General features: G+C 64.1%; 83 protein-coding genes, 2 other RNA genes and 1 pseudogene (1 of these 86 running past the window's edge). 32 read left to right on the forward strand and 54 right to left on the reverse strand.

Annotated features, from left to right (window positions below; all coding sequences use genetic code 11):
- The 5 genes from J8I29_RS07985 to serB all read right to left on the reverse strand — a co-directional run.
- Positions 1–1076, reverse strand: partial view of an acetolactate synthase 3 large subunit gene (locus tag J8I29_RS07985; protein ID WP_209431228.1) — the 5' portion only. It extends 688 nt beyond the left edge of the window; 1076 of the gene's 1764 nt are visible here — the first part of the coding sequence; the start codon lies at positions 1074–1076; its stop codon lies off the left edge, out of view.
- 278 nt (positions 1077–1354) lie between these two features.
- Complete coding sequence (locus J8I29_RS07990; RefSeq protein ID WP_209431229.1) at positions 1355–1864, reverse strand: dihydrofolate reductase; 510 nt, start codon at positions 1862–1864, stop codon at positions 1355–1357.
- Between the two features lie 30 nt (positions 1865–1894).
- Positions 1895–2848 (reverse strand): thymidylate synthase, encoded by a 954-nt coding sequence (locus J8I29_RS07995; RefSeq protein WP_209431230.1) that lies wholly within the window; start codon positions 2846–2848, stop codon positions 1895–1897.
- Between the two features lie 140 nt (positions 2849–2988).
- Entirely contained in the window at positions 2989–3534 is a 546-nt protein-coding gene (locus J8I29_RS08000; protein ID WP_209431231.1) for a DUF4256 domain-containing protein, read from the reverse strand.
- 54 nt (positions 3535–3588) lie between these two features.
- Positions 3589–4479 (reverse strand): phosphoserine phosphatase SerB, encoded by an 891-nt coding sequence (gene serB, locus J8I29_RS08005; RefSeq protein ID WP_209431232.1) that lies wholly within the window; start codon positions 4477–4479, stop codon positions 3589–3591.
- Between the two features lie 17 nt (positions 4480–4496).
- Between serB and miaA the strand changes: the two genes are divergently transcribed.
- The 5 genes from miaA to J8I29_RS08030 all read left to right on the forward strand — a co-directional run bounded on the left by miaA (position 4497) and on the right by J8I29_RS08030 (position 9800).
- On the forward strand, positions 4497–5429 hold the full coding sequence (miaA, locus tag J8I29_RS08010) for a tRNA (adenosine(37)-N6)-dimethylallyltransferase MiaA (protein ID WP_209431233.1): 933 nt from the start codon (positions 4497–4499) through the stop codon (positions 5427–5429).
- Positions 5430–5699: 270 nt separating this feature from the next.
- Positions 5700–6830 (forward strand): FtsH protease activity modulator HflK, encoded by a 1131-nt coding sequence (gene hflK, locus J8I29_RS08015; RefSeq protein WP_105862560.1) that lies wholly within the window; start codon positions 5700–5702, stop codon positions 6828–6830.
- Positions 6827–7747 (forward strand): protease modulator HflC, encoded by a 921-nt coding sequence (locus J8I29_RS08020; RefSeq protein WP_105862060.1) that lies wholly within the window; start codon positions 6827–6829, stop codon positions 7745–7747. The genes hflK and J8I29_RS08020 overlap by 4 nt, the downstream gene beginning before the upstream one ends.
- Before the next feature lie 155 nt (positions 7748–7902).
- Positions 7903–8106, forward strand: coding sequence for a DUF2065 domain-containing protein (locus tag J8I29_RS08025; RefSeq protein ID WP_105862061.1), 204 nt, complete (start codon positions 7903–7905; stop codon positions 8104–8106).
- 188 nt (positions 8107–8294) lie between these two features.
- Positions 8295–9800 (forward strand): Do family serine endopeptidase, encoded by a 1506-nt coding sequence (locus tag J8I29_RS08030; protein WP_105862062.1) that lies wholly within the window; start codon positions 8295–8297, stop codon positions 9798–9800.
- Positions 9801–10017: 217 nt separating this feature from the next.
- Here the strand turns inward: J8I29_RS08030 and J8I29_RS08035 are convergent, their stop codons facing one another.
- Complete coding sequence (locus J8I29_RS08035) at positions 10018–10632, reverse strand: ClpXP protease specificity-enhancing factor SspB (protein WP_209431234.1); 615 nt, start codon at positions 10630–10632, stop codon at positions 10018–10020.
- 101 nt (positions 10633–10733) lie between these two features.
- Positions 10734–11084, reverse strand: a transfer-messenger RNA (tmRNA) gene (gene ssrA / locus J8I29_RS08040).
- A 197-nt stretch (positions 11085–11281) separates the two neighbouring features.
- Between ssrA and fumC the strand changes: the two genes are divergently transcribed.
- The 3 genes from fumC (at position 11282) to J8I29_RS08055 (ending at position 13213) form a co-directional block, all read left to right on the forward strand.
- Entirely contained in the window at positions 11282–12688 is a 1407-nt protein-coding gene (gene fumC / locus J8I29_RS08045) for a class II fumarate hydratase (RefSeq protein ID WP_209431235.1), read from the forward strand.
- A gap of 111 nt (positions 12689–12799) precedes the next feature.
- On the forward strand, positions 12800–12988 hold the full coding sequence (locus tag J8I29_RS08050) for a DUF4169 family protein (RefSeq protein WP_105862561.1): 189 nt from the start codon (positions 12800–12802) through the stop codon (positions 12986–12988).
- A 9-nt stretch (positions 12989–12997) separates the two neighbouring features.
- Positions 12998–13213 (forward strand): ribbon-helix-helix domain-containing protein, encoded by a 216-nt coding sequence (locus tag J8I29_RS08055; protein ID WP_068282176.1) that lies wholly within the window; start codon positions 12998–13000, stop codon positions 13211–13213.
- Positions 13214–13520: 307 nt separating this feature from the next.
- Here J8I29_RS08055 and J8I29_RS08060 read toward each other — a convergent pair whose 3' ends face one another.
- Entirely contained in the window at positions 13521–17186 is a 3666-nt protein-coding gene (locus tag J8I29_RS08060) for an AsmA family protein (protein ID WP_209431236.1), read from the reverse strand.
- A gap of 730 nt (positions 17187–17916) precedes the next feature.
- On the opposite strand from J8I29_RS08060, the gene J8I29_RS08065 reads away from it, so the two are divergent.
- Positions 17917–18078, forward strand: coding sequence for a hypothetical protein (locus J8I29_RS08065; RefSeq protein WP_156771335.1), 162 nt, complete (start codon positions 17917–17919; stop codon positions 18076–18078).
- Between the two features lie 321 nt (positions 18079–18399).
- On the opposite strand, the gene J8I29_RS08070 is transcribed toward J8I29_RS08065, so the two are convergent.
- Positions 18400–19812 (reverse strand): FAD-linked oxidase C-terminal domain-containing protein, encoded by a 1413-nt coding sequence (locus J8I29_RS08070; protein WP_209431237.1) that lies wholly within the window; start codon positions 19810–19812, stop codon positions 18400–18402.
- A 313-nt stretch (positions 19813–20125) separates the two neighbouring features.
- On the opposite strand from J8I29_RS08070, the gene J8I29_RS08075 reads away from it, so the two are divergent.
- Positions 20126–20644: a thioesterase family protein gene (locus J8I29_RS08075; RefSeq protein WP_105862067.1), complete on the forward strand. Its 519-nt coding sequence runs from the start codon at positions 20126–20128 to the stop codon at positions 20642–20644.
- Here J8I29_RS08075 and J8I29_RS08080 read toward each other — a convergent pair.
- A complete protein-coding gene (locus J8I29_RS08080; protein WP_105862068.1) occupies positions 20631–21443 on the reverse strand; it encodes a DUF817 domain-containing protein in 813 nt (270 codons plus the stop codon). The two genes, J8I29_RS08075 and J8I29_RS08080, sit on opposite strands and share 14 nt — an antisense overlap.
- Positions 21444–21761: 318 nt before the next feature.
- On the opposite strand from J8I29_RS08080, the gene J8I29_RS08085 reads away from it, so the two are divergent.
- The 3 genes from J8I29_RS08085 to J8I29_RS08095 all read left to right on the forward strand — a co-directional run bounded on the left by J8I29_RS08085 (position 21762) and on the right by J8I29_RS08095 (position 25896).
- Positions 21762–22733 (forward strand): ABC transporter substrate-binding protein, encoded by a 972-nt coding sequence (locus tag J8I29_RS08085; protein ID WP_209431238.1) that lies wholly within the window; start codon positions 21762–21764, stop codon positions 22731–22733.
- Positions 22734–22843: 110 nt separating this feature from the next.
- Complete coding sequence (locus tag J8I29_RS08090; RefSeq protein WP_209431239.1) at positions 22844–23920, forward strand: betaine/proline/choline family ABC transporter ATP-binding protein; 1077 nt, start codon at positions 22844–22846, stop codon at positions 23918–23920.
- Positions 23917–25896 carry an ABC transporter permease subunit gene (locus J8I29_RS08095; RefSeq protein WP_245196769.1) on the forward strand — a complete coding sequence of 660 codons (1980 nt, stop codon included), beginning with the start codon at positions 23917–23919 and terminating at the stop codon, positions 25894–25896. The genes J8I29_RS08090 and J8I29_RS08095 overlap by 4 nt, the downstream gene beginning before the upstream one ends.
- Before the next feature lie 206 nt (positions 25897–26102).
- On the opposite strand, the gene J8I29_RS08100 is transcribed toward J8I29_RS08095, so the two are convergent.
- Positions 26103–26744 (reverse strand): LysE family translocator, encoded by a 642-nt coding sequence (locus J8I29_RS08100; RefSeq protein ID WP_209431240.1) that lies wholly within the window; start codon positions 26742–26744, stop codon positions 26103–26105.
- 105 nt (positions 26745–26849) lie between these two features.
- On the opposite strand from J8I29_RS08100, the gene J8I29_RS08105 reads away from it, so the two are divergent.
- Positions 26850–27743 carry a DMT family transporter gene (locus J8I29_RS08105; protein WP_209431241.1) on the forward strand — a complete coding sequence of 298 codons (894 nt, stop codon included), beginning with the start codon at positions 26850–26852 and terminating at the stop codon, positions 27741–27743.
- Between the two features lie 118 nt (positions 27744–27861).
- Positions 27862–30222, forward strand: coding sequence for a UvrD-helicase domain-containing protein (locus J8I29_RS08110; protein WP_245196770.1), 2361 nt, complete (start codon positions 27862–27864; stop codon positions 30220–30222).
- A 48-nt stretch (positions 30223–30270) separates the two neighbouring features.
- On the opposite strand, the gene J8I29_RS08115 is transcribed toward J8I29_RS08110, so the two are convergent.
- From J8I29_RS08115 to J8I29_RS08125, 3 genes are all read right to left on the reverse strand, one after another.
- The gene (locus J8I29_RS08115; protein ID WP_209431242.1) at positions 30271–30897 is read right to left on the reverse strand and encodes a vWA domain-containing protein; all 627 of its coding nucleotides are present in this window, start codon (positions 30895–30897) and stop codon (positions 30271–30273) included.
- A 228-nt stretch (positions 30898–31125) separates the two neighbouring features.
- A complete protein-coding gene (locus tag J8I29_RS08120; RefSeq protein ID WP_209431243.1) occupies positions 31126–32487 on the reverse strand; it encodes a dicarboxylate/amino acid:cation symporter in 1362 nt (453 codons plus the stop codon).
- A gap of 230 nt (positions 32488–32717) precedes the next feature.
- Positions 32718–33953, reverse strand: a complete 1236-nt coding sequence (locus J8I29_RS08125; RefSeq protein WP_209431244.1) for a cytochrome P450 — start codon at positions 33951–33953, stop codon at positions 32718–32720.
- Between the two features lie 94 nt (positions 33954–34047).
- Here J8I29_RS08125 and J8I29_RS08130 point away from each other — a divergent pair, with 94 nt between their 5' ends.
- From J8I29_RS08130 to J8I29_RS08145, 4 genes are all read left to right on the forward strand, one after another.
- On the forward strand, positions 34048–35217 hold the full coding sequence (locus J8I29_RS08130) for an aminotransferase (RefSeq protein ID WP_209431245.1): 1170 nt from the start codon (positions 34048–34050) through the stop codon (positions 35215–35217).
- A 164-nt stretch (positions 35218–35381) separates the two neighbouring features.
- On the forward strand, positions 35382–36305 hold the full coding sequence (locus J8I29_RS08135; RefSeq protein ID WP_209431246.1) for a 50S ribosomal protein L11 methyltransferase: 924 nt from the start codon (positions 35382–35384) through the stop codon (positions 36303–36305).
- 76 nt (positions 36306–36381) lie between these two features.
- A complete protein-coding gene (locus J8I29_RS08140; RefSeq protein WP_209431247.1) occupies positions 36382–38193 on the forward strand; it encodes an aminopeptidase P family protein in 1812 nt (603 codons plus the stop codon).
- A 77-nt stretch (positions 38194–38270) separates the two neighbouring features.
- Entirely contained in the window at positions 38271–38759 is a 489-nt protein-coding gene (locus tag J8I29_RS08145) for a hypothetical protein (RefSeq protein ID WP_209431248.1), read from the forward strand.
- 115 nt (positions 38760–38874) lie between these two features.
- On the opposite strand, the gene J8I29_RS08150 is transcribed toward J8I29_RS08145, so the two are convergent.
- From J8I29_RS08150 to murB, 13 genes are all read right to left on the reverse strand, one after another.
- Positions 38875–39177 (reverse strand): AzlD domain-containing protein, encoded by a 303-nt coding sequence (locus tag J8I29_RS08150; RefSeq protein WP_209431249.1) that lies wholly within the window; start codon positions 39175–39177, stop codon positions 38875–38877.
- Positions 39167–39886 (reverse strand): AzlC family ABC transporter permease, encoded by a 720-nt coding sequence (locus J8I29_RS08155; protein WP_245196771.1) that lies wholly within the window; start codon positions 39884–39886, stop codon positions 39167–39169. Before J8I29_RS08155 ends, J8I29_RS08150 begins: the two co-directional genes overlap by 11 nt.
- A 76-nt stretch (positions 39887–39962) precedes the next feature.
- The gene (locus tag J8I29_RS08160; protein WP_209431250.1) at positions 39963–40862 is read right to left on the reverse strand and encodes an AraC family transcriptional regulator; all 900 of its coding nucleotides are present in this window, start codon (positions 40860–40862) and stop codon (positions 39963–39965) included.
- Positions 40863–40929: 67 nt separating this feature from the next.
- On the reverse strand, positions 40930–41418 hold the full coding sequence (locus tag J8I29_RS08165) for a DUF3828 domain-containing protein (protein ID WP_209431251.1): 489 nt from the start codon (positions 41416–41418) through the stop codon (positions 40930–40932).
- Positions 41402–43537 carry an NAD-dependent DNA ligase LigA gene (gene ligA, locus J8I29_RS08170; protein WP_209431252.1) on the reverse strand — a complete coding sequence of 712 codons (2136 nt, stop codon included), beginning with the start codon at positions 43535–43537 and terminating at the stop codon, positions 41402–41404. Before ligA ends, J8I29_RS08165 begins: the two co-directional genes overlap by 17 nt.
- A gap of 105 nt (positions 43538–43642) precedes the next feature.
- Positions 43643–44272 carry a transposase gene (locus tag J8I29_RS08175; RefSeq protein WP_209431253.1) on the reverse strand — a complete coding sequence of 210 codons (630 nt, stop codon included), beginning with the start codon at positions 44270–44272 and terminating at the stop codon, positions 43643–43645.
- Positions 44250–45968, reverse strand: a complete 1719-nt coding sequence (recN, locus tag J8I29_RS08180) for a DNA repair protein RecN (RefSeq protein WP_209431254.1) — start codon at positions 45966–45968, stop codon at positions 44250–44252. Before recN ends, J8I29_RS08175 begins: the two co-directional genes overlap by 23 nt.
- 115 nt (positions 45969–46083) lie before the next feature.
- Positions 46084–46950: an outer membrane protein assembly factor BamD gene (locus J8I29_RS08185; protein WP_105862084.1), complete on the reverse strand. Its 867-nt coding sequence runs from the start codon at positions 46948–46950 to the stop codon at positions 46084–46086.
- 261 nt (positions 46951–47211) lie between these two features.
- Positions 47212–48171, reverse strand: a complete 960-nt coding sequence (lpxC, locus tag J8I29_RS08190; RefSeq protein WP_105862085.1) for a UDP-3-O-acyl-N-acetylglucosamine deacetylase — start codon at positions 48169–48171, stop codon at positions 47212–47214.
- Positions 48172–48497: 326 nt separating this feature from the next.
- Positions 48498–50156, reverse strand: a complete 1659-nt coding sequence (gene ftsZ / locus J8I29_RS08195; protein WP_105862086.1) for a cell division protein FtsZ — start codon at positions 50154–50156, stop codon at positions 48498–48500.
- Positions 50157–50396: 240 nt separating this feature from the next.
- Positions 50397–51722: a cell division protein FtsA gene (gene ftsA / locus J8I29_RS08200; RefSeq protein ID WP_105862087.1), complete on the reverse strand. Its 1326-nt coding sequence runs from the start codon at positions 51720–51722 to the stop codon at positions 50397–50399.
- Positions 51719–52555 (reverse strand): cell division protein FtsQ/DivIB, encoded by an 837-nt coding sequence (locus tag J8I29_RS08205; protein ID WP_209431255.1) that lies wholly within the window; start codon positions 52553–52555, stop codon positions 51719–51721. Before J8I29_RS08205 ends, ftsA begins: the two co-directional genes overlap by 4 nt.
- A gap of 285 nt (positions 52556–52840) precedes the next feature.
- Positions 52841–53758 (reverse strand): UDP-N-acetylmuramate dehydrogenase, encoded by a 918-nt coding sequence (murB, locus tag J8I29_RS08210; RefSeq protein ID WP_209431256.1) that lies wholly within the window; start codon positions 53756–53758, stop codon positions 52841–52843.
- A 275-nt stretch (positions 53759–54033) separates the two neighbouring features.
- On the opposite strand from murB, the gene J8I29_RS08215 reads away from it, so the two are divergent.
- Positions 54034–54621 (forward strand): nucleotidyltransferase family protein, encoded by a 588-nt coding sequence (locus J8I29_RS08215; protein WP_209431257.1) that lies wholly within the window; start codon positions 54034–54036, stop codon positions 54619–54621.
- The gene (locus J8I29_RS08220) at positions 54618–55166 is read left to right on the forward strand and encodes a DUF4269 domain-containing protein (protein WP_209431258.1); all 549 of its coding nucleotides are present in this window, start codon (positions 54618–54620) and stop codon (positions 55164–55166) included. Before J8I29_RS08215 ends, J8I29_RS08220 begins: the two co-directional genes overlap by 4 nt.
- A 157-nt stretch (positions 55167–55323) precedes the next feature.
- On the opposite strand, the gene J8I29_RS08225 is transcribed toward J8I29_RS08220, so the two are convergent.
- The 5 genes from J8I29_RS08225 to J8I29_RS08245 form a co-directional block, all read right to left on the reverse strand.
- Positions 55324–56046 carry a DNA alkylation repair protein gene (locus J8I29_RS08225; protein WP_209431259.1) on the reverse strand — a complete coding sequence of 241 codons (723 nt, stop codon included), beginning with the start codon at positions 56044–56046 and terminating at the stop codon, positions 55324–55326.
- Positions 56047–57462 (reverse strand): UDP-N-acetylmuramate--L-alanine ligase, encoded by a 1416-nt coding sequence (gene murC / locus J8I29_RS08230; RefSeq protein WP_209431260.1) that lies wholly within the window; start codon positions 57460–57462, stop codon positions 56047–56049.
- A gap of 153 nt (positions 57463–57615) precedes the next feature.
- Positions 57616–58707 (reverse strand): undecaprenyldiphospho-muramoylpentapeptide beta-N-acetylglucosaminyltransferase, encoded by a 1092-nt coding sequence (murG, locus tag J8I29_RS08235; protein WP_245443345.1) that lies wholly within the window; start codon positions 58705–58707, stop codon positions 57616–57618.
- Complete coding sequence (locus J8I29_RS08240) at positions 58704–59873, reverse strand: putative peptidoglycan glycosyltransferase FtsW (protein WP_105862093.1); 1170 nt, start codon at positions 59871–59873, stop codon at positions 58704–58706. The genes murG and J8I29_RS08240 overlap by 4 nt, the downstream gene beginning before the upstream one ends.
- A 170-nt stretch (positions 59874–60043) precedes the next feature.
- Positions 60044–60661 carry a TetR/AcrR family transcriptional regulator gene (locus J8I29_RS08245; protein ID WP_209431308.1) on the reverse strand — a complete coding sequence of 206 codons (618 nt, stop codon included), beginning with the start codon at positions 60659–60661 and terminating at the stop codon, positions 60044–60046.
- A 78-nt stretch (positions 60662–60739) separates the two neighbouring features.
- Here J8I29_RS08245 and J8I29_RS08250 point away from each other — a divergent pair, with 78 nt between their 5' ends.
- Entirely contained in the window at positions 60740–61708 is a 969-nt protein-coding gene (locus tag J8I29_RS08250; RefSeq protein ID WP_209431261.1) for an alpha/beta hydrolase, read from the forward strand.
- 114 nt (positions 61709–61822) lie between these two features.
- Here the strand turns inward: J8I29_RS08250 and murD are convergent, their stop codons facing one another.
- From murD to rsmH, 6 genes are all read right to left on the reverse strand, one after another.
- Positions 61823–63211 (reverse strand): UDP-N-acetylmuramoyl-L-alanine--D-glutamate ligase, encoded by a 1389-nt coding sequence (murD, locus tag J8I29_RS08255; protein WP_209431262.1) that lies wholly within the window; start codon positions 63209–63211, stop codon positions 61823–61825.
- Between the two features lie 15 nt (positions 63212–63226).
- Positions 63227–64348 (reverse strand): phospho-N-acetylmuramoyl-pentapeptide-transferase, encoded by a 1122-nt coding sequence (gene mraY / locus J8I29_RS08260; protein WP_105862096.1) that lies wholly within the window; start codon positions 64346–64348, stop codon positions 63227–63229.
- 124 nt (positions 64349–64472) lie between these two features.
- The gene (locus tag J8I29_RS08265) at positions 64473–65924 is read right to left on the reverse strand and encodes a UDP-N-acetylmuramoyl-L-alanyl-D-glutamate--2,6-diaminopimelate ligase (protein ID WP_209431263.1); all 1452 of its coding nucleotides are present in this window, start codon (positions 65922–65924) and stop codon (positions 64473–64475) included.
- A 128-nt stretch (positions 65925–66052) separates the two neighbouring features.
- Entirely contained in the window at positions 66053–67873 is a 1821-nt protein-coding gene (locus J8I29_RS08270; protein ID WP_245196772.1) for a penicillin-binding protein 2, read from the reverse strand.
- A complete protein-coding gene (locus tag J8I29_RS08275; protein WP_209431264.1) occupies positions 67870–68226 on the reverse strand; it encodes a hypothetical protein in 357 nt (118 codons plus the stop codon). The genes J8I29_RS08270 and J8I29_RS08275 overlap by 4 nt, the downstream gene beginning before the upstream one ends.
- Complete coding sequence (gene rsmH, locus J8I29_RS08280; RefSeq protein WP_105862100.1) at positions 68223–69260, reverse strand: 16S rRNA (cytosine(1402)-N(4))-methyltransferase RsmH; 1038 nt, start codon at positions 69258–69260, stop codon at positions 68223–68225. The genes J8I29_RS08275 and rsmH overlap by 4 nt, the downstream gene beginning before the upstream one ends.
- Before the next feature lie 302 nt (positions 69261–69562).
- Here rsmH and J8I29_RS08285 point away from each other — a divergent pair, with 302 nt between their 5' ends.
- Entirely contained in the window at positions 69563–70546 is a 984-nt protein-coding gene (locus J8I29_RS08285; protein WP_209431265.1) for a DUF4424 family protein, read from the forward strand.
- A 45-nt stretch (positions 70547–70591) separates the two neighbouring features.
- On the opposite strand, the gene J8I29_RS08290 is transcribed toward J8I29_RS08285, so the two are convergent.
- The 7 genes from J8I29_RS08290 to J8I29_RS08320 form a co-directional block, all read right to left on the reverse strand.
- The gene (locus J8I29_RS08290; protein ID WP_209431266.1) at positions 70592–71422 is read right to left on the reverse strand and encodes a transglutaminase family protein; all 831 of its coding nucleotides are present in this window, start codon (positions 71420–71422) and stop codon (positions 70592–70594) included.
- Between the two features lie 146 nt (positions 71423–71568).
- Positions 71569–73098: a helix-turn-helix transcriptional regulator gene (locus J8I29_RS08295; protein ID WP_245196773.1), complete on the reverse strand. Its 1530-nt coding sequence runs from the start codon at positions 73096–73098 to the stop codon at positions 71569–71571.
- A gap of 161 nt (positions 73099–73259) precedes the next feature.
- The gene (locus J8I29_RS08300; RefSeq protein ID WP_209431267.1) at positions 73260–73442 is read right to left on the reverse strand and encodes a CsbD family protein; all 183 of its coding nucleotides are present in this window, start codon (positions 73440–73442) and stop codon (positions 73260–73262) included.
- A gap of 201 nt (positions 73443–73643) precedes the next feature.
- Positions 73644–73895 (reverse strand): GlsB/YeaQ/YmgE family stress response membrane protein, encoded by a 252-nt coding sequence (locus tag J8I29_RS08305; protein ID WP_068282064.1) that lies wholly within the window; start codon positions 73893–73895, stop codon positions 73644–73646.
- A gap of 353 nt (positions 73896–74248) precedes the next feature.
- Positions 74249–74655: RNase P RNA component class A (gene rnpB / locus J8I29_RS08310), an RNA gene on the reverse strand.
- A gap of 156 nt (positions 74656–74811) precedes the next feature.
- Positions 74812–75567, reverse strand: a complete 756-nt coding sequence (locus J8I29_RS08315) for an N-acetylmuramoyl-L-alanine amidase (protein ID WP_245196774.1) — start codon at positions 75565–75567, stop codon at positions 74812–74814.
- 113 nt (positions 75568–75680) lie between these two features.
- Entirely contained in the window at positions 75681–76709 is a 1029-nt protein-coding gene (locus J8I29_RS08320; protein WP_105862106.1) for a zinc transporter ZntB, read from the reverse strand.
- Positions 76710–77004: 295 nt separating this feature from the next.
- On the opposite strand from J8I29_RS08320, the gene J8I29_RS08325 reads away from it, so the two are divergent.
- From J8I29_RS08325 to J8I29_RS08335, 3 genes are all read left to right on the forward strand, one after another.
- On the forward strand, positions 77005–77712 hold the full coding sequence (locus J8I29_RS08325; RefSeq protein ID WP_209431269.1) for a phenylalanine--tRNA ligase beta subunit-related protein: 708 nt from the start codon (positions 77005–77007) through the stop codon (positions 77710–77712).
- Between the two features lie 228 nt (positions 77713–77940).
- Positions 77941–78474: a GNAT family N-acetyltransferase gene (locus J8I29_RS08330; RefSeq protein ID WP_209431270.1), complete on the forward strand. Its 534-nt coding sequence runs from the start codon at positions 77941–77943 to the stop codon at positions 78472–78474.
- Positions 78475–78511: 37 nt separating this feature from the next.
- Complete coding sequence (locus J8I29_RS08335; protein ID WP_209431271.1) at positions 78512–79330, forward strand: AAC(3) family N-acetyltransferase; 819 nt, start codon at positions 78512–78514, stop codon at positions 79328–79330.
- A gap of 183 nt (positions 79331–79513) precedes the next feature.
- Here the strand turns inward: J8I29_RS08335 and metF are convergent, their stop codons facing one another.
- Together metF and J8I29_RS08345 are read right to left on the reverse strand one after the other, a co-directional pair.
- Entirely contained in the window at positions 79514–80407 is an 894-nt protein-coding gene (metF, locus tag J8I29_RS08340) for a methylenetetrahydrofolate reductase [NAD(P)H] (RefSeq protein ID WP_105862110.1), read from the reverse strand.
- Positions 80407–81405: a metalloregulator ArsR/SmtB family transcription factor gene (locus J8I29_RS08345; RefSeq protein WP_209431272.1), complete on the reverse strand. Its 999-nt coding sequence runs from the start codon at positions 81403–81405 to the stop codon at positions 80407–80409. The genes metF and J8I29_RS08345 overlap by 1 nt, the downstream gene beginning before the upstream one ends.
- A gap of 200 nt (positions 81406–81605) precedes the next feature.
- Between J8I29_RS08345 and J8I29_RS08350 the strand changes: the two genes are divergently transcribed.
- On the forward strand, positions 81606–82163 hold the full coding sequence (locus tag J8I29_RS08350) for a dihydrofolate reductase family protein (protein WP_209431273.1): 558 nt from the start codon (positions 81606–81608) through the stop codon (positions 82161–82163).
- Between the two features lie 31 nt (positions 82164–82194).
- Here the strand turns inward: J8I29_RS08350 and J8I29_RS08355 are convergent, their stop codons facing one another.
- From J8I29_RS08355 to J8I29_RS08380, 6 genes are all read right to left on the reverse strand, one after another.
- The gene (locus J8I29_RS08355) at positions 82195–82806 is read right to left on the reverse strand and encodes a molybdenum cofactor sulfurase (protein WP_209431274.1); all 612 of its coding nucleotides are present in this window, start codon (positions 82804–82806) and stop codon (positions 82195–82197) included.
- Positions 82807–82957: 151 nt separating this feature from the next.
- Positions 82958–83341 (reverse strand): hypothetical protein, encoded by a 384-nt coding sequence (locus tag J8I29_RS08360; RefSeq protein WP_209431275.1) that lies wholly within the window; start codon positions 83339–83341, stop codon positions 82958–82960.
- A gap of 143 nt (positions 83342–83484) precedes the next feature.
- Complete coding sequence (locus tag J8I29_RS08365; protein WP_105862115.1) at positions 83485–84567, reverse strand: 3-deoxy-7-phosphoheptulonate synthase; 1083 nt, start codon at positions 84565–84567, stop codon at positions 83485–83487.
- Between the two features lie 245 nt (positions 84568–84812).
- Positions 84813–85451 carry an SGNH/GDSL hydrolase family protein gene (locus J8I29_RS08370; protein WP_245196775.1) on the reverse strand — a complete coding sequence of 213 codons (639 nt, stop codon included), beginning with the start codon at positions 85449–85451 and terminating at the stop codon, positions 84813–84815.
- Between the two features lie 144 nt (positions 85452–85595).
- A complete protein-coding gene (gene tam, locus J8I29_RS08375) occupies positions 85596–86366 on the reverse strand; it encodes a trans-aconitate 2-methyltransferase (RefSeq protein ID WP_209431276.1) in 771 nt (256 codons plus the stop codon).
- Between the two features lie 48 nt (positions 86367–86414).
- Positions 86415–87140 carry an SDR family oxidoreductase gene (locus tag J8I29_RS08380; RefSeq protein WP_209431277.1) on the reverse strand — a complete coding sequence of 242 codons (726 nt, stop codon included), beginning with the start codon at positions 87138–87140 and terminating at the stop codon, positions 86415–86417.
- Positions 87141–87495: 355 nt separating this feature from the next.
- On the opposite strand from J8I29_RS08380, the gene J8I29_RS08385 reads away from it, so the two are divergent.
- Together J8I29_RS08385 and J8I29_RS08390 are read left to right on the forward strand one after the other, a co-directional pair.
- The gene (locus J8I29_RS08385) at positions 87496–88833 is read left to right on the forward strand and encodes an Hsp70 family protein (RefSeq protein ID WP_209431278.1); all 1338 of its coding nucleotides are present in this window, start codon (positions 87496–87498) and stop codon (positions 88831–88833) included.
- The gene (locus tag J8I29_RS08390; protein WP_209431279.1) at positions 88830–89240 is read left to right on the forward strand and encodes a hypothetical protein; all 411 of its coding nucleotides are present in this window, start codon (positions 88830–88832) and stop codon (positions 89238–89240) included. The genes J8I29_RS08385 and J8I29_RS08390 overlap by 4 nt, the downstream gene beginning before the upstream one ends.
- 106 nt (positions 89241–89346) lie before the next feature.
- Here J8I29_RS08390 and J8I29_RS08395 read toward each other — a convergent pair whose 3' ends face one another.
- Positions 89347–89961 carry a TetR/AcrR family transcriptional regulator gene (locus tag J8I29_RS08395; RefSeq protein ID WP_209431280.1) on the reverse strand — a complete coding sequence of 205 codons (615 nt, stop codon included), beginning with the start codon at positions 89959–89961 and terminating at the stop codon, positions 89347–89349.
- Positions 89962–90077: 116 nt separating this feature from the next.
- Here J8I29_RS08395 and J8I29_RS08400 point away from each other — a divergent pair, with 116 nt between their 5' ends.
- The 3 genes and pseudogenes from J8I29_RS08400 to J8I29_RS29980 all read left to right on the forward strand — a co-directional run.
- Complete coding sequence (locus J8I29_RS08400; protein WP_245196776.1) at positions 90078–90521, forward strand: cupin domain-containing protein; 444 nt, start codon at positions 90078–90080, stop codon at positions 90519–90521.
- Between the two features lie 10 nt (positions 90522–90531).
- Complete coding sequence (locus tag J8I29_RS08405) at positions 90532–90954, forward strand: DoxX family protein (protein WP_209431282.1); 423 nt, start codon at positions 90532–90534, stop codon at positions 90952–90954.
- Between the two features lie 77 nt (positions 90955–91031).
- Positions 91032–91169, forward strand: a pseudogene (locus J8I29_RS29980) (IS481 family transposase); the annotation flags it as partial.
- Positions 91170–91306 lie beyond the last annotated feature (137 nt).

Here is a 91306-nt window from a genome sequence, read left to right on the forward strand (position 1 = left end):
CATCCGGCGATCTCGTCCCACCAGCTCTTGAGGGCCGACTTGTCGATTTCCGGCTTGGCCTCGCGCCAGGCCGCCAGCATCTGCTCCAGCACATGGGCGCTGTCGCCGACGATGCCGATATCGACCTTGACGTTCTTGTTGATCGAGGAGGGATCGATATCCACGTGGATCTTGCGGCTATGCGGCGAGAACGCATCGATACGCCCAGTGATGCGGTCGTCGAAGCGGGCACCGATATTGATCAGCACGTCGCAATCATGCATCGCCAGGTTGGCCTCGTAGGTGCCGTGCATGCCCAGCATGCCGAGCCATTGCGGATCCGCCGCCGGGAAGGCACCCAGGCCCATCAGGGTCGAGGTCACGGGATAGCCGGTGAGCTTGGCGAACTCGCGCAGCAGCGCCGTGGCCCGCGGGCCGGCATTGACCACGCCGCCACCAGTGTAGAACACCGGCTTCCTGGCGCCGGCGATCAGGGCCACCGCTGCCTTGATCTTGTCCTGGTCGCCCTCCAGGCGCGGGCGATAGGTCTTGTGGATGTTGTCGGTCGGCTTGAAATACTCGCCCACCTTGAACTGCACGTCCTTGGGGATGTCGATCAGCACCGGGCCGGGACGGCCGGATGCGGCGATCAGGAAGGCCTCTTGCAGGATACGCGGCAAGTCCTCGATGCGCTTCACCAGGTAATTATGCTTGGTGCAATGACGCGTGATGCCGATCGTATCAGCCTCCTGGAAGGCATCCGAGCCGATCAGATGGGTCGGCACCTGGCCGGTGATGCACACCAGCGGGATCGAGTCCATCAAAGCGTCGGTCAGGCCGGTCACGGCATTGGTGGCGCCGGGACCGGATGTCACCAGCACGCAGCCCACCTTGCCGGTGGAACGCGCATAGCCTTCGGCCGCATGGACGGCGGCCTGCTCGTGCCGGACGAGGATGTGACGAAGCTGCTCCTGCTGGAAGATTGCGTCATAAATCGGCAGGACCGCACCGCCGGGATAGCCGAACAGGGTGTCCACACCCTGGTCGATCATGGCTTGCACCACCATTTCCGCGCCGGTCATTTGCTTCGTCGACATCGCCTTTTTCCTTGGCTTTTTCGAGCTTCGAATATCGTTCGCTTGTGTTTCGGGCAATAAAAAAGGCCCTCGAGGGGCCCATGTGCGTCATCGTAGGAGATTCGGGCTAACCCCGCTCCACCGACAACGCCAAACCTACGATAAGGATGTTGCGCAAGATCGCGCTCCCATTTTTCGAAAGTTACCGGGTTGTAAGGGTTGAAAAACAGGCGGTCAAGCGCTGATTTGCGGAAAATGATGAAATCCGCGGCCAGTCTGAAGATCGGCACACCGAAATCTCATACCCGTTCCCAGGCCACCACCTCGAAACTGGCGTCATCCCCCTCCCCCCGGGGGTGGGGGGTACGCGACACCTCACGCCATTCTCCGGCCGGCAAAGCGGGGAAGACGGCGTCGCCCTCGGCTTCCAGGTCGAGTTCCGTGAGCAGCAGGCGGCTCGCCCGCGGCAGGGCCTGGGCATAGATGGCGGCCCCGCCCGCAATGACGACCTCGTCGGCCTTCATCTCGGTGGCGACGGCCTGCCCGCGCTCGAGAGCGGCCTCCAGGCTGGTGGCCACCTCCACGCCCTCGGCGTGAAATGCGGGGTCGCGTGTCACCACGATGGTGCGCCGCCCCGGCAAGGGACGCCCGATCGACTGGTAGGTCTTGCGTCCCATGATCAGGGGCTTGCCCATGGTGGCGGCCCTGAATTGCTTGAGATCCGAGCGCATATGCCACGGCAGCCCATTGTCGACACCGATGACGCGGTTGCGGGCCATCGCGGCAACCATGATGACGGGAACAGGCATAACTACTCCTGGGAACGCCGACCTCACGGGCTAAACTGCGATCGGTGCGGAGATCGCCGGATGGGCCTGGTAGCCTTCCACGATGAAATCCTCGAACTTGTAGTCGAGAATCGAGGCAGGCTTGCGGGCAAAGCGCAGCTTGGGCCAGGGCAGCGGCGTGCGGCTCAACTGCTCGGCGACGAGATCGCCATGGTTCTGGTAGACGTGGACGTCGCCGCCGAACCAGACGAACTCGCCGGGCTCGAGGTCGCATTGCTGGGCCAGCATGCGGATCAGCAGCGAGGCCGTCACCAGATTATAGGGCACACCCAGGCCTACATCGCAGGAACGCTGATGCAACAGGCCGGACAGCCGGCCCTCGGCGACGAAATATTGATAGGTGGTATGGCAGGGAGGCAGCGCCATGCCGTCGAGTTCGGCCACGTTCCAGCCGGTGAAGATCAGGCGCCGCGAGGTCGGGTTGTGTCTGATGTCATGCACCAGCCGAGCGATCTGGTCGATTCCCTGGGGGTCCCGGCGATAGAGCTTCTCCTCGCCTTCGGCATCCGTTGGCACGAAAAGCGGCCAATGGCGCCATTGCGCCCCATAGACAGGTCCGAGATCGCCCCACTGCTCGGCGAAGGCCTCGTCGGCCACGATCCGAGCCTCGAAATCCTCCTGGCTGATCTGCTCACCGGTTGCCTTGCGATATTTGGCGAGCGGCCAATCAGTCCAGATCGTTACCTTGTTCTGGAGCAGCGGCCTGATATTGGTGCCGCCTTCCAGGAACCACAGCAGCTCGCGCACGATCGTCTTCCAGGACACCCGCTTGGTGGTGAGCAGCGGCAGCGTGCCGTCGGAAAGATCGATACGCAGGCTCTGCCCGAACAGCGCGCGCGTGCCGACGCCGGTGCGGTCGACCCGCGGCGTGCCCTCGCGCCAGACGCGGTCGAGGAGGTCGAGATAGCCCTGTTCGGGATGCGGCTTATGGGTGCGGTCGAGCATGGCCTGATCTTAGCCGCGGCATGCGATTCCGCGACTCCCAAAAAAAGATTGTGCACCAGTCTTTGAAAGTCTAACGCGGATTTCCTGCCAAACCGTGACGGAGATGCCGCTCCGGCCTCGGTATTCGGCCACTCACCAGATCACACCTTCAAACGTCCTCGAAATCCCCGAACGGCATAATAGGAGGATGCGCCGTTGTGGTAGGTAAAGACATGGTCGTAGCGGCGATCACAAAACAGGGCACCACCCCTTTTTCTGATTTCGGCCGGTGTCTTCACCCAGCTCGAGGTTTTCAGGTCGAATTCGCCGAGTTCCTGCAGCGCACGATATTGTTCTTCCGTCAAAAGCTCGATGCCGATGGCGGCGGCGGCATCGACCGCGCTGCCCTCCGGCTTGTGCTCCTTGCGCTCATCGAGGGCCTGCCGGTCATAGCAGAGGCTCCGGCGGCCCTTGGGCGTTTCCGCCGAGCAGTCGCAGAAGATAATTTCACTCGTCGCTGCATCCTGGCCGATCACGTCCGGTTCGCCGCCCGTCCGTTCCATTTCGCCAAGGGCACGCAATTTTTCCGGGTTTGCTTCCAGGCGCGCCTGTACCTTGGCCCATTCGAAGCCCTTGTGGCGCTTCATATTGGCTTCGAAGCGAGCCTTCAGCACTTCCAACAAGCCCTGGCTGGCGTCCTTGCTCATCATGGCGGTCCTGCTTCCCCTCGATAGGTATGGCCTCGTCCTGGCGCCGGATATCTAACGCACGAAATCCTGGCTGCGATATCCCTGCGCATAGAGCAGCGCGGTCAGATCGCCGTGCTCCACGCGCATCCGCGCCGCGGCGGCGACAGCCGGCTTGGCGCGGTAGGCGACGCCGAGGCCCGCTTCGCCCAGCATGGCCAGATCATTGGCGCCATCGCCCACCGCCATGGTGTCGGAAGCCGCCAGCCCCCTCGCCTGCCTCAGACGTTCGAGATTGGCTCGCTTGGCCTCCTTGCCGAGAATCGGCTCGGCGACCTCGCCGGTGAGATAGCCATCCTTGACCACCAGGAGATTGGAATGATGCTCGTCGAAGCCGACCATCGCGCCGATCTTGGCGGTAAACAAGGTGAAGCCACCGGAAACCAGCGCCGTATAGGCCCCGTTCGCCCTGATGGTGCGCACCAGTTCGGGTCCGCCGGAGGTCAGTGTCAGGCGTTCCCGGATGACCTCGTCGGCGATGCTCTCCGGCAGTCCCTTCAGCAGGGCCACGCGCTCGCGCAGAGCGGGTTCGAAGGCGATCTCGCCACGCATGGCACGCTCGGTAATTTCGGCCACCATCGCCTTGGCGCCGACGAAATCGGCCAGTTCGTCGATGCATTCCTGGCCGATCATGGTGGAGTCCATGTCGGCGAGGAAAAGATGCTTGCGTCGTCCCGCCGCTTCCTGCACCACCAGATCGACGGCGATCCCCGCCAGGGCCTCGCGCAGGCGAGCCTCGATCTCGACGATCGGCGCGTCGGCGGCGCAGGCGATGTCGACAGCCACGTCGGCGGCCAGCACCGTAGGGGTACCGGGCGAGGCCAGCGCCTCGGCCGCGCGCGACAGGGCGTCGCCGTCGACGGCGGGGTGGTCCGGATGGGAGATCAGCGTGGCAACGAGGGACATGAGGACGGATATCCGGAGTGACGACCATTCGATATGACGCCGTGCTTCTCGCAGGTCCGACGGCGAGCGGCAAGTCGGCTCTGGCCCTGGCGCTCGCCGAGCGCTTCGCCGGCAGCGTCATCAATGCCGATTCCATGCAGGTCTATCGCGACCTTCATATACTCAGCGCCCGCCCCGACGCCGGTGAGACGGCGCGTGCGCCCCATTTGCTCTATGGCCATGTCGATGGCGCCATCAACTATTCGGTGGGGCGCTGGCGCGAGGACGCAGCCGCCGCGCTGGACGGCGTCCGGAGGCAGGAGCGCCTGCCCATCGTGATCGGCGGCACCGGTCTCTATTTCAAGGCGCTGGAGCGGGGGCTGGCCGAGATGCCGGCCGTTCCCGACCACATCCGCGACGCCGTACGCGGCAAGGCCGAAGGCCTGGAAACCGAGGCCCTGCATGCCTGGCTGAACCAGAAGGATCCGGCCATGGCGAATCGCCTGCGGCCCAGCGATCGCCAGCGCCTGATCCGCGCCCTCGAAATTTTCGAGGCAACCGGCCGCTCACTGTCAGAATGGCAGAGCGAGCCGCACACGCCGCCCCTGCTCGATGCCGGCAAATGCCTGCGCCTCTTTCTCAGCCCGGAGCGTACCGAACTCTACGCCAGGATCGATCGCCGCTTCGACCTGATGGTCGGGCATGGTGCGATCGAAGAGGTTCGCGCGCTCGCCCAGCGCGGGCTCGATCCGGCCCTGCCCGTGATGCGCGCCCATGGCGTGCCGGGGCTCTGTCGCTATCTTGCCGGCGAGATCAGCCTCGATGAAGCCATTGCCGGTGCCAAGGCCGACACGCGCCATTACGCCAAGCGGCAATTCACCTGGTTCCGTCACCAGATGCCGGGCTGGCGCTTCGTCGAGCCCGCTCAGGCACTTGCGATTGCTTCTGACGCGCTGATGAACGAAATTTAACACGTGCCGCCGCAATCTTCGCCCGCCCCAGCCCGGCACCGGGTTTACATAGGAATTTCAAGGGGCTGCATATGAGCTTCCGCAGCCTGGCCATGTGAAAACGGCTTCGTTGGAACACCGCTCCGGTGATTTAGAGGCTTGTTTTCAAACATGGTTTCGGATTGATCGGGGGGGTTGCATTCCTATATGCAGCTTCTCTCCAGCTTATTCCGTTCTCTGGAATGGGCTTTCGTCCTGCTTTGGGCAGACGAACAATCAAAGGACCAAGACATGCCTTGGAGTAACCAGAGCGGCGGTGGTGGCCCCTGGGGTAGCGGTGGCGGCAACAGCGGGGGCGGGCGTCCGGGGGGCGGCGGCCCCTGGGGTGGTGGTCCATCCGGCGGTTCGCAGCCCCCCGATCTCGAAGACTGGCTTCGCCGCAGCAAGGACGGCCTCAAAAATCTCCAGGGTGGCGGTGGCTTCACGCCGCGCAACATCGCCATCGGCGCGGTGGCGCTGATCGGCCTTTGGCTCCTCACCGGCTTCTATCGCGTGCAGCCCAACGAGGTCGGCCTCAATCTCGTCTTCGGCAAATATGTTTCGTTGAGCCCGCCGGGCCTGCGCTACAACGTGCCCTATCCGATCGGCACGGTCGAAAAGCCTACCGTGACCAATGTCGAGACGATCAATATCGGCACGCGCGGCGACAGCGACAGCGCCAATGAAATGCTGACCGGCGACGAGAACCTCGTCAATATCGGCTTCACCGTGCAGTGGCAGATCAACCCGGCTGCCCCGCAGGATTACGCCTTCAACCTGTCCAACCCCCGCGGCACGATCCGCGCCGTGGCGGAGAGCGCCATGCGCGAAGCCATCGGCCAGCGCAACATCACACCGATCCTGACTGGCGATCGCCAGGCGATCGAGCAGCAGGTGCAGAGCGAGATGCAGCGGGCCCTCGACAGCTACAGGGCCGGCGTACTGGTTCGCCTGGTGCAGTTGCAGAATGTCGATCCGCCGCCCCAGGTGATCGATGCCTTCCGTGACGTCCAGGCCGCACGCGCCGACCAGGAAAACACCATCAACCAGGCGCAGGTCTATGCCAACAAGGTGATCCCGGAAGCAGGCGGTGAAGCCGCCCGTATCACCCAGGCTGCCGAAGCCTATCGTGCGCGCACTGTCGCCGAAGCCACCGGTGAGGCATCACGCTTCAACGAAGTCTACAGTGCCTATCAGAAGGCTCCTGTGGTCACCCGCGAACGCATGTATCTGGAAGCCATGACCTCCATCCTCACCGATACGAACAAGGTGATCTTGGACAGCAAGACGCAAGGCCAGGGTGTGGTGCCCTATCTGCCGCTCGACCGCCTGCTCAATCGGCCGACCGGCACGGCACAACCCCAGCAGGGAGCGCCGCAATGAGATCTCCGCTTGGAACCATTGCCCTGATCGCGACCGGCGTCGTCCTGGTCCTGGTCTATCTGTCGGCCTATACGGTGACGCCGCGCGACTACGCCCTGCCCCTGCGCTTCGGCGAGCCGCAGCCGGCCAAGACCCAGCCCGGTCTTTACTGGAAGTGGCCCTTCATCGAGAACGTCGAGTACATCAACAAGCAGGTACTCGACCTCGACAGCCTGCCGCAGGAAGTCATCGCCAGCGATCAGAAGCGCCTGAAGGTCGATGCCTTCGCCCGCTATCGCGTCTCGGACCCTCTGCGCTTCTTCCAGACTTCGCGTTCGGAGAAGGGGGCGGAGCTGCAGCTTTCCTCGATCCTGTCCTCGGCGGTCCGCCGGGTTCTCGGCCAGTCGACCTTCGCCGCCGTCGTGCGTGACCAGCGTACCGCGCTGATGGAGAAGATCCGTGCCGAAGTGAATCGTGAAGCTGCCGGCCTCGGCATCGAGGTGGTCGACGTGCGCATCCGCGGCGCCGACCTGCCGCAGGCCAACTCCGAAGCCGTCTACAAGCGCATGCAGTCGCAGCGCCAGACGGAGGCGCAGCAGATTCGCTCGCAGGGCACGCAGCAGGCGCAGGTCATCCGCTCCGACGCCGACCGTCAGGTCGCCAAGATCCTCGGCGAGGCGCGCGGCAAGGCGGCGGAGACGACCGGCCAGGCCGACTCGGCCCGTATCAAGATCCTGGCCGACGCCTACAACAAGGATCCGGAATTCTTCCAGTTCTACCTGTCGATGCGGAACTATGTCGACGCGATGAAGCCTGACAACACGCAGGTCTTCATCAGCCCGGACTGGGATTACTTCCGTTATCTGCGTTCGCCGGCGGCCCCTACGGGAACACCGGCGTCTCCGGCCCCGGCTCCTCAGGCGCCTCCGGCGCAATAGGCTTGACGCCGGCTCCATATAAAGCTCCATTGCGCCGGCCGCTTCGTTGCGGCCGGCGTTTTCATAGGACCGCCGCGAGCCTTCACCGGCCGGCTTTGCCCAGGATCGCAAACCGTCGGAGGGTTCGGGGGCGGTTCACATAATGTGTGGGGCGGATGGATAGTTTCTCTTTCGGTGATTTCATCACGGCGCTCGGACTGGCCTTTGCGATCGAAGGGTTGTTCTTCCTGGCCTTTCCCGATCCGGTACGGCGCATGATGGTCTCGGTCGCCAACTCTCCCAACGCGCAGCTCCGCCTCGCCGGTTTCATTTCCGCCATCATAGGTATCATCATCATCTGGGCCGTCAGAGGCATGTGAACGTGCCGGCTTGGTAGCGGGACACCATGGCGCCCGAAGCACGGCCCATCCTGTTGCAGACGAAACTGACAAGCCCCAACGTTGTGCGAACTTGCGAGTACGTCACGCTCGCGCCGCATTCCGCGCTTGAAATTCAACCCGACCGCGCCCCACATCAACACCGATGCGGGTGACCATCCGAGGACTTGATGCCGATTCAACTCAACACCCTGATGCGCCGCAGCGGCGCCGTTGCCATCGCCGCACTCATTGCCGCCAGCCCGGCTACCTTGGTGGCGCCGCCGGCCATGGCCGCGGCAGGACCGCCCTCCGTTGCCGACCTCTCGGCCGAGTTGATCGATGCCGTGGTCAACATCTCGACGTCGCAGACGGTGGCCTCCGGCAACAATGACGAGGAAGGCGAGGACGAGCCGCGGGCACCGATGCCCAAGCTGCCGCCGGGATCGCCTTTCGAGGAGTTCTTCAACCAGTTCTTCAACAACAAGGACGGCAGGGGCCCTCAGCGTCCGAGAAAGACCGAGGCGCTCGGCTCGGGCTTCGTCATCGACCCCAGCGGTATCATCGTCACCAACAACCACGTCATCGACGATGCCGACGACATCGAGGTCAATTTCAACGACGGCTCCAAGCTCAAAGCCAAGCTGCTCGGACGCGACAAGAAGGTCGATGTCGCCGTGCTCAAGGTCGACCCGCCCAAGCCGCTGAAGGCGGTGAAGTTCGCCGATAGCGACAAGGTCCGCGTAGGCGACTGGGCCATGGCGATCGGCAATCCCTTCGGCCTGTCGAGCACGGTGACGCTGGGCATCATCTCGGCCCGCAACCGCGATATCAATTCAGGCCCTTACGACAATTACCTGCAGACGGACGCTGCCATCAACAAGGGTAACTCCGGCGGGCCGCTCTTCGACATGGATGGCGGGGTCATCGGCATCAACACCGCCATCATTTCGCCGACGGGCGGCTCGATCGGCCTCGGCTTCTCCATGCCGTCGGCGACGGTGCAGCCGGTGATCGAGCAGCTTCGGCTCTATGGCGAGACGCGGCGCGGCTGGCTGGGCGTGCGCATCCAGGCCGTGAGCGACGACATTGCCGAAAGCCTCGGCATGCAGAAGGCCCAGGGCGCGTTGATCGCCGGCGTCGACGACAAGGGACCGGCCAAGCCGGCCGGCATCGAGCCAGGTGACGTGATCCTGAAATTCGACGGCCACGACATCAAGGAAATGCGGGACCTGCCCCGTCTCGTCGCCGACACGCCGGTGGACAAGAAGGTCGAGGTGGTGATCCTGCGCAAGGGCCAGACCCTGACCAAGACCGTGACCGTCGCCCGCCTCGACGAGAGCGATACGGCCATCAAGGCGTCCACCCGCGGCACCGAAACGCCCGAAAAGCCGAAGATCACCAAGGCCCTCGGCCTCGAAATGTCCGGCATCACCAAGGAGCTGCGCGACAAATACAAGCTTGCCAACGACGCCAAGGGCGTGGTGGTGACCAAGGTGGAGAATGGCTCTTCGGCCGAGGACAAGCAGGTCAGGGTCGGCGACGTCATCCTGCAGGTCGGTCAGCAGGCCGTCTCCAACCCCGAGGATGTGAGCAAGCGCATCGAGGAGTTGAAGAAATCCGGCACCAAGCAGGCTCTGCTGCTGCTGTCGAATGCCCAGGGCGAACTGCGCTTCGTGGCACTGGCGCTGAACTGAGCCGATTCACCTCGGCGAAAGTAAAAGGGTCCTCCGCTCGGAAGGACCCTTTTGTCATTCGAAGGCCGGCTGGGCGCCAAGGCCATTGAGCCGCCGCGCCTCGCCCGCTTTCAATACAGAACTTGGGGCAACACGAAAGTGGGCTGGGCCGCAGTCCCAGCCGACAGCAAGCCTGGGGCGATGCGGAGCTAAAGTGCAGCCGCCCTCGCCGCGCCGCCTACTTTTTCTTGCGGAAATGATCGAGGCTGATGATCTTCTCGCTTTCGGCGGGGCGTTCGTCCTCGCCGCCCGCATCTGCCGTCGCCGGCTCCTCCGCGGGAGGGCTGGCCTTCTTGCGGGAAGGCTTGGCCGCAGCTTCTTTGGTTCCCGTCTCCTTGGCCGGCGCACCCTTGCTCGCCTCGCCCTCGTCACCGCGCGGAACCGCGCGGATCGCAGCCGGTGCCGGTGCGGGTGCAACTTCCTCTTCCGCCTCGCCCTCGTCGACCTCGAACTTAACGCCGAAATCCACCGACGGATCGAAGAAGGCCGTCATGGCGGCGAAAGGCACGACCAGCCGCTCGGGAGCGTTGCCGAAAGACAGCCCCACCTCGAAGCCGTAGTCACTGACGGTCAAGTCCCAGAACTGGTGCTGGAGGACGATGGTGATCTCCTCCGGAAACTTTTCCGCCAGGCGGGCCGGAATGCTGACACCGGGGAACTGGGTCTTGAAGGAGATGAAGAAATGATGGTCGCCCGGCAGTCCGACGCGCGCAGCATCGGCCAATACGCGGCGAACCATGCCGCGCAGCGCATCCTGAGTGAGAAGATCATAACGGATATGGTCAATACTCATCGCGCAATTTCTTACCAGGCCAGCTTTATTACGTCAGCCCGCTGGCACATGCACACCCTGCAGACCGCATCTTCGGATGGCCTGCAGGCAGACCGGAATGAAGTGGAGGCTTCTGTTGCCAGGTGCCTCCGGACCCCGCCTGCCGGTGCTACCCGTCAGGACTTGATTTCGGTCTAGTTACCGCTTACGCGGCAACCGCAACCGGAGCATAGTTGTCGTTGGCAACTATTGAAACGGCCCGATATCGGCGGAACCATGCCGAGCGAAAGCACACCCTTTACACCCTCGTCGATCCTGTTTCGCCCCCGCCGCAGCCCGCCCTGACGGGCTCTGGTGGAGGCGCCGGGTACTGCCCCCGGGTCCGATAGGTTTATTACGATGACCATTTATCGCCATAGCCGGCGCGAGCCGGCAAAGTGAATATAGGCTGCCTGTTCGGCAGAAAAAAGAGGCGATTGCGGTTTGACGGAGCTTTCCTCAGGCTTGGCATGCCTTATTTGAAGGAGAAGGGCATCTCGCCCTGCCGTTGCCGTCCATGTCCAGTGCGTCACTGCGGCCATGGACGGCCAATCGAAATGCCGAGTACGCACCGCCATGCGCGCCCCGAATCGAGGGCCTGATCGCATGAGGCCAGTCGCAGGAGACCATCATGACCGAAGCTGCCCCCACCCGCCAGGAGAGCGACTCCTTCGGGCCGATCGACGTTCCCGCCGCGCATTACTGGGGCGCCCAGACCCAGCGTTCGCTCGAGAATTTCCGCATCGGTGCCGAAAAGATGCCGCGCCCCCTGATCCATGCCCTCGGGCTGATCAAACTGGCGGCGGCTCGCGCCAACCGCGACCTCGGTGTGCTTGATTCCGCTCTGGCCGAGGCCATCGAGCGGGCCGCCCGCGAGGTGGCCGACGGCAAGCTGGACGATGAATTTCCCCTGGTCGTCTGGCAGACGGGCTCCGGCACGCAGACCAACATGAACGCCAATGAGGTGATCTCGAACCGCGCCATCGAAATGCTCGGCGGCACCATGGGCTCCAAGAAGCCCGTGCATCCGAATGACCACGTCAATCGCGGCCAGTCTTCCAACGACACCTTTCCCACCGCCATGCATGTGGCCGCCGCCCGAGAGATCCATGACCGCCTGCTGCCGGCACTGCGTCATCTTGCCTCCGCCCTTGAGCAGAAGGCCGAGGCCTTCAAGGACATCATCAAGATCGGGCGGACCCATCTGCAGGACGCGACCCCGCTCTCGCTCGGCCAGGAATTCTCGGGCTATGCCACGCAATTGCAGCACGGCATCCGGCGGGTCGAGGCAGGCCTGGCGGAGTTGATGCCCCTGGCACAGGGAGGTACCGCAGTCGGTACCGGCCTCAACACCCGCGAGGGCTTCGCCGAGCGGATCGCGGAAGAGCTTGCCGCCCTGACCGGCCTGCCCTTCGTTACCGCTCCCAACAAGTTCGAGGCCCTCGCCACGCATGACGCCCTGGTCTCGGCCCATGGCGCCCTGAATACCGTTGCGGTCAGCCTGTTCAAGATCGCCAGCGACATCCGCCTGCTCGGCTCGGGCCCCAGGGCCGGCCTCGGCGAATTGATTCTGCCCGAAAACGAGCCGGGCTCCTCCATTATGCCGGGCAAGGTCAACCCCACTCAATGCGAGGCGATGACCATGGTCTGCACCCGGGTGTTCGGCAATCAGAGCACCGTCACCTTTGCGGGCAGCCAGGGACATCTGGAACTGAACGTATTCAAGCCGGTGATTGCCGACGCCGTGCTGCAATCGATCCGGTTGCTTGCCGACGCGGCCAACAGCTTTACCGATCACTGCGTCAGCGGGATCGAAGCCGACACCTCCCGAATCAGCGATCTCGTGGCGCGTTCCCTGATGCTGGTGACCGCGCTAACGCCTGTCATCGGTTACGACAAGGCAGCTTATATTGCCAAAGCGGCGCACCGTAACGGTACCACTCTACTTCAGGAAATATTAGCCGCAAAAATAATGGACGAAAGAGCTTTTGAAAGTGCGATGAGCCTTGCACGGATGATAGCGCCCGATAAAGAATGACGGGACGTTGTTTTCTAATCAACGTATATGTCTTACAAGATGCGCCTCAATCGAGCTTCAAGTCGATATTGAAGTTGTTCACTTGAGAGAATGTTCCTTTCCGGTAAGCTGATGGCTGAGATCGTGAATTTGAGGAGAGTACGCAAGGCTCGGGCCAAGGCCGAAGCCGAGCAAGAAGCTGCTCGGAAACGCTCGATCCATGGCCTCTCGCGCATCGATAGAAAAAGGCTGCAGGCGGACAAGCAGGAGGCCGAAAGGCACCTCGACAGACACCGCCTGGAGCCCAATAATGTAGAGTGATGGGCTGTCATGAAAAGCAAAGTCGTTAAACGTTCGATCGTCATTGCCGGCCACAAGACGAGCGTGTCCCTTGAGGATGCCTTTTGGGAAACGTTGAAGGAACTGGCCGCCAAGCGCGATCTCACGCTTTCGGACGTCGTTGCCGAAATCGATGCTACGCGCGCCCAGGGAAATCTGTCTTCCGCAATTCGGCTCTTCGTCCTGGAAAATGTTCGCCGAGGATGAGGAGCGACTTGATTTAATACGCCCTGCGATCGTTTCCGCCCGATTGCGCGGGAAGCATGGATATTCGCCGGGTTCGACTTAACCCCTGCCCGATGCTTATCATCGCGGTGTAAGGGGCGGTCCTTACGGCAGGGGCGTCTTTCCTTTCAAACAAGAGAACAAGGGCCTTTTCGGGGCTCCGCCGTCATCGTGGCCGGATCAGCCGTCTTATTCGTACTCGGCAGCTATCGGTGTTATCGTACCTCTGATGATGTTGGAGTGTCCGTTGCAACCCGGCCTGCTGGGAAGGCGGGCCTTCAGCCTCGTCTCAGGGACCCACGGGCGGTGACACGACGGGTGGCTGCGGCAGAGCCGGCCCGGCATTTGGCAGAAGCGGGGCCGGTACCACGGTGGTATGCCCGGGCGTCAGCGGCGAGGCCGGCAGATTTTCCAGCGAAGGCAGTTTCACCGGCGGCACGCCGGGAAGGCCGGACGACGGCGCGAGCGGCATTCCCGTCCCGCCAGGTGCCGGCGTGACCGGCCCCAATTGCAGGGGCGGCAGGGCCTTTCGGCGGGCCTCCTCGATTGCCTTCTGCATCTTCAGGGCTTCCGCGCGTCGCGCGTCCTCCTGCGCCTTCTCCTCGATCCGCCGCTGCGCCTCCAATGCTTCGAGTTTGCGGGCCTGCTGCTCGACGCCGCGAATGCTGAGCCAAGCGACGAGGCTCGAAACGTCGACCTGCTTTCGCAAGGCATCGAGGGTGCCGCGCAATTGCACCGGGATGGTTGGAGCCGGGCCGCCGAAGCCATCGGCGGGATTGGCGGGTGAAAGGGCGATATCGGCCTTCATCGTCAGATCCGAGAGATCCAGCAGGCCGGACAGGCTGACGCTGCCCTGGGCCGAAGTCGCCCTCGTCGAAGAGAGACGGAGGACGCCCCCCGCGAGCGTGAGATTGCCGGTGATCGTTCCTGTCTTCAGCGGGGCTTCGTCCAGACTGCGTTCGAAGGTCTCCCGAACGTGGCCGGCATCGCCGGAGAGCCCGCCATCCACCGCCGCCACCGTTTGACCGAAAGCATTTTCGGAGAGTCCAGCCAGCGATGCCTGGGCGATCTCGACAGTTCCCCCACCGGTCAGTGAGGACATCACGGCGTCGGGCGAACGGCCATTGCCTTGAAATTCGACGCCCATGGCCAGCTCACCAGAGAGCTGCCGCCCCTGCAGTGCGACCTTGCGCAGCGAGAAACGCCCGCTCGCGGCGGTATCGAGGGCTGCGTGGGAAAGCTGGAGGGCGCCGGTGACGTCGCCGCCGGCGAGTTTTGCTGCAAAATCGTCTACGGCAACCTTGCCATTGCCGAAATTCACCACCGCGCGCGCATCATCGAGGTCGGGCAGGCGCCGCGACAGACGCAACGTCTTGGCCGAAACCGAGAGCCGGCCGGCCAGGGCATCGAAGGTTCCCGCGCCAAAGGCCTCGTCGGAAAAAGCATTGCCATTGGCGTTGCCGGCGCTCAGATCCGCTCCCGAGAACAGCGAACCGAGCAATTGCCCGTCTGCCTCGAGAAAATTCAGCCGCCCGTCGAGGCGTGCCGGCGTGCCGGCATTGAGGGTGAGAGCGCCGCTGACCGGCATGCCGAGCACCGTTCCCGTCAGATCGTCGAAGACGTAGCGCCCTGCCCTGGCCCGAAAGCCGGTGTCGAGCGTGGCGCTCTGGGAGGGGACCACACCCGGAAGCGGCAGGTTCACCAGCTGGGCCGGCACCAGCGCATCGTCGGTGCTGGCGGTCAGGCGTCCGTCAAAGGCCGGTGCCTCGAAAGAGCCGGTCATCTTGCCGGTGCCGGAAAGCTGTAGCCCAGCTCCTTCGAAACTGGCGTTCCAGCGCATCGCGCCATTGAGCGGCCCCGACAGGGCCATCTCCAGCGAGGCGCGCCCCGGCACGGAACCCACCGTATAGTCGAGCCCAGCCTGGCGCATCAGCGTGGCAACGTCGAGACTGTCCGCCTTCACCCGGATATCGGCACTCTCTCCCGCCCCCTTGCCCGCGAATTGCGTATCGAGTTGCAGGACGCTGCCGCCGAATTTGCCGTCGACCGAATAACGCCGGGCCGCCCCGAAGGCGATGGAAAGGCTGGCATTGGCCGGTGAAAGCGCGGCCGCGCGGGCCGCGAAGGCATTGACCCAGAAAGCCGGCAGCGTGCTGCGCTTGAGTGTGGTCGCCAGGCCCGACAGGTCCTTGCCGTTCAGGACGATGCGGATCTCGCCCTGCGGCTCGGCGCCGATATTGTCGATGCGGCCATTGGCGGTGAGATTGGCGCCGCCGAGATCGCTGACGACCACGTCTTCCAATGCGATCAGCTTGCCGCCGGCCTTGATATGTCCGCTGACCGATTTGGCCTCGATTCCGGAGAGAGCCAAGGCCTCGGCCTTCAGGCGGATATCGGCTTCGCTGAACAGGTCGCTGCTGCCGGGTAGAAGAGCGGCCACAGAGGGCAGCACGTCGAGATCGATGCGTTGGGCGGCGAGATTGGCTTCCACCCGGCCGGCGGAACGGCCATGCGCCAGACGGTTCCAGGCCAGCCGGCCCTTGACCGCGGCATCGTCGATGGCAAGCGTCAGCTGCGAAAAATCCACCTTGTCGGCGTCGGCGTCGAGGGCCGCCTTCAGGGATAGTTTGCGCGCGGCATCCGGCCGCCCCAGCACGGGCTGACCCTGCAGCCAGCCGATCAGGCCGGTGGCCCGATCCGATTTGAGGTCGAGATTGCCCCTGAAGCCGCCATCTTCGTCATTGACGTCGCCAGCCAGCAAGAGATGGCTGCTACCCGGCAGGTCCGCCTCGAGCCGATCGACCTGCAACTTCCCCTCGGTCACCCGGATGCTCGCCCGGGCCTTCTGGGTCAACTCGCCGCCCAGCATGAGGCCATCGGCGGCAAGATCGATCTGCGCGTTGGTGGCAGCTCCGGCGAGCGCCGGCATCGCCTTGGCGAGCCTGGCCAGCACGGCGGCCGGCGGCTGGCGTTTGTCGGGGCCGATACCGACGAAACGATCGAGTTCGAGCTGCTTGCCGGTCAAATTCGCTTCCAGGACCGGGGTGGCGCCGAAAGCCAGGTTGACGCTGCCGGCAAGCTTGAGGGCGCGCTCGTCCGGCCCAAGCTGGATCGCCACCTTGTCGGAGACCACGCCGGCCGGCGTTGCCGTCACCGGCCCCGACAAGCTCCAGGCCAGTTGCTCGCCGCTCGCCGGATCATCGGCGGCCCCCTCTCCTCCCGCCCGCGCCAAGAAAGTCGGACGCAACAGCGTTGCCATGCCGACAAAGGTCGGCTTGCCGCCCTGAAGCTTGACCTGGCCATCGAGATCAAGCGTTACCGGCTTGTCCGCCGGCACGGCCGTGATACGCAGATTGAGGCTGCCCTTTTCGGCAACACCCGTGGCGATTTTCACCGTATGGGGCACGCCGGCGATCTTGATCCCGCCCTCGGCCTTGTAGGGACCGAGCACCGAGCCGGATTCACCGACCAGATTGATGCCTGTGAGGCTGATGTCCTGGCCGTCGACCTTGTTGACATAGTGAAGCGAGCCGCCGCTGACCTCGAAGCTCTCGACCGCCGCCCCGAGCGACACCGGATATTTCGAGAGAGGCGCAATGGTTCCCTCATCGTCGGCCGTCACGGACAAGGCGGGATTGCGCACCACGACATTGGAAAGATCGACATCGCCCCGCAGCAGGCCGCCCAGGCTGACATCACCATCGATGCGGGCAACGTTCAGCTTGGTGGTGCCATAGGGGTCGCCGATGCTGACGTCCGAGAGAGACAGCCAGGGCTGGGGCAGGAGGCGCGCCTCGATCGGACCCCGAATGATCACGGGCGTGCCGAAATGCTGCGTGAGGCGATTTCCGATGTCCTCGCGCCAGGCATTCCAGTCGACGTAGAGGGGCGCGGTGAACACGGCCGCGAACGCCACGATCAACAAAAAACCAATAACGGTGAGCGCCTCGCGCACGCCGCACGTCCTTTCCTACGCTTTTTGCGATCGGCCCTATCGTCGAGCATCGCAAAAATGCTTCCAAACAAGTGTTCGAGCAAATGTGTTCTCTCAGAACACGCCTTGCTCCCGAGCCGGAAACCCATCTCGTCCTAGCCGTCGGTCAGGTAATTCCGGTTTCGAGGCCCCTCCCCCACCAATCTCCGACCATACGCGAAAACCAAGGCGAGACGAAACCGGGAACGGGGAGAAACTATGGTCCCAGGTCACCGCGCGAGGCAGCAAACGGGCGGTCGCCGAGGCCGGATTCATGCCTACAAAATCTGAATATGAGCGGATTCGCGGGCAATTGTCTTACGAACGACTCGGCGTGTTCACATTTTCACCATTTCTTTAGATTTCATTAAGACCCGTACGAAATGTGTGATATGACATCCTCCGCCGGGATAAATGCGAAAGCATGAGCCGGCTGTGCTGTGCCTGGATGCTCCCCATACAAAAGAATGAGCAGCAGGCAAAAAGAGGGCGGTCGAATTCCTGGCCGTTCGTCACAACAGCGTCGCGTCAATAGAGGAACGGTATCTCTCGCTTTCAGTGAGGTGGGTACACAATGTTACGCTTGATCAGCTCCGTCGGAGTCGTATTGGCGTTAGGTGTCTTCGGCGCAGGCTTCTATACGGTTGGGACGAGTACGGGGCAGTCTCCGTTGGCCCGTAGCGAACCGACGAGCCGTGTAGCAGCCGCGAACATGCTGGTATTTCTTTCGGTGGACAAGCAAACACAGCAGGCAGGCTATCTCGACGGCCGGCCCGTCCCTTCCGGTTTGACGATGCCGATCATCGTCCGTGTCAAACCCAAGGACGCTACTGAAGGAAAGGCCGCTGGTCAGCCGGTGGTGGTGACGCCATAGGAGAGGATGGGTTTCACGGCTAAAGCGCTTTGCGATTGGACGGGATTGCCAAGAATTGCAAAGACGTGCCGAAACAGGAGACCAGAGCAGGAAAGCGTTCAACCATGAACGCACTTTGCTCAGGGAGGGACCCGGGCCGGAACCGTCTTCGAGCAACAGAGCTTGGCCTGATCGCAGGCAAGGCTCGACAGGCACCCAAGCGGGTGCCCAAGATGAATGAAAACGACAGGCGGATGTTTCCGGAAGAAGCATCCGCCTGTTGCTTTTTGCAGCGGCTACCGGAGCCCACGGCTCGAAGGGGCATCCGGCTTCGTCATGCGCTCAATCCGGAAAGATCTTGCCTGGATTCATGATGCCGGCCGGGTCCAAGGCCCGCTTGATCGCCTGCATCGCCGCCAGAGCTGGAGCACCATGTTCGGCTTTGAGATATTTGCGCTTGCCCTGCCCGACGCCATGTTCGCCGGTACAGGTGCCTTCCATGGCAAGCGCCCGCTCCACCAGCCGTTCAAGGAAGCCCTCGCAGGCGGCGATCTCCCTGGGATCGCTCATGTCGATCATCGGCTGCACGTGGAAATTACCATCGCCGACATGGCCGACGATCGGGGCGATCAGGCCGGTGGCATCGATGTCCAGGCGGGTCTGCGCCACGCATTCGGCCAACCGCGACAGCGGCACGCAGACATCGGTGGCGACGATCTCGGCGCCTTGCCACATGGACTTGACCGCCCAATAGGCATTGTGACGCGCGGCCCAGAGCTTGGTTCGTTCCTCCGGCTTGGTGGCCCAGGTGAAGGGTCCGCCTCCGAACTCCGCCGCAATTTCCCCGAAGCGCTCGGCCTGCTCAGCCACGCCGGCGTCGCTGCCGTGGAACTCCAGGAACAGCATCGGCGTCTCGGGCAGGCCGAGGCCGGAATAGGCATTGGCCGCCTTCACCATCAAGGTATCGAGCAGTTCGATGCGCGCCACGGCAAGGCCGGACTGGATGGTGGCGATCACCGCATCGCAGGCGGCCTTCTCGCTGCCGAAGGGGCAGACGCCCGCGCTGATGGCCTCGGGTATGCCGTGCAGGCGCAGGGTCACTTCGGTGATGAGGCCGAGCGTTCCCTCCGAACCGACGAGCAGGCGCGTGAGGTCATAGCCGGCCGAGCTCTTCTTGGCGCGGCTTGCCGTCGAGATGATCTCGCCGTTGGCCAGCACCGCGCGCAGCGAAAGAACATTGTCTTTCATGGTGCCGTAGCGCACGGCGTTGGTGCCCGAAGCGCGCGTCGCCGCCATGCCGCCCAGCGAAGCGTCGGCGCCGGGATCGATGGGAAAGAACAGCCCCTGGTCGCGCAGATAGTCGTTGAGCTGCTTGCGCGTCACCCCCGGCTGCACCACGGCATCGAGGTCCTCGGCATGCACGGCGACGATGGCGTTCATGCGGCTGGTGTCGACGGAGATGCCGCCTTCCGGCGCATTGACATGTCCCTCCAAGCCCGTGCCGGTGCCATAGGGAATGATGGGCACGCCATGACGGGCACACAGCCGCACGATATCGGCCACTTCGCCTTCATTCTCCGGAAAGACCACGGCATCCGGCGCCTGGGCAGGCAGCCAGGTCAGCGTGCTCGCATGCTGGTCGCGCAGGGCCTTGCCCGCCGAAAAGCGCGGACCGAATTGGCTGGCGAGGGCATCGCAGACGGCAGCGAGGTCTTCGGGCTGGTAGCGCCGGGAATTTGCGCCGGAATTGACCATAATATGCTACTTTTTCTTGAGGTATGAGCCATTTGGCATACACTGACTGGGAAGGCCTGCGCCAGAGGGTAGCGCGATCGTGATCGATCGCGCCCCGTATTCGGCGCGGACCGACCTGAAACGAAGCTGAATATCCGAGCCTGCCCAACAGGTTCGGATATTCAGTTTGAAGTGGGTGAGAGGAAACAAGATCTAAAGCGTTTGCGGCTAGAAGGAAGCCTGAAGGATCGCAAAGCGCTTTCGAAACAAGGAGTTAGAAGCCAAGGCGCGTTTTCGTCATAACGCGCTTTGCTCTAGTGGCGTGGGAGTGGAGATGTTTGACACCAGCAAATTGCCGGCATTGTTCTTCGCGCCCTTCGTGTCCTCGCCGATGCGCATCGAACCGCATTGGATCGACTATAACGGCCATCTGAACATGGCCTATTATCACGTGCTGTTCGACAATGCCCTCGGCGAAGCCTTGTCGCTCGTCGGCCTGGGAGAGGATTACATTCGCGAGCGCGGCATGTCGTTCTTCACCGGCGAAGTGCACGTCATCTACAAGCGTGAACTTCATCTCGACGACCCCGTGCGGGTACGCCTGCAACTGGTCGGCTATGACGAAAAGCGCCTGCACATCTATGAAGAACTCTGCCACGCCACCGAGGGCTGGGTGTCGGCGACCTGCGAACTGATCTCCCTCAACGTCGACATGGCGACCCGGCGGGTGGCCCCCTTCCCCTGCGATATCATCGACAATCTCGCCGAGATGCGTTCCTCGCACGGCTATCTGCCCACGCCGGAAATCGTCGGCCGGGCGATCCGCACCCCTGCCCCGGTCAGCCGGCAATAGGCGCCGGGCGGCCAGGACTGCGCACCAGCAGCACCGGCCGATGCACCAACGACACCAGCACGAAGCTGACGATCATCAGCAAATACCAGGCCCCGAGCTTGCCGGCGGACACCAGGGCAAAGCCGTGGCGCTGATTGGGGTAGATCCAGACCTGGCCGAAGCTGCCGATGTTCTCGGCGATCCAGATAAAGAAAGCCACGAGGAGGAAACCGAGCAGCAGCGGCATGGAACGCGGCTCGCGGTCCACCGTGAAATAGATCTGCGTGCGCCGGAACAGGACGGCGATGGCGGCAAACAGGCCAAGGCGGATGTCCGGCAGGAAATGATGGGTGAAGAAATTCACATAGATCAGCGCGGCCAGCAGGATCGTCCAGCGCATGCGCGGATAGGAATTGTAGCGGAAATCGAACAGGCGGGCCGCGCGGGCGATGTAGCTGCCGACGGCTGAATACATGAAGCCTGAGAACAGCGGTACCTCACCGATCCTGAGCAGGCTCGGCTCGGGATAGGCCCAGGAACCGGCCTGCGTCTTGTAGATCTCCATGATGGTGCCGACGACATGAAAGACCGCGATCACGGCGGCCTCTTCCCAGGTCTCGAGCTTGAGCGCGAGCAACAGGCCTTGGATGCCCAACGCCGCAAAGCAGAGGAAATCGTAGCGGCTGAGCCAGGCGCCCTCGGGATAATACAGGCGGGTCGCCAGGATCAGGGCGAGAAAGGATCCGCCGAATAGGCAGGCCCAGGCCTGCTTGAGGCCGAAGAGCCAGAATTCGCGAAGGAAGAGCCTGAGCATTGCCATGGCCGATCCTTACATGGCTGTTTGCAGCCGCGATGCAGGCGCATTGATGCCCGCGTGAAATCGAGGTGCAGGATCGGCTGCTGCCGGGAGGAAATGGTATGCCGCCGCGCCGCCTTTTCCAGCAAAACGCCCAAATAATCACCACCAACGCCTTGAAACATAACCAATATTCTTGGCACGAAAATAACTTGCCTAAGGGCTTTGTCTGGGCGACACTTCCGGGATCGGCATTGGCGACAGACCTTGGGCGACAAGCCTCGCCCCCATAAAAGGCATAAGCGCCGGCCGGCCATTCAGAGAGACGGAAGGGTGCCAATCATGGACTGCCTGAAAGTATTTCAACGCGGCGGCCTTGCGGCCGCGGCGTTTGCTTTGCTCGTGGGAACCGCACCGGCTTCGGCGGCTCCACCGGAATCCTCGGATCCCATCAAGATCGCCCTGTTCGACTGGACCAGCGTCAATCTCAACGCCAAGATCCTGGGCGGCATCCTCGAGAAGCTCGGATACACCGTCGAATATCCGACTGCCGACTATCTCTCCAGCCTGACCACCGGCCTCACCAATGGAGACCTGACGCTCGGCGTCGAATTCTGGGACACTACGGCCGGCGAGGCCATGAAGGCCTCGGATGCCACCAAGCAGACCGAGCGGCTGGGCAAGCTCGGCCCCAATGCCAAGGAGGAGTGGTGGTACCCGCTCTACATGAAGGAGAAATGCCCCGGCCTGCCCGACTGGAAGGCCCTGCTGGACCCCAAATGCGCCGAAGCCTTCTCCACGCCCGACACGGCTCCGAAGGGCCGCTATCTCGGCGGCCCTGTGACCTGGGAAGGCTTCGATGACGAGCGTGTCGCGGCCCTGAAGCTGCCCTTCACCGTCATTCATGCCGGCACCGACGGCGCCATGTTCGCCGAACTCGATTCCGCCTATCAGCGCAAGGCGCCGATCATGCTGTGGATCTATTCGCCGCATTGGGCCACGGCGAAATACCAGGGCGAATGGGTGAAATTTCCCGAATACGAACCTGCCTGCTACTCGGACCCGAAATGGGGCAGCAATCCGGATGCCAAATATGACTGCGGCAAGCCGCATGGCGAGATCTGGAAATATGCCTGGGCCGGCATGAAGGACAAATGGCCCGTGGCCTACAAGGTCGCCAAGGCCTACGCGATCGAAACCGACGAGCTCAACAAGCTGAGCGGCCAGGTCGATCTCGAAGGCAAGAGCCTTGACGAGGTCGCCGCCAAGTGGGTCACCGATCACGAGGCGACCTGGAAGGCCTGGGCACAGTGAATCCCGTGGGCGGGCGGTGACGGACCTGCCATGCCGCGCCGCTGGCGCCGTCTTTGCGGGCGGATCCGAAGATCCGCCCGTCGGCCACCCGATGCATTCAAGAGGTATCGATGCAAGGCGCGACCCCTTCGCCGGGCCCGGACGCCGCCACGCGAGCCGTGAAGCTCGCCTGCCGTGACGTCTGGAAGGTCTTCGGCCCCAATGCCGCCCGTGAGTTGGCACGGCACGGCCACCGACCGACGGATGAGGACCTCGCCAAGGCGAGCCTGGTCGCCGCCGTGCGCGAGGCCAGCCTGACCGTGCATGAGGGGGAGATCTTCATCATCATGGGATTGTCCGGCTCGGGCAAATCCACATTGCTGCGCTGCCTGGCCCGGTTGATCGAGCCGACCGCCGGCACGGTCGAGTTCGATGGCAGGGACCTGCTCAAGGCCAGCGAAGCGGAGATGATCGAGCTTCGCCGCCACAAGATGGGGATGGTGTTCCAGAACTTCGCGCTGCTGCCGCATCTGAGCGTGATCGAGAACGTCGCCTTCCCCCTTGCGGTCCAGGGCATTGCCAAGGCCGAGCGGCTGAAAAGGGCCCAGGACATGGTGGACCTCGTCGGCCTGCGCGGCCGCGAAGGCTTCTATCCGCGCGAGCTCTCGGGCGGCCAGCAGCAGCGTGTCGGCATCGCCCGCAGCCTCGCCACCAAGCCCGAACTCTGGTTCCTCGATGAACCCTTTTCCGCGCTCGACCCGCTGATCCGCCGGGAGATGCAGGACGAACTCGTCCGGCTGCAGAAGGTGCTGCACAAGACCATCGTCTTCATCACGCACGACTTCGACGAGGCGATCCGCCTCGCCGATCGCGTCGCCATCATGAAGGATGGCGCCATCATCCAGACCGGCACCCCGGAGGAACTCGTCACCCGGCCGGCAACCGATTATGTGGCCGAGTTCACCCGCGACGTCCAACGGGCGAAAGTGGTCTCGGCGCGTGGCCTCATGCGGCCGCCCCGGCAGGGCTCCGCCTATGCCGGCCATCTCGCCCCGACGGACAAGGTTTCCTCTTTCGCCGCCGACGTCATCGCTGCCGCTGCTCCCTTCGCAGTCCGCGATCCCGCGGGCGTCCTGCTCGGCGAGGTCATGCCCGATGCCGTGCTCGACATCCTGACCGGTAACGACCAGCGCAGGAACGCCGCTTGAGCAAGCCAGCCCCCGTTTCCCTCGCTCAGCCGCAGGCATCGCCCGGCGGCTGGGTAACGGCCTGGGCCGCGATCTGGGGTCTCGGCTTCCTGTTCGCCATCACGCTGTATCTCACGAGGTCGGGTACCGGCTGGCTCGCCGCCTGGCCGGACGACTGGATCGTGCCCTTCGCGAGCTGGATGTCGGCCCTCATGGCCTGGATGAAAGGCAATCTGAGTTGGCTGACGCGGGCAATCGCCTCCATCCTCGACCTTCCTCTCCAGATCGCTTTCGGATTGCTGGCCAAGCCTTTGAAACTGTGGGGGATACCGCTACCGACACTGTCCTGGCTCGGCGTGATTTCGGCCGCGATCCTTGCCGGCCATGCGGCGGGAGGATTTCGGCTCGCGGCGCTGATGGCCGCCTGCTTTGGCTATATCGCCCTGTTCGGGCAATGGCAGGGAGCCATGCTCACCCTCGCCTTGATCCTGATTTCCGTGCCGCTCTGCGTGCTGACGGGCCTGCTTCTGGGCATCGCTGCCTGGCGTTTTCCGAAGCTGGAGAAACTGGCTGTTACGCCGGCGCTCGATCTGATGCAGACGATCCCGACCTTCGCCTATCTCATCCCCATGCTGATCCTGTTCGGCAACAGCCCGGTCTCGGCGATGATCGCCACCTCGATCTTCGCTACGCCGCCGATGGTGCGGGCCACCATGGTGGCCCTGTCACGGATCCCGCCCGAAATCGCCGATTTTGCCGTAATGGCAGGCTGTACGCCGCGCCAGAAGCTCTGGCGCGTGTTGATCCCCACGGCGCGTCCCCTGCTGATGGTCGGCGTGAACCAGGTGATCATGCTGGCGCTCAACATGGTGATCATCTCCTCGATGATCGGCGCGGGCGGGCTCGGCTATGACGTGCTGCTGGCCCTGCGTGCCCTCAAGATCGGCCAGGGCATGGAGGCGGGTTTCGCCATCGTGGTGCTGGCCATCGCTCTCGACCGCCTTTCGCAGGCCTTCGCCTATCGTGGCGGACGGCCCGTGCATCACGAGGGCAGCGGGTTCGTCGCCCGCCATTCCCATCTCATCCTTGCCCTGGCGTTGCTGGCGGCGACCACGCTGGCGAGCCTCGCCCTGCCCGCTCTCGCCAAGATTCCGGCGAGCTGGACCTTGTCGACCGCGCCCTGGTGGAAGGCCGGCGTCGACTGGATCACCGTGCATTTCTTCGACGTGATCGAGACCCTGCGGGTCGGGCTGCTGGTCTATGTGCTCAACCCTGTCAGGGCCTTCTGCGAAGCCATTCCCTGGCTCGCCGCGCTGGTGCTGCTGGTGCTCGGCGGATACCGCCTGGCAGGCTGGCGCCTCGCCCTCCTCATCGGAGTGCTCATATTGTTCTGCGCCTCGTCCGGCCTGTGGCAGAAGACGATGTCGACCGTCTATCTCTGCGGGGTCTCGGCCATCCTCGCCATGCTGATCGGCATGCCGATCGGCGTCTGGGCCTCGCGGAGCGACAGGGTGTTCCGCATCGTCGAACCCGTCGTCGACACCCTGCAGACCCTACCGTCCTTCTGCTTCATCATCCCGATCGTCATGCTGTTCCGGGTCGGCGACGTCACCGCCCTGATCGCCACGGTCTCCTTCGCCATCGTGCCGGCCATCCGCTATACCAATCACGGCCTGCGCCAGGTACCGCCCACCCTGATCGAGGCAGCCAAGACGGCCGGCTGCACGCGCTGGCAGACCTTCCGTCTCGTGCAACTGCCGATGGCGCTGCCGGAGATCATGCTCGGCATCAACCAGACCATCCTGCTCTCGCTCAGCATGATCATCATCTGCGCGATGATCGGCACCCGCGATCTCGGCCAGGAGGTCTTCATCGCCCTCGCCAAGGCGGATGCCGGCCGCGGCATCGTCGCGGGCCTCGCCATCGCCTTCATCGGCATCATCGCCGACCGTCTGATCGGCGGCGCCAGCGCCAAGGCCCGCCAGCGCCTGGGGTGACGCTGCTGCCGCGATTGGGACTTCGATAAACGAGTGGCGCTGTCATCCCCGGCCGAGCGGCTTACGAGCATGGCGAGGAAGAGCGAGGGGAAGGGGATCCAGGGGATATAGCTCGAGGATTTGTCCCTGGATCCCCTTCCCTCGCCCCTGCGTGCCTCGCCTGGGATGACAGCCCCATAGCGATTTACCTGCTCCTCAGGGTCTTCTTACCCGCGCACCGAACTCGCCAGGCCCCGCGCGCCGTCGAGTAGCGATTTCAGGCCGAAGCCGATGAAGACGACGCCGACGATCCTGGTCACCCACAGGCCATAACGCGCAAAGAAGGCCCGGACCGGCCCGAGGCCGATGGCGACATAGAGGATGAAGTCCGCCGCCACGAAGCCGAGAAAGGCGGCAGCGATCAGGCCCGGCGTCGCGGCCCAGGTGATGTGATCGCCATAGGGCGCCACCAGCGCCCCGAAGGTGGCGAGCGCCACCGGATAGGATTTCGGATTGGTGATGCCGAAGATCACGCCGTTGACCAGAGGCCGGTCGGCCCCGATCACCGCCGCGTTGCCGTCCCTGCGGGTCATCACGGCCCTTGCGCCCATATAGATCAGATAGAGCCCGCAGCAGATGCCGAGAATGTCGAACAGGGTCGGGCCGATCTGGCTCACGCCGACGATCGCCGCCAGAGCCGCCACCGACCACAGGATGTCGCCGACGAGATGCCCGGTCATGAACCAGGCGCCGGGCGTCCGGCCCTTGGCGGCGCCGAGCGCGAACAAAGCGAGGAAGGCCGGCCCGGGCGAAATCGTGTAGAGGAAGCCGGCAAAAAAGGTTGCGGCGAGCAGGGAAACATCGAACATGGGAATCGGCCTGGCGGGCTATAGGATTTGCCATTGCTGCACGGCCTGCGTCCCGGCGCAAGCGGGCATGCGTTCCGTTCCCATCAAGCCCGCACAAGCCCCGTCATGTCCGCTTCCAACACCTCGGCACCCGTCTTTCTCCTCCTCGCGACCGGCACGTTTCTCGGCCTCTATTTTCCGCTCGGAAAATTATCCGGCGCAGCAGGAATACCGCCGGCCGTATGGACGCTGCTGATTTCAGCGGGCAGCGCCCTGGTCATCGGCGCCGTGCTGGCACTGCGCCGCGAGGCTCTGCCCCTGACGCCGCCCTTTCTGCGCTTCTACGCGATAGGCGGCATCATTTCCTACGCCCTGCCCAATTTCCTGGTCTATCTGATCATTCCGCATCTGGGCTCGGGCTACACGTCGATCATGTACACGCTGTCGCCGATCATCACCACGATCCTGGCGACGGCCCTGAATGCACGGCGCCCCAATCTGCTCGGCGTCTGCGGCATCCTGATCGGTTTCATCGGCGCCATGCTGATTGTGCTGGGCAAGGGCCGGGTGGGCGAAGTCAATGTCCTCTGGATCGGCATCGGCTTCCTCATCCCGCTGACGCTCGCCAGCGGCAATGTCTACCGCACTCTGGATTGGCCGCGGGGTGCCCGGCCCCTGGCCCTCGCAGCGGGCAGCAACCTCGCCGCCGCTTTGGTGATGTCGGCCGCCTTGCTCGCCACCAGCGGAGGGCTTGGCCTCGGCACGCTTGCCAACGCCCCGCTGGTCAGCCTGGCTCAGGTCGCGGTGAGCGCCGCCATGCTTGCCTTCTTCTTCCGGCTGCAGATGGCGGGCGGGCCGGTCTATCTCTCCCAGATCGGCTATGTCGCCGCCGCCCTGGGCCTCGGTGTCGGCACCTTCCTCCTGGGAGAACATTACGATTGGCTGACCTGGCTCGGTGCCGTGGTGATCACCGCCGGCGTGATCATCACCACCATCGCCCAGCGTGCTCCGGGGCAATGAGGGCCGCGACCGGATGGCCTCGCCTGTTGACGCAAAGCGCTGCGGACCGCTCGCAATCTCGACGCGGCTCCCCATCTAAGCCATTATCCGGCAATCCAGAATCACGCGAAAGCCCGACTTGTCCGATCCACGCCCCCCTTCCCTGGCCCATCAGCCGGCCGCCGGCGGCATTGCCGCGCGCGCCATGGCGGCAGCAAGGCCTGCCGCCTATCTCACCGGCCTGAATCCGGAACAACGCGCTGCAGTGGAAACGCTGGACGGCCCCGTGCTCGTGCTGGCGGGCGCCGGAACCGGCAAGACGCGTGTGCTGACCACCCGCATCGCCCATATTCTCGCCACCGGCCGCGCCGCCCCCCACCAGATCCTCGCCGTCACCTTCACCAACAAGGCGGCGCGGGAGATGCGCGAGCGCATCGGCGTGCTGATCGGGCAGAGCGTGGAAGGCATGCCCTGGCTCGGCACCTTCCATGCCATCGGCGTGAAGATCCTGCGCCGCCATGCCGAACTGGTCGACCTCAAATCCAATTTCACCATTCTCGACACCGACGACCAGATCCGCCTGATGAAGCAGGTGATCGAGGCGGCGGGAATCGATGAAAAGCGCTGGCCCGCGCGCCAGCTCGCCAATGCCATCGACGGCTGGAAGAACCGCGGCCTGACACCGGCGCAGGTGCCTTCCGGCGAGGCCATGTCCTTCGCCAATGGCAAGGGCGGCGAGCTCTATGCCGCCTACCAGGCCCGCCTCAAGACCCTGAACGCCGCCGATTTCGGCGATCTCCTGCTCGAAACCATTCGCCTGTTCCGCGAGAATCCGGGCGTCCTGGCCGAATATCATCACCGCTTCCGCTTCATGCTGGTGGACGAGTATCAAGATACCAATGTCGCCCAATATCTGTGGCTGCGCCTGCTGGCCCAGACACCGGCCGGCGAAAAGCCGAATTTGTGCTGCGTCGGCGACGACGACCAGTCGATCTATGGCTGGCGCGGCGCGGAGGTCGACAACATCCTGCGCTTCGAGAAGGATTTTCCGGGCGCGACCGTGATCCGGCTCGAGCGCAATTATCGTTCCACCGGTCATATTCTCGGCGCAGCCGGCCACCTCATCGCCAACAATGAGGGGCGGCTCGGCAAGACCCTGTTCACCGATGACGAGGAAGGCGAGCGGGTCACCGTGGCCGGCGCCTGGGATTCCGGCGAGGAAGCCCGCGCCATCGGCGATGAGATCGAAGCGCTGCAGCACAAAGGCCACGCCCTCAACGACATCGCCATCCTGGTGCGCGCCTCCTTCCAGATGCGCGAATTCGAGGATCGCTTCGTCACGCTCGGCCTGCCCTATCGCGTCATCGGCGGCCCGCGCTTCTATGAGCGCGCCGAGATCCGCGACGCCCTCGCTTATTTCCGCGCCACCATGCAGCCGGCGGACGACCTTGCCTTCGAGCGCATCGTCAACGTGCCCAAGCGCGGCCTCGGCGATGCCACCGTACAGATCCTGCACGACTATGCCCGCCACAACGGCGTGCCGATGATGCAGGCCGCGCGGGTGCTGGTGGAGACCGAAGAGCTCAAGCCCAAGCCGCGCCAGACGCTCGGCGCCCTGATGGCCTCCTTCTCGCGCTGGGCCGCCCAGAGCGAGGTGCTCGGGCACCAGGAGCTGGCGGAACTGATCCTGGAGGAATCCGGCTACACCGACATGTGGCAGAAGGATCGCACGGCCGAGGCCGCGGGCCGGCTGGAAAACCTCAAGGAACTCGTGCGCTCGATGGAAGGCTTCGAGAACATGGCCGGCTTCCTCGAGCACATCTCCCTGGTGATGGATGCCAGCGAGGAAGGCGCCAGCGAGGACAAGGTCTCGATCCTGACGCTCCACGGCGCCAAGGGCCTTGAATACGAAACCGTGTTCCTGCCCGGCTGGGAGGAGGGCCTGTTCCCGCACCAGCGCTCGCTCGACGAGAATGGCCGTGCCGGGCTGGAGGAGGAACGGCGCCTCGCTTATGTCGGCCTGACCCGCGCCCGTCGCCGCGCCAAGGTGTGGTTCGCCTCCAACCGCCGCATCCACGGCCTGTGGCAGTCGACCATGCCGTCGCGTTTCGTCGACGAACTTCCGGCCGCCCATGTCGACGTGGTGGAGGCTTCCAATTCCTATGGCTCCGGCGGCTCGCTCGGCATGAGCCGCTTCGACAAGGCCCAGCCCTTCGCCGGCTCGAACTATTCGACGCCAGGCTGGCAGCGCGCCCAGAGCAACATGGCCTCGGGCTTCCGCACCACCCAGGCCCCGCTCCGCCGCGAGCCCCTGACCATCGAAGGCGAACTGGTGGCCCGCTCCACCGGCACGGCCTCGGCCTACAAGGTCGGCACCCGCGTCTTCCACCTGAAGTTCGGCTATGGCGAAGTGGCCGAGGTCGACGGCAACAAGCTCACCGTCGATTTCGACAAGGCCGGCCGCAAGCGCGTAGTCGACAGCTTCGTCGAGGCGGCTTGAGGCAAACACTCTCGCAAGGCGGCAGGAAGTGAACGGGCCGTCGCGCCGTCATTTGCTCGAAGCAGGCTCCTGTCCGACCGCTGCGTTGCGGTCTTCGTCCGAATAGGTCATCTCGGCACCTCTGGACAGATAGCCTCGTGCACGAGCCGAAGTCGCCAGGCTTGCTGCCGAATAGTGCCCGGCAGAGGTCCGCAGGGTATGGCGCCGGTCTGCGCCGACCGAAGCCGCTTGGTCGAAGGCATCGAAATCTGCGCCAAGAAAGACGATTTGCCAGCCCCGGTCACGACAGCGATCGAACGCCGCCTTCGCGCCCTCGCGAGTGAGCTCGCGACTGGCATTCTCCTCGCCATCGGTCATCACCACAAACACCGCGCGCTCCGGACTCTCCTCCGTAGCAAGTGCTGTCACACGTCCAATCGCATCGAAGAGCGGCGTGTTGCCGCGCGGCACAAGTTCTTCAGGACTGACCGGTGTCCAGTCAGCCGTCGTCGTCACATTGCGCAAGACCTCGAATTTGAGCCCGTCATACCCATCAAACGTGGCGAGCAGGATACCGCTGTTCCGGCTCTCTTCGTGCTTGGCAAGGTCGGTGGCGTACACGTTCACGGCGCTGAGAGCTTCGGTCCAGCGGATCTGCATCGAACCTGAGCGATCGAGGAGTATATAGGTCTTCATCGCAAACCGTCCCTTCCAAATGGCTCCTCGCAACATCTCCTACGAGAAGAAAAGGACAATCTGGCGTTGAATTGACGGAAAATTGTGGCACCGGCCAGCGCCGAAACATCTGGCCCTCAGAGCCGTCAAGACGACCGGCATTATTGGGAGACCTTCGAGGCGCAACCCGCCTTCTCCACGAAGTGGGGAAGGCAATTGGGTCAAACCTTGAAAGGAGGCTTCGCCTCCTCACCCCTTGGCCGGCACGCCGGCGTCGAGATTGTCGATGCCGCCGGCCTGGTTGTAGCGGGCTTCGTCCAGGATGCCCTGGCGCTTGGAGACCAGCAGCGGCACCAGCGCCTGGCCGGCGACGTTGACCGCCGTGCGGCCCATGTCGAGGATCGGATCAATGGCGAGCAGCAGGCCGACGCCGGAGAGCGGCAGGCCGAGGGTCGACAGCGTCAGGGTCAGCATCACGGTGGCGCCGGTGAGGCCGGCGGTGGCAGCCGAGCCGATCACCGAGACGAACACGATCAGGGCGTAATGCTCGATGCCGAGCGGTATCTGGTAGAACTGGGCCACGAAGATCGCCGAAATGGCCGGATAAATCGCCGCGCAGCCATCCATCTTGGTGGTCGATCCCAGGGGTACGGCGAAAGCCGCATATTCCCGAGGCACGCCGAGGCTGCGCTCCGTCACCGCCTCGGTCACCGGCATGGTGCCGAGCGAGGAGCGTGAGACGAAGGCGAGCTGGACCGCCGGCCAGGCGCCAGCAAAAAAGCGGGCGGGGCTCAGCCCATGCAGGACCAGGAGCAGCGGGTATACGACGAGCAGAACGATGGCGAGGCCGATATAAATGGCGAGGGCATACCAGGAAAGCTGCCCCAGCGTCTGCCAGCCATATTGCGCCACGGCCTTGCCGAGCAGGCCGATCGTGCCGATCGGGGTCAGCCGGATGACCCACCACAGGATCTTGCGCACGATTGATAGCAGCGACTCGTTGAAGGTGAGGAAGGGATTGGCCCGCTCGCCGACACTCAACGCAGCCACGCCGACCGCAATAGCGATCACCAGGATCTGCAGCACGTTGAATTGCAGCGAGGTCGAGGCGGCACCATCGCTAAGCTTGGTGGAGGCCTGGATGCCGAAGACATTGGCGGGTACCAGGCCCTTGAGGAAATCGAGCCAGGAGCCGGTGGTGGCTGGCGCCTTGGCGGTCTCGGCCAACACGGTCGAATGCAGGCCCGGCTGGATGACCAGCCCGAGGGCGATGCCGATCAGCACGGCAATCAAGGCGGTGATCGCGAACCACAGCAGCGTCTGCCAGACCAGAGCGGCCGCATTCGACAATTTGCGCAGATTGCCGATCGAGGCGACGATGGCGGTAAACACCAAAGGTGGCACCAGGGCGTAAAGCAGCTGGACGAAGATCGAGGCGATGGTCGTCAGCGTCTGCACCAGCCAATTGGGGTTGCCTGCCGCGTCCGGCCCGAGCGAGCGGGCATAAAGGCCGAGCACCAGGCCCACCACCATGGCGGCGAGCACCTGGAAACCGAAGGAGGCATAGAAGGGCTTGGCTGCCGCCGCTTGAGGGCCGGAGGGAGTTGCCATGTTAATTTCTTCCGCTGCGCCGACGACAATATAACACAAAATGAATGTTATACATTTTCAATATCCATAACATGGGCGGATTTGAAAGAGAACCACAGCAAAGACAAGGCAGGGACGCCACTCGTGCAGGGCTTGCCCCCGGATGCACGGGCATCTTGCCCGTTCCGACCTGCCAGGAACGCCGCGCATGAGGAAAGGAAGATACGAGCAAGATGCCCGTGCGCCTGGAATTACCAACGCAAATCCAGCGTCTTCAGCCCGTGGAAATGGTAGGTATCGGCATAAACCGGCGTTTCTTCCAGCCGCAGGCTAGGCAGCCGTTCGAACAGGATCGGCACGGCGACTTCCAGTTCCAGCCGCGCGAGGGGGGCGCCGACACAGAAATGGATGCCGCCGCCGAAACTGACATGGGGCGGGCGTTGCCGCGTCATCAGGAAACGCTCCGGCTCCTCGAAACGATGCGGATCGTGGTTGGCGGCGCCGAGCAGCAGGCCGATCTGGTCGCCCTTGCGGAAGGTCGCCGGCCCCAGCGTGACGTCTTCCAGCGCGTAGCGCTTGAACATGTGGAGCGGCGGATCGAAGCGCAGCATCTCCTCCACCAGTCCTTCGCCGCCGGCCAGCACCGCCTCACGGTCGAGACCCGCCTGCAGCACCGACTTCACGCCATTGCCGATGGCGTGCACCGTCGCCTCATGACCGGCATTGAGCAGGAGAATGCAGGTGGAGATCAGTTCCTCCTCGCTGAGCCGGTCGCCTTCGGCTTTGACGGCGATGAGATGGCTGATGAGGTCGTCGCGCGGCTCGGCCCGGCGCCGCTCGACATAACCGCGCAGGAAGTGGGAGAAATCCTGAGCAGCCGCAACGGCTTGGTCCTCGATGCTGCGGCTCCGGCTGAACTGATACATCGCCACCATGCGATGCGACCAGTCGAGCAGTTGCGGGGCCATCTCGACCGGCACGCCCAGGAGTTCGGCGATCAGGATCACCGGGATGGGCGTGGCGAAAGCCTCGATCAGATCAACCCCGCCCTGCCCCTCGAAACCGTCGATCAGTTCGTTGGCGAGCGCCGCGATCCGCGGCCTCAGACGCTCGACCTGCCGGGTGACGAAGGCGCGATTGACCAGGGTGCGCAGCCTCGTATGAACCGGCGGCTCGCGCTCCAGCATGGAATGGGCATCGACCGCATCGAAGGGCGCCAGATGGGCCTGCGGCTCCGGCCAGCCGAGTTCGGCGCGGCTGGCCACATGCAGCACCTCGCGCCCGAAGCGCCTGTCGCGGAAGAGGTCGAACACGGTCTGATGCGAGGCCGCGCACCAGCAGCCATACTCCTCCCAGAAGAACAGCGGGCAGGCTTCGCGGATGGCCTGATAGGCGGGATAAGGATGCTGAACGAAGGCAGCATCGGTAGGGCTGAGCGACACGGCCGCGCGGGCGGCATCGATCCTGAGGCTTGACGGCAGGGACATGTCAAAGGGGTAGGAGATTCCTGCGACAATGTCATCGCCGCGACGGCCGGAAATCCCCTTGTCAGAGCAGGATGCCACAGGCATTTAGGACCGCATGAGCACCCTGCCCGCCATCAATCCCAATCTCCTCGATACCGCCACCCCGCCGATTCCGGAGGCGCAGGGCTGGGCACGCGCCTATGACGGCGCGGCCGGCCCGCTGATCGATCTTTCCCAGGCGGTCCCGGGCTATCCGCCGCATGCGGAGCTGCTGGAGCGGCTCAGCCGCAATGCCGGCGCGGCGGCGAGCGCCAGCTATGGCCCGATCGAGGGTGACACGGTGCTGCGCCAAGCCTATGCCGCGCATGTTTCCAACCTCTATGGCGGAGAAGTCGACTGGCAGACCGTCTCGATCACCACCGGCTGCAACCAGGCCTTTTTCGTCGCAGCCCTCGCCGTGGCCAAGGCCGGCGACTCCATCCTGCTGCCGAGCCCCTGGTACTTCAATCACAAGATGACGCTCGATATGCTCGGTATCGAGGCGCGGGCGCTCTCCTGCCCGCCCGGGAACGGCTTCGTGCCGGATGTCGAGAGCGCCGCCGAACTGATCGATCCCACCACGCGGGCGATCCTGCTCGTCACGCCCAACAACCCGACGGGCGCCGTCTACCCGCCCGAGACCATCGAAGCCTTCGCCCGACTTTGCCGGGAACGCGGCCTGTTCCTCATCCTCGATGAGACCTATCGCGACTTCGTCGCCGGCCGGCCGCACGGACTCATCGCTTCAGGCGAGTTCGCCAACACCTTGATCTATCTCTATTCCTTCTCGAAGAGCTACTGCATCCCGGGCCATCGCCTGGGTGCGCTGATTGCCGCTCCCGCCGTGGCAGCCGAGGTCGGCAAGGTTCTCGACACGCTGCAGATCTGCGCCCCCCGCGCCGCCCAGGCTCCCGTCGCCTGGGCCATCGAGGGGCTGACCGCGTGGCGCGAAGCCAACCGCCTGGAGATCGACAGGCGCGCCGCCAGCTTCCGTGCAGCCTTCGAAGGGATCAATGGCTGGCGGATCGACGCGATGGGCGCCTATTTCGCCTTCCTGCATCATCCCTTCCACGTCCATACTGCCGCGAGCGTCGTCAAGGACCTGGTGGAGAAGGCCGGCGTGCTCTGCCTGCCCGGCCCCTATTTCGGCCCGGGCCTCGAAGGGCATATGCGCGTCGCCTTCGCCAATGCCGGCGTGGAACAGCTGCAGGCCCTGCGCGAACGCTTCCAGCGTTTCGGCGGGTAGAGCTCGCAGGAGCTGGAGGGTCGATCTTCAGATCGACCACCTTCGCTCGCTATGGCGCTCAACGTTTCGGGAAGAACAGACTGGCAGCCGGCGATCCAGCAAACAACATCGCGATTATCGCGATTTCCGTTGCCCTCCGGCGGCTGGCGCGATAGCCAAGCGACATGCTCGAAGGTCTTCATCCCAACAATCCCACCCATGTCGCGCGTATCGTCACCGACGAGATGCGCGCGCGTCGCATCGCCGATTTGCTCGGCGAGAGCTTCGATCCCACGGAAACGGCGATCGCCGCCTTCGAGAAGGAAGACGGCACGGCGAAGCCGCCTTGGCTGGTCGAAGTCTATTTCCGTACCGAACCGGACGAGGCTTCCGTCCGGGACCTGATCGCTCTGGCGGCCGGCCCCGATATCGAGGTGGTCTTCGACAGCTTCGGCGACAAGGACTGGGTAGCTGCCTCGCTGGAGGGCCTGGCGCCGGTGCGGGCGGGCCGCTTCACCGTCCATGGCAGCCATGATCGCCAGCATGTCCCGGCCAATACCATCGGCATCGAGATCGAGGCGGCGCTCGCCTTCGGCACCGGCCATCACGGCACCACGCGGGGCTGCCTCCTCGCTTTGGACGATCTCCTCAAGCGCAGGCGCCCCAACCGTCCGCTCGACATCGGCACCGGCACCGGCGTGCTCGCCATTGCGGCCGCGCGCGCCCTGCGCCTGCGCGTGCTGGCCTCAGACATCGATCCGATCGCCATCGCCACCGCGCGCAACAACATCCGCTTCAACAAGGCCGGGGCCTATGTCGAGAGCTTCGTGGCACGCGGCACCACCGCACGCGCCATGCAGACCAACAAGCCGTTCGACCTCGTCTTCGCCAATATCCTGATGGCCCCCCTGGTTCGCCTCGCGGCGCCGATGAGCCGCCTGCTGGCGCCCGGCGCCACGGTGATCCTTTCCGGCCTGCTACACGCCCATGCCAATGCGGCGCTGGCGGCCTATCGCGCCCAGGGCCTCCATCTCATCCGTCAGATCAAGATCGACGAGTGGACGACGCTGGTGCTGTCCTATGGCGGCGGCAAGCCCAAGAAGCTTTGAGGAAGCACGACTCTAGACGACTAGAACCCCTTCTCCCGCAAGGGGGAGAAGGGAGCTGTATTTCAAGGGTGATCAAATGGCTTTTCAGTCCTTCGACGAAATTTCCCAGCCCAGCCTCGGCCCGGCCCGCGCGGCGGCGTTGCGCAGCAAGCTCGCCGACCTGGGGCTCGACGGCTTCGTGGTCCCCCGCTCGGACGAGCACCAGAACGAATATTGCCCCCCCTCGGAGGAACGCCTTTCCTGGCTCACCGGCTTTGCCGGATCGGCGGGCATCGCCGTCGTCCTCAGGGACCAGGCCTCCATCTTCGTCGACGGCCGCTATACCGTGCAGGTGCGCGAGCAGGTGGACACCGCGACCTATACGCCGCGCCATCTCATCGAGGAGCCGCCGGAGAAATGGCTCGGCACCGTGCTCAAGCCCGGCATGAAGCTCGGCTACGACCCGCGTCTTCAATCGATGAACGAGGTCGAGCGACTTCGCGCCGCCTGCGAGAAGGCAGGCGCAAATCTCGTTGCTGTCAGGGAAAACCCGGTCGACGCTATCTGGACCGACCGCCCCGCCCCGCCGCTTGCCCAGATCGTCCTGCACGACGTCGCGCTCGCCGGCGAGAGCGTGTCCTCCAAGGTCGAACGGCTGCAGGCCAAGCTGCGTGAGCAGAAGATCGACGCCGTCTTCACCAACGACGCCCATGCCTCGGCCTGGCTGTTCAATATCCGCGGCGGCGACGTCTCCCACACGCCCCTGCCGCTCTCCTATGCGCTGGTGCCGGCCGAGGGACAGCCGACGCTGTTCGCCGATGGGCGCAAATTCTCCAATGCCGTCCGCGACGACCTGGCCCAGCACATGGCGATTGCCGAACCGAGCCAGATCGAGGCCGTGCTGGCCGGAAGCGTGAAGGGCAAGACGGTACGGCTCGATCCCGCCATGGTGGTCGAGCATTTCGCCACCCTGGTCGAGAAGGCCGGCGGCAAGGTGCAGAAGGGGGGCGATCCCGTCGCCCTGCTGCGTGCCGTCAAGAACGAGGCCGAGCGCGCCGGCGCCAGGGCTGCCCATATCCGCGACGGCGTTGCCTTCGTGAACTTCCTCGCCTGGTTCGAGCGCACCGTACCGGACGGCAAGGAAACCGAAATCTCGGTAGCCGAGGCCCTGGAGCGCTTCCGCGAGGGCACGGGCGTGCTCAAGGATCTCTCCTTCCCCTCGATCTCCTCGGCCGGGCCGAACGCCGCCTTGCCGCATTATCGCGTCAGCCACGCCAGCAACCGGCCGGTGACGCCGGGCTTCTTCCTGATCGACTCCGGCGCGCAATATGTCGACGGCACGACCGACATCACCCGCACCATCGCCGTGGGCGAGGTCTCTCCCGAGATGAAGGACCGTTATACCCGCGTGCTCAAGGGCCACATCGCCATCGCCCTGGCACGCTTTCCCAAGGGTGTTTCCGGTGCCCAGCTCGACAGCTTCGCCCGCGCCGCGTTGTGGGAGATCGGCACCGATTTCGACCACGGCACCGGCCATGGCGTCGGCTCCTATCTCTCCGTCCATGAGGGCCCGCAGCGCATCTCCAAGCTCGGCACCACGCCGCTGGAGCCGGGCATGCTTCTCTCCAACGAGCCCGGCTATTACCGCACCGGCGCCTTCGGCATCCGCATCGAGAACCTCATCCTGGTCGAACCCATCACGATCGAGGGTGCCGAACGCGAGATGTACGGCTTCGAGACGCTGACGCTGGCGCCTATCGATGTGAGGCCGATCGAACTGTCGCTGCTCACCACCCGCGAGATCGACTGGCTCAACGCCTACCACGCCCAGGTGCGCGAGACGCTGGGCCCGCTGTTGGACGAACCGGAACGGGTATGGCTGGAGCAGGTGACGCAGGCGATCGGGTGATACACCTGCCCGCGGTTCCGGAACGGAGAACATGCATGGTCGGGCGTCCTCGATATTTACGGTCCATGATCTCAATCATGGCCTTGCTTCTACCCGGGGCGGTGCTGGCCGGCCCGGTCTGCAAGATCTCGAAAGAGGGTCAACAGCGCATTTTGCAAACCTTGTGCATGCATCAGGCTGGTGAGACGCTTACCAGCGCCTGCATTGGTGCCGAGGGGATGAAAATGAACATCCTGGAGGCGACGATCTTCATCGAGAGCCTCAATCGTTGCGGCCCACCGGAACGCAAACTTGCCGAGATGGGCTTTACGGGCATCGCCAAAATCTACGGGGCGCAAGCCGCCATGGCGCGTTGCGTCGGCGTACGCCTGGATGTGCCGTCGATGATCGCCGAAGCCAGGAGTAGGGCGCAGAAAAATGGGAAGGGTCTCCCCTGTCCGGCTGGCTCGGCTCTCGATCACGCCAAGCAGACGGCTTCCCGCTATGCCGGATGGCAGAGCTTGCTGCCCTCTCTCTATCAGGGAGCCGGGATAAATATCGATGCCGGCGGGAATGTCAGCGAATAGTCTGGCGGTTCCATTCCCCCTTCGCGGACGGGCGCACCCAGATGGTCTCGACTGAAAAGACTTCCATCCGGCGTTGATAACGCAGGATAAAGCCGATCCTGGAGATCCGGCGCCGTCACCCCATCATCATCCTCAGCAGCACCACGCTCACCACGCCAACCACGATGGTCACCAGCAGCGGCATGCGCGTGGCCGAAACCATGGTGACGCCGGCGGCAATGGTTTCGGCCGGTCCGGTCGCGAGCGCGACCGGTGCGATCACCGAGACCAGAACGGCCGCCGGAATGGCGTCAAAGGCGGCCTTGGTCCGGCCGGTCAGGGCGAGGCGGCCGTCGAGGAAGATGCCGGCCACGCGGGTGGCATAGGTTACCAGCGCCATGGTCAGGATCGCTGCCACCGTGTGGGGATCAAACGACATCGACGGCCTCCTTGACATCGAGCTTGCTGCGGCCGGGATGGCCGGTGAGGAAAGCGGCGAGAATGCCGGCCAGCGCCCCGGCGGGCACATGCCAGGGCGCCCCGATCTTGAGATAGACCAGGGCCGCCACCACGGCGCTGGTGACGATCGCTGCCGCCGAGTTGCGTCCTTCCCAGAACCCCGCGATCAGGCCGATGAACAGGGCGGTGAAAGCGAAATCGGCGCCATAGCGCGCGGGATCGCCCAGGAGCTGGCCAACGAAGCCGCCCGCCGTGCTCCACAGCACCCAGTTGAGATAGAAGAACACCGACATGGCGAAATAATAGGTCGGTGTCAGCTCGGCCTGGCCGGCCCGGCGCTCCGACATCGCCCAATTCTCGTCGGCCATCATGAAGAAGCCGAGAAAGCGCTGGGCGGGCGAGAAGAGCCGCGTCTTGGGGGTGAGCGAGGCCCCCATCAGGATATGGCGGCAATTGATCAGCAAGGTGCCGAAAGCCAGGGCCAGGATCGAGACCGGCTGCACCCATTGCTCGAGCGCGGCGAATTGCGCGCTGCCGGCAAACACGGTGATGGACATCAAGGCCGTCTCGGCCGGCGACAGACCCCTGGCGACAGCGATGGCGCCGAACAGGAAACCGATCGGCACCGCCGCCAGGGCTGGCGGGGCAATGTCGATCAACGCGGAACGGATTTCGGAACGGGCAGACAAGCGAGAGCTCCTGATGGAGCCGTCTCAATAGGCGCTGCACGACCGCCGGTCTTGGATAAAAGTTGCGTCGGGAGGGTCAGCCCATGGCTGACATTTGTCGGCCGGAGGCCGACACTCCATCACCCCGGAAGGCGCCCGGCGTCACGCCCATGCGGGCCTTGAACACCCGATTGAGGTGGCTCTGGTCGCAGAAGCCGCAGGCGGCCGCCACTTCCGCCGGCCCTTCGCCGGCCGCCAGCAGGCGCCGCGCCGCGCGGTAGCGCCGGTCGATGAGATAGGCATGCGGCGTGGTGCCCATGGCCTTGCGGAAGGAACGCACGAGGTGGCTGCGGTTGAGCCCCGCTACCACGGCAAGCTCGTCGAGGCCGACATCGCGCTCGAAATGCTGGTCCAGATAGGCCCGGGCCTTGGCGAGCGGCCCGCTCTCGTTGCCGAGCCTGATCGGCTCGCCATGGCCGCCCCAGCGCCCGAGCAAGATCGAAAAGAAACGGCTGAGCCTGGCATCGCGTTCGAGCAGGGTCACGGCGGGGTCGCCGAGCGCGATCTGCAGTTTCACCAGATCGGCCGCCAGGGCAGGATCCTCGATCACCGAACGGTCGAACCAGGGCGTGCCGGCGGCCGGCCGGCCGAAAGTATCCTCGGCGACCGAACGCATCAGATCGACGGTGGGATAGAGCACGCGATAGACGAAACCCTCGCCTGCCGGCTCTCCATCATGCAGCTCGTCCGGGCAGACCATCGCGAAACTTCCCGGCGAGGCGTAATGCCTGACACCACGATGCGAGAAGGCCTCGCAGCCGTCGAGCACGGCGGCGATGGCATAGGTCTCATGGGTATGCGGCACATAGCGGTGCCGGCGAAAGATCGCGCTCAGGCATTCCAATCCGTCATAGCGCTGCTCGCGCCAGAACCGGACGGCATCGCCCCGCTCGGCGGCATCCTCGAGTGTCGTGAAGGCAGTGGAGTGCGACGGCATGGCGTCAAGATAGTGCCTTTGTCGGCAAATTGCTTGGATGAAAGTTGCATCCCCGCAGCGGCCGCCGCTATTTCAAGGACAGCATCTGACGCAGGGACCAGGCCTCCTGGGCATTGCCCTTCTTCGAGATGTTGGAAACGCGCCATTGCTCGTTTTCCTTCACCAGGTCGTAGACAAGCTCGTCGCGCTTCGGGTCACCGCGATCGAAGCTCACACTGACCTGGGCGCGGTCACCCTGTACCGACGCCGGCTCGATCTTCAAATCCTTGATCATCGGGTCCTGGGAATCGCTCACCGGATCGAAATCGAGCGCTCCCACTTCGCCCGATTTGGCGGATTCATCGATGTCCTTCTTCACCGCGGCAGCCAAGTCCTTGCTGAGATATTTGGCCCGCAGTTTGGCATTGCCGATGATGTCGATGCCTTTCGTTTCAGGCGTCTTTCCCGAGTAGATCTGCTTTACCGTCGCTTCGGGCGAGATCTCGGCCGCAACGGCCGGCATCGACAGCCCCGATGCAAGCAGAAGGCCGAGGCCCAGCTCACGCATCCTGATCATTCGTATTCCCTGCTCCATTCACGAGCTCGAACCATTCATCCTCATTGATGACTTTGACGCCGTGCTTTTGCGCATCCGCCAGTTTCGAGCCGGCGCCGGGGCCGGCGACCACGAGATCGGTCTTCTTGGAGACGGAACCCGAGACCTTGGCGCCCAGCCGGTCGGCCATGGCCTTGGCCTCGTCGCGGCTCATGCGCTCCAGCGCCCCGGTGAACACCACCGTCTTGCCGGCAACCGGGCTCTCGGAGCGCGGCTGTTCCGCATCGAGGATGCGGATTTCCGCTGTGAGCCGCTCGAGGATGGCGAGGTTGTGCTCTTCCGCGAAATAGGCACCCACCGCCTCGACCACGGTTTCGCCGATCTGGTCAATCGCATCCATGTCCGCCCCGGCCTCTTCGTCCTTGGCGGCGATGCGCAGCGCCGCCTGCTCGAAAGCCGGCCAGGAGCCATAGGCGCGGGCAAGCTGGCGCGCGGTGGTCTCACCGACATGGCGGATGCCGAGGGCGTAGAGAAAACGTTCCAGCGCGATCTCGCGGCGGGCATCGATGGCGGCGAACAGGTTCTTCGTCGAGGTCGCGCCAAAACCTTCGCGGTCCTTCAATTTCTTGAAGTTCCGCCCATCGCGGGCCGCGAGGGTGAAGATGTCGCCGGGCTCGCGGATCGGCAGATCCTCGTTCTCGAAGAAGAAGGCGATCTGTTTTTCGCCCAGCCCTTCGATGTCGAAGGCGCGGCGGGAGACGAAATGCCTGAGATGCTCGATCTTCTGGAAGGGACAGGCAAATTCTCCCGAACAGCGCCGCACGGCGCCCTCCCCCCCTGTCACGGTTTCCTCGCGCACGACCGGCGTCTTCAGCGAACAGGGACAGGTTTCGGGGAAGACATAGGGAACGGCATCCGCCGGCCGCTTCTCCAGCACCGCCCCGAGGATCTGCGGGATGACGTCGCCCGCCCGCTGCACGATCACCGTGTCGCCGATGCGCACATCCTTGCGGGCAATCTCGTCCTCATTGTGCAAAGTGGCATTGGAGACGACGACGCCGCCCACGGTGACCGGCTGCAGCTTGGCGACCGGCGTGAGGGCACCGGTGCGCCCGACTTGGATTTCGATGCCGTGCAGCAGCGTGGTCGCCTTCTCGGCCGGGAATTTATGCGCCGTCGCCCAGCGCGGCGAGCGCGAGACGAAGCCGAGGCGCTGCTGCAAATCGAGCCGGTCGACCTTGTAGACCACGCCGTCGATGTCGTAGCCGAGCGTGGCGCGCTGAGCCTCGATCTGACGGTAATGGGCGAGCAGGTCGGCGGCGCCATGGCAACGCACCATCAGGGGATTGACCGCAAAGCCCCACTCGGCAAAAGCCCGCACCACCTCGAATTGCGTGGCGGCCGGCAGGGCACTCGCCTCGCCCCAGGCATAGGCGAAGAAGCGCAGGGGGCGGCTGGCGGTGATGGAGGCGTCGAGCTGGCGCAGAGAGCCGGCCGCGGCATTGCGCGGATTGGCAAACAGAGGCTTGCCCGCCGCGGCCTGCCTTTCATTCATGGCATTGAAATCGGCGTGGCTCATATAGACCTCGCCGCGTACCTCGAAAATCTCGGGGACATTGCCCTTAAGCGCGTTGGGAATGTCGCCGATGGTGCGGACATTGGCGGTGACGTCCTCGCCCTCGGCGCCATCACCTCGCGTGGCTGCCACCACCAGCTTGCCCTTTTCGTAACGCAGCGAGCAGGACAGACCATCGATCTTGGGTTCGGCCGTGATCACCAGGTCGTCGCTCTCGCCAAGGCCGAGGAAGCGCCGGATACGGGCCACGAATTCCTCGACATCCTCGTCGGCAAAGCTGTTGGACAAGGAGAGCATCGGCACGCGGTGGCGCACCTTGGCGAATTTCTCGGATGGCGCCGCGCCGACCTTATCCGAGAGGCTCTCGGCCGATTTGAGCTCGGGAAAGCGCTCCTCGATTGCCGTATAGCGCCGCCGCAGGACATCGTAGTCCGCATCGCTGAGAACCGGCGCGTCCTCCTGGTAATAAGCCTTGTCGGCGTCGATCAACCGCGCCGCAAGTTCCTCGTAGTCGGCGCGAGCCTCCTCGAGCGAGAGGTCGGAAACGGGCTTGGGAGTGTTCATGACAGGCCAACCGATGCATTGCTTTGCTGTGGCTTAACACAACCATTCCAATCGGGGCAGAGGGGACGGCACGGGTTGGGGGGCGGGTCTTCAGACCCGCCACTATTACTCAGCAATGAAGTCAGATGCCGGGTCTGAAGACCCGCCCCCCAATTTTCGGCGCGCGCTCGACCATCGCCATTCAGTGCTATAAGTGCAAAGTCCTGCCTTAACCGGATTGCGCTCGATATAATCAATCGTTCGAGCCATTTGATCTTCGCTACGCATGTAACGGTCGAAATAATCGGCCTGCCAGAAAACGCCCTGGCGCCCCAGAATTCGATTGGCATGTGCGGCGGTGTAAGATTTCCACGACTTGACCACATCCGCCAGGCGCCAGCCATCCTTCAAGTCGAAAAGGCAGTGCACGTGGTTGGGCATGATGCACCAAGACCACAGCCGGTAGCGATGCATGTGGAAAGCAAGCAACGCACTCTCGACCAGCAAAGCAATGTCTACATTCGCCAACCAACAAGCCCCCATCCCCTCGTCGAGCTTCCTTTCCACACGCCGTCGCATCTCCATTGATGTTTCGCGGCGATCTTCAACCCAGGCGGGGAGGCTATCCGCTAGACGAAACGTGACGAATTGAACGATCTCAGGCGTATCGAAATGTGGCAAACCGTGCGGCTGGTGCCAGCCGCGGTGGTTCTTAGCGTCGGAAGACGAGTTGTCAGCGCCGGTTCCTTGTTCCAATCTCTGCCCTCCCGGCGCTGGCCGGGTCTGAAGCCCCGCCCCCCAGCAGCCTGTCCGCCGCCGCCCTCGCCTCATCGGTCACATGGGCACCGGCGAGCATGCGGGCGATTTCCTCGCGCCGTTTGTCGGTGTCCAGGGGGGAGACGCGGGTGGCGACCCTGTCCTTGCCTTCCGCCTGCTTGGCGATGAGGAAATGAGTGGAAGCGCGCGCCGCGACCTGCGGCGCATGGGTGACGTTGATCACTTGGACCCTGCCCGCCAGCCGCGCCAGGCGCTGGCCGATGGCATCGGCGACGGCGCCGCCCACGCCGGAATCGATCTCGTCGAAGACCAGGGTCGGCGCCGAACCGCGATCGGCCAACGCCACTTTCAGCGCCAGCATGAAACGCGAGAGTTCGCCGCCCGACGCCACTTTCATCATCGGCCCCGGGCGGGTGCCGGGATTGGTCTGGACCCAGAACTCCACCCTGTCGAACCCATCGGGAGAGGCCAGGGTCTTGTCGCTCTCCACCGAGGTGGTGAACTTCGCCCTGTCGAGCTTCAAGGGCGGCAATTCGCCGTTCACCGCGGCATCGAGCTGGCCGGCGGTGGCCCGGCGTTTGTCGGACAGCACCGCAGCCCGCGCCTCATAGGCGAGACGGGCGGCGCGATCGGCCTGTTCCAGGGCCTGGAGCTGCCCCTCCCCTTCGTCCAGGGCCGCAAGATCCACCGTGTAGCGCTCGGCCAGTGCCGGCAGGTCCTCCACGGAGACATCGTATTTGCGGCTTGCGGCACGCAAGGCGAACAGGCGCTCTTCCAGGCGCTCCAATTCGGCCGGATCGAAATCGGCCTCGTCCAAGGCCGTCTGCAGGGCGATACGGGCTTCTTCCAGGGCGTTGAGTGCCTGGTCCAGCGCGGCGATGGCCGGCTCGACCAGCCGAGGCGCCTGGGCTCCCCGCCGCTCGAGACGCCGAATGATGGCCGCCAGAGACGGTGTGGGAGAGCCGTTGCCGCCGACCCCCTCATAGGCCTCCTTGAGATCGACGGCGATCTTCTCGGCCTGCATCATATGGGTGCGCCGCTCGGCCAGGGCTTCTTCCTCGCCGGGCTGGACATCGAGCTTGCCGAGTTCGTCGACGGAATGGCGCAGCCAGTCGCCCTCGGCCCGCGCCTTTTCCAGCCGCGCTCGGTGCTGTGCAAGAGACTGCGTCGCCTTGCGCCAGGCCGCGTGCTTGCCGGCCACATCGGCTGCCAGATCCTCAAGCCCTCCGAAGGCATCGAGAAGCGCGCGGTGGGAAGCCGGATCGGTCAGGGCACGATCGTCATGCTGGCCATGGATCTCGACCAGGGCAGATCCCGTGGCGCGCAGCACCTGCACGCTCACCGGCTGGTCGTTGATGAAGGCTCGGGTTCGGCCGTCCGCCATCTGCACACGCCGCAGGATCAGGTCGCCATCATCGGATATGTCGTTCGCCTTCAGCACGGCACGGGCGGCATGATCGGCCGGGACGTCGAAGACGGCACTGACCTGTCCCTGGCTCGCGCCATGACGTACCAGGGAACCATCGCCGCGTCCGCCCAACGCCAAGGCGAAGGCGTCGAGCAGGATCGACTTACCGGCGCCGGTCTCGCCGGTCAGAACGGACAGGCCGGCGACGAATTCGAGGTCGAGCCGGTCGATCAGGACGATATCGCGGATGGCCAGTTGAACGAGCATGACAGTTCTATACCGGGCTTGCGCCTGCGCTGCATGACAAAACATCGGGCTACGCACAAACAAAGGGCCGATCTTGCGACCGGCCCTCTGGAATTTCGATGGTCTGCGCCGCGCCTCAGAGCGTAATCGCGTTGCGGAACGTCCGGCTCAGCCAAGAATCGGTATCCTCGCGCGGCTCCAGGCCATGCGACTTCACCAACGTATAGGCATCCTTGTACCATTGGCTGTTGGGGTAGTTGTGGCCGAGAATGGCGGCAGCCGTCTGCGCCTCGCTGGAAAGGCCGAGCGCCATGTAGCATTCCGTCAAACGGCTCAGCGCCTCTTCGATCTGGCGGGTCTGGGCATAGTCCTTCACCACGGCCTTATAGCGATTGACCGCCGCGGCATAATTCTGCTGCTTCTGATAGAAGCGGCCGATTTCCATTTCCTTGCCGGCGAGTTGGTCGCGCACAACCTGGATCTTGAACTTGGAATCGCTGACATATTCCGACTTGGGATAGTCGGTGACGACTTTCTCGAAGCCGGCAAGCGCCTGGCTGGCGCGATCCTGGTCGCGGGTGATGTCGGGAATCTGCTTATACTGGGAGTTGGCCCAGATATAAGTCATATAGGCTGCGTCCTTGTCGGTCGGCCACAAGGTCACGTAGCGGCGCGACGAGGTGATCGCATCGTCGTAATTGCCCGAGGTGTAATTGGAATAGGCCATCATCAGGATGGCTTTCTTCTGCCACTCCGTCTGTGGATATTGCTTGTCGAGCGCTTCGAAACGCTTGGACGCCTTGGAATAGTCGCCGCCCTTCATGGCGACGAGACCCTGATTGTAGAGAAGATCCGGCGGATCGGTCGCTTGGGTCTGATAGCCCGGATCGTCATCCCAGAAACCGCAGGCGGCCAGCGGCGAGGCCATCAGCGCAATGGCGACGGCACGGACCGCGAGCCGCGTCGCGACGGCGCGGGAAGACGAGAGGGAACGCAGCGGCATCACTCAGACCTCTACTTCGACTAGTACCGGCATTGTCGCGCGCTTCCGGCGGATGAAACCATCCATCAGCTTCGCACCACAACGTTAAGACTTCGTGGTTCGACATTCACGACCGACACCCGCCCGTCCGGATGGATAGGTGTTACGCCGGCAGCAATGCAGGGGCCCTTGTAGCCGATTGTCCGGCCAAGCGCCACCGCCTCTACAAAATTGTACAATGCTTTGCGGCGGCGCTGTCAAGCGAGGCAAAAGCCTTCGCACTCAATTGGTATCAGGCGCGAAGGCCGCTGCGGCCAAGCCGCTGGAGAGCTCGGCATGGCCGCTCTCGCGACGTACCGGTGCATCGACCATGGTCCAGGCGCTGTCGTCGGCGAACAGGGCCTGAAGCGTCATGTAATTGACGCGATGTCCGCCGCAATAAGAGCGGAACTGACCGATCAGCGGCGCACCGGCGAGAGCCAGGTCACCCACCGCATCGAGCATCTTGTGACGCACGAATTCGTCGGCATAGCGGAGGCCTTCCGGATTGAGGATGCGGTCCTCGCTCAGGGCAACCGAGTTCTCCAGGGACGAGCCGAGTGCCAGTCCCCGTTCCCACAGCTGTTCGACATCCTTGACGAAGCCGAAGGTACGGGCGCGCGACAATTCACGACGGAAGTTGTCGGGCGTCAGGTCGAGCACGCGGCGCTGCCGGCCGATCAGGGGCGAGTCGAAATCGATCTCGACATCCATGCGGAAACCGGTGTTGCCGGCCTTGTCCCAGGGCGTCAGCTCGGCCCAGGCCCGGCCCATCTCGACGCGGACCGGCTTGAGCACCTTGATCTGCCGGCGGCGTGCCCGCAGCGTGGCGATACCGACCTGGTCGATCGCCGCAATATAGGGAGCGGACGACCCATCCATGACCGGGATTTCCGGCCCGTCGACCTCGACCGTCACATTGTCGATGCCAAGACCGCGCAAGGCAGCCATCAGATGCTCGATGGTAGCAACCGAGGCGCGCGTGGCGTCGCCGACGACCGTGCACAGGCGCGTATCGATGACATTGTGATAATGAGCAAGGATCTCCCGCTCACGCCCGTTCTCGAGATGCGTGCGCAGGAAGATGATGCCGCTGTCGGCCTCGCTCGGATGCAAGGTGATGGAGACAGGCTTGCCAGAATGGACACCGATCCCTTCGAGGGATACCCGGTCATTCAAAGTCGTCTGGAAACCAGATTTCATGTGCGTATTCCACAAGCCGTCCGCCAGGGTGGCGGTACCCAACCGAAACTAGACCGGCCTGCTTTCTGTTTGACCCTTTGGTCCTATCATTCCCTGTCACGAGGACAGGGACTCGGACCTTTCTTCGAAAATACGTAAAGCAAAAACCAAAGGTTTAGCCAAATCACGCTTTCTTACGGTCTGTAACACAAGCTCGCCAAGTTCCGGCCAGTGAGCCTAGTTTTAAAATCCTTAATCATTTCAAAAAATTACGGCCCGGGTGCATCACCCGGGCCGCCATTGATCCGTGCTATGGTTACGATTTCGTCACAAGGCCGAAATCGGCCTCAATTCGAGTGACGGCGCAGGAAGGCCGGAATCTCGAGCTGGTCGTCCTCGATCGAACGGGACGGCTGCGGGGCCGGACGCGGGGCCGGCGGACGGCGCTGGGCCTCCGGCGGACGCTGCGGAGCCGGACGCGGCTCCGGCTGGCGGGCGACCGGCGCCGGCTCGTGCTCGGCCTCTTCGGCCTCGGGCCGGCCAAGGCCGACCGCAGCCAGGCGCTGGAGCAGCGTCATACGCTTCTTATCGCCGGCCTGGGGCGCATCCGGGCCACGCTGAGCGGCGATCTGGGCCTGAGCCGGCATCGGCAGGTCCTCGATGCGCGGCATGCGCGGCGGGCGAACGACGGCCCGTTCCGGTGCCGGCGGCACGAAATGCTCGGGCTCGGGATGATGCTCGGGCGCGCGCGGCGCTTCTTCGACCACCGGCTCGCGGAACAGGGTCGGCTTGGGGGCCAGCGGGCGCAGCGTCACGTCGTTGGCGGCAGCCACCGGCTCCACGGGAGCGGCAGGCACCGGCTGGGCGATTTCCTGCTGGATCGGGGCGGGTTCGACCGCCACCGGGGCCGCCGGCGCGACATTGCGCGGTGCGGCGACGCGGGCGGCCTGAGCCGCCTGTGCCGCAGCCTGGTCACGCACGCGCTGGGTCATTTCCGCCAGGCGAATGTCGTCCTTGGAAGGCGAAGCCTGCGGCAGGATGGCCGAGTCGATGCCGGTGGCGACCACCGACACGCGCATCGTGCCTTCCAGCGACGGATCCTGGGTCGCGCCCAGAATGATGTTGGCTTCCGGATCGACTTCTTCACGAATACGGGTCGCCGCCTCGTCGAGCTCGTAGAGCATCATGTCGGGGCCGCCGGTGATCGAGATCAGGAGGCCGCGGGCGCCCTTCATCGAGACGTCGTCGAGCAGCGGGTTGGCGATCGCCGCTTCGGCGGCCAGGATGGCGCGACGTTCACCCGACGCCTCGCCTGTGCCCATCATCGCCTTGCCCATCTCGCGCATCACGGCGCGCACGTCGGCGAAGTCGAGATTGATCAGGCCGGGCTTGACCATGAGGTCGGTGATCGAGGCGACACCGGAATAGAGCACCTGGTCGGCCATGGCGAAGGCGTCGGCGAAGGTGGTCTTGTCGTTGGCGACCCGGAACAGATTCTGGTTCGGGATGACGATCAGCGTGTCGACGCTCTTCTGCAGCTCGGCAATGCCGGACTCGGCCAGGCGCATGCGGCGCAGGCCTTCGAAATGGAAAGGCTTGGTGACGACGCCGACGGTGAGGATGCCGACCTCGCGGGCGACGCGGGCGATCACCGGGGCAGCGCCGGTACCCGTGCCGCCACCCATGCCGGCCGTGACGAACACCATGTGGACGCCGTTGAGGTGATCGCGGATCTCGTCGATCACTTCCTCGGCGGCGGCACGGCCGACCTCAGGCTGCGAACCGGCGCCAAGCCCCTCGGTAACCTGGATGCCCATCTGCACGATGCGATCGGCCTTCGAAAGGGTCAGGGCCTGTGCGTCCGTATTGGCGACGACGAAGTCGACGCCCTCCAATCCGGCTTCGATCATGTTGTTGACGGCGTTACCGCCAGCCCCACCAACGCCGAACACGGTGATACGCGGCTTCAACTCCCGGATATCCGGCATTTTGAGGTTGATCGTCATGGTTCGCCTCTTTTGCAAGACGCGTCGCCGCGCCCCTTAAATTGACCTTCATCAAGGCCTTACGACCCCTTCCTGCCCTTTGAATCAGAAAGTTACTGATTTGCGAAGCAGGCATTTGTGTAATCCGGCTAAATTTGACCGGAAAAATTAGTCAAAATGGCCTTGAAAAACCGGCCATTCTTCGTGTCTCAACGTTACCTTTGCGATTCGAAACTCGATTTCCCTTTTGCAAATCGAAGTTTAGAAACTGTGTTTCAACCAACGTCCGACCCGACCGAAATAACCGTCTGTTCCGGTGGCTTGCGCCCGCGTCCGGACCTGCGGCTCGAAGTGCTCCACGCCCGCAATCTGCGGATAGACCAGGAGGCCGGCTGCCGTGGCGAAAGGCGGTCCCTTGGCCGCTTCGGGCATGCCGGCAATACCGAGCGGACGCCCGATGCGGACCTGCCGATCCAAGATCTTGCGGGCCAGTTCCACCGTGCCCGTCAGTTGGCAGGCGCCGCCGGTCAGCACGACGCGGCGACCCGCCTCGGCCCAGGCGCCCGAACCCCGCAGGCGGTCGCGTACCATTTCGAGGATCTCCTCGATGCGCGGCCGGATGATGCGGACCAGGCGCGAACGCGGCACGTGATGAATGCCGTCGCCCTGGTCATCCCCGACGGGGGGGACGGCGATGGTCTCTCGGTCGTCCGAGGGGCTGGCGATGGTGGCGCCGTAGAGAACCTTGAGGCGCTCGGCCTCCGACAGCTTGGTCGACAGGCCGCGCGCCACGTCGGTCGTGACATGCGCCCCGCCCACCGGCAGGCTGTCGGCGTGCACGAAGGCGCGGTTGGCGAAGACGGCGACCGAGGTAGTGCCGGCGCCCATGTCGATCAGGGTTACCCCCATCTCCGTCTCGTCGTCGACGAGAGCCGACAGGCCGGCGGCGTAGGGCGTCGCGACCATCGCCTCGACGTGAAGATGGCAGCGCTCGATGGCGAGCATCAAATTCTTGGCCGGCGTGGATTCGGCCGTCACCACATGCATGTCGACGCCGAGTTGACGTCCCAGCATGCCCCTGGGATCGGAGATCCCGCCGACGCCGTCGAGCATATGGCCGATCGGCAGCGAGTGCAGCACGGCGCGCCCGTCCCGCACGGAATGGCTGGCGCCGGCATCCAGAACGCGGTGAATGTCGAGATCGCAGACCTGATGGCCGCCGACCTCTACCGTGGCCGAATAGTGTTCGCTCGCCAACCGCCCGCAGGAAATGTTGACGATCACAGAATCCACCCGCACCCCGGCCATGCGTTCAGCGGCATCGACCGCATGGCGGATCGCCTGCTCGGCGGCCTCCATGTCGACGACGGCGCCGGACTTCAGCCCGCGCGAGCGTTGATGGCCGATACCCAGGATCTGGGCCTGGTGGCTGCGGCCCGGCAGGAGGTCGGCTCCTTCGAGCGGACGCAGCCGCGCGATGAGGCAGACGATCTTGTTGGTGCCGACGTCGAGCACCGACATCACCGTGGTGCGGCGCGGCGCCAGCGGCTTGAGCTTAGGGGTCAGGCCATTCTCGAAGGGGCTCATGCTTTGCCCCCCTTTGCCTTCTTCTTGGACAGCGCGTCGGCCCGGGCAGCCGCGGCCTGCTCACTCAAACGAAAGGTAGCGCGATCGGGCATACGCATGTCGACTGCCAGAATATCCTTTTCCAAAACCTTGGCCTTCCGCTCGAGGCCAGCCAGACTCTTCAGGGCCTGATCCGGGCTATCCTCGGGAAGGCGAACGACCACGCCATTATCGAGCGTGAGATTCCAGCGGCGCTGGGAGACGAGCGTGGCCCCCTTGACCCGGCCGCTCAGTTCGGGCGTGGCGGCGACCGCCGCGACGATTTCGCTGGCCCGCTTGTCGGCTCCCTCGCCCACCACCAGCGGCAGATCGGCAAAGCGAGCCTCGACATGGTCCTCCAGGACCACGCCGTCTTCGGCAATCACCTTGACCGAGCCGTCGCGCTGCCACAGGGCATAGGGGGTACGCTCCTCGATGGTGACCGAGAGCGTCGAAGGAAACAGCTTGCGAACCTGGGCCGATTTCACCAGCGGCAGCTTCTCGAGCCCCTCCCGGGCCGCCTCGGCATCGAGAAACAGCAGGGAGGAGGTATTGGTGACCCCGGCTGCGGCGAAGATCTTCTGATCGGTCAGTTCGCGCTGGCCGGTGACGGCGACGGTCTCGACCCGGAAACCGAACAGATTGGCCGCCATGTCGAGCGGCGCGCCATATTGAACCTTCATCTGCGGCCAGACCGGTCCGGTCTGGGCGCCATAGACGATGGTTCCCACCAGAAAGCCGGCCGACAGCATGAGCCCCAGTCCGCGCGGGGGCTTTGCCAGCAGACGCTGCAGCCGCGACGAGCGCTGATCCACGAACGTCCTGGTCGTGAATCCGGCTTGGCGCAGGGAGGACAGATTGAACAAACGCAGCATATGCTCGAAGCCAACGCTCTTGAGGAACCACCCGTTAGGACGGTCTTTTGAAGGGCGATCTCAGGAGCTGACCACCCCCCTCAAGCGGGAAATGCTTCATGCCCCATTAAGGTTAGCTTTCGGACAAATCAGTAAACAATCGGTTAGCGGCGCTTCAGCTTTGCCGCTTTAGACCCTGGCATGGCTGATAAATCGACACCCCATCCGGCCTGGCATGCCGCAAGGTCAAGCCGCCAGCCCCACGCGCTTGATTTCCCATTCGAGTTCGATGCCCGAATGTTTCAGCACGCGCTCGCGAACGGTCTCGCCCAGCGCCTCGATGTCGGCGGAAGAGGCCGTGCCGAGATTGACCAGGAAATTGGTATGCATCGGCGAGACCTGGGCGCCGCCGACGGTCAAGCCGCGGCAACCGGCTTCGTCGACCAGCTTCCAGGCGGAATGGCCGGGCGGGTTCTTGAAGGTCGAGCCGCCGGTGCGGGTATTGACCGGCTGGGACGAGGAGCGGGCCTCGGTGATCTTCTGCATCTCCGCCAGGATCGCCTCGCGATCGCCCGGCTCACCGCGGAACGTCGCCTGGGTGAACACGACATCGGCCGGTACGCTGCAACGCCGATAGCTGAAGCCCATGGCGGCAGCATCGTAGACGGCGATGGAGCCATCCCGGCGGATGGCGCGCGCCGAGACGAAGACATCCTTGGTCTCGCCGCCATAGGCGCCGCCATTCATGCGCAGTGCCCCGCCGATCGCGCCGGGAATGCCGCGCAGGAAGGACAGGCCCCGGATGCCTGCTTCCGCCGCCGCGCGAGCCACCTTGACATCCGGCGCTCCTGCGCCGGCCGTAATGGTCAGGCCATCGACGGCAATGCCGCCAAAGCCCCGGCCGAGACGGATGACCACGCCCTCGACGCCGCCGTCACGCACCAGAAGATTGGAGCCGAGCCCCACCACCATCCAGGATATCCGCGCCGGCAGTCCGGCCATGAACAGCGCCAGATCCTCCTCGTCCACCGGCGTGAACAGCAGCTGCGCCGGGCCACCGGTACGAAACCACGAGAGCGGCGCCATCGGTGCATTGGCTTCCAGCGTACCGCGCAATCCCGGCATCGACGGGCGCAGAGAGGGAATGAGGTCGGGAAAGATCATGGTGTCCGAAAAAGATCCAATACGGAATATCTCGATGTTGCACACGAATGGGCAGCATTGAGATATTCCGCAAGTGTTTAAAATCCTGCAGGCTCCTCTTGATCGACCCATAGGTCGATCAAGAGGAGCCTGCATTGCGGCGATCCGGGATTTGGAATGCCGGCCTTATTGCCTACATTCGCGAAAAAGCCCAGCGATTCCGCCAGGGCGTTCGGCGATTTCCGGAGTTGTCGGGAAGCGCAAAGACGCGTTGAACCAGAGAGTTAGAGCGAGCATTGCCGGATCGATCCATCTCCCCGGAAGAACGCCTGCGCATCATCGTCCGTGCGGACGAGAACCTCATGGCCTTCCTCGCCGTCGCCCGCTCCTTGCGCCTGCCGCAATGGCGGCTGGCTGCCGGCTGCGTCTATCAGACCGTGTGGAACAGTCTGAGCGGGCTCCCTGCCGCCACTGGCATCAAGGATTACGATCTCATCTATTTCGACGCCGCCGACGTGAGCTGGGAGGCGGAGGATGCCGTGATCAGGCACGCCGCCCCCCACTTCGACGGCCGATGGCCGGTCGAGATCCGCAATCAGGCCCGGGTCCATCTGTGGTTCGAGCAGCGCTTCGGCCAGCCCTATCCGCAGCTCCGTTCGGCTGACGAGGCTTTCGGGCACTATGCCGCCATCGTGCATGCGGTCGGCATCCGGCTGGAGGACGACGACACCATCGACATCGCCGCACCCTTCGGCCTCGACGACCTCTTCGGCATGATCATCCGCCCCAATCCGGGACGCCGCGGCGACAAGGGCCTGGCCGCCAAGGCGGCACGCGCGAAGGCGATCTGGCCCGAATTGCGCCTGGTGGACCTGCAGCCATGACGGCAAGACCGGGCTACACGCAGGCTCTGCAGGCGACCGGATTGCTCGACCTTTTGCGCGCCTATGATCCGCATGTCGCCGGCACGCCCCCTCTCGGCGTCGATCTGCCCGCCAGCGATATCGACATCCTCTGTCACGCCCCCGACGCCCTCGCCTTCACCCGAACGATCTGGCAAGCCCTTGTGGGAGCTCCGGCCTTCTCCATCCATCAATGGACCGGCGGCGGGCGGCCGGTGATCGCCACTTTCACGGCGCAGGGCTGGTGCTTCGAGATCTTCGCCTCCATCCAGCCCGTGGCCGAACAGGCGGGCTGGCGCCATTTCCTGGTGGAGCGTCGCTTGCTCGCCCTGGGAGGAGAGGCTTTGCGCAGCAGCGTCGTGCAGCATCGCCAGGCAGGCCTGAAGACCGAACCCGCCTTCGCCGCGGCACTCGGCCTGAAAGGCGATCCCTATCGGGACTTGCTCGAACTGCACCGGCAAACCGATGGCGACTTGGTAGCGATCCTCGCCGCCGCTGGTTATCTGGCACACTCGGAGCAGAGCTGAGAGCCGGCCTCGGAAAGACGGCCACGCGGATAGGCTATCTGGTGAAGATTGGCAGGAAACTCGGTGTGCCGATCTCCAGATCGGCATTTTTTTGGGCAAACGCAGCATTTCGGACCATGCCGATCTGGAGATCGGCACACCGAAACTTCGCCTTCTGTCACTTTCCGATGTGCTTCAAGGCCTCGCGGCGGCTCAGATTGCTGAGTTCGGGGTGTTCGGCGACGTAACGGGAGACCTCCGCGGGATCGATGCGTGCATGGTGCCTGAGAGCCCAGCCGATCGCCTTGCGCAGGAAGAACTCCCTGGAGCCAATCGACGGCGCGATACAGGCGTAGAGGAGCTCGAGATCGGTCTCAGCCTTGGCGCCGAGCTGGCAGAGGATCGCGCTCCGGCGCTTCCACATATTGGCGTCGACGGACCAGGCGAGCATGGCCTGCCGCATCGCCGCGCCGTCATTGCGCAGGATCGTCAGCAGGCGATGGGCGGCGATGGCATCGACATAGTCCCACCAGGCGCCGCTGACGATCATCTCCTCATACAGCGGCAGGGCATCGATGCGCTGGAACGTTCCGGCGGCGTGCAGGCCGGTCAGTTCGATGGCGGCATAGCGCTCCTCGCGGAAACGGGCGCCACGCCAGATGGCGAGGACCTCCGCCCGCCAATGCCCGGCGCTCTCGAAGCGCAGATCGGCGAAGATCGCCCTGCAGATCTGCCTGAGCGGCACGGCGGAGACGCCCAGATAGGGCATCGCCGATTTCATATAGGCCTGCATGGCCGGAGCCCGCTTGGGATCGGCGGCGGCCGCCAGACGCGAATGGATCGTCTCGGCCAGGCTCAGTATGCCCCTCCGACCGTCATCTCGTCCGGGGCTCTTCGACATTCAGACCGATTTGCCGTCCAGCGCCGCCAGTTCACCCGGCAAGGCATAGGCCCATTGCGTGATATTGCCGGCGCCGAGGCAGATCACATAGTCACCGGGCTTGGCTGCCGAGGCGACCAGGCCGGCGAGTGAACCGGGGCCATCGAGGGCGACGACATGACGGTGGCCGCGCGCCCGGATGCCGGCGACGAGGCCTTCCTTGTCGGCTCCCGGGATCGGCACCTCGCCGGCCGCATAGACATCGGCGACCACGACCATGTCGGCATCGTTGAAGCAGGCCGAGAACTCGTTGAACAGGCTCGCCAGGCGGCTGTAGCGATGCGGCTGCACCACCGCGATCACCTGGCCGGTGGTCGAGGCTCGTGCCGCCTTGAGCACGGCGGAGATCTCCACGGGGTGGTGGCCGTAATCGTCGAACACGGTAACGCCGTTCCATTCCCCGGTACGCGTGAAACGCCGCTTCACGCCGCCGAAACCTTCCAGGCCCTTGCGGATCGCCGCCGCGTCCATGCCGAGATTATGGGCAACCGCGATGGCGGCGGTCGCGTTGAGGGCGTTGTGGCCACCCGGCATGGGCAGGCCGAGATCGGGAAGCTCGACCACCGCGCCGGTCTTGCGGTCGCGAATGACGACGCGAAAGCGCGAACGCCCACCCGATAGGTCGAGGTCCATCAGGCGCACGTCGGACTGCGGGTTCTCGCCATAGGTGACGACTCGGCGATCCTCGATGGTGCCGACGAGTTCCTGCACCACGGGATGATCCAGGCACATCACGGCGAAGCCGTAGAAGGGGATGTTCTCGACGAAAGCCCGGAAGGCATCCTTGATGGCGTCGAAGGTCTTGAAGTGATCGAGATGCTCGGGATCGATATTGGTGACGATGGCGACATCGGTCGGCAGCTTGAGGAAGGTGCCGTCGCTTTCGTCGGCCTCCACCACCATCCAGTCGCTCGAACCCAGGCGCGCATTGGTGCCATAGGCATTGATGATGCCGCCATTGATCACGGTGGGATCGAAACCGCCGGCGTCGAGCAGCGTGGCCACCAGTGACGTCGTGGTGGTCTTGCCATGCGTGCCGGCAATGGAGACGCAGGTCTTCAACCGCATCAGCTCGGCCAGCATTTCCGCGCGCCGCACCACCGGCAGGCGCTTCTCGCGCGCGGCGGCGAGTTCCGGATTGTCGCGCTTGATCGCAGTGGAGACGACCACCACCTCGGCATCGCCGATATTCTCGGCGGCATGACCGATGAAGGTCTTCACGCCCTTATCCTTCAAGCGCTTGACGTTGTAATTGTCGGCAGCGTCCGAACCCTGCACCGTGTAGCCCAGATTGACCAGCACTTCGGCAATGCCGGACATGCCGATGCCGCCGATGCCGACAAAGTGGATGGGGCCAATTTCACGGGGCAGCTTCATGAGGTCTCTCGAAAAGGTGGAATTTCGGTTCGTATAGGGGCGACAGGGCCGGGAGGCAAATTCGGAGCGCGGACTTCCAGTCCTCCTATTGGAGACGGCGCGCGTGCGAGACCGCGAAGAGCGGACAGGATGTCCGCGCTCCAAGGCCTGCCGTCACATCGCCGCCAATTTCACCACCCAGTCGGCGAGGCGATCGGCGGCGTCGGGAATGCCGGCATTCCGGGCATTGGCGGCCATGGCCTGCAACCCCACCGGATCGGCGAGCAGTGCCGTGAGATCGGCCGCGAGGGTCTCTGCGGTGAAGTCCGGCTGCATCACCAGCCGGGCTCCGTCGACATTGGCGAGCGTACGGGCATTGGCGGCCTGGTCCTGGTCGAGGGCCCCAGGCAGAGGCACGAGGATCGACGGGCGGCCGATGACCGAAAGCTCGGCCACGGTGGAGGCACCGGAGCGGCTGATCACAAGATGCGCCCCTGCGATGCGGGCGGGCAGGTCGCGAAAGAAGTCCTGCACGTCCGCAGCGACGCCGAGGCCGGCATAGGTCTCCCGCACGGCAGCAAGATCCTCCTGGCGCGCCTGCTGGACGATACTGAGCCGGCGGCGCAATTGCTCGTCAAGCCGTGCGATCGCCGAAGGCACGATGGCCGACATCACCGCCGCGCCCTGGCTGCCGCCGAAGACCAGCAGATTGATGGGCCCGTCCAGGTCAGGATAAGGGATCCTGGCCGCCTCCATCACCGCCGGCCTGACAGGGTTGCCGGTGTGGACGAGCTTCGATTTCGGCACATTGTCCATCATCGCCACATCGGCAAAGCCGGTGGCAATGCGGGTGACCTTGGGCGCCAGCATGCGGTTGGCCCGGCCCATCACCGCATTGGCCTCATGGATCATGGTTGGGATCTTGCGCCATGCCGCGGCCGTCAGCGGCGGCAGGGTCGGATAGCCGCCGAAGCCGCAGACGACGGCAGGCCTGATACGGCCGAGCATGCGCCAGGCCGCCAGCGTGCCGGAGCCGAGGCGCCAGAGGGTATTGGCCATGGCGAGCGGCGAGCGCGAACGTACGGTCTCGGACGGGATGACATGGATGTCCTCCCAGGCAAAGGTGCCGGTGTAGCGCTCCACCCGTTCGTCGGTGGCAAGATGCGGGCGGAAACCGAGCGGGACGAGGGCGCCCGCCAGCGCTTCGGCCGGAAACAGGTGACCGCCGGTACCGCCGGCGCAGAGCAGGACGACCTTGCCGCTCACGACGACAACCCGATGCCGGCGGCCGCCTGGGCCCTGCGGTCACGGAAGCTGAAGGCGCTTTCGAGCATGTCGGTGCGCGGGCGGCGGCGGGTGAGCGCCAGCACCATGCCCATGCCATAGGCCACCGAAATCAGCGAGGAGCCGCCATAGGAGATGAAGGGCAGCGTCATGCCCTTGGCGGGCATCATGTGGAGATTGACCATCAAATTGATCGAGGACTGCATTCCGAACAGAAGGGTGAGACCGGCGGTGGCGAAGCGGCAGAAGGGATCTTCGACCTTGTAGGCGTGCCAGAAGCCGCGCAGCACGATGAGGGCGAACATCGCCACGATCACCATGACGAAAAGAAGGCCGAACTCCTCGCCGGTTACCGCCATGATGAAGTCGGTATGGGAGTCCGGCAGGATCAGCTTGTAGGTGCCCTCGCCCGGCCCCTTGCCGAGCCAGCCGCCCGACAGGAAGGCATCGCGCGCCACATCGACCTGAAAGGTATCGGTACCCTCGGGCTTGAGGAAGCGGTCGATGCGCGAGGTGACGTGCGGGATGAACTGATAGGCCGCCACGATGCCGACGATGCCGACGCCGCCGAGCCCCAGCATCCAGAACCAGTGCAGCCCGGCCATGAAGAACAGCGCGCCCCAGACGATGGAGATCAGCATGGTCTGTCCGAAATCGGGCTGCAGGATGAGCAGCCCCGCCGAGCAGGCCAGCAGCAGCATGGCGAGAATGTTGGCCGGTACGTCCGGCCGCTTGACGTTTTCGGAGAACAGCCAGGCCGCCAACACCACGAAGGCAGGCTTGAGGAATTCGGAAGGCTGAATACCCGCAATCCAGCGCCTGGAACCCTTCACCTCGGCGCCGAACAGCAGCGTCGCCACCACCAGGGCGGTGGCGAACAGGAACATCACCAGGGCCAGCCGGCGGATTGACTGCGGCGACAGGAAGGACACGCCGATCATCACCATCAGCGCCACCGGGATCATCATCGCCTGGCGGTTGACGAAGTGGAACATGTCGGAAATGCCGATGCGCTCGGCGACGGCGGGGCTCGCCGCCAGCAGAAGCACGATACCGGTCAGCATCAGGGCCAGGATCGTCATCAGCATCAGCCGATCGACGGTCCACCACCAGGCATTGAAGGCTGAACGTTCGGTACGCGAGGCCATGAACAGGGAGTCCGTCAGCTGAGGGAGGATCGCCCTAGCAGTGCTCCCGACAGGGTTTAGGAAGGGTTAAATGCAGAGGCCTTGCCGCGTTTTTGCCGGCAATCGGGCCTGAAATGCCGTCGAACGGCTCGCCCGGCACCGCCATCGACCTATGCCGTCCCCGCTTCAGGCTATTGCGGCGCCTGGGTTCCAGCCGGCCTGCGGCCGAGCCCCGCCACGACATCTTCGACGATCTCCTGCAGCTCGGCCCGGCTGCAGCCGTCCCGCGCCTGGATCGAGATCCCCTGCATCACGGCCGCCAGGTGGCGGGCCAGCCCCGGGAGCGCCTCGGCGTCGGCAAAGGGGCGGAGAGCCTGCACGATGTCCCTGCGAATGCCCTCGCGCCGCGCGGCCAGGCCGCGGGCGAGCGCTGCATGGTCAGGATGGCAGGCAACCATCCCGCTCGAGATCATGCAGCCACGCTCGCGATCAGGATGTGTGACGGCCCCGACCGCTGCTTCCAGCAGCAGGCGCACCGCCCGTGGCAGATCGCGCGCCTGCGCGACAGCGGCGAAATCGAGCAGGCCGACGCTCCCCTCGTAGCGGGCAAGCGCTTCCTCATAGAGCCCGGCCTTGCTGCCGAAGGCGGCGTAAAGGCTGGGGGGCGCAATCCCGATCGCCTTGGTGAGATCCCCGACCGAGACCCCCTCATAACCGTGGCGCCAGAACAGCCGCATGGCCGTCTCGACCGCCTGCTCGCGATCGAAGCTCCAGGGCCGCCCGCCACGCGATTTCGAACCATGTTCCATATCGAACACTAAACAACATCTTGACAGGCGTCGTCAAGCAAGTTGAATAGTGATCGATAAACAACATCGGAGAACACAATGGATCCTTCAAGACGCCTTTTCCTGGGTGCCGTCGCCGCCCTCACCGCCTTCGCCGTCGAGTCCGGACTTGCAGGTTCAGCAGCCGGTGCGACCGGCAAGAAGCGCTCGGATGTCGGGAAGGGAGGCAAACCAGGCTCTGGACGTGAAAGCTTCTTCACCCGTTCGGCCGACGGCACGCTGCTGGCCGGCGAGGCGCAGGGCGATCCGGCGGCGCCCGAGATCCTGTTCATCCACGGCCTGCGCCAAAGCCGGCTGAGCTGGGACAAGCAGTTTGCCGATCCGGCCCTCGCCGGCTTCCGGCTGGTGCGGTTCGACCTGCGCGGCCACGGCGATTCCGACAAGCCCGCCTCGCCCGACGCCTATTCCGACCCCGATCGCTGGGCGGACGACGTTGCTGCGGTGATCACGGCTGCGAAGCTGCGCCATCCCATTCTGGTGGGCTGGTCGCTTGGAGGCCATGTCGCCGGCACCTATCTGCGCAAATATGGCAGCTCGCGGATCACGGGGATCAACCTCGTCGATGCGGTCACCAAGCTGTCGCCCGATCTTCTGACCCCGCTGGCGGGGACCTTCGCCAAGACGGCTATTTCACACGATCTCGGCGAACGAACCGCTGCGACAGCCGATTTTCTGGCGGCCTGTTTTCACAAACCACTCACCGATGTCGAACTGCAGCGCATGCTGGTGGTCAACGGCATGACCGAACGCGCTGTGAACGAGGGCTTCGTCAAGACATCCACGCCCGATCTCGAGCCCGTGTTCCAGGCCTATTCCGGCCCGATCCTGCTGACGCATGGCATTCACGATCGGCTGGTGCGCCTCACCATGTCCGAACGCATCAAGGCCCTGCATACCGACAGCCGTCTGTCGGTCTATGCCGATAGCGGCCACAGCCCCTTCTACGAAGAGCCGGAACGGTTCGGGCGAGAACTCGCCGCCTTCGCGACAGCGTCGACAAGGGGCTGATGCGGCGCGGAGCCGGTGCAGTCTGGCATGCAGATCCTGCCCGGTTCCCGCATAGAGCCATGCACGCAGCGCCATCGACTCCCTGCTGGCCCGCTTCGGCCGACCGACAGGCAGTCAGGCCTTGCCGATACCCGGCAGGGCCAGTACCGCCCTGGAGAAGGCCTTGCCCCGTTCCTCGAAATTGCGGAACTGGTCGAAGGAGGCGCAGGCCGGCGAGAGCAGCACCACGGCCTCCTCGAGGCCGGACGCCGCCGCGTCGGCAGCGGCCAGCGGCACCGCCTTTTCGATCGTCTCCGCCCGCACATAGGGTACGCGCCCCTCCAGCGTCGCGGCGAATTCCTCGCTCGCCTCGCCGATCAGATAGGCCTTGCGGATCTTGGGGAAATATTCGGCCAGAGACTCGATGCCGCCGGTCTTGGGCTTGCCACCGGCGATCCAGTACAGGGTCGGGAAGGACGACAGGGCCTTGGCCGCGGCATCGGCATTGGTGGCCTTGGAATCGTTGACGAACAGCACGGGGCCGAGCCGCCCGACCTGCTCCATGCGATGGGCAAGGCCGGGGAAGCTGCGCATGCCGGCCTGGATCTGATCGAGTGTCAGCCCGCCCGCGCGGGCCGCCGCCAGCGCGGCGCAGGCATTCTGGGCATTGTGCGCGCCCCGCAGGGAGCCGATGCCGGCCAGGCTGGCGACCTCGACCGCCCTGCCCGCTTCAGCCGAAAACAACCGGTCGCCAACGGCGTAGACGCCCTCGCTCAACTGGCTCTCCACCGAGATGCGGACCGGCCTGCCGCCCTTGGCTTCGATCGCATCGGCGATGGCGGCACACCAGGCATCGTCGACGCCGACGACCGGCGTATCTGCGCCCTCTACCAGGCGCGCCTTCACGGCGGCATAGTGTTCCAGCGTGCCGTGGCGGTCGAGATGATCCTCGGTGACGTTGAGCAGGATGGCGACCGAGGGATCGATGCTCGGCGCCAGATCGATCTGGTAGGAGGAGCATTCGACCACATGCACCCTGTCGGGCGATGGCGGGTCCAGCGACAGGATCGCCGTGCCGATATTGCCGCCGAGCTGCACGTCGCGCCCGGCCGCCGCGAAGAGATGGGCAATCAGCGCCGTGGTCGTCGATTTGCCGTTCGTGCCGGTGATGGCGATGAAAGGCGAGCCCGGCGCTCTCAGGCGGCGCTCGCGCACGAAGAGTTCGATATCGCCGATCACCTCCACGCCATGCGCAGAGGCGAGCTTGACCGACCAATGCGGCTCGGGGTGGGTCAGCGGCACGCCGGGCGACAGGACCAGCGCCGCGACGTCGGACCAGTCGATCTCGTTGAGGTCGCGGACGTCCAGTGCCTTGTCGGCAGCCGCCTTGCGGCCGGCCTCGCCATCGTCCCAGACGATGGGCTTGGCGCCGCCGGCCGCAAGCGCCTCAGCCGTCACCAGGCCCGAACCGCCCAGGCCGAACACAGCGACAGCGCGGCCACCGAAGGAAGTGATCGGGATCATGACGATCTTTCGTCCTTATCTGAGCTTGAGCGTGGCAAGGCCGAGCAGGGCCAGCACCACCGCGATGATCCAGAAGCGGATCACCACCTGCGGCTCCTTCCAGCCCAGTTGCTCGAAATGGTGATGGATCGGCGCCATCTTGAACACCCGCTTGCCGGTATAGCGGAACGACAGCACCTGGATGATCACCGACAGGGTCTCGGCCACGAACAGGCCGCCGACGACGAGCAGCACGATCTCATGCTTGGTGGCCACCGCGATCGAGCCGAGCATGCCGCCGAGGGCGAGCGAACCGGTGTCGCCCATGAAGATCTGGGCCGGCGGCGCGTTGAACCAGAGGAAACCGAGCCCTGCCCCGATCATCGCGCCGCAGATCACCGCGAGTTCGCCAGTGCCGGGCACGAAATGGAGCTGCAGGTAATTGGCGAAATTGGCGTTGCCGACGAGATAGGCGATGACGCCGAAGGTACCGGCGGCCACCATCACCGGCACGATGGCAAGCCCGTCCAGCCCGTCCGTCAGGTTCACGGCATTGCCGAAGCCCACGATGATGAAGGCACCGAAGATCACGAAGAAATAGGAGAGGTTGATCAGGAGTTCCTTGAAAAAGGGAAAGGCGAGTGACGTCGCCTGTGCGATCGGCGGTCCGCTGCCCCACAGGAAGCCGAGGAAGCGCGCCCCGCCGGCCTGGGCCATCAAGATCACCGCGACGCCGGCGATCAGAAATTCCAGCGACAGGCGCGCCCGGCCCGAAAAGCCCTTGTGGCTCTGCTTGGTGACCTTGAGATAATCGTCATAGAAGCCGATGGCGCCGAAGCCGAGCGTCACCAGCAGCACGGCCCAGACATAGACATTGGCCAGATTCCCCCACAGCAGCGTCGATACGCCCAACCCCGACAGGATCATCAGCCCGCCCATGGTCGGCGTGCCGCGCTTGGACAGATGCGATTGCGGGCCATCGTCACGGATCGGCTGGCCCTTGCCCTGCTTCACCCTGAGCCAGGAGATCGTCCACGGCCCGAAGAAGAACACGAACAACAGCGCCGTGAAGATCGCCCCGCCGGTCCGGAAAGTAATGTAGCGGAACAGGTTGAGGAGCTCGAAATGTTCGCTGAAGCGGCTCAGCAAATAGAACATGGAAATCCTTTCAACCTCAGAGCATTTTTCTTGAAAAAATGCGTCGAAACAAAGTGCGATGCCAGCCTGCGAGAAGTCCGGCCGATCGAAGACGCATCTTGCTGAGACCGGTGATGAGCCCCCATCACCCGGCCCTCGCTGCGATCGCCTCGCGGGCGACATCGTGATCGGAGAAAGGCAGTACCGTCTTGCCGACGATCTGGCCCGGCTCATGTCCCTTGCCGGCGATCAGCAGCACGTCCCCTTGCTCCAGCTCCGCGACAGCCGTCTCGATCGCGCGGCGCCGGTCGCCGATCTCGATCGCGCCAGGCGCGGCCGCCATAATGGCGGCGCGAATCGCGGCGGGATCCTCACTGCGGGGATTGTCGTCGGTGACGATGACCTTGTCGGCCAGCCTGGTGGCGATCTCGCCCATGATCGGACGCTTGCCGGCATCACGATCGCCGCCGCAGCCGAAAATCACCACCAGCTTGCCTTGCGCAAAGGGACGCAGAGCCTCCAGCGCCTTTTCGAGCGCATCGGGCTTATGGGCATAGTCGACGAGCACCGGGGCTCCCTCGACGGTGCCGACCAGGTCGAGACGCCCCTTGGCGCCCTGGAGGCTCTCGAGGGCAGCGAAGACGGCGTCCGGCTCGCCGCCGGTGCTCAGGCATAGGCCTGCGGCGACCAGGGCGTTCTCCACCTGGAAGCGCCCGGCGAGCGGCAGCCTGACCCGGTAGGTCCGGCTCTGATAGTCGAGTTCGAGGTGCTGGATGAAGCCGTCGATATGGACCGATTTCAGGCGGATACCCTCGCCCGCCTCGCCGACGCTGAGGATGCGCAGGCCCTTCTGGCGGGCCGCAGCCAGCACCGCGCCGGCCTCGGCGTGGTCGGCCGCCACGACGGCCCCGGCGCCACCAGGCAGGAGATCGCGGAACAGGCGCAGCTTGGCCTCGAGATAGGCCTCGAAGCTCGCATGATAATCGAGATGATCGCGCGACAGATTGGTGAAGCCGCCGGCGGCCAGGCGCACCCCGTCGAGCCGGAATTGGTCGAGGCCGTGCGAGGAGGCCTCCATGGCGAGATGGGTGATGCCCCTGCCCGCGAGTTCGTCGATCAGGCGGTGCAACTCGACCGGGTCCGGCGTGGTGAGGGACCCGTAGGTCTCGCCCCAGGGGGCCACGACGCCGACGGTGCCGATGGACGCCGATTGATGGCCGAGCCTTGCCCAGATCTGGCGCACGAAGGCCGCGACCGACGTCTTGCCGCTTGTGCCGGTGACGGCGATGATGGTCGCGGGCTGGCGGTCATAGAACGCCGCCGCGATCTCGCTCAGCGCCTTGCGCGCATTGGCGACCCGGATCAGCACGATAGGCGCGGGCACGTCGAGCGGGGCCTCGGAGACGATCGCCGCTGCGCCTGCGGCGATGGCCTGCGGGACATAGGCGGCACCGTCGCTCTTGGTGCCTGGAATGGCCACGAAGACGAAGCCGGGCTTCACCACGCGGGAATCGGCGGTGACGCCGGTTATTTCCCGCGCGAGTACGTCAGGTGAGAGAGCCCCTTCGGAAACGAGGTCGGCAAGGCGCTTTGTCATGACGTCCAAATTCCTGGCGATCGTTTCTCAAGGTGGGTGGGGACGGCGGCTTGTATAGGAAGGCCGCAAGGAGCGGCAATGGAATTTCGATGGCCGATCCATGCACCATGCGGGCGGCGCCTATGACCTCAGCGCGCAGCCAGCCAGGCCATGCTCTGGTTCAACTGGTCCTTGGGCGCATAGAGCGGCGGTACCGGATTGGGAACCTCCATGAAGCGGGGTTTGACCCCGAGCAGCGGGCCGACACGCTCCAGGATCTTGCCGGTGGTGACGCCGGCATTCCAGGCGGCCGTCGAGTAGCCATAGGTCTCGGGCAGGCCCTTGGGCTCGTCGTAGAGAACGGTGATCAGATATTTCGGCTTGTCGAAGGGGAATACCGCCATGAAGGTGGTGAAGTTCAGGTTCTTGTTGTAGCGCCCGCCGATCAGCTTCTCGGCCGTGCCGGTCTTGCCGCCGACCTGATAGCCGAAAATGTCGACCTTCTTGGCCGAACCATTGGTAGCGTTGAGGCGCATGATGTAGCGCATCACGTCGGAGGTATGAGGCTTGAGCACCGGCTTGGACAAGGCCAGAGCCTCGTCCTCGTTGCGCTTGATGAAGGTCGGCTTCATCAGGTGGCCGCCATTCATCATCGCGCCGACCGCCATGATCGCCTGCAAGGGCGCAACGGTGATGCCCTGGCCGAAAGCGATGGTGGCGGAGTTGAGCATACCCCAACGCCGCGGCAGAATCGGCGCGGCGTTTTCGGGCAGTTCCGTCACCAGGCGGTCGAGCTGTCCCATCTGACGCAGGAAGGCCTGATGGGCGGGCACGCCCAGGCCCAGAGCCATGCGGATGACGCCGATATTGGACGAATAGGTGAACACTTCCGGCAGGCTCAGCATGCGGCGCTGAGGGTGATAGTCACGGATGGTCCAGCGTCCGATGGTGACGCTGCCGGCCCGGGCATCCAGCATGGAATTGGTGGTGAAGCGGCCCGATTCAATCGCCATGGCCAGGGTCAGCGCCTTGAAGGTCGAGCCCATTTCATAGGTGCCGACATTGATGCGGTTGATCCGGTTGGGATCGAGGGCATCGGCCGGGTTGTTGGGATCGAAATCGGGCAACGACACCAGCGAGATCATCTCGCCTGTGGTCACGTCCATGATGACGCCGCCCGCGGCCTTGGCCTTGAAATGCTCCATGCCGGCGATGAGCTCGTCGCGCACCACAGCCTGGGCCCTGAGATCGATCGAGGTCTGCACCGGCTTCATCGCGTCGGAGGTCGAGGCATAGCCGAGCGCCTGCAGTTCGGAGAGGCCGCGCTTGTTGTCGATATATTTCTCAAGGCCTGCAATGCCCTGATTGTCGATGTTCACCGCGCCCAGAACATGGCTCACCGTCGGCCCGTTGGGATAGATGCGCTTGTTCTCGTTGATGAAGCCGATGCCGGGCAGGCCGAGCGCATAGATGCGGTTGCGCTGCTCGGGTGTGATCTCGCGCTTGAGCCAGATGAAGCCCTTGCCGGAGGCGAGCTTGGCCCTGAGATCGCGCGCATCGAGTTCGGGCATCTGCGCGGTGAGCAGTTCGGTCGCCTCGTCGACATCGATGATCTTCTTCGGCTCGGCATAGAGCGAGGGCACCTGCACGTCGGTTGCCAGGATACGCCCGTTGCGGTCGAGGATATCGGGGCGAGCCGCGGCCAATTGATCGGCCGCCGAGCGGCGCGCATCATATTGCTGGTCGGGAGCGGTACCGAATTGGGTGAGCCGCGCCATGATCGCCATGTAGATGCAGACGAACCCCACCACGATCAGCACGATGCGCCCGGCGCTTTTCTCGAGCTTGGACAAGCGCCGACGCGGCGCCTTGGCGGGGCCGGCGGTATCCGGGTTCGCGCTGGCTTCGGGCGCCGGCGTGCTGGCCTTGTTGTCCACGGTGGTCCCGTCGCTCATGGTCCCCTCACTCATGGGGTCGATCCTGTCACTTGCGGCGCTCCGGCCAGGCCGAGTCCTTCGAGTTTTTCAGCAATCAGATCGCCTTCGCGTGCCTTCACGGGCAGATCGGCGGCATCGACGGATTGCACGACCTTCATCGGCACGAGGTCGAGATGGCGCTTGGCCAAGGCCCCGATACGGTCGGGCTGGCTCATATAAGCCCATTCGGCCTTGAGCGATTCGATGGCCCGGCGTTCGGTCTCGATGGCGCGGCGGAGCTTGGCCACCTTCTCGGCCTGCAAGGTCGATTCATATTTGATCGAATAGACCCCGATCGCGGACGCCACCAGCAGGCCGACCAATATGAGATTGAGAATGCGGGTCAACGGCCTCTCCCGGATTGAAGATTCACCTCAGGCAATCCGAGGAAACTGGTGCCGGTGTCACGAGCAGGAGCCTCGCTGCGAATGGCGAAGCGCAGCTTGGCGGAACGGGCGCGGGGATTGAGCTCGGCTTCCGCCTCGCTCGCCGCCAGCGCTCCACGATGGGTTTGCACGAAGGTCGGGGGCGGAACCGCTGCCGCCGGCAGATGGCGCGAACCGCCGGCCTGGCTGCGGGTGCGGTCGGCGAAGAAGGTCTTGACGATGCGATCCTCGAGCGAATGGAAGGTCACCACCACCAGGCGCCCGCCGGGCTTGAGCGCCCGCTCGGCAGCCAGCAGGGCCTGGCCGAGTTCGTCGAGCTCGCCATTGACCGCAATACGCAGGGCCTGGAAGGCGCGCGTCGCCGGATGGATGTCGCCGGGCCTGGAACGGATCACCCGGCCGCACAGATCGGCCAGCTGCATGGTGGTGAGGAAAGGCTCCTTCTGCCGGTCGGTGACGATGGCGCGGGCCAGCGCGTGGGCGCGGCGCTCCTCGCCGAGCACCTGGAAGATGCGGGCCAGCGCCTCTTCCGGCAGTTCCGCCACGAGATCGGCGGCACTCGGCCCGGCATGCGCCCCCTCCCGCGACATGCGCATGTCGAGCGGCCCGTCCCTGCGAAAGGAAAAGCCGCGCTCGGCCTCGTCGAGCTGCATCGAGGACACCCCGATATCCAGCACCACGCCGTCGACACCGCCTTCGCCCAGCATGGGGGCGAGCTTGTCGAGATGGGAGAAGCGGTCCTCGACCAGGGTGAGACGTCCCTGCATCTGCGATACCAGGGCCATGCCGTCGGTGATGGCGTTGCGGTCGCGGTCGACGGCGAGCACCTGCACACCGGGTGCGGCCGCCAGAATAGCGCGGGTATAGCCCCCCGCCCCGAACGTACCGTCGATGAAGCGCTCGTCTGCCTTGGGCTCGAGCGCCTTCAGCACCTCGGCGAGCATCACCGGCACATGCCGGGCGGCATCGTTGGCGGTTGCGGAGGAAGCGGACATCGAACTCTCAAAGGCAGGAATTGCAGGCGGAACCGGCCCGCAAATCGGGCAGATTTCTCCAATCCCATTAACGCCCATGAAAGGTTAATGAAGGGTTCGTAGGCCTTGGTCCATCCCTCGAAAATTCCGTAACGTCACCACCACCGCCGGGATGTCGAGATCCTGCCATCGCTCCCTGCCTCTTTCGCACTGCCACAAAGCTAGGCACTATCGCCGCCGTACCGTTTCGACGGTGTGGAGATTCGTAGCCGATGCCCCAACCCGCCAGAGCGCTCTGTTGCGCTGCAGCCTTGACCCTCGCCATGGCCCTGACAGATGCCTCGGCCGAGGAAAGTCTCGCCAATCTCGATGCCGGCGGGCTGATCATCGAGCCGACCGACCAGCTTGAATTGAAGGCGGAAGACATCTTCCTTTCGGCCAGACAGGTCCGGGCCGCCTATCGCGTCCTCAACAAGGCCAGCCAGGACCTGACGCTCACCATCGCCTTCCCCCTGCCCGAGGTGACCGGCGAAGCGGATCTCGATGTGGCCATTCCCAATCCGGCCTCGCCGAACTTCCTCGATGTCCAGGCCAGGGCCGCCGGCAAACCGGTCGAGGCGAGCGTGGAACAGCATGCCTTCTTCGCGCCGGACGGCGGCCAGGAGAGCGAAATCACCGATCTGCTCAAGGGCCTGAACATACCGTTGATGCCGGCCAGCGCCGCGATCGCCGAAGCTCTCAAACGCCTGAGCGACCAGGACCGCGCCAAGCTGAGCGGACCGGGCTACATCCAGCAGGCCGGCGAAAACTGGGTCCCGCTCTGGACCCTGCGGTCCAGGATCGTCCGCCAGCAGGTTTTGGCGGCCGGCAAGGAGATCCTGCTGCAATACAGCTACACGCCGAGCGTCGGCTCGGCCGCCGGCCTCTATTTCGACCGCACCAATCTGACGGGCGAGTCCCTGGCGCAATATCAGAAGAAATATTGCGTCAATGAGGGCTTCCTGCGCGCGGCCGATGCCCTGACCAAGCGCCTGACGGCGGCCAAGCCGCAGCCGGGTGAAAACGCCAAGACGCCCAAACCCCGGCAGACCTATTTCGGCTACGCTTTCGTCGGCGGGGGCCGTTGGTCCGCCCCTGCCGGCCGGTTCGGCCTGGTGATCGACAAGGCCTTTCCCGACAATCTGGTCTCCTTCTGTGCGGAAGGCGCCAAGAAGGTCAGCAGCACCCGCTACGAGTTCAAGCGCAACAATTATGCGCCGGACCGCAACATCGACATCCTGATTCTCGACAAGAACGCCGCGCCATAATCCTCTGGCTGAACACGTTTTTTGGCTCAGCCTCCGGCGCGGCCGCTACGCGCTCGTGGCCTCCTGCTCTTCCGCAACCAGTTCCGTCACAACCTCGAACTTGCTCAGGCTGTGGCTGCCGAAGGAACTGATCATCGGGACGTCGGCAGCATCGCGGCCGCAACCGATGAGGATTCGGCCGATCCGGCGCTGGTTGTGGCGCGGATCGAAGGTGTACCACGCCCCACCGAGATAAGCCTGGAACCAGGCATTGAAATCCATGGCGGCTGGATCGGGGGGCACGCCGATATCGCCGAGATAGCCATTGCAGTAGCGCGCCGGAATGTTGAGGCAGCGGCATAGTGCAACCGCCAGATGAGCAAAGTCGCGGCATACGCCGACCCTCTGCTCGAAGGCCTGCAGGGCCGAACGTGTCGGACTGGCATGTTCGTACCCGAAGCTCAAATGCGAATGAACGAAGTCGGTGACGGCCTGGACACGTTGCCAGCCATCCGTAATTTGTCCGAATTGCTTCCAGGCGAAATCGGACAGAAGATCGGTTTCGCAATAGCGGCTGCCATGCAGATAGGTCAGCGCTTCCTTCGGCAGGGCCATGATGGGCACAATCCTCGCCTTCTGGAGCGCCTTGTCGGGCTCCCCGCTGTCGCGGATCACGCCATCGCAGCGCAGATGCAGGAAACCGTCCTCGACATGGATGCGCCGGCACAGATTGCCGAAGCTGTCGATATAGGCCTGGGTCGGATGGTTCGACAAGGCGGAGAGGTCCTGCTCGCGCACGATGTCACCGCGACGCGATGGATGAACATCGAGAACGGTGATCAGGGTGGTCGGCTGCGAGAACTGCATCTCGATATCGAAACCGTAACGGATATGCATCTTGGCTTTCCCATGAGCGGCACTGGCCGGCATGCTCCTCCCGCTTGAGAGGTAACTGCATGCCGTGGGTCGCAGGCTAGCGCTGGGGAACCGGCAGCAACAGAAGCCGATACATCAGGACTACTAGTATGAATGCATCAGGTGGGTCAGCTTGAACGGCGCGGCGATGCCTTTTGTGACGCACCGGTGAAGCCGCGCTCGCGCGCCCATACCACCGCCGCGGCTCGGCTGTGCACGCCGGCCTTGCCATAGATGCGCGCCACGTGATTGCGCACCGTATTGCGAGTCAGATTCAGGGTCTTGACGATCTGGGTGTCGGTCAGCCCCTGGCAGAGCAAGCCGAGCACCTCCAGTTCCCGCGGGGTCAGATCGGCCAGTTCCGTGGAGGCCCCGTTCGAGGTCCCTCCCCCCCGCAAATTCGCCAGCTTCTCGATCACCGTACGGCTGAACCAGGACGTATCCTGCATCACGGCTTCGATGGCGGACATCAACTCGACTTCCGATCGCTTGCGTTCGGTAATGTCCTGCAGGACGATCAGCACGCAATCTTGGCCCTGGATGCCGACGGTTTCGGCCGAGACAAGGCAATCGAGGGTTTCCCCATGCCGGCTGCGCAATTCGAATTCCAGGTTGCGCAAGGTGCCGTCGCTCTCGATGTCCCGTTCGAGCTGGCGCCGCGCTGCAGCCGAAGGCCAGATCGGCACCTGGGCCATGGACTTGTCGATCACGTCTTCCGGCGCATAGCCCAATACCATGGCGAAGGCGTCGTTGACGTCGAGTATGCGGAAATCCTTGCGGGCCATCACGATGGTCGGCACAGGTGTCATGCGAAAGGCTCGGGCGAAGCGCTCCTCGCTCTGCCGCAGGGCCAGCTCGGCCCGCCTGCGAGGCTCCATGTCCATGAAAGTGAACAGCATGCAGGGCTCCTCGCCGATTTCGATCGGCTGCCCGGCGACGATAACCAGCTTCGCATCGCCGTTGGCCATGCGTAAATTGGCCTCGGTCTGCGGAATCGTGCGCCCCTCGCGCAGGGCGGCGATCGCACTGTCCCGGACGGCGGCATTCTCCAGCACGTCGATTTCGTAGGTCGAACGGCCGAGAACCTCCTCACGCCTGTAGCCGGTCATCTCCAGGAAGCCGTGATTGACCTTCACATAGCGCAGATCCGCCAGCCGGCAGATGATCGCCGGCGCCGGATTGGCGGCAAATGTGCGCTCGAAGCGCTCCTCCGCCGTGAAACGTTCGGTCAGATCCTGGATGACCAGCACATAGGATTCGGGATCACCGGCCGCATCGGCGAGAACCAGCCCGCGGAGCTGGTGGATGCTGCGCCATCCCTCTTTTCCTTCGCCCGGCGACGCCTTGACGACCTCGACGACCACATCCTCGAACACCTCCCCGGCAAGCAGGCGGTCCAGCGGATATTGTTCAGGAGCCAGTGTGTGTTTGTTGCGGTATTTCAGCAGATAGTTTCGCCGATACTCGTCCGGCGTCCTCCCCAACTCCGCTAGCCCTCCCGCATCGTGCAGGTCGAGCGCCTTTTCATTGGCCCAGACGAACCCCTCGGCTGGGTCGATCAACAGAATGCCTTCGGCCAAGCCCGCAATGATCTGCTGGAGCTGACGCCGATCCACTTGTCGCCGCAGGATGCTCAAATCCGGAAGCTCGTTCGCCATGACCTATTCCCACTCGCCGGCGAGAGCCGCGGCACGCCTTCTCCTGCAGGCGGAACCATAGTCCGGAACTGTATGGAGCGAAAGGAGCGGCGCCCCCCTCCAGACGCCGCAAAGGACCGTTTTATTGGAGAGGACCGCGCCCGGGCGATCCCCCGTTTCCGTCATTTCTTCAGCGCGTCGCGGGCAGCATCCTTGGCGCCGCCGAACGCACTCTGGACCTTGCCCGCCAGCTTCTCCGCCTTGCCCTCGGCCTGGGTCTTGGCATCGCCCGTGACCTTGCCGACGGCCTCCTTGATGGTGCCCTTGACCTGCTTTGCAGCCCCTTCGATGCGATCCTTGTCCATGTCCATCCTCCTGAATTGCCACGGCCGGCGCATTCGGCCCGGCGAGGCGCCTCGATTGCCGCATGTCGCGCACAATATCGAAAGACATCATGGCATCAGATCGTCTGATCCATCTGCATCAGGCAACCCGGCGCCCTCGCACGGGCACGAGGCCGGGCAGCAGCCGGCCGAGAGGGGGTGGCGGTGCCGGCCATTCTGCCTTCAGGCACTGCGGGCAAAGGCTCGCCAGACCAGCAGCACGATGACAGCGCCGACGACGGCGCCGATGAAGCCCGCCTTTTCGCCGATCGTGTACCAGCCGATCTGCTGGCCGAGCCAGGTTGCCAGCGCCGCGCCGACCACGCCCAGCACCGTGGTGAGGATGAAGCCGCTGGGATTGTGCTGCCCCGGCGAGAGGAAACGCGCGATCAGGCCGACGATGAAGCCGATGAGGATGGTCCAGACAATACCCATTGTGTCACCCGGTTCGAAGTTCACGGAAAATTCGCCGGACCGCCGCAGGCGACTCGCTGCCGAATTCCGCGCGATTTCAACTGACTACAGCACGTCCCTGAATCGGAATCATACCCGCAGTGGAAGTCACTCGGCTGCAATGTGGCGGCGTTCGGTGACAAAGACAAGAACGGCTGACCTGCAACAGCGGCTCTCAAAATCGCACGAATTGAAGAGCGGACATCTCGGCGACCGGCTTGCATGTTGCGATGTCCACTCTTGGATGTCCGCTCTTGGATATCGCCCTTGGAAACGTCGCGTTTGAGATCGAAAGCGGCCTGGAAGCCCGCGCTCCGATCATCTTCAGGGAAGGCAAGGCTAGCTGGCCTGTAAGCCGGGTTCTGTATGGCCCGCTTGCGCGGACGTGGCGACCATTCATCTGGGGCCACCGTCACCGGTGACCTCAACGCAACCAACCCGGACGGCGGCGCGGAAATGCGCCCCGGCGCGTCCGAAGACCGCCGCGGCCGTCCCTATTCGGTCTTGCTCCGGGTGGGGCTTGCCATGCCGCTGCCGTTACCGGCCGCGCGGTGCGCTCTTACCGCACCCTTTCACCCTTACCCCGGCAAGCTCGAAGAGCCTGTCGAGGCGGTTTGCTTTCTGTGGCGCTATCCCTAAGGTCACCCCCGCCGGCCATTAACCGGCACCCTATTTCCGTGGAGCCCGGACTTTCCTCCATTCCCAGGTCGAGCCTGGCAACAGCGGCCGCCCGGCCAGCTAGCCGCGCCTGTGTGACGCCAAGCGTCGGCGGCGTCAACAAAGAAAAACCGGCGCCAACCGATTGGTTGAGCGCCGGAAGTGGTGTCTTTGGGAGGAAATGGGAGAACCATTCGCCAAGGACATTAGCGCCAGCCTCACAGGAGCGCTGTGCGAAAAGTCACACCAGTGCCTGCTTGGCCAGGATGAGGCTGCGCAGGGTCTCGATGGTGGAAGCGTCGCAGACGCCGTCCACCCTGGTCTGGCGGAAATGACGCTGGAAGGCCGTCACCACCGCCTCGGTGAGCGTGTCGTAGATCCCGGTCACCTCGATGCCGTAGCCATAGAGCGAGAACATCGCCTGCAGCGCCTCGATGGGCTGGCCGGCTTCGCCGGGGGAGAAGAAACGCCCGCCCCGGATGGCGGCAGGCGGCACATGCAGGCCGACCCCCTCCTCGGCGAGGCCGGCCCAGTCGAATCGCTCGCCAGGATCGGTCTTGCGCAGAGGGGCGATGTCCGAATGCCCGAGCACGTGATCCGGCCGAATGCCGTGGCGCCGCACGATGTCGTGGCACAACGCCCTGACCGCCGTCATCTGTATGGCGGGAAAGTCCCGATAGCCCCATTCATGTCCGGGATTGACGATCTCGATGCCGATCGAACGGGAATTGATGTCGGTCATCCCTTCCCAGCTCGACTGGCCGGCATGCCAGGCCCGGCGGGACTCCGGCACCATCTGGATGATCCGCCCATCCTCGTCGACGAGATAATGGCAGGAAACCTGCGAAGCCGGATCGGAAAGCCGGGCCAGCGCCAATTCGCCATCGGGCATGCCGGTATAATGCAGGATCAGCAGGGGCGGCGACGCCGGGTCGAGGCGCTCGCCGTGATTGGGCGAGGCGACGGCATGGCTGGCGAGGGAGGTATCAAGCTGCAAGGGCGCTCTTTTCGATGCGGCGGATGGAACGGCCCAACCGTTTCGTCGGCCGCGCTCCCAAGGACAGGCTGTCGCCCGCGACCCCAGGAAGAGCGGTCTCGATGCGGGCTGGTTTACAGCCAGTTGATCCGCTTGAGAACCCATAGCGTGGCGATCGAGGTGATCGTGACGAAGGCCACGATGATCAGGAAGGCCCAGGTATCGTTGACGCCGGGAATGCCGCCGACATTCATGCCGAACAAGCCAGCCACCACGCTCGGCGGCAACAGCAGCGCGGCCAATGCCGCAAGCCTGTTGGAATTGCGGGCGATACGCTCGCTGATCACCGTGGAAAGGTCGTCATGCAGGATGCTCGTCCGATCCCGGATCGCATCCAGATATTCGATGAAGCGCATCAGCTTGTCGATCACCTCGCGCATGCGCAGCTTGTCGCGCTCGTCCAGCCACGGCGCGTCGTCATGCTCCAGGCGGTTGAGCGCGTCGCGCTGCGGCGCAAGATAGCGGCGCAGCTGCACGGCACGCCGCCTGAGCATCTTCAGACGCTCACGCACTTCGCCGGCATCGCCGTGGAAGATCATGTCGTCGAGTTCGTCGACCTCCTCGTCCATGGCGTCGAGCACAGGCTCGAGGTCCCGCACCAGCTTGTCGCCGATCATGGCCAACAGGTCGCCGGCATGGCTCGGCCCCTTGCCCTTATGCAGGGCCTTGCGGATGTCACGCAGCGCAGTGACATAGTGTCCCTTGTCGCGCAGCGAGATCACGCGGTCGGCATCGACCCACAAATGCAACGGAACCAGGTCGATATCGTCGGGCTTCTCCTCGATCTCCTCCGGCGACGTCGCGCAAACGCCGCGCAGAATGATCAGCAGGCCGTCATCGACCGGTTCCACGCGGGGCCGCGTCTCTTCCTCCAGCAGTGCGTCCGCGACCAGAGGATCGAAATCCCCCCTGCCATGCACCCAGTCGGCGGCGGCGGGATGGTCACGTTCCAGATGGAGCCAGAGCACCCCGTCGCCCGGCTTCCAGGCCCGCGTCTGCGCCATGTCGAGCTGGCAGCAGCCGCCACGCCCATCGAGCAGCAGGGCAAACCGCAATCCGGGTTCAACCCCATAGCTCTCGCGGGCTGCGTTGGCTGTTTCCATGCGGCGTCACCCTTGGCCCAAGTGCGATTTCTCCGATGCGCACTTTCTTCCGAACTCTTCATTTTGGCACGTCATCCCGATCGAAAAGCCTATCGACCTTTCTGGAAAACGCCCCTGGCGGAGTTTCCCGGCAGAACCGAAAAGCACAGCCGACACAAAAGCTTGCCTGATCATGCGGACTCACATTATCCCTTCACCGCTCTGTGGCAAGATCAATCAAAAGCATGATTGCTCTCGCGGCGGCGCTGCTCTGCGGCATCCGCGCCACGCCATTCCGACGAACGAGCGACCGCCCATGCAACTGACCATCGCCGAACTGACCGAGCGCTTTCCCGATTTCCGCGTTGCCGTCCTTATGGCCGAAGGACTGGTCGTCACCGCAGAGCGTCCCGGCCATCTCGATACGGCCATCCTCACCTCCGAAGCCGCCTGCCGCAGCCGCCATGCGGGGATGGAGCTTTCCGCCATTCCGGGCGTCGCCGCCTGGCGTAGCGCCTATAAGGGCTTCGGCATCAAGAAGACCAGCTATCGTTCCTCGGTCGAGCGGCTGATCAAGCGCGTGCTGGCCGGCGATCGCCTGCCCGCCATCAACAATTTCGTCGACATCTACAACACCATCTCGCTGCAGCACGGCTTTTGCATCGGTGCCGACGACCTCGACAAGATCGCCCCGCCCGTCGCCTTCCGCTTCTCGCGCCCCGGCGACAGCTTTCTCGACATGGGTGCCGAGGCCGGCGAGGATCCCAATGATCCGCCCAAGGATGGCGAAGTGGTGCTCGCCGATACCAGGCATGTGCTGTGCCGCCGCTGGAACTGGCGCCAGGACATGCGCTCGGCCATCACGCCGCAGACCAAGCGGGCGCTGGTGACGGTGCAGGCCAATGGCTGGGGTGACCTGGAGGAGGCCGCCAACCATCTCGCCGGCTGGCTCACGGCCGATTGCGGCGGCCGCATCTCGATCGCCTATGCCGACAGGACCAATCCCACGGTCACGCTGGGGTGAGCGGAGCGTGCTTTGCGGGGTGCCTGCTCGTCATCTTGCCGAGGCCGCACCAATGACCTAATGTCGGAGCATGAACGCAAAGCGCACCACCTGCATGCATCCTGCCACGCACCTGCCTAGGGGCGCGGGAAGGGTATTGCCGTAAGCGCGATACGATCGACCCATGAACCCTGCGAGGCGAGCAGGGTCCATGGAAACCCGGCTCTCCCCGCAAAAAGGAGAGCGACCATGCCCCCGACCCTATCCGATCCTTCCGGCTCGCAATCCGCGCTGCCGGGACTGTCGATACGTGCCACGCGTCTCGAGGATGCCGACGCGATAACAGCGCTCGCCAATCTTCCAGGCTACAGGGCTGGCACACTTCGCCTTCCTTATCAAAAACCCGAACTGGCTCGGCGATGGCTGGAAGGCCTCGGCCCTGAGGCGTTCAATCTCGTCGCCGTGCTCGATGGCGTCATCGTGGGAAATGCCGGCCTGGAGCGCTACAACGGCCGGCGCGCCCATGCTGCAGGTCTTGGCGTGGGCGTCCACGACGACTATCGCGGCAGGGGTATCGGCACAGCCCTGCTGCGGGAAATCACCGACGCAGCCGACAATTGGCTGAGAGTCGAGCGCCTCGAACTGACGGTCTTTGCCGACAATCTACGCGCCATACGCCTTTACGAACGGTTCGGTTTCGAGAAGGAAGGAATCCTGCGCAATTACGCATTCCGGGCCGGTACGTTCGCGGATGCCCATCTGATGGCGCGGCTGCGCGGATGAGCAAGGTGCGACGCGGCAGTTGCGCGGGAAGTGAAAAATGACCGAGGCCAATATCGTTCATACCACCGCAGCCCCGCGAACAAGGGAGAGCCTTGCCGCCGACCTGCGAATGCTGGGTATCGTGCCCGGCGAGACCTTGCTCGTGCACAGTTCCCTGAAGGCGCTCGGCTGGGTCAATGGCGCCGAGACGGCGGTGATCCAGGCCCTTTACGACGTCATCACGCCAGAAGGAACGCTCGTCATGCCGGCCATGTCGCCGGACCTGACCGATCCCGCCCACTGGCGCGCGCCGCCCATTCCGCAAGCATGGCATGAGGCCGTGCGCCAATCGATGCCGACTTTCGACCTCAGGCGGACACCCTCGCGAGGCATGGGCAGGATCGCCGAATTGTTCCGAACCTGGCCCGGGGTGCTGCGCAGCGACCACCCCACCAGTTCCTTGGCGGCCTGGGGCGCGCAAGCCGAGAGGATCCTGCGCGACCACCCGCTCGAAGATCCCTTCGGCGAGGCCTCGCCGCTGGCAAGGCTCTACGATCTCGAAGCCAGGGTGCTCTTGCTCGGCGTCAGCTTCGAGAGCTGTACCATCCTGCATCTGGCCGAGCGGCGGGCCTGGCCGCGCCAGGCCCTGATTCAGGAAGGCGCGCCCCTGATCGTCGCCGGCGAGCGCCGCTGGGTGCGCTACGGGACGCCGATCCTGCGTGTAGACCTGCTGGCGGATGCGGGACGGCATCTCGTCGAGACCGGCATCGCCCGTGGCGGTACCGTAGGATCGGCGGCCGTGCACCTCCTGCCTGTCCGCGAAACAGTCGATTCGACCATCGCGCGCTGGCAGCAGACGGGACTGACCGGCGAATAAAGAACGAAGCGTTCTCTGCATGCGGTTGTCGAGGGCCTTCGAGTTTGAGCGACCTTCGTCATTGCCGGGCTTGGCCCGGCGGTCCGGCCCGGCTCCCGTTGAGCGGGTGGCTTCCGGATAGCCGGATCAAGCTCGGCTATGACAAATTCGGGGCACTTTCTTCCTCATGTCAGTCGCCTTCCCCTATGCCGCCGCCTTCTCCACTTTGGGCCTGAGGCCGAGCAGATGGCAGATGGCATAGACCAGATCGGCCTTGTTCATGGTGTAGAAGTGGAAATCGCTGACGCCGCGGTCGACGAGATCGAAGACCTGTTCGGCGGCGACGGCCGCCGCCACGAGTTTACGGGTGGCAACATCGTTGTCCAGCCCCTCGAAGCGGTCGGCGAGGCGTTGCGGCACATCGGTCCCGCAGCGCTCGGCGAAATTGCGCACCTGGTTGAAATTCTGCACCGGCACGATGCCCGGCACGATGGGAATGTCGATGCCCGCCTCCCTGACGCGGTCGACGAAGCGCAAATAATGCTCGTTGTCGAAGAAGAACTGGGTGATGGCGCGCGTCGCCCCCGCATCGACCTTGGCCTTCAAAATATCGATATCGAAGGCCAATGACGGGCTTTCGGGGTGTTTCTCGGGATAGGCCGAGACGGAGACTTCGAAATCGCCCAGCGCTTTGATGCCCGCCACCAGATCGGCCGAACTGGCGTAGCCGCCCGGATGAGGTTCGTAGCGAGCGCCCACGCCGGCCGGCGGATCGCCGCGCAGCGCCACGATGTGGCGCACCCCCGCTTCGGCATAGCCGCGGATCACTTCGTCGATGGCCTCGCGCGTGGCGCCAACGCAGGTCAGATGCGCAGCCGGGCGGATATCGGTCTCCTGCACCATGCGCGCCACCGTGCCATGCGTCCGCTCGCGGGTAGTGCCCCCGGCACCGTAGGTGACCGATGCGAACAGCGGATCGAGCGGCGCCAGGCGCTCGATCGCCTCCCACAGGGACGCCTCCATCTCAGCGTTCTTCGGCGGGAAGAACTCGAAGGAAACCCGAATGCCGCCGTGCGAGGGCAAAGCGTGACCAGCCATCACGCGACCTCCTGACCAAGAGTGATAGTGTCGGAGACCCGGCGCGGATCACGCCCGGTCCAAATCGATACGGTGAGACTCGAAGGCCCCTCCCCGGCATCCACCAGGCGCCAGCCCTCCGGCCGCAGATGGGCCGCCTCCAGCCAGTGCTCGATCGTCTCGCGGGCAAAGCCCAGGCGGCGATGCGCAAAATCCTCGCGCAGGAATTCGAGTTCGTGCGGGGCGAAATCGACGATGACCAGGCGGCCGCCGGGGCGCAGGGCGCGCCCGATCTCGCGCAGGGCCCTGGCGCCATCGTCGAGATAATGCAGGACCTGATGCACGATGATGAGGTCATAGGCGCCCGGCTCGACCGAAAGCGCGAAGAGATCGCCCTGCCGCACCACGGCATTTCGGATGCCGTTGCGTTCGAGATTGGCCCTGGCGATCACCAGCATTTCGGCGCTGGCGTCGATGCCGACAGCCCGGTTCGCCAAGGGAGCGAACAGTTCGAGCATGCGCCCGGTGCCGGTGCCGATGTCGAGGAAGGCCTGGATGGGCTGGCTGCCGACCACTTCACGCAGTGCCGCCTCGACCGCTTCGTCAGGCGCATGCAGGGCGCGAATACGGTCCCAATCACCGGCATGGGCTCGGAAATAATCGGCAGCCACCGCCGCCCGGGTACGCCTCACCTCGACGAGGCGAGAACGGTCGCGGGCCAGAATGCGGTCGCTGCGGTCGAGCCCGGCGAGGATCTGGGCGAAGATCTCGGATTTCATTGTCCCCTCCGCCAAGCGGAAGAAGGCCCAGGCGCCCTCGCGGATGCGCTCCACCAGCCCGGCTTCGACGAGGAGCTTGAGGTGGCGCGAAATGCGCGGCTGCGACTGCCCGAGGATTTCGGTGAGGTCGGTGACGTTGAGTTCGCCTTCCGCCAGAATGGCCAGCAGACGCAGGCGCGTCGGCTCACCCGCCGCTTTCAGCGTGCCCAATACCGTTTCGAAAGGAGCCAGATTTGCCATGCCCGCGCCATCGCCTCTCACATAAAGATATGTTTATGTCATTTCTCGAAATGCGCAAGGAATTTGTTTTGCAAGCGACGCCATAATGTGAACAGGCGACTTTTATGCGGAAAAGCGGACGAAATCCCCCGTTCGCCCGCCATACCGATTGCAATATGCAATTAGTTTAGGCACAGTAAGGGGAAACAAGGGAGGCGCCGATGGCCAGCATTGTCTATGCCATGCTGATGTCCCTGGACGGCTATATTACCGGGCCGCAGCAGGAATTTGGCTTGCCGATTCCCGAGGCCGAATTGCACCGGCATTTCAACCAGCTCATGCGGCAGACTTCGGTCGCGCTCTATGGGCGGCGCATGTACGAGGTCATGCGCTATTGGGACAGCCCCGAGCGCGAGCAGGACTCCGGCGACGTCGAGATGGATTTTGCCCATGCCTGGCGTGAGACGCCCAAGGTCGTTTTCTCGACGACATTGCGCGAGGTCGGGCCGAATGCGAGGTTGGTGAACTCGGGCGCCATCGAAGTCGTGCGTTCGCTCAAGGCGGACAGCGACGGCGAGATCGGCGTCGCCGGTCCCACTCTCGCCGCCGAACTGGCGCGCTCGGGCCTCATCGACGAATACCGGCTCTATCTGCACCCCATCGTACTGGGCGGCGGCAAGCCTTATTTTCAGCAAGGCCTGTCGCTCCGGCTGAAACCGCTCGGCCGTGAAAGCCTGCCCCAGGGCGTGACACTGCTGCGCTATGCGCCTGCCGGCTGAACCTCGAAACGGGCAACCGCACGGGTTCGTTTCAGCCCTGCCAGATCCATTGCTCGGGAATGCGCAGCTTGAACCCCTCGCCGCCCCGAATCGAACCGGGGCGGTCGACAATGGCGACCACGCCGCGCAGGCGCTTGGCCGCCGCAGCAAAGCGCAGCGCAAGCCCTCCCTGTCCGCCCAGATGCCGTTCGACTTCGGCCCCGGCGATGCGGCAGGGATCGTTCTGTCCCATCACCGCCAATACGGCGCCAGAGGGGAAGAAAAGCCTTGTGCCACGCGGGAGGAAGGAGAAATCAGGCACGCCCTCCACAGCGATATTGGCGCCGAGCCATTCCGGCTCCACGCGCTCGATGCCGAGATTGCCGGCGATGACCGCAAGGTCTTCCATCGAGACGATGGAGAGCTGGCGCTCGTTCTGGATCGGGGCGTGGCGCTCGAACCAGGGCACCCTGACATCAGCGGGCCTGAGGAACCCGGCATGCCGGTCACCCGGGATGCCCTCATGGGTGAGCACGAGTTCGGCAAGCCTTTCCGTCCCGACGGCGTTTTCCACGGCTGCAGCAACCATGACCACGTGACCGCTGCGCTTCATCACCGGCGTAACGGCAATATCGGGAGCAGGATTGCTCGAGGGGTCCGGCATGGTCTCACCTTGGCTGGCCGCGCTGGAAGCTTGCCACCAAATCAGCGTCGAAGAAAGACGCCGCTCGACGGCCGCCCTAACCGGCCGAGCCGGTTTCGGAATCACCGCATCACTCTTGCGGAAACCATAGTCCATTCTTCGAGCTGATGCTCTAGCTGCCGCTTCCCTCTTCGCCGCCTCTTATCAGGCCATTGTCACGCAGGATACGGGGCAAGTGGCGCCGGATCTGCCAGCGTGTCAGCACGACCAGGACGACCAGCATGGGAAGATTGTCGAGAATGGCGCGGAAGAATCCGATCACCACATTGCCGATGAGGCCGCCGTCACCAAGAAAGGCCGAGACGTCGCCGCCCAGCAGCCCGGCGATCAGCATCGCGCCGTAATGGGAAATCGAGCCGGTGACCTGCAGCATCGGCGCGACGTAGAACAGAAAGTTCAGCGCCCAGCCGATCGCGAAGACGAACAGGGCCACGGGAATGCCGATCCGCCACCACACGGCAAAGACGACTTTCTTGATGATCTGTGTTTCGCTCACGTCCTCATCTCCGTTCCGGCGCGACCATGCCGGTTCGGGGCGGGCCGCGTCAAATCGGCCACCATGGGGGGTGGGTCTTTCAGATCCACCTACCCTTTCCGGCTGATGCCGCGTTTTCAGGCGGGTCCGAAGACCCGCCCCCATCAGGCTCCCACCTTCACCGCTTCGCGGTTGGCGATGCGACGCTGCTCCACCGCCAGCGCCAGTCGCTCGAGGGCGACCACGGTGGTGTCCCAGTCGATGCAGCCATCGGTGATGCTCTGGCCATAGGTCAGCGGCTTGCCGGGCACCTGGTCCTGGCGACCGGCGACGAGATTGCTCTCGATCATCACGCCGATGATGCGGTTGTCGCCTGCCGCCAGCTGCGTGCCGATATCGGCCAGCACCAGCGGCTGGTTCTCCGGCTTCTTGGAGCTGTTGGCATGGCTGGCGTCGATCATCACCACCGGCGGCAGGCCGGACTTGGCGACTTCAGTGCAGGCCGCCTCGACGCTCGCCGCATCGTAATTGGTGCTCTTGCCGCCGCGCAGAATGATATGGCAATCCTCGTTGCCGGCGGTCGAGGCAATGGCGGAACGGCCATCCTTGGTCACCGCCATGAAGTGATGAGGCTGCGACGCCGATTTCACCGCATCGACCGCGATGCGCACATTGCCGTCCGTGCCGTTCTTGAAACCGACGGGGCAGCTCAGGCCCGATGCCAGCTCGCGATGGATCTGGCTTTCGGTGGTCCGCGCGCCGATGGCGCCCCAGGCGACGAGGTCGGCGATATATTGCGGCGTGGTCATGTCGAGGAATTCGCAGGCCGCCGGCAAACCGAGATTGTTGACGTCGAGCAGGAGCTTGCGGGCGATGCGCAGCCCCTTGTCGATCTGGAACGAACCGTCGAGATCGGGGTCGTTGATCAGGCCTTTCCATCCCACCGTGGTGCGCGGCTTCTCGAAATAGACCCGCATGATGATCTCCAGCGAGGAACCCAGGCGCTGGCGCAGCTTCATCAGGCGGTCGGCATAGTCGAGGGCGGCAACCGGGTCGTGGATCGAACAGGGACCGACCACCACGGCGAGACGATCATCGCTCCCGCGCAGGATATCGTGCACGGCCTGCCGCGATTGCGTGACGGTGCGGGTTGCTTCCAATGTGCGAGGATGCTCACCCATTACATCAGCCGGCGTGGTCAACGCCTTGATTTCACGGATACGAAGATCGTCGGTGGTGCTCAACATGGCCGGGGTTCCAGTCTCGGTTTGCTTGGATGGTTGGTCCGGCCGGCGGCATAAAAAAACCGCCAGTCGGGCTGGCGGTTGTCGGGTCTGATCTGCTGCTGTCTTCAGATCGAGCGCACCCCTACCCCCGCCAGAGGCCTGCGAAAGCCAAAATACCAGTAAAAGGTGGGGGCGGATGCAAAGGTCATGGCAGGCATATAGCGACGGTGAGCGGTTTTGTCACGCGCGAATTTGCCGACGGGCCCTCAGCCTCCCAAGGCCTGGGCCCGTTCGGCGAATACCTGCCCCAGAATGAGATGCGCCTCGGCCTCGTAATGGATGCCGTCGACCGGGCTCACCTCGATCAGCTTGCCGGTATCGAGAAACTCGGCACCGTGCTTTCGCGCGACCGCTTCGTAGAGGGACGGCAGGGCCTGCGATTTTTCCACCCCGCCGGCGAACAACGGTCCCAGGCAGCCGACCACACGGATGGGCGGCGGACAGGCGATCAGGAGCTTGGCCGGCGGCTGGTCGAGATTGGGCGTCGCGGCGATGATGCCGGCGAGAATGTCGACCCCGGCGGCAATATCCTCCGGCGGCGCACTGAAACGGGCTTTGAGGTCGTTGGTACCCAGCATCAGTACGATGACATCGAGCGGGCGGTGGCTTTCCAGGCAGGCGGCGAGATAGCGCCGACCATTCTTGTGAGTGCCCTCGATGAGATCGTCGCGGATGGTGGTGCGCCCCGGCAGGCCTTCCTCGATCACATGCCAGGCATGGCCGAGGATCTTGCGCATCACTCCGGGCCAGCGCGTCTTGCCGTCATAGCGCCGGGCTTCTTCCAGGCTGGCCAGAGGTGGCGTGCCGAACGTGTTGGAATCGCCGAAACACAGGACGTTCTTCATCTTGGTCATTTCCTTGCTGGGCCCGTGGGCCGGAACATTGTCGGGATAGAAGCGCGACCGGTGTGCCGATCTCCAGATCGGCATCTTGGCCTTAGAAACGCGCCGCTTCAAAAAGTCCCGATCCGGAGATCGGCACACCCGCTGCTAGCGCTGCACCACGACGAAGAGGCGCGGGAAGGCCAGCACCACCTTGCCGTCGGCCCGCGGTGAATAGGCCTTCGCGATGCGCGCCGTATAATCGTCCAGAAAAGCGGGCTGCTGCTCGGGATCGAGCGGATCGAGAAAGGCGCGCAGGCCTGTCGCCCGCAGCCAGGACACGATGGCCGGCGCGTCGTCCAGCACGTGGTAATAGGTGGTGCGCCAGATATCGATCGAGGACGCCCGCCCGGCAAACAGGTTGTAATAGTCTTCAGCCGGCAGGATGCGCTCGCGGATGCGCGAGGCATCGCCGAGCCTGGCCGCCCAGGGCCCGTCCGCGGCCGTCTCACGCATCAGGCGATGGGACGGCTCTGCCAGATTGTCGGGCATCTGCACGGCCAGCACGCCGCCCGGCGCGGTTTGGGCCAGCAGGCGCGGCAGCAGTGCCGCATGTCCGGGAACCCATTGCATCACGGCATTGGCGAAAATCAGTTCCGGCGGCTTTTCCGCCTGCCAGTTCGTCACGTCGCCCCGCTCGAAGCGGGCGGAAGGCAGGCGCTTGCGCGCTTCCGACAGCATGGCCTCTGACGTATCGATCCCGGTCACCTCGGCCGTGGGCCAGCGTTTGGCCAGGAGTTCGGTGGAGTTGCCCGGGCCGCAGCCAAGGTCGACGGCAAGGGCGGGCGAGGCCAGCGGGACCCGATCGAGCAGATCGCGCGCCGGTCGCGTGCGCTCATCCTCGAAGCGCAGATAGAGCGAGGGATTCCAATCGGCCATGAAAATATCCTTCGATAGTCGCTCCGCGAAAGCGCCTGCGGCATCGCATCAGGTGATCAGGAAGCCACCATCCACCGGCATGGCGACCCCGTTCACCATCGAGGCCTTGTCGCTGAGGAGAAAGGCGATGGTCTCGGCCACTTCCTCCGGCTCGAAGAAGCGCCCCAGCGGAATGCGCTGCAGCATCGGAGCAGCCTTGGCGGGATCGCTCCATGCCTTCACCGCCATGGGCGTGAGGATCACCGTCGGGCAGATCGCGTTGACGCGGATGCCCTGACGCCCGAGTTCGTTTGCCATCACGGTTGTCAGCGAGTCGAGCGCGCCCTTGCTGGCGCAATAGGCCGCGTGGTCGGTAAAGCCGATCGAGGAGGAAATGCTGGATACGTTGACGATCGCTCCCTTCTTGCCCCGGGTGATCATGCTGCGCGCACATTCCTGGCCGAAGATCATGGCTGCGACCACATTCACCGACATCAGTTCCTGGAAGGCTTCGACGCTGGTTTCCAGGAATGGCTCGAGCGAGGTGGTGCCGGCATTGTTCACCAGCCGGTCGACGGGCTGGATCGAACGGGCGGCGGCGCGTACGGCCTCGGGATCGGCAAGGTCGACGGCATGGATTTCCGCCCCCGTCTCGGCGGACAGGCTTTCGAGTTCGGCCTGATTACGCCCGATGGCAATGATTTCAGCACCCCGGGCCGCCAGCAGCTTGGCGGTGGCCCGCCCGATGCCCTTGGTTGCTCCCGTCACCACGATACGTTCGCCGGCAAATTCCATCGCGTCCTCCCGCATGTTTGGCGGCATGGTAGCGGGCGGGAGCGTGCTGACAAGTCTGACAAATCAAAGTCGGAAAATTTTGGATCGGCACTAGCTTTGATGAGCCTCTTGGGCTATTTCCCCCGGCCCTCTTCCCCACCGCCGGAGCAAAGCGCGTTCGAACATGGACGCTCTCCTGCTCTGTCCTCAGCTTCGATGCGTCCTTGCGATTCTCGTCGGCGTCGACGGATCGCAAACGCCTTCGGGCAAAGTGCGATTTCCCTGAAATCGCGCTTTGCTCTCCAATTTTTTGTTTTTACGCGTTTTCCTTATCGAAAGTCTCTCAACTTTTCTGGAAAACGCTCTAGGAGGCACCATGCCGCCCCAATCTCCAGCAGCGGAACAGAGCGCCCCTGTTTCTGTCGGCATCGACTTCGGCACCAGCAACACGGTGGTCGCCTTCGCCCATGCCGACGGCCGCACCGAAGCACTGAATTTCGAGCATGGCGGCCAGGGGCTGAACCATTTCGTCACCGCCCTGTGCTTCTGGGACGAGCGCCGCCCCGGCAAGTCCACGATTCGCGTCGAAGGCGGGCCTTGGGCCATCGAGCAATTCGTGGAGGCGACCACGGCCTTCCGCTTCATCCAGTCCTTCAAGAGCTTTGCCGCCAGCGCCACCTTCCAGGAAACCCGCATCTTCCGCGAGCGCTTCCGTTTCGAAGACCTGCTGGCGACCTTCCTCAACACGCTGGTCAAGCATGCCGACGGGCGGCTCGACCTGTCGGCCGCCAATCTCGTCATCGGCCGCCCCGTGACCTTTGCCGGCCGCCAGCCCGATGACGATCTGGCCATGCGGCGCTACCAGACCGCGTTTGAGCGCCTGGGCGTCGTCAATCCCACCTATGTCTACGAACCGGTGGGCGCGGCCTTCTTCTACGCGCGCCAGCTCGAGCGCGACGCGACCGTGCTGGTCGCCGATTTCGGCGGCGGCACCAGCGACTTTTCGATCATGCGCTTCGAGCAGGTCGCCGGCCAGCTGAAGGCCGAACCCCTCGCCCATTCCGGCATCGGCATTGCGGGCGATGCCTTCGACTATTCGATCGTCGACCGCATCGTCTCGCCGCGCCTGGGCAAGGGCGGGCGTTTCCGCTCCTTCGACAAGGAATTGTCGATCCCCAATCACTATTACGCCAACCTCGCGCGCTGGCACCAGCTCGCCCTGATGAAGACCAATGGCGACCTCAAGGGCTTGCAGGACCTGGCCAAGGTTGCCGTGGAACCGGAGAAGCTCGAAAAATTCATCGAGATCATCGAGTTCGACATGGGATTTGCGCTCTACAGCGCCGTGTCCAGGGCCAAGATCGCCCTCTCCAGCCAGGACGAAACCGAGTTCCGCTTCGCCGGCGGCGATATCGAGATTGCGGCCGCGCTGAAGCGCCGCGATTTCGAGCGCTGGATCGCGGGAGACGTCGCCCGCATCGAGGCGAGCCTCGACGAAGGATTGAAGCGCGCCAACACAAGGGCCGAGGAGATCGAGCGTGTCTTCCTCACCGGCGGTACCTCCTTCGTCCCCGCCATCCGCAGGCTCTTCGCCGAACGCTTCGGCGAGGAGCGCCTTGTTACCACGGACCAGTTCGAGTCGATCGCCTATGGCCTCGCCTTGATAGGGCAGGACAAGCAGAAGGAACGCTGGGAGGTGAGGAAGGCGGCGTGATGGTCAAGACGTCAATCGAAGGCGCGCGCAATCCCGGCGGCTTCGGCTTTCACGCGTCGGCGCGACCAGATCGCAAAGATGGGCAGGACAACGATAAAGAATGCGAAATAGCAGGTCGTCAGCGCCTGGCGGCCGAGCCAACGGAAGCCAACCTAAAGCGAACAGCAGACAGACCACTTGAAACCACCCTTCTAGGGGAGCAGCCTGTGGCGGGCGATGTCGACCAGGGCAGCACCAACTGTGTAAGCATGGAAGCGAACATCGCAATCAGTCCGCCGACTTTATCGGGCGATCCGCTCCTATGTCGGGGCCGCGTTCCGAGTCGCAATGACTCTAAATTCAAGCACTTGTGGCGCCTCGCCTCCCTTTTTCCGAGTCGCGGCATCCCTTTCCCCGAGGCCAGATAGCGGTCGCGTCACCGATCTGTGGAGCAGGCATCCCGCTACTACAACAACGCGACATGGCGCAGCGGCTTCTCTGAGAGGGTAGATCTCAGAGTTTTTCCCACCACTGTCACGCTCTCTTGAAATCACTGTCCTCCAGGGCTGCCTTCAGGATGGCCCTTGCCGTCCAGCGTAGTGTCCTCTCGGCCTCGTCAGGTTCAAGCTCGCAAATATCCAGCATCACGACGAGGGATTCGACGCCCGTAACCAGCGAAAGGGCATGAATGAGCCTGTCGAGCTGCTTCGAGGGAACGCGGTCCTGAAGCGGCGATAGTGCTTCCTTGAGCCAGGGAATACGGCGGCCGCCGCGGCGCACCTGGGTCTGGCCGGTCACGACATTGCCGAGCAGGGCTCTGAAGACGCTCTCGTTGTTCAGGATCATATGGAAGATGTCGAATACGAGCTTGTCGAGCCGAGCCTCGGCGTCGTTGAGACTGGCATCTGCCGCGGCCGGTTCGATGCTGATGACATCGGCGACGCCATCGAGCACTGCTTCGCGGATGATTTCATCAGGTGTCGAGAAGTAGCGGTAGGCGGTGGCCCGGGAGATCCCTGCCAGATCGGCAACCTCCGCCACCGATGGATGTCCGCCGTTCTCAACGATCTGTCGTGCTGCACGCAGCAATTCACCGCGCGTACGGCGCTTCTGGTTTACCCGCTCGAATCTTTTCTCTTGACTGTCCATTTTCGCCTCATTATGAGACATCAATCTCATTAAGAGCTGAGTGTATCACAAGCGCCCGGGGGCACAAGTCAATGAATTCCATTCCGGCAAAACCAAGCCAATCGGCGAGCACGCCGATGACCGTTCACTTCATCGGCAATATCCTGACCTTTCGCGCACGGTATGCCGACACGAAAGGCAGTTTCACCGTGATCGAGGTTCTCACCGCGCCGAATGCCGGCCCGCCGCCGCACACGCAGACGGATCAGGAGGCCTTTCTCATTCTCGAGGGCCGTTATGAAATTACCGTCGGCAATGAGACGAAGATCTGCGGGCCAGGCGACTTCGTGCATGTCTCGCCGGGAACCATGCACGCTTTCCGCAACATCGCCGACGTCCCGTCGAAGCTGCTGCTGATCAACTTTCCGGGCGATCTGCATGAAGAATTCTTCGTCACGGTCGGCGAGCCGTTGCCGCCGGGGACGACGGCGTTTCCAGAGATGTTGCCGCCCGACATTCCGAAGATCGTCGAGACGGCCGCTCGTTTCGGCATCGATATCCCGCTCGCGCCGGCAGCCTGAGGAGCAAACGATGTTTATAGATAAGCTTCTGTCGTCACCGGCATTTGGCGTCTTTGCTCGCGTGCTCGTGACATTCCTCTTCTGGTCCAGCGGCCTCGCGAAGCTTTTCGACTTTGCCGGTGCCGTTGCCGAAATGGAGAAATACGGGGTGCTACCGGCAGCACCGATGGCCGCATTGGTGATCATGGTTCAACTCGGCGGCTCGGCGCTGGTGATTTCAGGCTGGAACGTCTGGCTGGGAGCTGGAGCGCTCGGTGTGTTCACAGCGCTGACGATCCCGATCGCGCACGCGTTCTGGCGGATGACTGGGGAGGCCGCCTTCTTCGAGATGCTGTTTGCGATCGAGCATGTCAGCGTGATCGGCGGGCTGATGCTGGTTGCCATCCTGCGGCGGCCGGCATCGGCTGCGGCAGGGTGCCTGGCAAACGCATAGAAACGGTGGAGCACCGGACCTGCCCGGCTACCGGTCAGCTCTTGCGATTGGGAAAGAAGCGCGCGGTGGCGGCAAGCATCGCCGCCTACTTCGGGTGCAGGCTGAAAGCTCTGCGGGGCCTTAGGTGCTATGAGTTCATCTGCAAACGCTGGACACTCGAGCCAGAAAAGTTCAGGCTCAATTCGCTCCATCAAATGCCAGGAGTAAATACCTAGTAAGAAGTCGTCCGTGAAGAACTCGCAAGCTGCTGATTCAGCGTTAGTTTTTTAGCCAGGCAAGTATTCGCGTTTGCCGGATTTTGTCGGTGTGGACGGCGATTTCCGGCAATTTGCATTGTAATGCAAGGCGTGAT

The sequence above is a fragment of the Labrys sp. LIt4 genome, assembly GCF_017813775.1.
GTDB lineage: Bacteria > Pseudomonadota > Alphaproteobacteria > Rhizobiales > Labraceae > Labrys > Labrys okinawensis_A.

Excerpts from the sequence above, each read along its gene's own strand:
- serB (WP_209431232.1), bottom strand. The coding sequence starts at position 4,479 with ATGTCCCTCGTTGCCACGCTGATCTCCCATCCGGACCACCCCGCCGTC.
- J8I29_RS08335 (WP_209431271.1), top strand. The coding sequence starts at position 78,512 with ATGACCGAGGCCAATATCGTTCATACCACCGCAGCCCCGCGAACAAGG.
- J8I29_RS08115 (WP_209431242.1), bottom strand. The coding sequence starts at position 30,897 with ATGAAGACCTATATACTCCTCGATCGCTCAGGTTCGATGCAGATCCGC.
- recN (WP_209431254.1), bottom strand. The coding sequence starts at position 45,968 with ATGCTCGTTCAACTGGCCATCCGCGATATCGTCCTGATCGACCGGCTC.
- hflK (WP_105862560.1), top strand. The coding sequence starts at position 5,700 with ATGCCTTGGAGTAACCAGAGCGGCGGTGGTGGCCCCTGGGGTAGCGGT.
- J8I29_RS08125 (WP_209431244.1), bottom strand. The coding sequence starts at position 33,953 with ATGTCCCTGCCGTCAAGCCTCAGGATCGATGCCGCCCGCGCGGCCGTG.
- J8I29_RS08075 (WP_105862067.1), top strand. The coding sequence starts at position 20,126 with ATGTTTGACACCAGCAAATTGCCGGCATTGTTCTTCGCGCCCTTCGTG.
- J8I29_RS08285 (WP_209431265.1), top strand. The coding sequence starts at position 69,563 with ATGGCCCTGACAGATGCCTCGGCCGAGGAAAGTCTCGCCAATCTCGAT.
- J8I29_RS08385 (WP_209431278.1), top strand. The coding sequence starts at position 87,496 with ATGCCGCCCCAATCTCCAGCAGCGGAACAGAGCGCCCCTGTTTCTGTC.
- J8I29_RS08150 (WP_209431249.1), bottom strand. The coding sequence starts at position 39,177 with ATGTCGTTTGATCCCCACACGGTGGCAGCGATCCTGACCATGGCGCTG.
- J8I29_RS08140 (WP_209431247.1), top strand. The coding sequence starts at position 36,382 with ATGGCTTTTCAGTCCTTCGACGAAATTTCCCAGCCCAGCCTCGGCCCG.
- tam (WP_209431276.1), bottom strand. The coding sequence starts at position 86,366 with ATGGCCGATTGGAATCCCTCGCTCTATCTGCGCTTCGAGGATGAGCGC.
- J8I29_RS08000 (WP_209431231.1), bottom strand. The coding sequence starts at position 3,534 with ATGAGCAAGGACGCCAGCCAGGGCTTGTTGGAAGTGCTGAAGGCTCGC.
- murC (WP_209431260.1), bottom strand. The coding sequence starts at position 57,462 with ATGAAGCTGCCCCGTGAAATTGGCCCCATCCACTTTGTCGGCATCGGC.
- mraY (WP_105862096.1), bottom strand. The coding sequence starts at position 64,348 with ATGTTCTATTTGCTGAGCCGCTTCAGCGAACATTTCGAGCTCCTCAAC.
- J8I29_RS08370 (WP_245196775.1), bottom strand. The coding sequence starts at position 85,451 with ATGAAGAACGTCCTGTGTTTCGGCGATTCCAACACGTTCGGCACGCCA.
- J8I29_RS08400 (WP_245196776.1), top strand. The coding sequence starts at position 90,078 with ATGACCGTTCACTTCATCGGCAATATCCTGACCTTTCGCGCACGGTAT.
- J8I29_RS08225 (WP_209431259.1), bottom strand. The coding sequence starts at position 56,046 with ATGTCGAAGAGCCCCGGACGAGATGACGGTCGGAGGGGCATACTGAGC.
- J8I29_RS08350 (WP_209431273.1), top strand. The coding sequence starts at position 81,606 with ATGGCCAGCATTGTCTATGCCATGCTGATGTCCCTGGACGGCTATATT.
- J8I29_RS07990 (WP_209431229.1), bottom strand. The coding sequence starts at position 1,864 with ATGCCTGTTCCCGTCATCATGGTTGCCGCGATGGCCCGCAACCGCGTC.
- J8I29_RS08055 (WP_068282176.1), top strand. The coding sequence starts at position 12,998 with ATGAAAAGCAAAGTCGTTAAACGTTCGATCGTCATTGCCGGCCACAAG.
- J8I29_RS07995 (WP_209431230.1), bottom strand. The coding sequence starts at position 2,848 with ATGCTCGACCGCACCCATAAGCCGCATCCCGAACAGGGCTATCTCGAC.
- J8I29_RS08405 (WP_209431282.1), top strand. The coding sequence starts at position 90,532 with ATGTTTATAGATAAGCTTCTGTCGTCACCGGCATTTGGCGTCTTTGCT.
- J8I29_RS08050 (WP_105862561.1), top strand. The coding sequence starts at position 12,800 with ATGGCTGAGATCGTGAATTTGAGGAGAGTACGCAAGGCTCGGGCCAAG.
- J8I29_RS08020 (WP_105862060.1), top strand. The coding sequence starts at position 6,827 with ATGAGATCTCCGCTTGGAACCATTGCCCTGATCGCGACCGGCGTCGTC.
- J8I29_RS08090 (WP_209431239.1), top strand. The coding sequence starts at position 22,844 with ATGCAAGGCGCGACCCCTTCGCCGGGCCCGGACGCCGCCACGCGAGCC.
- J8I29_RS08100 (WP_209431240.1), bottom strand. The coding sequence starts at position 26,744 with ATGTTCGATGTTTCCCTGCTCGCCGCAACCTTTTTTGCCGGCTTCCTC.
- J8I29_RS08295 (WP_245196773.1), bottom strand. The coding sequence starts at position 73,098 with ATGGCGAACGAGCTTCCGGATTTGAGCATCCTGCGGCGACAAGTGGAT.
- J8I29_RS08030 (WP_105862062.1), top strand. The coding sequence starts at position 8,295 with ATGCCGATTCAACTCAACACCCTGATGCGCCGCAGCGGCGCCGTTGCC.
- J8I29_RS08085 (WP_209431238.1), top strand. The coding sequence starts at position 21,762 with ATGGACTGCCTGAAAGTATTTCAACGCGGCGGCCTTGCGGCCGCGGCG.
- J8I29_RS08265 (WP_209431263.1), bottom strand. The coding sequence starts at position 65,924 with ATGACAAAGCGCCTTGCCGACCTCGTTTCCGAAGGGGCTCTCTCACCT.
- murD (WP_209431262.1), bottom strand. The coding sequence starts at position 63,211 with ATGATCCCGATCACTTCCTTCGGTGGCCGCGCTGTCGCTGTGTTCGGC.
- J8I29_RS08250 (WP_209431261.1), top strand. The coding sequence starts at position 60,740 with ATGGATCCTTCAAGACGCCTTTTCCTGGGTGCCGTCGCCGCCCTCACC.
- J8I29_RS08345 (WP_209431272.1), bottom strand. The coding sequence starts at position 81,405 with ATGGCAAATCTGGCTCCTTTCGAAACGGTATTGGGCACGCTGAAAGCG.
- J8I29_RS08320 (WP_105862106.1), bottom strand. The coding sequence starts at position 76,709 with ATGGAAACAGCCAACGCAGCCCGCGAGAGCTATGGGGTTGAACCCGGA.
- J8I29_RS08220 (WP_209431258.1), top strand. The coding sequence starts at position 54,618 with ATGACGGCAAGACCGGGCTACACGCAGGCTCTGCAGGCGACCGGATTG.
- murB (WP_209431256.1), bottom strand. The coding sequence starts at position 53,758 with ATGATCTTTCCCGACCTCATTCCCTCTCTGCGCCCGTCGATGCCGGGA.
- metF (WP_105862110.1), bottom strand. The coding sequence starts at position 80,407 with ATGGCTGGTCACGCTTTGCCCTCGCACGGCGGCATTCGGGTTTCCTTC.
- J8I29_RS08325 (WP_209431269.1), top strand. The coding sequence starts at position 77,005 with ATGCAACTGACCATCGCCGAACTGACCGAGCGCTTTCCCGATTTCCGC.
- J8I29_RS08135 (WP_209431246.1), top strand. The coding sequence starts at position 35,382 with ATGCTCGAAGGTCTTCATCCCAACAATCCCACCCATGTCGCGCGTATC.
- J8I29_RS08025 (WP_105862061.1), top strand. The coding sequence starts at position 7,903 with ATGGATAGTTTCTCTTTCGGTGATTTCATCACGGCGCTCGGACTGGCC.
- rsmH (WP_105862100.1), bottom strand. The coding sequence starts at position 69,260 with ATGTCCGCTTCCTCCGCAACCGCCAACGATGCCGCCCGGCATGTGCCG.
- J8I29_RS08105 (WP_209431241.1), top strand. The coding sequence starts at position 26,850 with ATGTCCGCTTCCAACACCTCGGCACCCGTCTTTCTCCTCCTCGCGACC.
- J8I29_RS08160 (WP_209431250.1), bottom strand. The coding sequence starts at position 40,862 with ATGCCGTCGCACTCCACTGCCTTCACGACACTCGAGGATGCCGCCGAG.
- lpxC (WP_105862085.1), bottom strand. The coding sequence starts at position 48,171 with ATGAAATCTGGTTTCCAGACGACTTTGAATGACCGGGTATCCCTCGAA.
- J8I29_RS08145 (WP_209431248.1), top strand. The coding sequence starts at position 38,271 with ATGGCCTTGCTTCTACCCGGGGCGGTGCTGGCCGGCCCGGTCTGCAAG.
- J8I29_RS08185 (WP_105862084.1), bottom strand. The coding sequence starts at position 46,950 with ATGCCGCTGCGTTCCCTCTCGTCTTCCCGCGCCGTCGCGACGCGGCTC.
- J8I29_RS08395 (WP_209431280.1), bottom strand. The coding sequence starts at position 89,961 with ATGGACAGTCAAGAGAAAAGATTCGAGCGGGTAAACCAGAAGCGCCGT.
- ftsA (WP_105862087.1), bottom strand. The coding sequence starts at position 51,722 with ATGAGCCCCTTCGAGAATGGCCTGACCCCTAAGCTCAAGCCGCTGGCG.
- J8I29_RS08365 (WP_105862115.1), bottom strand. The coding sequence starts at position 84,567 with ATGTTGAGCACCACCGACGATCTTCGTATCCGTGAAATCAAGGCGTTG.
- J8I29_RS08080 (WP_105862068.1), bottom strand. The coding sequence starts at position 21,443 with ATGGCAATGCTCAGGCTCTTCCTTCGCGAATTCTGGCTCTTCGGCCTC.
- J8I29_RS08035 (WP_209431234.1), bottom strand. The coding sequence starts at position 10,632 with ATGAGTATTGACCATATCCGTTATGATCTTCTCACTCAGGATGCGCTG.
- J8I29_RS08070 (WP_209431237.1), bottom strand. The coding sequence starts at position 19,812 with ATGGTCAATTCCGGCGCAAATTCCCGGCGCTACCAGCCCGAAGACCTC.
- J8I29_RS08380 (WP_209431277.1), bottom strand. The coding sequence starts at position 87,140 with ATGGAATTTGCCGGCGAACGTATCGTGGTGACGGGAGCAACCAAGGGC.
- J8I29_RS08130 (WP_209431245.1), top strand. The coding sequence starts at position 34,048 with ATGAGCACCCTGCCCGCCATCAATCCCAATCTCCTCGATACCGCCACC.
- J8I29_RS08065 (WP_156771335.1), top strand. The coding sequence starts at position 17,917 with ATGCTGGTATTTCTTTCGGTGGACAAGCAAACACAGCAGGCAGGCTAT.
- ftsZ (WP_105862086.1), bottom strand. The coding sequence starts at position 50,156 with ATGACGATCAACCTCAAAATGCCGGATATCCGGGAGTTGAAGCCGCGT.
- J8I29_RS08120 (WP_209431243.1), bottom strand. The coding sequence starts at position 32,487 with ATGGCAACTCCCTCCGGCCCTCAAGCGGCGGCAGCCAAGCCCTTCTAT.
- J8I29_RS08270 (WP_245196772.1), bottom strand. The coding sequence starts at position 67,873 with ATGAGTGAGGGGACCATGAGCGACGGGACCACCGTGGACAACAAGGCC.
- J8I29_RS08300 (WP_209431267.1), bottom strand. The coding sequence starts at position 73,442 with ATGGACAAGGATCGCATCGAAGGGGCTGCAAAGCAGGTCAAGGGCACC.
- J8I29_RS08355 (WP_209431274.1), bottom strand. The coding sequence starts at position 82,806 with ATGCCGGACCCCTCGAGCAATCCTGCTCCCGATATTGCCGTTACGCCG.
- fumC (WP_209431235.1), top strand. The coding sequence starts at position 11,282 with ATGACCGAAGCTGCCCCCACCCGCCAGGAGAGCGACTCCTTCGGGCCG.
- J8I29_RS08240 (WP_105862093.1), bottom strand. The coding sequence starts at position 59,873 with ATGGCCTCGCGTACCGAACGTTCAGCCTTCAATGCCTGGTGGTGGACC.
- ligA (WP_209431252.1), bottom strand. The coding sequence starts at position 43,537 with ATGAACACTCCCAAGCCCGTTTCCGACCTCTCGCTCGAGGAGGCTCGC.
- J8I29_RS08165 (WP_209431251.1), bottom strand. The coding sequence starts at position 41,418 with ATGATCAGGATGCGTGAGCTGGGCCTCGGCCTTCTGCTTGCATCGGGG.
- J8I29_RS08245 (WP_209431308.1), bottom strand. The coding sequence starts at position 60,661 with ATGGAACATGGTTCGAAATCGCGTGGCGGGCGGCCCTGGAGCTTCGAT.
- J8I29_RS08330 (WP_209431270.1), top strand. The coding sequence starts at position 77,941 with ATGCCCCCGACCCTATCCGATCCTTCCGGCTCGCAATCCGCGCTGCCG.
- J8I29_RS08290 (WP_209431266.1), bottom strand. The coding sequence starts at position 71,422 with ATGCATATCCGTTACGGTTTCGATATCGAGATGCAGTTCTCGCAGCCG.
- J8I29_RS08305 (WP_068282064.1), bottom strand. The coding sequence starts at position 73,895 with ATGGGTATTGTCTGGACCATCCTCATCGGCTTCATCGTCGGCCTGATC.